The organism is Mastigocladopsis repens PCC 10914 (genome assembly GCF_000315565.1).
Classification (GTDB): Bacteria; Cyanobacteriota; Cyanobacteriia; order Cyanobacteriales; family Nostocaceae; genus Mastigocladopsis; species Mastigocladopsis repens.
Genome location: NZ_JH992901.1, coordinates 5,582,389 through 5,697,731, shown reverse-complemented (window position 1 = coordinate 5,697,731; position 115,343 = coordinate 5,582,389). Strand labels below are relative to the sequence as shown.

Here is a 115,343-nt window from a genome sequence, read left to right as displayed (position 1 = left end):
CCATTTTTGGCAATTACAGAGCGCGGGAATTTACCTTTACTGTATAAACCTCAAACAAAATTACTGCCTCCCTCTGCAGGACTTGTTGTCCGCAAACAAGCTTGGTTAGAAAGTGTGCCAAATCAGTTGATTTTGAGTGGCAGAGTCACTGGCAATATGCTTACCGGTGAAGATACAGAAATGTTGTATTACATCCAAAAAGCAGGTTGGGAAATTTGGTACAACCCAAAAATGGAAATTTATCACAAAATACCATCTTGGCGCTTAAATAAAGAGTATTTAATTCCTTTTTTTCGAGGTATTGGACTTAGCCGTTATGTTACACGCATGGTAACTATAGAACCTTGGGCTAGACCAGTAGCTTTGTTCGCATACATGATAAATGACCTGCGTAAAATTATTTTACATTTACTTAAACATCGGTTGAACTTGAAAAATGATTTGATTGCTGCTTGCGAGTTGCAACTTTTTTTGAGTAGTTTGGTTAGCTCTCTATATCTTTGGAAAAATGGATATTTAAAGATAAAAAATAACTCGTTTAATAGCAAGATAATGACTGAAACAGAGATTGTCAATTTAGATATTACCGTAGCCATACCTACATATAATCGGGCTAGTCATTTGCCTCAGCTTTTGGAGCGTCTATTGAACCAGACTAAAGTAGAACACCTGAACTGGGAAATTATTATTGTTGATAATAATAGTACTGATAATACAGCTGAAGTCATTCGAGATTCTCAAACCAAATGGAAGGGGAATTTTCCGTTGAGGTATTTTCGAGAAACTGAACAGGGAGCCGCCTTTGCAAGATTGCGATCTGTACGCGAAGCCAAAGGTCAGCTTATAGGATTTTTAGATGATGATAATCTGCCAGCACCTGATTGGGTTGCACAAGCCGTTGCGTTTGATAAAGAACATCCTCAAGCTGGTGCTTGGGGAGGTCAAATTCATGGTGATTTTGAAGTACAACCTCCAGAAAAATTTGAAAGAATTCAAGCATTTCTGGCAATTAGAGAACACGGAGAGCAACCGCATTTATTTGACCCGGATAATTTAAGACTTCCTCCAGCGGCAGCACTTGTTGTCCGTAAACAAGCATGGTGTGATAATGTTCCACAACGACCTATCCTGACTGGAAAACTACCTGGCTTACTGGTGCAGGGGGATGACTATGAGCCATTGCTTTACATACACAAGGCACGCTGGCAAATTTGGTATAACCCTACCATGCATAGTTATCATCAAATTCCATATTGGCGACTAGAAAAAGATTATTTACTATCTTTGGCTCGTGGTTGTGGTTTGTGTATTTGCCAATTGCGCTTTATCAATGCCAAAAACTGGCAAAAGCCAATAGTTTTTATCAGAACTTTTGTGGGTAATCTACGACGATTGTTACAGCATTTTATTCAATATAAAGGTCAATCGCAAAGTGATATCATCGCGCTATTTGAAATGGAATTTTACTGGGGTAGTATGATGAGTTCTTTGTATTTAGTTAAATACTATTTAAGTAGTGTTTTATCAAAAAAATGTAAATAAAAATTATTGCTTATGCAAAATAAACCAAAAATATCTGTCATTATTCCAGCTTACAATAGCGAAAAAACTATTCAAAGAACAATAGAATCTGTTCTCAATCAAAGTTTTACTGAGTTTGAGTTAATTATAATTAACGATGGCTCACAAGACTCAACTTTAGATATTGCTGCACAAGTTAAAGACCCCCGTATCAAAGTATTTTCCTATGCCAATGCTGGCGCAAACGTGAGTCGTAACCGTGGGTTATCCCATGCATTAGGAGAATTCGTTAGTTTCTTAGACGCAGACGATATCTGGACACCTGATAAGCTAGCAAGACAGTTACAGGCTTTGCAAGAAAACGTAGATGCAAAGGTTGCTTATAGTTGGACTGATTATATTGATGAAAATGATCAATTCTTACTTTCTGGTACACATATCACTGCAAATGGAGATGTGTATGAACAGTTATTGCTGAGTGACTTTTTGGAAAATGGTTCCAACCCCTTGATTTATAAAGAAGCTTTAATTCGATTAGGTGGATTTGATGAATCTTTAAGCGCTGGGCAAGATTGGGATATGTGGCTACGATTAGCTAACGAGTACAATTTTGTAGCTGTGCCATCTGTACAAATCTTATACAGAATAAGAGCAAATTCACAGTCTTCTAATCTTCCAAGACAAGAAAAAGCCTGTCTCCAAGTACTTAAACAAGCCTATCAAGCAAGACCTTCTATTGCTAGGAAAACTTGGAATTTGAGTCTTGCAAACCTCTACAAATATCTAACTTGCAAAGCCCTACAACACCCATTGGAACGAAAAAAAGGTCTAGCAGCGGCTATTTTTCTAGTGAAGTATATTATCAACGACTCTTCAAGATTGCAACATACAAGTTTAACGTTAAAATTATTATTGAAAATATCCGTAATTATCATCCTACCTGGTACTTTGTCTACGGTATTACTAACAACTATTAAAACAAATTACAAGAGACTAAAAAGTTTATAAGAATCCGGACAGTAAAAAAAACATTGGAAAACAAAAATAGATACCATTAGTACTTTTTTCAATGTTTAACTAATGCCAAAGAATTCTATGAAAAATACCTCTAGCAGTGGATTCACGCTGCTAGAGATTTTAATGATTATTGTCGTAATTGGTATTTCATCTGCCATTACAGTTCCCAGTTGGCTGGCTTTTGCTGACCTTCAGCGTCTCAAAACTGCCCAAGATCAAGTTTACCGCGCCATGCGCCAAGCCCAAAGCCAAGCTACCAAAAACAAATTAACCCAGCAAGTTAGCTTTCGCGAACAAGACGGTATTGTGCAATGGGCGGTTCATCTCACCACGGTAAACCCATCTGACGCTATGTGGAATAATTTAGATCCCAATGTGCGTTTAGATGAGGAAACAACCTTACAAAAGTCAAACGGTATAAGGCAAATCCAATTTGATTACAGAGGTAATGTCAGACAACCGCCGCTAGGACGAATAACTTTATCTACTAAATCTAGTAAATCTAGTAAGTCCGGTGGTAAAGCCAAGCGCTGCGTGTATGTTTCTACTATTTTAGGCGCAATGCGAACGGGAAAAGAACACGATAAAGCTGATAGTAATGGTAAGTATTGCTATTAATATATTTTTGGTTGATTTAAATAATGTAGCTTGTGTTGAATCCATCTGAAACCGCAAAACAGCACCTGATTATTTTCACTCGCTATCCAAAACCAGGTGAGACAAAAACCCGACTAATACCTGCTTTGGGAACTGAAGGCGCTGCAAATCTTCAGCGCCAAATGACTGAACACACACTATTTCAGGTTAAACAATTGCAAAGTTCCTCTGCCATATCTTTTGAAGTGCGGTTTGCAGGTGGTAATTTGCAACTTATGCAAGACTGGCTGGGATATGAGTTGGTTTATCGACCTCAAGGAGAGGGAGATTTGGGTTCGCGGATGGCACAATCCTTCTTTAATGCCTTTCAAGCGGGTGCAGAAAAAGTTATTATCATCGGTACCGACTGCCCTGGTGTCAATGTCGAGATTTTAGGAAAAGCTTTTGAGCAACTTCAGCACAGTAACCTTGTGCTTGGTCCAGCTGTAGATGGTGGCTATTACTTAATTGGTTTGCAGCGTCCCGTCCCAGAATTATTTATCAACATAGACTGGGGAACTTCTCAAGTATTGCAACAGACTATAGATATTGCCCAGACACTTAATTTATCGGTCGCTTACTTAGCTTCCTTGGCTGATATTGACCGTCCAGAGGATTTGCCAATTTGGAAAAAGATTATCGGACTTACATACTAAACTTGTCTGTGGTGAGTGGATGGGTCATGATTTCTTGCTCTATACCCTACCTTTTACATTCTAAAAATGCACCCTAAACCCTTACAATGGAGTATTTACTACAATCACAAGCAGTGTAAATTTTCATCTAGTATTCTTTAACACAGGGATTTCTGAAAGATAAACTAGAATCCAGATGCTAGCGTGGTGTAGCTTCAACCAAAGGTAAAAGATATATCATCCAAAAAAGAATCTCTTAATCACAAACAATAGGTAGCATCATGGGAACAATATTCCAGTACCTTTAAATAGAATATTCACTCTGATTGACGACGAGACAAAAAACAAAACTATGAATAACCGTTTTGCTGCTGCAACCGCCGCCCGCACACTTAAGGTAGTTGGGGTAATCTTAATTCTGTCATTTTTGATTGACTTTGTCATTCTAAGCCTTGACTTTAGCCCAACTGATAAGCAGTTGCAACTCAGATGGGCAGCAAGTATAGTTGACCGGGGTGTCGTCCCATTAGTAGGCTTGGGTATGCTGTTTGCTGGGTATTGGATTGACAGTATTGAGGATGGCAATCAACCCCAGCCCTTGGACTTTAGAATGCCTGCTCTTATCATATCAAGTATCTTGGGGTTACTTTTCTTGGTTATTGCTCCTGTCCACGCAATGAATGTTATTCATCAAAGAACTCAAGTCGTAGACCAAATTACCCAGGATGCGGATCGCGCCGAAAACCAATTGAAAACCCAGCTCAACCAAGTGCAAGCTCAACTGGGTAACGACCAGGTCAAAGCAGCCATAGAAAAGCAGAGAACCCAAGTCAAAGCTCAATACAGTGAACTCCTTCAAAATGAGCAGCGTTACAACCAAGCACTGAATAACCCAAATGTTCCCCAAGCGACAAAAGATTTACTTAAGAAGTTTAAGGCAAATCCTCAGGAGCTTGACAAATTCATCGCTCAACAAACTGACCCACAGCAACTTGCAAATCAAAGACTAGCCCAAATTCGTTCTCGCCGGGAAGAACTGGAAAAACAAGCTCAAGAAAATTGGAAGCCAGGTTTAAGGATTGTCGTCAACAGTTTGCTATTGTCTGTTGCTTACATCATTATTGGCTGGGCAGGATTAAGAAGTATGGGTGCTTTCCAAGGTGCTAAACGTAAAGTGCCTGCACGCTAATCCACTATCATCAAGGCAGTACGACGTACTAAATATTCGTGACGGCTGATACTGCCGCTTTTACCAACTTTAGATTGCCGCTCTATTTCCTTATAAAAATCATTTCGCGTCTCTTGCAACTATTCCCGATAAAAAAGTATAATCTGGCACAATATAACCCAGATGACTAACAGTTTGGAATGTTCTCAATTTACATATTGACTTATAACGAAGAAATAGATATAGCTGCTTGTATTGAATCCGCAATGCTATCTGATGACATTATTGTTGTGGACTCATGCAGTAGCGATCGCACTGTGGAAATAGCCAGTCGCTATCCGATTCGCGTTGTTCAGCACTCCTTTGAAAGTCACGGTCGTCAGCGTACTTGGATGTTAGAAAATATACCTCCCAAGCACGAATGGGTTTATATTTTAGAAGCTGACGAACGCATGACACCAGAACTGTTTGCCGAATGTGAAAAAACAATTCAGAATCCAGATGACATCGGCTACTATGTCGCTGAACGTGTCATGTTCATGAATCATTGGATTCGTCGCAGTACCCAGTATCCTCGTTACCAATTGCGTCTTTTCCGCCACGGTAAAGTTTGGTTTACAGACTACGGTCACACAGAACGAGAAGTTTGTGATGGTTCAACAGGCTTTTTGAAAGAAACATACCCCCATTACACTTGTAGCAAAGGCTTAAGCCGCTGGATTGAAAAGCACAACCGTTACTCCACAGATGAAGCCAGAGAAACCCTTTGTCAATTAGAGAATGGAACAGTTGACTGGCTCAATTTATTTTTTGGCAAATCAGAAGTGGAACGACGCCGCGCTTTAAAAGATTTGTCCTTGCGCTTACCAGCTAGACCTCTCATACGATTTTTGTATATGTATTTTTTCTTAGGTGGCTGCTTAGACGGAGGCGCTGGCTTTGCTTGGTGTACGTTGCAAGCTTTCTACGAGTACCTGATTCTGCTGAAAGTTTGGGAAATGAAGCATCTCCCTACACCTAACTTGGACACAAAAGTACCTGAAGAGGCGAAGTTACACAGTTAATCTCAAATTCCTAAGTAACCAAGCCAACTTGATATTACTCAAGGTAGATCTCAATATTGAACCAAACACTCAGCAGCAAACAGGTAATTTATTTCTGCGTGATTCCTAACCCAAGTAGACCCGCTCAATGTGGAAGATACTGATTACAAAAGATCTAACTTCTCTTTTAACGCTTTTGGCACATTAACTGCGGTATCTAGTCCACGTACACTCTGCCACTCCAGATTTTCATTCCAGGTCATGTCTTCTAGGTTGGCATCACTGAGGTCTGCATCACCAAGAATAGCATAGCTGAGATCAGTGCAGCTCAGATCCGCTCCACTGAGGATAGCACCACTGAGATTACTACCACTTAGGTTAGCGCTGCTGAGGTTGGCGTAACTTAGGTCAGTACCGAAAAGCATGGCATCGCTGAGGTCAGCGCCACTAAGATCGGCTTCAAAGAGAAGAACTCCACTGAGGTCAGCTTCGTTGAGAATAACTCCATTCAGGTCTACACCACTGAGATCCGCACCTAACAGAAGAGCGCCTTTGAGGTTAGCGCCGTTGAGTTTTGCGCCGTTGAGTTTGGCATAGCTGAGATCAGCAGCGACGAGAATAGCGTCTGTGAGGTCAGTGCTAAAGAGAATTGTGTCGCTCAAGTTAGTACCTTTGAGGAGAGCTTGAGTGAGGTCGGCACCGCTGAGGTCAGCGCGGCAAAGGTCAGCATGACTGAAGTCCACACCATTGAGTTTTGCATCGCTGAGGTTAGCACCAAAGAAGATGGTGTCAGTGAGATTGGCACCAGACAATTTAGCATCCCGGAGGTTAGCGCTGGTCAGGTTAGCACCCTTGAGGTTGGCACCACTGAGGTCAGCACTGCTGAGGTCGGCACTACTCAGGTTAGCATGGCAGAGGTTGGCACCACTGAGGTTGGCACCACTGAGGTTGGCACTGCTGAGGTCGGTACGCTTGAGGTTAGCACCACTGAGGTTAGCACCACTGAGGTTAGCATCACCGAGGTTAGCAGTGCTGAGGTTAGCACCACTGAAGTTAGTAGCCGTGAGATTTGCATCACCAAGGTATGCGCTACTGAGGTTGGCACAGCTAAAGTTGACACTCGTCAGGTTGGCATCGCCGAGATATGCTCCCTTATAATTGCCCCCTCTCAGGAATTCACCTACGACATTACTAAAATTTCCAATTTCAATAGCATCGCTATAGTTAATGATGCGGAGTAGTTGCGAAGTGAAAAAATGGTCTTTATCCCTTTGACCAGATGGATAGAAGACTATTTGATGCTTAAGGTCATCTCGCTCTTGAGCATAGCGGTGTAACTCCAAAAGCAAAATCATCACATTCAGCCCCGTATTGATATCTATCTGTCTGAGTCCGATAGAAATGTTTTGTGCTTGCATCTTGAGCATCTTTTTCAAAGGCAAGTTATTGGCGGTTGAACCATCAATAAATTCGCCTTGACACCAACGTCGGTAAAAATCTTCTAAACGTTGGAAAAGTAGCACTGGATGAAACTCATTATTAGCCATGAGCCTTCCCATGACTTGTTCCAAAATTTCAGTTCTGAGGGTACCGCCACCCAGCAACTCGTAAATCTCTTCATAAAGTTGCTGTTTGCCTTTATTTGATGTTAAACAACTCCTCGATTTTGTCCATTTTTCCAAGCTTTTTTGAACTCGCTCCTGAAATCTCAATTCCTTGCAATTGCTTGGAGAAAACTCAACTCTTTTGCCATGCTTATTAATAATTTTTCCTAAACGTGAAACCGCTTTGGCTGTAAGAGGTGCTTTCTTTAGCATCTCTTTTAACCAATGCCCCCTCACACAAGTTCTCAAAAGCTTCCAAATTTGAGATAAATGTGACATAATTGTTATATTTAATACTATGCACCTACTGATGACATAAAGCTGAGATGAAGACTTCTGCGTAATTACGCCGTTTTCAGGCACTCGAGAAAATCGTATGATTTAGTACCATAATTCATGAAAAGAACGTAAGAATGCAAATTATTGATGAGCAAATTTTCTAGTAAAAGCTCTTTTGTAAGAGCGTATGCCTTTGGGCAAGAAATGTCTACTTAAAAAGTTTTTCGTTTGTCAGTAACCTCCTGTTTTTGTTTCAGTTGTTATACTAAATTCTCCACTTATTTTCTAGACAGATGTAAAAATAATACGTACTCTTGGCTACAGACGCACTTATTGGGAAAACTACTACTATAAGACACTACAACAAAGTTGAAAAATTGGATCGACAACAGACCAAGAAAGATTGCTGCTTGATTTGAAGCTGCTAAGAGTGTTTTCAGATATTACCACTCAGTTGAAGAGAGTACGCGGCAGCTTTGTTACATAAGTATTGGAAATTAATATAGAAAGCAATGCCAGGGACGGATTGAATGAGAAGATTTACTTATTGTGTTATTGTGTTGCATTGTTTGTTTTTAGGGATACCAGCTGCTAGCGCCAGGTCACTGGCTGTAATCACAGCTGACACAGGGACGCGGGAACATGGGGACAAGGAGAAAATTGCTCCCTCATCTTCCTCTCGTCCGTCTCGAACACTAAACGCTAAGTTCTCCCAGAAACTGAGACTACCACCACAGCAAGTGTGGGTCATTGATGGGAAGCAACAAGCACAGCGCCAATCTTTTATTTGGGTAGTCAAAGATACTAAAAAAGCTGAACAGCAACCATTTTTACAATTAAAGAAAAACCTAGATAAGCTCCCTCAGCCTGATGAAAAAGCTGATTTAACCTCAAAACCCGTAAAAAAGGAGGAATTGGAGCCATTTGATAAAGTCGTAAAAGACACTCAAAGGGTGCAAGGACTGTTTACTCTGTACCGGGATAAAGAAAAAAATAAAATTTATTTAGAAATTAAGCCGGAACAAATTAATAAAAATTATCTAGCTACAGCAACACTAGAATCTGGCATTGGCGAAGCTGGAATCTACAGTGGTATGCCATTACAGGATTTTTTGTTTTACTTCCAACGGGTGAATAACAAATTGCAATTTGTGGTTCGCAATGTCAATTTTCGCACCCGTGAAGCTGATCCCCAGGAGCGATCGCTCGCCCGGTCTTTTAGTGACTCGGTTCTCTACTCAGTAGCTATTAAAAGCATTCATCCAGTACGCAAAACAATTCTCATCGACTTGGGGGATCTGCTACTGACAGATTTAGCTGGATTATCTTTGAGTTTGGGAGTTTCTCCAGCCACAGATAAATCTTATTTTGGGACTGCTAAAGCCTTTCCCCTAAATATGGAAATAGAGTCGGTGTTAAATTTCACCAACACCCGTCTCAATAATGAAAAGCTGCGTTTTTCTTCTCTACCTGACATTCGAGGCTTTACGTTGCGCGTTCACTACAGCCTGTCCCAACTCCCAAACAACAGTTACCGACCACGTTTAGCTGATGAGCGTGTAGGCTATTTTATCACCGCTTATCAAGATTTATCCAACGACGAGCAAAGAGATCCGTTTGTCCGCTACATTAATCGCTGGCATTTAGAAAAACAAGACCCCAACGTAGCCCTTTCTCCACCCAAAAAACCAATTGTCTTCTGGATTGATAACGCAGTGCCTCTAGAGTACCGCGAAGCTATCAAAGAAGGCGTCCTAATGTGGAATAAAGCCTTTGAAAAGGCAGGATTCAAGGACGCAATTCAAGTGCGTCAAATGCCAGATGATGCGACATGGGATCCAGCAGATATACGTTACAACACAATTCGCTGGATTAACACAGTAGATGGGTATTTTGCTCTAGGACCCTCACGCGTTAACCCGATAACTGGAGAAATTTTGGATGCAGACATTCTGGTAGATGGCAGCTTTATACGGGCAATCAAGAGTGATTATCCCAAAGTTGTACAACTCAACCAAACACAAACTCAGACGCCGCTGTCTGCGTTGATGCAAAATAGCCTTCTTTGCGCCAATGGATTAGAGGCAAAAAGTGGCGACGCTTCCATGCATTTGGAGATGGAAGGGTTAACGAACCGTTTATCACAACTAGCAAGTCAGTACGACCTTTGCTATGGGGTGGAAGCTGCTAACCAATTTGCGTATGGTTCATTGGCTATGAAGCTTTTGCGAGACGCCCCCGCAAGTCGTGAGCAAATGAAAGACTATGTTCATCAATATTTACGGTTAATCATCGCTCATGAAGTGGGACACACCTTGGGGTTAAGGCATAACTTCCGTGGTAGTACTCTGCTGACTCCAGAAGAAATGAACAATACCGATATCACTCGCAGCAAGGGTCTGATTTCGTCAGTCATGGACTATATTCCACCGAATATTGCACCGCGAGACACCAAGCAGGGAGATTATTTTCCCAGGATAGTGGGGGCTTATGATGACTGGGCAATTCAGTACGGCTACACACCAATTCCAGCAGCAACTCCCGCAGTAGAAAAACCATTTTTGGATAAGCTTGCCAACCAATCTGACAAGCCCGAGTTGAGTTATTCCACAGATGAAGATATGTTTGACCTTGACCCAACTGCCAATGCTTGGGATAACAGCAGTAATGTGCTGCTTTATTCTCATTGGCAGTTGGATAATGCGCGGGTGATGTGGCGGCGTCTCAACAAGGTTGACCTCTTTGATGGCGAGAGTTTCAGTGATGTGAAAGAACAGTTTGGCACGGTATTTAGTCACTATTTCCAAAACATCTACTACATTACAAAATATATTGGCGGTCAGTCTTTCTACAGGGTTCAACCTAACGATCCCCAAGGACGATTACCATTTGAGTCGGTATCTGTGGAAAAACAACGGCAGGCGTTAGAGATTGTACAAAAGTATGTCTTTGCCGAGGATGCTCTGAGTTTCCCGCCAGAATTGCTCAATAAATTAGCGCCTTCCCGTTGGCGACATTGGGGGAGTTCTCCCCGGATGGGTCGTTTGGACTATCCAATTCATGATTGGGTGTTGTTCATGCAGAGTTCGGTGTTGTGGGATTTGCTCTCAGGCGATCGCCTTTCCCGCCTCAAAGACATCGAACTCAAAAGTCAGCCTGACCAAGCCCTGACTCTGCCTGAATTATTTGATACTTTACAAAACGGTATTTGGACTGAGGTACTGAAACCAAACGGCAAGCCCATCATCATTTCTAGTTTGCGCCGAGGCTTGCAGCGACAATATCTAGACATATTGACCCGGATGGTTTTACGCAAAGAACGCGTCCCGGAAGATGCTCGTACGTTAGCTTGGTATAAACTTAGACAACTCCATGACAAGCTGGATGAAGTGAGTTCAAACGACGAGTACACTAAAGCACATTTGCTCGAAACACGCGATCGCATTAATAAAACCTTGAATGCCGAGTTGCAGGCAAATTAGAGAAACTTTAGCGCCAATTCCTCTTTGCTTATAGATAAGTATTAATACTATTTAGTTAAGGGTTATTTGTGATAATTCCATATGTAGAGACGTACCAGTGCTACGTCTCTACATATGTATGAACGCAGATACCCAAGAGCCTGTCAGCTAAATTCTCCAAAACCTACAACAAATTCCCTAAAACATACACAGTGTATGTACTGAGTAAACATTTATCAGCACATAAACAAATACGTAATCACTCGGTTTGATATTAATGTTTCCCTAAGCATAATCATGTTAACCAGGGAACTGAATGAGAACAACCTACTTAACCAGTTCCACTCTTGTTTAAGGTTTGTTCATCCTACTCTACTTAATAGAAAATATGCCAGATTTATTGCGGAAAGAATTGGGCGATTTTAATAGTGTTGCCTGTTTTAAGGCAGTGATTACAGGAATGGAAGAAGCCCTAGGAGAGAAGACTACAGCCATCGCTCTCATTTCAGCCGGTCGTGCGCGGGGTAAAAGACTAGCTGAAGAATTGGGTTTTGTGGGATCATCTATTTCCTTAGAAGATGCAGCACACAAGATGGGGCATGCCTTGGGTAAAGAAGGCACACGGCTGTGCATTATTGACAAAATTGTTGAAGAAGGCGACACCATTAAAGTCTACACCTCTGAAACCGTTTGTTCTGCGGGTGAAGCGCCAAATTCAGAGCGTAAGTGTACATTTACAATGGGCGCGATTTGGGGAGCTTTAGAGCAACTGCTCGGCAAGCGTTTGAAGGGAGTACATACTGAGTCTGTGCTTCGCGGTGGCTCTCATGACGTATTTGAATTTTCTACTTTAGCGTAACAGGCACGTCATTCAATTGAACATAAGTTTTCGATTTGGTATTTCAAACAATACCAAATCCATATCTCACTCATAAAAAATAATAGAGAATCTTCAATGGCAATCAACACAGAAAAACTTGGCAACATTTTACAGAGCTTTGTTTCTGCTACGACTGATGTTCAGGGAGCAGCAATTGTTACCCCCGATGGTTTACCTTTAGCAGCAAGCTTACCCGGTGCAATGGATGAAGAACGGGTATCAGCGATGTCGGCTTCCATGCTTTCTTTGGGCGAACGCATCGGACTTGAGTTATCTAGAGGTAATGTTGACCGCATCTATGTTGAAGGTAATAAAGGCTTGGGTGTTTTGACTGGCTGCGGCGAAGATGCTGTCTTGCTTGTTTTAGCGAATGAGGGTGCTAAACAGGGATTGCTGATGCTAGAAATCAAGCGTGTCCTTTCAGAACTCAAGCTAATTTTGATGTAATTAACGGCTCAGTTAAATTCAACATTACAGTAATTCATAGTTGAACAGTCGTAATTCGTAATGACCAACTCAATTACGAATTACGAATGATGAATTACTCATTCTTAATTTGTTTATTTACGGAGTTAAAAATATGGAAATCATGCGCTTGGTTGTCACAGGAACAGTAGGCGCTGGCAAGTCCACTTTCATCCGTTCTGTGAGTGAAATTGAAGTGGTAGACACGGACATTCGTCCAACTGACGAAACAGCATTGCTGAAGCAAAATACTACTGTTGCCCTTGACTTTGGTCGGCTACGATTTGGTTCTGACATGGTGCTACACCTATATGGAACCCCCGGTCAGTCTCGCTTTGATTTTATGTGGGATATTTTGATTCGTAGGTCTCATGGTTACATTTTGCTCGTACCAGCTCATCGACCTAATGAATTCCGTCAGGCTCGTAATATCCTCAAGTTCATGAAGCAACGAGTGCAAGTACCAATGATTATTGGTCTCACCCATACTGACTGTCCTGGAGCCTGGTCTGAGCAAGATGTGTTCCTCGCCCTTGGATACTCGGATGAGAAAAACCGACCCCCTATTGTGAAAGTCAATGCAACGCAAAGAGACTCTGTAGCTGAGGCGCTGATTGTTGTCATACAGCATTTAATGCAAAGTTGTGTAGCTTAAGCTGTGAAATACTGTTTTTTTGAGTCATATTTTCAAATTTCATAGCAACAGATTTCTGCTATTCAAATTAAATAACGTAATTTAAAAATTTTGTTTCAGATATTTAATTTAAATGAAGCAATTTGACACAAAGTTCCACATTTTCCAGTTATTTTAATCCCCTACAGAAGGAAGATTATGGCTATTACTGGTAATTTTTCAGATTTTTCCTTACCAGAACTCTTTCTATTTTTAGAGCAAGGACACAAATCAGGACTACTTTACATTGGGTTTCTACCGGAAAATAATAAACATTCCCCAACCCAAGTTAACTACTTCTGGTTGTATCAAGGTCGTGTGGTTGCTGCTGCTGATCGCCTAGATCAACAAGGCTTGACGTTAATGATTGCTCAACGGGGGTGGATAAGCGAGCGTGTTATCTCTAGAGTCGTTCAGATTTGCCCCAGCAACACACCGATGGGACTATGCCTAAAATCCCAAGGACTACTGCAACCGGAACAACTGAAACTACTATTTAACACCCAGGTAGTACGGCAAGTCTCTAGCTTATTGGAAATCAAGGACGGTCTATTTACTTTTGATCCCACAGCAACGTTACCCACAGCAGAGATGACGGGTATAAGTATGTCAGCAACTGAAGTCACACTGATGAGTTTGCGGACGTTGCGAGACTGGAAAGCTTTGGCAGACAAGCTCCCAGACCCGGCTTCAGGTTTGTCATGTGCCGTTGGCAAACAGCCAGAACTGCATCTTAATGCTCATGAGACACAAGTTTGGGAATTTGTCAATGATAATATTTCCCTACAGAAAATTGCCACTCACCTCGAAATATCTGTAGAAACTGTACAGCAAATTGCCTTCCGACTCATGATGATTGGTTTGGCAGAAGAACAATTTATGGTTGCGGCTCCCTCCACATTCGCTGCAGAAGAACTCATTCCCGCAGCTTCTTTACCAGAACTAGCGCCAGAACCTTCCCCGCAGCAGCCAGTTGTTAGTCAGTCGTTTCTCAAAAATTTAGTAGGTTTTTTGCGGGGTAATATGAAATCCGCTTAATGACATACAGCGGTTTGCATATGCATTCAATACAGTTCTTGTGGGGCGGACATCTTGTCCGCCCATACTTAAGCATAGTTCATGTCGCCCTCCCACAAGAAAACTGGTACAAGCCTTAATTCCTCAACGCCCTTAAAAAACGTTGCAAACCTTTAAACACGTTGGGCTTTTTCGCTGGTGGTGTACCTAGTGTGGCTGAGGTAGGCTGTGTCTTAGCTAAGATTAAATCTAGCTCATCACCAGATGGCTTTTGTGGTAATTCGGCAATCTTTTGATACTCGCCGCCCTTTTCCACCCAAACTTCCCACATTCTGGGGTAACAGCGAAATACAGCAGTCTCATTATCTACAGGGCGCAGATAGTAGCAAGATTCAATTGTATTGACGAAGCGCTTACGTAATTGACGCGCTGTATAACCAATACCCACTGCCCCTAAATCTTCCAAACGAGGATTTAAGATGACGAGTGGGCGATCGCCTACTAGTTGAGCCATCTTTTCAACCTCTGCGACTTCCACCACAGTGGGGGCAACTAGAAAGAAAATTTCATCCTCTGAGTCAATTTTCTGCTCTAGGGGTAATTTTCCCGTACCAATATCAAGAATCTTAAACGGCACATCTGCCCAGTCGCGGCGAGCAAGCGCAGCCCCACCAGCATCCGGGAAGAAAACCTTGAGGCGGGAACCATATTCTTCAAAAACTGGTAGAAATTGCTCCGCCACAGGCATGGGTTTGAGTTCTGGAATGAGGATCTCAACTTGTAACCGCTTACACCCATCTGTGACTGCTGCTTTAGTCGCTTCGCGGGCTTGAGCAATTGCATCTTCTAGAGTTTTTGGAAGTTCAGCCATACTAAATAATTTTAGATTTTGGGATTTTAAAACTCAACAGAATTGTTTGATTCGCCGTTAGAAATAGACACTAGAGTGCGTTCTTCTCTACTCGTAACGCACTTTCTAACATCTTTATTTCTCAACTAATGACTAACAACCAATTCTACAGGTGAAAGTCGCTGCAAAACCTGCTTCAACACCATTGCCACCCAATCTACATCAGCTTCCGTTGTCTGGTGCCCTAGTGTCATGCGGATAGCTCCCAAAGCTGCGTTTTCTGGATAGCCCATTGCTAACAATATGGGACTAGGGCTGAGTTTACCACTATGACAGGCTGCACCTGCACTGATACCAATGCCTGCTAAATTCATCTGTCGCACCAGAGTTTTGCCGCTGAGTTTTTCTCCATCGGCATATTCAAGGCAAAAACTCACATGATGTGGTAGGCGGTGCATATGATCCCCAGTGGGGATGAAACCAGGAATATCAGTTAATTGGGCAAATAGGCGATCGCGTAATTTAATCAACCGGGGTGTTTCTGTTGGCATTTCTTGAGCCGCCAATTCTGCTGCTACCCCAAACCCAGCGAGAACGGGTACTGCTTGAGTCCCAGAACGCAGTCGCCTTTCTTGTCCCCCTCCAGATAGTAAAGGAACCAACTCCACGCCAGGACGCACATATAACGCCCCAGCACCTTGGGGTCCATAAATTTTGTGACTGGAAATGCTCAGTAAATCTACAGGTAATTTTTGCACATCTATAGGCAAGCGTCCTGCCACTTGTACAGCGTCTGTGTGGAACAAAACACTGGCGCTGCGGGCTATATTTCCCAGTTCCTCAATCGGTTGTAATGTCCCAACTTCACTTTGACCGTAAACAACTGACACCAACACAGTGTTATCTTGTAAGGCTGCCTTTAAATCTAAGGGATTGATTCTTCCTTTAGAATTGACTGGCAACTTCGTGACTTGCCACCCCCACAACTCTAACAACTGTACTGGTTCGGTAACAGCAGAATGCTCAACGTTAGAAATAATAATGTGTTGGGGCTTGGCATACAAATGGGCAACCCCCATTATTACCAGATTATCTGCTTCAGTGCCACCAGAAGTAAAGATAATAGATTCAGGATCAGGTGCGTTGATTAAACCAGCAACCTGCATTCTTGCTTGTTCGACAACCGTTGCCGCCCTTTGTCCCCACTCATGCAAGCTGGAAGGGTTGCCCCACTGTTGGGTAAGGACTGCTTGCATGGCGGCTATTGCTTCTGGGCGAGTGGGTGTAGTTGCACTGTAATCTAGATAAATTTGCATAACCTATTAGGTGAGAACACGTTGGGCAACGGTTGATTTCTACTTTCAGACTATATACTTAATTTGCCAAATTCTTACAACTTTGTAGATACCTATCTATACATATATAGGTGGATATTTTGCCCTGCTTGTAAAGCTATTTCTCTATTTACATCTTGCACTTGTCGCCAATACCCGCGCCTGGTGTGGCGCTTTCGCTAAGTCCGCCCATACGGACTACCAAAAATCAAATATTTGAGAACCTGCATAGGCAAGCTTTGTTTGTATAATCCTAGGTTGCGGTTCCTATAAGGTAACTTTCAAATCTTACATAAAGACACCAAGGCACTAAGACTAACTTGGCGTCTTTGCGTGATGTTCTTAACCATCTCATTTAGTGTTAATAACTCATCTCAGTGAAAGTAAGAATTTGGGTGTAGTGCAATTACTGAAAGAAATTGCGATAAAAACAAAAGAACTTCCGTAATACCCGTCTTGTTATGACATCTCTTTAAAAGAATACTGGTAAAAGATATAACTCAGTCTTCAAACTGAGCAAAACTTATGCGCCACACTTCCATATTGTTTAATGAAATTCTTATTATATTTTATTAATTCTAATAAACAGAATATTCAAGTTGTTAGAAGAACAAGCTTTATATTGCTGCTTTTCATGAGTGGGGTTGTTTTAGTTACTATCCTCAAACCTTCACCAAAAGTAAAGCTTGTTCAACCTTTACCTCAAGATCCTGCTGTTAAAGTCTATTTCAACCATAATCCGGTGTCTTCCTACCAAGACCCATACCGACAGTTTACACGTAAGGGAGACAATTTAGAACAGCAAATTATTGATGCTATTAACCAAGCACAATCAACTGTGGATTTGGCTGTCATGGAGTTTAGGCTTCCCAAAGTTGCTGAAGCACTCACCCTTGCTCATCAACGCAGAGTAAAAGTGAGGGTTCTCATAGATAACAAGTATAACAAAACTTTAGCTGAATATACACAAGAAGAACTTGCCCGGATGAGTCGGCATGATAAGCAGGCATATGAAGAATTAAAGCGATATCCTGCCGATGCTTTAGCTATGTTGCGTTCAAATAAAATTGAGATAAAGGATGACACATCTAGCGGTGCAACTAAAGGCAGTGGACTGATGCACCATAAATTTGTCGTCATAGATGGAAAGACAACTATCATATCTAGCGGTAATCTGACGGCATCCGATATGCATGGAGATTTTGGAAATTTTGACACTCGAGGCAATCCCAACAACATTGTTGTCGTTCCTGATAATTCCCAAATTGCTACAACTTTTACTAATGAATTTAACTACATGTGGCAAGGCTTATTTAAATCTCATAAGCCAAAAAGATACCCTGTAACGATTCCAGTTGGGACAGGAACTATCACTATTAATTTCTCACCAGCTAGCAGAAAAGACGATATAGCAACAACCAGTAACGGAATCATTTCCTCCTATTTGCAGCAAGCTAAAAAGAGCGTGCATATTGCAGTATTTGTTTATTCAGCCCAACAGATTAGCGACACTCTTGGTCGTGTGCATGATCAAGGAGTTGAAGATATCAAAGTGCTGATAGACCCAGATTTCTTTAGACAAGCTTACTCAAAAGCATACGATGCAATGGGTGTTTGTCCACGTCCAGGCAAGAAAAATAGCTTAATTAAAGTTAAACCTTGGAGGAAACCAATCACCACTGTTGGTTTTCCTACAAGTTCCATAGGCGATCGCGGAGTTCATAGTAAAATGGCTATCTTAGATCAGATGTTGGTTATCACTGGTAGTCACAACTGGTCTGATTCAGGGAATTACTTGAATGATGAAACTTTGATGTTTATACAGAATCCTATGGTTGCCACACATTATGAGCAAGAATTTAGTCGGCTTTATCAAACTGCAAAGTTAGGGTTGAAAACTCTCGCCTCATCACAAAAATGCGAATTAGTCAACTCCAAAAATACATATAAGAACTCTTTACTAGTAAACCTTAATACATATCCTTTGGAAGAATAAACAATTATTCTAAAGAATCACGGCGCAGATTTGAATCAGCTTTTTAAGCCTACGTCAAAAGTATGGGAATTTTGTATCTCTACTGATGGAAAGAGGAAAACCTTACCTTTGAGTTTTTAAGATTAACTCAAACATAAGTGATCGGAGCGTATCTATGCCTGTTAGGAACATAGACGAATTACCTCAAGAACTAAAAGACCAAATGCAAGAACTTCCTCAAGAAGGGAAGCAGATTTTCGTTGCAGCATTCAATGCAGCTCAAAGCGACGGTATCAGTGAACAGGGTGCCCGTCAAGTTGCTTGGAATAGCGTCAGGAACCAATACGAGCAAGGTTCAGATGGCAAATGGCACGCTAAGGGTGAAGTGACCGCTCAACATAATAAGGCTATCACCACAGGCGGCAACTAACTTCTTCATGTCAAGGTTTTAAATTTAAGGCGGTTTGTGTCAAAAACAAACCGCTTTTTGCTTATTTACCAGTTAAAAATCAAAAAAGCTCAGGTTAAGAGAAATATTTTATACAGTAACTCCAAAAATTTTGGCAAAGTACTGGAATTGTTGGCTAATGGCAATAGAACGAAAGAAATCAGTACACTTAGATATAAGTTGCCCAGCTGGGATTGACCTTCCCATAGACCGATGAGTGAACAAACTGCTAGAATCTGTATCCTTGGTGGAGGCTTTGGTGGTCTCTACACTGCCTTGCGCTTGAGCCAGCTTCCTTGGCAACCGTCGCAAAAACCTGAAATGGTTCTGGTGGATCAGAGCGATCGCTTTCTCTTCTCCCCCTTTCTCTACGAACTACTTACTGGGGAATTGCAAACCTGGGAAATTGCCCCACCATATGAAGAACTTTTGAGCAACACAGGTGTACGTTTTTGTCAAGGTGTCGTATCGGGAATTGACATAGACCAACGACGAGTTCACCTACAGGATGGACCAGAAATTTCTTATGACCGATTGGTGTTGGCGCTTGGTGGTGAAACACCACTGGATATTGTACCCGGGGCAACATCTTACGCCTATCCATTTCGGGCGATCGCAGATGCATATCGTTTGGAAGAACGCCTGCGAGTTTTAGAAGAATCGGATACAGATAAAATCAGGGTAGCAATTGTCGGCGCTGGTTACAGTGGCGTAGAGTTAGCTTGTAAACTAGCAGACAGGCTTGGGGAAAGAGGACGATTTCGGCTAATTGAAATATCTGACCAAATTTTACGAACTTCCCCAGAGTTCAACCGAGAAGCAGCAAGCAAAGCTTTAGAAGAGCGGGGTGTATTTATCGATTTAGAAACCAAGGTAGAATCAATCGCTCAAGACAGCATCTCCTTAGAATATAAGAATCAAGTAGACACGGTTCCCGTTGATTTGGTGATTTGGACAGTAGGAACACGGGTATCGCCTGTGGTGCGAAACCTTCCTGTTAAGCAAAACCAGCGTGGTCAGATCAGCATTGCACCAACTCTCCAAGTCCATGACCATCCCGAAATTTTTGCCTTAGGTGATTTAGCAGATTGCCTTGATGCTGAAGGTCAGCAAGTCCCTGCAACTGCACAGGCTGCTTTCCAACAAGCAGACTATGCTGCTTGGAATATCTGGGCAAGTTTGACCAATCGCCCTCTGCTTCCCTTCCACTATCAGTTCTTAGGTGAGATGATGGCATTGGGGATAGATAGCGCCACCCTCACTGGTTTAGGCATCAAACTCAATGGTTCATTGGCATACGTAGCGCGTCGTCTTGCCTACCTTTATCGGCTGCCAACCGTAGACCACAAACTTAAAGTTGGTTTTAACTGGCTCGCCCGTCCTATTATCGAGGCACTTTCTAAATAGCACTCAGGACTCATCAGTACTGAGTCCTGAGAAGCCACTGCGTTGTGGTCAGTAAGCGCGCTGTAGGAGGGTTTCCCGCACCCTGGCGACTGGCGTAGGGGTTCCCCGAGTGTGCAAACTGCCCTCCCGTTGTAGCAAGTGGCGTTTCTGAATAAATCCCCTACAGATAAACCCTGCGGATTGAATAAGGGAAAAAACCTCTTTTCCTCCACGAATATAGCGCTTCTCAGTTGAAGCAAATACAACAAAAAACCTAACCTCCCAGCCCCCTTTCCACCTCTCCCTAACGCTCCCCTAAAAGGGGAGCGTTAGGGAGAGGCTGAGTCAATACAGTTCAGTTAAGCCTTTTTTTCTCCCCCAGCTTACAACAGATAAAATTCGCGATTCTGAACCCTATTGGAGCCTGAGTCCCCTCTCCTAGCACCAGAGGGGTAGGGGAGAGGTTAGTTTGTATGGCATCCAAACGAGAACCGCTATAAATTTGGAGGCATGAAAGTTTTTCCTGTGCGCTATGTACTGTAAAGAATAGAAAATACAAAATTATATACTTGGCACTCAGCGCTGTTTTGGTCAGCGCTGATAGCTGATAGCTAGTAACTGATAGTTTATGATGGAACGACCGAAAGTTATCTTTTTAGATGCTGTTAACACACTCTTCGGGGTGAAAGGCAGTGTGGGAGAAATTTATAGTCAAATAGCCCAGGAGTTTGGTGTCGAAGTTTCAGCTGATAGTTTAAATAAAACATTCGTCCAAAGTTTTAAAGCTGCGCCACCGCCGATGTTTCCAAATGCAGAAGAACAAGATATTCCCCAACGCGAGTTTGATTGGTGGCTTGGGATCACCCAAAAAACCTTTGAACAAGCAGGCGTTCTCCAGAAATTTGCCGATTTTTCTACTTTTTTTAGCGAACTCTACATTCACTTTGGCACTGCCGAACCGTGGTTTATCTATCCCGATGTCCTGCCAGCTTTGGTCAGCTGGCGGCGGCTAGGAATTGAACTGGGGATACTGTCCAATTTCGATTCCCGTATTTACTCAGTCTTGCAAAGTTTGGAACTCAGAGAATTTTTTGGGTCTATCACCATTTCCACCCAGGTAGGTGCTGCTAAACCCGATTCCAAAATTTTTACCACGGCTTTGGAAAAACATAACTGTCTTCCAGAGGCTGCATGGCACATTGGTGACAGTATTACAGAAGACTATCACGGAGCTAGGGCAGCTGGACTAAGAGGCATTTGGATAAATCGTCAGAATTAGTTGGTAGTTGGTAGTTGGTAGTTGTTTGATCAACCACTACCCACTAACCACTAACTACTATCGATCATGCGATTTGCTTTGCCTCATCCTCTAGTAAACGAATGAGGTCTTGATCCCCTTTTTCTCTTGCTGCTAGCAGGCGACTTTCTAAGTTACGACGGATATTGGTGAGATGAGTTTCGGCTAACTCACCACCATTTTTTTTATATTTACCAACTTGTGCTGCACTTGCTGTATTGCTATGGTGCTTGGCTCGAATCATGAACTCCACTTGTAGTGGGTCGCCGATGTAATAAGAAACACCGCGATACTTCAACTCAGCAGTTGCCTGAGTCTGAGAAATATGTCTGAGGTAGTTGCGTTTCCATGTCCGGCCCCGGTACTTTCCGCTTAGTGTCCTAGCAGTCGGTTCAAGGGTCAGGGGATTGGATTCATAATCAACACCACGATATGTGAGTTTCATATGCTTCGCCTCTTTGGGAAATTGATTGTCTAAAGTTTTGAATGAAATGAGGCGCGTTCCTTGGGGATATCTCCCTACTTCCGTCTTTACAAACTATCTCACTGAAAAATCATTTTTCAGCAGATGTTAAAGATGAACGATTTTATTTCTGTATCTATTGTAACAATTTTCTCAGAAAATTGAAAATTATGAATAAAAATTTCAGATTTTAATTTCGTGTCTTCCTTCAACTAACTCCTGAGTGCTGAGTTTTTTACTTGGTCAAGAATTAGGGATAATGTGAGGCAGAGTCTGACTCATAGCATTCCCAGGCTCCGCCGGGAAACCAGACAACTCACATCCAACAAGGAGCTAATTTGGATACACTGGCAACGTAAAGTGGAACCATGCTCCGCCATCGGGCGCAGCATCTACCCATATGTGACCGTAGTGCGCTTGGACAATGCGCTGGCATAAACACAGACCGATGCCGTAGCCTTCTTTACCTTCATCCCGCTCTAGGCGGTAGTGATTCTCAAAAATGCGATCGCGGTTTTCTTCAGGAATACCAGGACCTGTATCGCCAATACTAAACTGAACTTTTTGGGTGGTGCGGTGCAGTCCAGAAATGCTGATATCGCCGCCTTCAGGTGTGTATTTTATAGCATTATCCAATAGGTTTATCAGCACCTGACGTAGGCGTTCTGGATCTGCGTAAACATTAGGTAAATCTTTGGGGACATCTTGCTTTATCTTGTGGGATTTGGCAATGTAGCGATCGCGCAATTCCTCTAGTACATCAAGGCAAAGTTTGCCTATATCCACCTTTTGCGGTTGAATGGGAAATTCCCTTTCGTTCCCACGACCTACCTGCAAAAGGTCAGTAATCATACGGTCTATTGTCTTGGTTTGGGTATAGGCATGCTTAAATAAATGCACCGTCATGTTTGGTGTCAGACGCTCGAATTCACCTTTGTGTGCATTGTAGTTAGATTGCAGGGTATCTATTGCTATAGTAACCGCAGTTAGGGGATTGCGGAGATCATGGGCTAACATAGCAATCACCCGGTCTTTAAAGTGGAGTTGCTCCTGGAGTTTTTCTTTCTCTTGTTTTAGACGAAAAATTTCATCTGAAAGTAGCATCAGTTCGGCAGAAACCGCAACTGAACGAATAGAGGACTTAGGTTCTTTGAACCGACCATTTTCTTCATTGTCCTGTAAACCACTCTGTATTTGTAAGTAGGTGTCTACAGCGGTTTGCCATCGGGGCCACCAAGTTTTCAATTGACCAGTTATATTACTACCAGCCAGGATTTGCCTTGGTTCAGGGTGAATTTTGATTAAAGCTGGTGTTGCTACCAGTTTAAAATGTTCCGCCAAATAGGGCTGTTGACCGACATCAATGATTTGAAGTTCAAAATCATAGTCAGCCTGCAATTCTTTTAAGTAAGAGCGAATTCGCTGGACTTGTTGTTTGGACTTTGGTCGTCCATCGACAAAAAGTAACAGCTGTAGTGGAGCCTCAGAAGAAATAGGCTGATCCTGGGAAACTTGCATGTAATCGTGTTTCAGCACTGGTAACAAACCGACGACGCTTTACAGAAATGAGAAATTGACTGGCGGTTGTCGATGGAATGGTCGTTCTTTTTTTCAATTTAATATCTATTTTAGATTTTTCGGACTCCTAACCCACATTGGTTTTTGAAATGAGACACATCGTTTTTAGCCTTTTGCTTCCTTTTTGCCTAGGAATGACTTTAGCAAAGACCTTTGCTGCTGAATATTAAGTCGCAATCTGCGCTTTCATCAACTCTTTCGTCAAGCCCAAGAGAAAGTTTTTCTACGACTGCTACCCGACTCATACAGGATCAGATCAATTTGATCGCTCGCATAGAGCGGGCAATCTCCTACCCTGATCCCAACCAGATGCGAGCCGTACGGGGGCAATGGACTGTCCAAACTAACGCTGTAGAACGTTTTCTCAAACGTCAGTACAAAACCCCTCAAGCTTTGTGTAATACCATTTCACGAAAAGCCTGATACAAATAAAGCATCAAGAATAAAATCCCAACCTGTAATAGAAGCAACGATTGATGTGTTTAATTGTTCCAATCGCTTCCAAATAAATTCTCTTAATTCATCTAAAGTTGAGAAGCTTTCCCAAGTTAAATGCCTTTTAACCTCCTCCCACAATCTTTCAATTGGATTAACTTGAGGTGTATGCGGAGGCTGAAATAACAAAACTATATTTTCTGGTAGTTTGAGATGCTGACTAAAATGAAACGCTCCATTATCTAACTGAAGAATATGTATATCTTGAGAATAAGTCTCTGAGAATTTTTCTAAAAAAATATTGAAACAAGCTGTATTTAAATGAGAGAATTCCCAAATAAAATGCTCTCCAGTTAATGGTTCTACTAATCCATATAAATAAAAATTATCCCGCTTCCATTGCATAATGCCGATGGGCTTGACTCCTTTTGTCGTAATTAATCTCCCAGGTTCAGTCTTCAACCCCACACGGCTTTCGTCTCCACACCAATATCTAATTTTTTTTTGTTTATCGACTGGTGCTATGATGTGTTTTTTAATTACTTCTAGGTATTGTGGCAGTTTTTTTTAAATTCCAATTCTGCTTCACTATCGTATTTGACACCTACGGCTCGCGGTACTTTTAGCTTCGCTTTCATTTGATAGCGCACTGTGTCGTGTACTACTTTATATGATGCTTCTATCCCTTCCACTGCTTTTAACCAAGTTCGTATTTCTTCATAACTTTTAAATCCCTGTGGCTGTTGAAGTTCTCTGTCTAGCTGCTCTCTTGCTTGTAAGTTAATCATTGGCGGTCTTCCTGGACTCTTTTTCGTTGACAATAAACCTTTTATTCCTGATTCGGTATAGTCCTTCAACCATCTTTGTACCGTTACCCTTGCTCTCCCTAGCACCACCGCTACATCCTGTATTGTTTTTACATGACCTATTTTCAGCAAATACAACGCTTGAATCCGTTCACGACTTGATACTATTTTTTGTTTTCTCAGCAGTTCCTGTAATTCTTCTGCTGACTCATATATTTCTACTTTGGTGACTCCAGCCATCTTTGCTCGTTGATATTTATTCCTTCTTTATCTGTATCATAGTTTTAGTGAATTGGTATAACTCATCTAGAAACGGTTTGCTTTTGGCAGACCAGTTGACCCCATCACAAGCTCAAATTTACTGCTCTTTGTATGCTTCTAGCCAGCAGTTGCTAAAGCTGACCCCAGAGTTAGACCGACTGTTGTCTCGGCGCGGTGAGTTAGCGTTAGTCACACAGTTGCCACTCGTCCGTGGCGAACGACAATTAGATCCTGTGCTTTCCATTGCGCCTGTTGTGCGTCCCAATCTTGGAAAACCAGCGACACCTTTCTTAACACAAGAGCCGAATTTACCTCCCAGCTCACCATCCATCATCGGTAGAACTGCGAAAAAACCCCTGGCTAATTATCAACCACCGATGCAGCCTGCTATTGTAGCGCCGACGCCGACCGAAGCGATTGCCACTCTCGAAGCTGCTAGGCAACTTTTAGTAAAAGCTACAACAGCATTTCCTTCAGGAACTCAATTTCAAGATCCGAAGGAAACCGCAGTAGCTCTAGACCGCCTTGCCTACGATCTCGATCCCCAAGAGCCGCAATCTTACGCCAAGTTTCTTCAAATGCCCAACACTGGAATTTTTCGAGTGTTGCCATATTCAGCTTATCTTCGTCCGCTGAATGCTATCCAAAATCGGCTGCACAGGAAAGGATAGCGTTCGCTATCCTTTCCCATCCTTGAGCGAAGCAAACAAGGGATTTACTCCCAGCTTAACACTTCAGATAGTTGGTGATAATTTCCAAATGTTGGCTAGTGGTGTAGAGTACAACTTTATGGTTGATTTGGCAGATGTAGCGCTAGAAAAGCTAGATACTAGCTTAAAACCTATTTCGCGCCAAACACGATAATTTTTGCTCAACTACCAACCTCCTAAGCAGTTGGAAGCTTTGCAAATAGAACGACGACGGTTTCTCACTGGGAAAGACCAAGATTGGAATCAACGCAAAGCCATTTTAGACCAGGCTAAAGCAGTCCTTAATCACACATATTTAGTGCGATCGCTACACTTTCAATTGCCAGAGTTTATCAAGAGCGGTCAACCGCTTTCCTTACAACAACGCAGCCAAATAGACAAATTACTTAAAGATGCAAGGTAGCGATATCATCCTCGCTTTCCGACCAGTTCGTCGTTCTTCTGATGGTAGCTATACAGTTCTTTGGAGACTTTTAAATTAACTTAGAGAGTCGCAGATTGAAGATTTAAAAGAATACCTAAAGTATTAATGCTCAATTCGGTTTTCCTGACAAAACCGGTAAAAGTCTTGCCTAATAAACATTAGAGGTTTGCTGAAAAGTTGCTGGAAATTTGCTATGAACTGAATCCAAAAGTATAGGTAAAAATTAACAGATAAATAAAATCTTGACAGTCTTTTGCTAGTGTAGAAATTGACACTTGAATTGTGATGAAGCGTGGTGCACTGTAAACGTCCAGTTATATTAGTGATGGCTGTTTTACTTACCTCTTTAACAGCCTGTGCCAACACTCCAGCCGCCAAAAACATTGAGGAGTCTTTGGCGGCTGATCCCAAGTTGAAGGAGAATCCAGCCCCCTTTGGCGCTCAAGAGGTACGCAATAACGAACAACCGCAAACCACTCAGACGACAGTTCAGTTGCCAACTGATTTTCCCAAGGATATTCCGTTGTATCCTAATGCCACCCTGCAAGAGGTGACACCATCCAGTAACGAAAATCCTAGTGGATCAACTCGCTGGCTCAGTTCTGACCCCAGCAATCTTATTGCAAACTATTATCTCCAACAGTTTCAGGCAAATAACTGGCAGATTGTGCAAGCTCCCACAGATGAGCCGGGAAGCTCTTTTGAGGCGCGGCGCAATGATATGCAGATCAAAGTGTCTATTCAGCCAAAAACTGTTACCAACCCCGCACCCAACCAACCACAAACATCCACAGACATACAGATTTCGTACCAACGTAATTCCACCCAAACAGCACAAGTTGACCCAACTCCAAGCCCCCAAGCTACTAACGATGCTGGTGTTGTGCAACCTGGCGATCCGCAGTTTGTTGGTCCGGTCCAATCACAAGACTCAGCAACACAACCAAGTGGCACGTCTGATAACAAAGGCGATCCGCAGTTTATTGGTTCAGTGCAATCACAAGACTCAGCAACACAACCAAATGGCACGGCTAATAACCAAAACACGACAGCAGCCACTCGCAGCTCTGAGGAATTCACAGATCTGAATAAGACACCGCAAGAATTCCGGCAATACATCCAAGATTTGGCAGCATTAGGAATTCTAACTGGAGAATCAAATACGGTCAAAAGCAATGGTACGACAACCAACCAGTTTGACCCTGGTAAAGTCATTAGCCGTCGGGAATTCGCCCGTTGGCTGGTTGCTGCTAACAATGCGATGCATGCCAACGATCCAGCAAAGCAGATTCGCTTGGCATCAGAAAGTTCTCAACCAACTTTTCGGGATGTGCCAAAAACTGACCCCAACTTTGCCGCAATTCAGGGATTAGCTGAAGCAGGGTTAATTCCGAGTCCTCTATCTGGAGATTCTACAGCGGTTTTATTTCGACCTGATGCACCTCTGGTACGGGAGCAGTTGATTCTGTGGAAAGTCCCTCTTGACACACGTCAAGCTTTACCCTCTGCAAATTTAGAGGCAGTTAAGCAAACTTGGGGTTTTCAGGATGCTGGGAAAATTGACCCTAAAGCGTTACGGGCAGTTCTAGCAGATTTCCAAAATGCTGAAAAATCGAATATTCGTCGGGTATTTGGCTATACTACGCTATTTCAACCCAAGAAACCAGTGACCCGCGTTGAGGCTGCTGCTGTTTTGTGGTATCTCGGTACTCAAAGCGAAGGGATATCAGCTCGCGAAGCTTTGAAGTTAACACGTCCGCAAAGCTAATTGTGTTATGAGGCAATACGGTTGGGAAAGATATTTAAGAGCAGTAACGTTTGTAGAGACGTGTCATGGCACGTCTCTACACTTGTGGGTGCGTTAACACAATCTAATACGCCCCTTTCAAATTCCAAATCCAAAACTAACTAATTCGCTACCTCAGCCATCTCAATAATACGCCCTTCATAGTCCTTGACCAAAAAATTCAATGGTTTCTGGTTGCGAATCTTGAATTTCAAGCCCCGTGTTTCCACGCGCATTAAAATCATTTCTAGGCAGTCACGGTCAAAGCAAACGTGGCGTTGCTGATTTTTATTGCCTAAACTTGCTCCAGTAATAACGTGCAGTTGAGTATTTTTCTTTAACTGATACCAAAGCCCCTCACTAGCATTGGACATTCTACTACTGGAAAAAGAGGGACTGCTGGACAGGTAAAGCGGATCAACTCCCGTTGCACCTAGAGTTTGCTCATAGTTGTAGTAGTAGTGTAAAGGCACTTCAGCTGTTGGCAAATCTAGCAGCCCTTCATACAACTGTCGTGCAACCTCTAAATCCGACACCATAACAGTGTGTACTTTTGGGGCACTGGTGAGAAACATCCACATGGCGCCAGCATAGGCTGCTAGTAGCATCACCATGATGCCTTGGGTTGAGAAAAGGCTATCTAATGGTAGGGAAGGCAAAAAAGAGCCTAGGATAAAAGGCTCAAGCAGGAACTGTGACACGCTATCTGCTATAACCATGAACACATCAGGAAATGTATAAATAGAACCACTTTTAATTTTGTAGATTAGGACTTAGTTTAAGTCTGTGTTTCTAGTGTATCAAGAGCAATAAAATCTGACCGCTAGTTTAAAAAGACTAGCAGCAAGATATTATGCAATCAACAACATAATTGTCTTAACCAAAATAATTTTAGCAACATACCCTGATTCGGATGGTGCAAATTCCTCATTTCCCTGAAGCTCAACACCCACTGATTAAGTCACTCTTTCATCACAGTGACCAAGAATTGCTGAGTCTTTTTCAGCAAAACCCGGATGCAGGTAGATTCTTCACGGCGATTTTTTGCCGCTACAACCCGATAGTCTACACGTTGATTCGGCATTCAGCGCGATCGCCCGTGCAAGCTGATTATCTTTTTGCTCTGACCTGGCGTCATATTTACTATGAACTCGGTGGACTCGATTTAAGTAACGGTGAATTTGCGAAAGAAGGTCTGACGTTGCAAAATTGGCTGATTAATATCACAGCATACTGTATCAACGAGATTCAACTCCCTCCTACAGAAGCAATTCATTATTCTCTCAAAGCGACTTCTCCCCCACTGTGGTGTTATGTAGAACAGGCATTAGACCAACTACCACCTATGTTGCGATTGATGGTTTTGATGGCTCAGACTTTCCAGTGGAGCGAAACTAGAATTGCCGCCTACCTGCAAGCCGAAGGAGAAGCCATCACCCCACACGAAGTAGCAAATTTGCTTCAAGAAGGTTATCGTATGCTAGAGGATAAATTACCAACAGATGTCCGTGCTATTTACTTAGGTGAGAATCTACTTCAAGGTAGTACTGCGTAAAAACACTTAATTAGGTGCTTACAGCTTGTATTTTTTTAATTCTTCTGTTCAACCTTCTACATTAAAGCCGAAATTATACGGGCAACTTTTATGCAACGATGGCATCTCTTACCAGGGGCAAAGCATAGCCAAGATAAATTACCTTCCTATAGGCTTGGGATTACACAAACAAAACTGGCGTCCCTAGGTTTAAGTAGCCCCACCTTTTTGGGGTGTGGGCTGAAGGCAAACGGACAGCAAACAGGGAATTCCCCAAAGCAATTCTACGCTTCCCTTTTGTGTTTTACTTTTTTGCTCAGTCCCATTGCTGCAACGGCTGCTGATATTACCGAACAACTCCACCGTCCTATGAATAGTTCGGTATCGCAACAATCAACAGATGAAGCGGACTCTTTAGTGCGCCGAGGCGAAGAACAATACCAGCAAGGAAATTCGGATAAAGCAGTGGAGTCTTGGTTGCAGGCGTTGGAGATATTTCACTCCATCGGCGACCTTAAAGCACAAGGTCTAACTTATGATTTCCTGAGCAAGGGTTATCTACAGTTGGGTCGTTTTAAAGAGGCAGAAGATGCTATACGCCGACGGCTGGCGATCGCCCGTGATATCAAAGATTTTCAAGGTCAGATTTTTGGGCTGAACAACATTGGCACTTTGCTGTTGGAAAAAGGAGAATTCCGGGCTGCTTTTCAAACTTTTGCCCAAGCGCTGGAAATTGCAAAAGAGTTGAAAAATATTGAAGCTCAAGGACTATCTCTAAATAATTTAGGTCTGGCAACTGCACGTTTGGGAGACTATAACAAGGCAATTAAATTATATGAAACTGCTTTGAGCTTTCGCCGTCAAGCTGGCGATACTATCGGAGAAGCCAATACCCTAAATAACCTAGGCGATGTCTACATAGCATTAGGAAATTACCAGGATACCATAGGCACTTATGGGGCAGCGCTGCGGCTAGCTAAAACCACTCGCGCTCGCGTTAACGAATTACGGGCAATTGACGGTTTAGTTGCAGCGCACAGCGGCAGAGGACGTTATGAACGCGCTTTTGATTTGCTTGAGCAAAGGTTATCACTTGCTCAAGAATCGCAAAATCTCCGGGAAGAATTGAAATCTTTTGAGTCCTATGCTCAGATCTACGAACGATTAGGCAACTATCTCACTGCCCGCAATTTTTACGAAAGAGCGATTATCCTTGCAAGGACACTGGAAGACAGCAAGCAGGAAGTGCTATTGCTTGATAGGTTGACTCAAATTAGATTAAAAGCTCCCGACTCAAGCAAACGCTAGATAGAAAACATGAGGCAGCCATTAAAATATTCAGTTAATGGCTGCCTAACGTGGTGAAAATTCTAGAAGCTTAGTTCAAAAAGACTTTGCCATCTTCTTGAATTCTGACTACACCCTGATTCTCATTAACATTGCTTTGTTCATCTAAAGAAAACTCTATCAATCCTGACTTGGTAGATGTTGGAATGACTTTTACGAACCCATTATCTTGACGAACGGTGCTGATAGTCACAGGGAGTGGCAAGTTTTGCAGTACAACTTCTTCGCCACCAGAAAGAACACGCCTTTCGGTATGCCCAATTGCTTCATAGTTGATCTGAGCCTTCGTGTTATTTTTTAGTCTTACAGAGACTCTTCCGTTATCAGGCGTAACCAGAGCAATTGGGGTTTGGAGCTGTTCTGGTAAAGGGGGTGTAATGACAGAATCTTGTCTTCCTTGACTGGTGGGGTTGCTTTGAGTTTGTGATTCTGTCCTTACAGTATAATTTCCTGTGGGTTCTTGACTGGTATAAGTCTGAGTTTCAGACGATGAACTACTCATGTCTTGTCCGGAGCGCGTCGTTGTTGACTGTCTCTGGCTGCTATAGTTGTAGCTTTGGGAGCTGTTGCCACGGTTGTAGGGCGCTTCACCGCCCACACCCTGCCTCATCTGTTCTGTGGTTAGTTCAGCAGAAACACTACCAGGAACAACACTCCCTTGCTGTGCTTGTCTAGTGAAAGCATTGGGTGGACATCCTTGTGGAACAAAGACTCTATTATTGTGCGGTGGTTCGTAGAAAATGCTGGGACAAGGGTTAACTTTAGAATTAGCTTGTTGCTGAGGTTGCTGAGGTACAGTTTGTTGAGCCTCTGCTACTTGAGGTATTGCAGGCAAGCCAATAAGTAATCCCCCGCAAATAGCCCCTAAAAATTTAGCGGATTTACTGATTTTTTGATATTGCTGATTCATTTTGACCTCCTGGGAAATTATCTAAATTTATTTTTAAATTGATTCACAGAAAAATTTTTGCAATAACTAACGGCTTCACCTAGGCAAATCCAATAGTGATTTGCTTGTATTCAGGTTATGCTTACTTTTGAATAAAGTTTTAAAACTCTACAATAAAACTATAACAATTATTAATATTTTTAGACTCTAACTATAGATATGACAACATCTAGCAGATGAAATAAATATTTCTTACACTGGTCATAGAAAAGTAGATATTTTTATTACTTAAGTCATAAATCAGGAGTTAGAAGTTATATATCACCATTTAATTAAGACTCAAGAGTAACGGGTAAAGTGACGGTGACAGTAGTCCCGATACCTTGAGTACTTTCTACTTGAATTTGACCGTGGTGGTTTTCGACGATAGCTAGAGCGATCGGCAGTCCTAATCCCGAACCAGTTGCACTTTGTGTTGCTTTATTTCCAGTCGTATGAGTACGCGCTGGGTCTACCCGATAAAAACGGTCAAATAAACGGGGTAGCGCCTCCGCAGGGATACCAATTCCGGTGTCCGTCACTTTAATTTGCAAATGGGCGGTGTTGTAACGCAGTCCAGAAACGCGATTTGTTGCCTCCATACGCGCCAGTTCCACATTCACGCGACCTCCAACTGGAGTGTATTGTAAGGCATTGCCAATTAAATTTGTCAACAGCCGTACCAGTTGATCCCAGTTGCCAACTACTGTGAACCAATTGTCAAGTAATTCGGGATGAGTTTCGTTAGCTGGAGGGTCAATCAAATCTAGAAAGAGGGTAATATTTTTTTCTACGGCTAACAGTTGTTGTTCTTCAACAACTTCCATTAACAAAGCGTCAACAGGACAAGGAGAAAAATTTTCTTTGCTGATACCACTATCCTGTCTTGCCAAAAATAGTAAATCGTTGACTAGCCTACCCAAGCGTTGGGTGAGTCGTTCCACCACTTTCAATTGTTGCCGATAGTGCGAAGGAAGAGTGCCATCTGTCTGTGCTAATTCCAACTCACTTAAGGCGACTTGCACATTAGTTTGAATCAACGTAATCGGACTTCTCAGTTCATGAGAAGCATCAGCAGTAAATTGTTTGAGACGTTGATAAGACTCGCGCACTGGTTCCATTGCTTTACCCGAAAGAAACCAGCCACTCGCTGCAACCGAAAGTACCATCAATCCAGTACCCAGTGCTAAATCAAAAATCAACTGACGACTGGGTTTTGTGACTTCAAACCAAGGATGACTCACACGCAAATATCCCAATACCTGGCGACCAATTTGCACCCGTTCTGTCACTTGTCGTAGTAGGAGTGGGGGAGTGAGGGAGTGAGGGAGTGAGGGAGTGAGGGAGTGAGGGAGTGAGAGTAGTTTCCCTCCTTCTGTCTTTCTCTCCTTCTCTCCCTCCTCTTTCCTGACGATTTTGACAGTCTCACCTGTCTGGTTGGGGTGCAGTGGAATATTGAGGGGTTGTGAGAACGTAGACCAAAGCAATTCTCCAGTGGGGCTAAACCACTCTAGGTCTATGCGGTCATCTTCTGCTGTGTTGGTATTATCACGAAAACTCGCTTCTACATTTACACGGAGTTGACCTAAGTCTGACTTGACAGGTTCGATGACGAGCGATCGCTCTACCACTTCTACGACATGATTCAAGGTATCGTCAATCCGCTCAATTAAGGTATTGCGGACGTACAAATACACCCCACTTGCAAACAGCAGTAGTAGCAGTGCTGTTACGGCAGTGTACCACAGGGCAAGACGGCGACGAGTTGCTTGAAACATGAGCGTTGACAGTTCTTATGATAAAACTCAAGTTGTCCCCAATCCCCTATTGCCTCATACCTTCAGATAGAAGCAAGGCATCTTTTCCTCTACTATGTTTAGTATGCTATGCCAGTTAGATGAGCTACACCTGCCTGTACCCGGGTCATCATGCCAAAATCAAAGAAGACCTCACATCATCAACTAAATCTTACAGACCCACAATACTATCTCAACCGAGAGTTAAGCTGGTTAGAGTTTAACAAAAGGGTGTTGCATGAAGCCTGCGACACACGAACACCCCTTCTAGAACGCCTCAAGTTTTTGGCAATTTTTAGCTCTAACCTGGATGAGTTCTTCATGGTGCGCGTCGCGGCGTTAAAACAACAGGTAGAAGCGAAGGTCAGTCAGTTAACTTTCGATGGTCGCACACCGCAACAACAGCTAGACGAAATTAGCTCTACACTGCGTCCGTTAGTCGCCAAACAGCACGAACAATTTGAGAAAGTCTTGCGCTCCCAGCTAGCAAACCACGGTGTACATATATTAGATTACATAGATTTAACCCAGAAGCAAAGGAATTATTTAGACAAGTACTACGAAGAACAAGTCTTTCCTGTGGTGACTCCCCTTGCTGTTGACCCGTCACATCCTTTTCCCTACATTTCCAATCTCAGCTTGAATTTGGCTGTTGTGGTCAAAAACCCAGAAACTGAAGAAGAATTGTTTGCCAGAGTCAAAGTCCCGACAGTTCTACCGCGATTTTTGGCTTTACCGCCAGAGTTAGGAATTCATGATAACGGAAAACCAGCAGTCTGGACTGGTGTACCTTTGGAACAGGCGATCGCCCATAACTTAGAATCCCTATTTCCAGGGATGAATATCCAAGAATACCATACCTTTCGTATCACCCGTGACGCTGACCTGGAATTAGAAGAAGATGAAGCCGATGATTTGCTGTTGGCTATAGAACAGGAACTGCGAAAACGGCGCGTTGGTGGGTCTCCTGTACGGATAGAAATACATTCTCAAACTCCTGAATCTATCAGAAAAAGACTGTTGGAGGATTTGGAATTAGAAGAAAATGATGTTTACGAAGTAGACGGTATCATAGGACTGAAGGATTTGATGTACTTCATGTCCTTACCTGTGCCGAACCTCAAAGACCCACCGTGGCAATCGGTAGTACATCCCCGCTTACAAAGGATTAAAGCTCCAACTATAAACCCAGATGTACGGGAGATAGAAGAAGGAAAAGATTTTTTTACGGTCATTCGGGAAAAGGATTTACTCGTACACCATCCCTATCAATCCTTTTCCACATCCGTGGTACGCTTTATTACCCATGCTGCCCATGACCGGAATGTGCTAGCAATCAAGATGACTCTTTATCGGACTTCTTTTGACTCGCCGATAGTGAATGCCTTAATTGCTGCTGCTGAAAATGGCAAGCAGGTGTCTGTCTTGGTGGAACTTAAGGCGCGGTTTGATGAAGAGAATAATATCAAATGGGCAAAGCGTCTGGAAAGTGTCGGAGTTCACGTCGTTTATGGTTTGGTTGGTTTGAAGACTCACTGCAAACTTGTTATGGTCGTGCGGCGTGAACAAGACCGCATTTATCGCTACGTGCATATTGGCACTGGCAATTATAACCCGAAAACAGCGCGATTGTATACAGACTTGGGATTGTTCAGTTGCAACGAACAGTTGGGCGCTGATGTCACAGATGTTTTCAATTTCTTAACAGGATACTCTCGGCAAAAGTCATACCGAAAACTTTTGGTTGCACCCGTGACGATGCGCGATCGCTTTCTTTCCCTGATTCACCGGGAAATTGAAAATGTTCACAATGGAATGAGCGGGCGCATTGTTGCTAAAATGAATTCATTGGTAGACCCGCAACTTATCTGCACTTTATACGAAGCTTCCCGCGTCGGCGTGCAAATTGACCTGATAATACGCGGGATTTGCTGTTTACGCCCTGGATTAAAAGATATTAGTGAAAATATTCGCGTTATTAGTATCGTGGGTCGTTTTTTAGAACACTCCCGCATTTATTATTTTTATAACAATGGACAGGAAGAAATATATATTGGCAGTGCCGATTGGATGTCAAGAAACCTGGATCGTCGGGTAGAAGTCATTACCCCAATCATCGATGCAGACATTGCAAAAGATTTGCAAGAAATATTAGGAATTATGCTGGCAGATAACCGCCAAGCTTGGGAGTTACAACCAGACGGAAGTTACGTTCAAAGACGTCTTGGGGAAGAAAGTCCAGAAGCTAACTCACAAAAAATTCTCATGTCTATGGTTTTAAGCTCGAATGCGAACGTGTAGCGCGTGCGGTTTGCCTCGTTCCTTCACAATCAGGGAGGAGTTTCTAAAACAAACCTCTCGCCAACATAACAATGATGACCATCCCAAACATAAGTGAATACAAAAAAAGGTCTTTAAACCTTGACCGATAGCTAATTATAAGGGTTCTTAAAAATTCTCATTTTTTGAAATATCCAACTTGCTGCCACAGGAACATACAACTTATTCAACCATTGGATAGAGTGAGTGCAGGCACATCTTCCCATAAACTATAAAGGTTATCATAAGTCGTCTTTCTTCATAGATGGATGTTGATGTTGTCCTGTGAGCCTTCTACATTATTGCGTGTTCTAGTTGTTGATGATCACGAACTGACTCGTTTAACCCTAAAATTGACCTTCTCTGGTCAAGAAAATATTCAAGTTGTCGGTTTAGCCAGTAATGGTCAAGAAGCCGTAGAAATGGTTAAGCGCTGTCACCCCGACGTGATTGTACTAGATTTACATATGCCAGTTATGGATGGTTGGAGCGCCTCTAGTCATATCAAAGCTATTTCTCCAAACACTCAAATCATTGCTTACTCCTCAGTAGAAGACACTAAGTGTCAGGAAACGCGGGAAATAAGTAGCTTGGATGCTTTTTGTAAAAAAGATGTACCCACAACCGAACTCATTGCTCTAGTGAGAAAGTTAGGACAGAGTGCAGTCAATCGGTCAGTAGCGGGATAAATGATACAGCAAAGTAGCTTGGGAAAGCAAAAACAAGATAGAATCTGGGGATTAGGGAATATGGAATTGTTTAGAGGCGTCGGTAAAGCCGTAAGATGACGGTTCACCGACGTGGTTTTTTATTATTTGTGCCGCTTATTAAGACTCAACTAAATTTCTGTTTCCGGAAACGTGCGTCTAAATTCATCAATCAAATCATCCATTTCTTCCAACGCCTGATTCACGTCAACTCTTAAAATTCCCAAGTTTGGTTGTTCCAAGAGACTCAGTAAGTACTCTCGTTGATTTTGAACTTTAAGGACTCGTTCTTTTATAGTCTGGGTATCCATTGCCATCTTCCTGTCTTCAACTCTCCTCTACTTTAATCTACGATAATATATTGTCACGTATTTAATAATTTGAATGCAGCTAACAGATAGGTTGCTTACTTGTAGCGGGATTTTTATTTTGATCTTTGAATTTTGAATTGCTCATGCTCTTCCCTAATTTGTTCGTTATCGCCGATGATAGAAAAACTAAAGTACTTGGAATTCATAACGAACTAAAATCATGTTACGCCAAATTTCCTTGGGAACGCTAGGTATAACCATCGGCGGTATCTTAACTATCATCGGTATTGCTGCCTACGCTGCTGACAATGCTACACTAAATCTTGCAGGATTTTTTTATGGAATTCCTCTGTTACTAGGAGGACTTGCACTCAAAGCTAACGAACTTAAGCCAGTGTCCTTCAGTCAACCGACGACACCAGAAGTGTTAGCACTCAGACAGCAGCAAGCAACTTCTACTCAAAATAAAATTCGCCAAGACATTACTCGCTATCGCTACGGTCAAGACGCGCATCTAGATACAACACTCTCATTCCTTGGTATTGGTTCCACAGATAACGATAGACCAGTCATTACAGGGTTCCGAGAAACAGAAATTAACGGTGCATATACCTTAATTTTGGAATTTGAGTCACCATTGATACGAATTGATGTATGGCAACAAAAGCAGGAAAAAATGACTAGTTATTTTGGTCCTGGAGTAGAGGTAAAAGTGACACAAGCTCCTTCAGATATAATTGAACTAGCGCTGATTGCAAATCAAAAATAAGGTGATGTGCATTTAAGTTGCATATTTTTTTAATCACACTGTCATTTGTCATTATTCCTTTGTTTTTTGTAGATACAAGACTAAGGACTAATGACAACATCTAACCCTTATGAGTAAGTGTGCCACCTTGCTATAAGAAATTCGTAATGACTGAATGAAAAAATTACGAATTACGAATTATTATCCTTACTTTTCTAATCGAACAGCGTACCACTGCAAATATTTTCCAGAACCAACATCCAACTCGCAACTTGTATCAATTAAATATTTTGCTTGAGCCTCTGTTGAATCAAAAGAGCGTAAATCTGGTTGCAAATCCTCAAATTTTAGTGTTTGCAAAATTCCCTTAAGCTTCTCTAATAACTCTAGAGCAGAAAGAAATTGTTCTGCTTGGTTCGTTTCCAAAACGACAAAATAATCCTGCTGATACATTAATGGATCTGGCATATACAAAATTTGGTGAATTTAGATATGGTTTCTTATCATAAAAGATTGCTTGTTTTAAGCTTTTATCTGAAGGAGAACAATTCAAGCGAGTGGTTGACACTTTTCTATGGTAGGACAAATTACGCGCGCTGCGGCGCACCCTTGTTTTACTTAGCTATTGCCTAAACGTACAATAATAGTTTTAGTAAAGCCGATGGCGGGATTTGAACCCGCGACCGCTCGATTACGAATCGAGTGCTCTACCACTGAGCCACATCGGCACACATCGAAAAATTATAGCTCATGACAGAACCAAATAGCAAAAATCGTATTAAATCTGAACAATATGCCCGTCTCAAGGCAGAAATAGCAGCACCTTATCGCGGCTTACGACAGTTCATCTATATCGCCTGCGGCGCTTCTGGCTTGATTGGCGTATTCATCTTTTTTACTCAACTACTTGCGGGACGTGATGTTGACAGCGCTTTGCCTAACTTGGCACTTCAAATAGGAGTGGTTGCTTTGATGGGTTTTCTCTGGCGTTGGGAGCAGCGCAGACAACGACGCCCCTAGTAGCAATTGCTCACACTTTATTTTTTACATGTTGGAAGCTTATCTTCCTTGGTGATTCATCATTTTCTATAATCAATTGGAAAATGTTTTCATAGTATGCCTTAATCGCTTCATAAACAAACTCATAAAAGAGAACAAAACTACTTTGGTCATGTGCGTTAATCGTGAAGTATTCTGAATAACCATCAATACCAATCATGAATGAATCAGTCGTGATTTTTTTCATGACCAAAGGTAGCAAAATTGTTTGACGAGGGTAGTAACAACGTGTAAACGCAGCTGCTCTAAGTCGATAAGCGCTTTCTGAACACATCGTTATTGTTGTATCCAAATGCCAGAATCCATCTTGCAGATACAATGCTTCTGTTAGAGGTTTGTCCTCTCCCATTTTGTCTCGGAACAGAACTCTTTTTGCTGGGCATTCCAGATAAACTTCCAGCCCAATTATCAAGTTTTGCACAAACTGCAAACATGATTCCAAGTAATCAGACATTTCTGTGTGAGACCAATTGTATAGTTTGCACAGTTCATTAAATTTGGACATTTTCGGTTCTCCTTACTAGTTAATTAAGGGTGTAAGAAACGTTAAAAGTCAAAAAATAATTTTATATTGATTTGCCCCTACACCCTATCCATAAAAGAAATGTCACTACCCAGCGAGCTTTTTCAAGCGAATGGCTACAGCATCGCGAATTGTGCCAATCACAATGTAGAGAATTGGTACCACGAACAAACTCAAGAATGTAGAGACAATCATGCCACCGAAGACCGCTGTACCCAAGGAGATGCGGCTGGCTGACCCTGCACCTTCTGCTAAGACTAAAGGAATAATCCCTAAAATGAAGGCAAGAGCAGTCATAAGGATGGGACGCAAGCGAGATTCTGATGCTTCAATTACCGCCTTGGTTACTGAAAGACCTTGCTCCCGCAGTTGGTTGGCAAATTCCACAATCAGAATGGCGTTCTTACTGGCTAAACCAATCAACATCACCAAGCCTACCTGACAGTAGACATCATTAGGTAAACCTCGGATTGACTGAGCTAACATGGCTCCCAGAACTGCCAAGGGAACTGTCAGCATGATGATAATAGGGTCAATAAAATTCTCATACTGAGCCGACAAAACCAGAAAAACAAAGACCAAACCCAAACCAAAAATGAGCGGTGCTTGACCACCAGACGAAATTTCTTCTAAAGAAATCCCTGACCATTCAAAGCCCATTGTTTTTGGCAATACCTCTGAGGCTAGCCGTTCCATCGCTTGAATTGCCTGCCCAGAACTGGAACCAGGAGCCGGAGAACCATTTATTTCAATTGAGCGGAATAGGTTGTAATGACTGATGGTTTGGGGTCCAGTTCTTGATGTGATATTCACCAAGTTGCTCAGGGGAATCATCTCACCTGTGGTAGAACGAACGTATAATTTACCAATATCTTTTGGATTGGAACGAAACTGCCGGTCTGCTTGGATATAGACGCGATACGTCCGCGAGAAGGCATTGAAGTCGTTGACATACCGGGAACCTAAGAAGATTTGGAGGGTATTGAAAACTTCGTCGATTGGAACTTGCAACACCTTAGCTTGTTCGCGGTCAACCTCAACCAAAAGCTGCGGTGCGTTGGCGCTGTAAGTGCTAAAGACGTTTTGCAATCCAGGAGTTTTATTGGCGCGAGCCAGCAAGTCATTCTTGACTTGTACCAGGGTGTTGATGTCGTTATTGCCCTGGTCTTGTAGCTGAAATGAGAAACCACCCACGTTGCCTAAACCTTGGATAGTCGGAGGATTAAGAGAAATGATCCTGGCTTGCGAAATTTTGGACAAGGGTTGTCGGATGCGTTCTAGAATTGCTAGGGCTGAGTGTTCATGTCCTTCCCGCTCACTCCAAGGGATAAATGGGGCATAAGAAAGAGCACTATTGGCAGTACTGCCGCTATTGCTAAAGCCACCCAGTGTAAAGGTTCCGGCTACTTCAGGAACCTTTGACGCGGATGTTACCCACACCTTTGATGCGTTTGAGGGTATCAAGAATGTAGAGGTCGGCGTAGTTACTGATGAACGCGCTGTCATAGCGACCATCTTCACTGAAAATTCCCATCCCCACAATTGTGGCGCTAGACTGCTTTGTGACACTTACGCCAGTGCGTTGCACTTCGTCCGGTAACTGTGGTTCGGCAAGCGAGACGCGGTTTTGCACATCGACGGCGGCAATATCTTGGTTATATCCCTGGTCAAACGTAACAGTGATGTTACAAGTGCCGTCGTTGCTACTGTTGGAAGACATATACTTCATGCCTTTGACCCCGTTGATCTGCCGTTCTAAGACAGTCGTGACGGTTTCCTCTACGACTTGGGCACTTGCCCCAATGTAGTTTGCACTCACTACCACTTGCACGGGGCTGATGTCTGGATACTGCTCAACTGGCAATGTCGGAAGAGCGATCGCCCCGACCAACAGCATGATGATGCCGCAGACGAGGGATAAGACAGGACGCTTGATGAAGGTATCGGAAAACATGGGGAGTATGGAGGCGAGAGAACGATGAAAGAATCGGGTAGAGAGCGAAGCAAGTCTCGTGAGTTGAGATTTTGACTCACGAAGCTACATCACACACCCAATTTCAAAACAATCTTTTTGAATGCAACTTGATATAAAGGCAATAGTGACTAAAGAACTGGAACTTTCCTAAAATCCCAGCCGTCACAAGATGATTTTTACTTGAGTTAAATACAGTGTTTCCTTTTTTTGTGCAGGTTGTTTTGCTTGCCTCAAGACTCAGGCGTAATTGCAGATCCATCTGATAATTGGAGTAGACCTGTGACCGCAATTCTTTCACCTGGCTTCAAGCCCTCAAGCACTTGATAGCTATTTGCTTGAATGCTGCCCAATTTGACCAAACGTTGACGGGCAACGAGTCCAGATTCTCCTTTTTTTGGTTCTGCTACAAACACGAAGTTCTGTCCGGCAACACGAGACACAGCCATGGTGGGAATTAATACACCCGATTGTCTTGCCCAAATCACTCTGGCTCTGACCTGTTGGTCTGCCCTGAGCCGCGCTTGGGCGTTGTTCAAGAGTGCTTTAACCAGTACCGATTGTGTATTGTTGCTTGTGTTGGGTGCAATGAAAAAGACACGGCTCATCCCTAGGGGCTTTCCTTGAGGATTGGTTAATTCAATCTGTGTTCCAAGGCGTATCCGCGCTGCTTGCTCAGTGGGGATTGAGAGATTGACTTCGAGTTGATTATTTTGAGTAATGGTGACAAGTCGGGTGGATGTGTTGACAAAATCCCCGACTTTTACAGGAATATCGCCCACCCGACCAGTAAAAGGAGCCGCAATGCTAAAGTACTGGAGCTGCACCTGCTGTTCTTGGATGTTCGCTTGAGATTGTTGCAGAGCTTGCTCCGCACGGGTAATTGCAGCCTTTTGGGCTTCAATCTCAGCATTTTTTGCCGCAAGACTTGCTTGTGCAACATCCAAGCTGTTGGCATACTCATCTCGCGTCTGTTTGCTGACTGCTCCTTGAGTTTGAAGTGTTGAGTAGCGGTTGTACTGCTGTTGACTCAATAACAGATTAGCCTGTTTTTCTCGTTGCTGCGCTATGTATGTTCTCAGGGTTGCTTTGGCATTTTCTATGTCTGCTTTAGCTGACGCGACTGCTGCTGCATAACCACTCACTGATGCTCGTTGTCTTGCTGGGTCAATTTCCATGATCGAGGTTCCCGCTGTCACCTCTTTTCCAGGTTGTACTAGGATGCGGGAGATTTGACCTTCAACACGAGGCTGAAGGGTCACAGACTTACGAGATTCTAAGGTGGCAATATACTCTGAACTATCATCAACGGTGTCTGTCTCAACCGTTGATAGTTTGACGGATATGGCAGAAGGCTGTTGCGCCTCGGCTGAGGATGGGCTGTTATGACAACCTCCTACCAAGGGTAGAATCAGCAGAAGCCAAAACAGATGGCTGAGTGGGTTGATGCGCTGATGAGTATTCATCTTTCATTACCAGGGCTGGGTCGAGCAACAGTTAGACAGAAATTTCAGCGACTGCAGCTGTTGCTCGGGTTTATAGACGAGTTACGGAATTATGTCTTTCCACACCTAAAAACAAAAAATAGAGGTTTGGCATTTCATTGTCTTGTCCATTCTTGTGGTTCTTGTCATATTCTTGCTATTTCTTTGTTGTGGGTAAGAGCAACATCCGCCACTTATTTTTTTGCAATCTAATACACAGGTGCAGCCGTCTTTTCACTGCGTTATCAACAGCCATAGGTTATAAACCTATGGCTCATAGCGAAAGCCCACTGAAGTGGATTGAACATGGGATAACAACAGTCCTCTTGAGAGGACTTTGGCTATTAGCCTGCGATTTGAATCGCAGGCGGACGACTTGGGTCATGAGCGTGGGTTCTGAATCGCAAGCAGACGATTGAAGAAAGGCAGAAGTACGAAGGCAGAGGGCAGAAGGTAATCAGATGGGGATTCAAACCCCACCTGATTAAAGACCGCAGTCCCTAAAAGGAACCGCTTCGCTACGTAGGAGCGGGGGTCTTAAACCCGATTGGGCAAAGCAGAAGGCTTGCATCAAAATTGAATAGCACCAGTTCTCTTGAGAGGTTGAATCGTAGGTAGACGATTTTAGCTACTAAAGAGCAATTAAAATCGCACACGCACAACAGCGTAAGCCCAACTCGCTACAATAGAGATTTGGAGCATTGTGCATCCGGTTATGGGTCTTCCTATTGTTGCTATTATTGGTCGCCCGAATGTGGGCAAATCTACTCTGGTCAACCGTCTTGCCGGGGAACAATCTGCTATTGTTCATGATGAACCAGGTATAACACGCGATCGCACTTATAAACCTGCATACTGGAGTGATCGCGAGTTTCTAGTAGTCGATACTGGTGGTTTGGTATTTAATGACGACACGGAATTTTTACCACTGATTCGTCAACAGGCAATGGCTGCACTAGCAGAAGCAAGTGCCGCGATTTTTCTGGTAGATGGTCAAACAGGACCAACACCATCTGATGAAGAAGTTGCCGAGTGGTTGCGACAACAACCTGTCCCTGTTCTGTTGACTGTCAATAAATGTGAATCCCCAGAACAAGGTTTAATTCAAGCTGCCGAATTTTGGGAATTGGGACTGGGTGAACCTTATGCCATCTCTGCTATTCATGGAAGCGGCACAGGAGAGTTACTCGACGAGTTAATTAAACACCTTCCAGCTGTAGAACAAGTCCCAGAAACCAATGAAATCAAAGTGGCAATTGTGGGACGCCCGAATGTGGGCAAATCCAGTTTATTGAATGCTTTTGTGGGAGAAGAAAGGGCGATCGTTAGCCCAATTTCTGGTACAACTCGCGATGCTATTGATACTGTCGTTGAACGACAGGGGCAAACTTATCGTTTAATTGATACAGCAGGAATTCGCAAAAAGAAGAACGTGGAATACGGTGCGGAATTCTTTAGCATTAACCGTGCCTTTAAAGCAATTCGTCGCGCCGATGTGGTTTTAATGGTTATAGATGCCCTTGATGGTGTCACCGAGCAAGACCAAAAATTAGCTGGGCGGATTATCGAAGAAGGTCGAGCTTGCATCATCGTGGTAAATAAGTGGGATGCTGTAGAAAAAGATTCCCACACGATTTACGACTACGAAAAACATCTGCAAGAACGGTTCCATTTTACGGAATGGGCACAAACCATTTTCGTCAGCGCTTTGAGTGGGCAACGCGTGGAAAAGATTTTGGAGTTGGTCAATAAGGCTGCTGAATCACACAAACGTCGTGTCAGTACAGCGGTCATCAACGAAGTCTTGGAAGAAGCGCTTAGTCGGCATTCGCCCCCAGTCTCTCGTGGTGGGCGTCAAGGCAGGATTTATTATGGTACGCAAGTCAGCACTCAACCGCCTACAATAGCATTGTTTGTCAATGATTCTAAACGCTTCAACGACAACTACCGTCGCTACATTGAGCGGCAATTTCGCCAACACTTGGGCTTTCAGGGAACCCCCATCCGTATACTATGGCGGAGTAAAAAATCCCGTGATGTCGAAAGTGGTAATGTCAATCGAGCTACCCGCGTGTAAATGAAGATAGAAGAATAAAGAAAGAAGAGTGAACAATTTTTCTTTCTTCAGTCTGAAATCTTCACTCTTGTTTCTTGTAAAAAATGGATTTATTGCGATCGCTGCCAATTGGTCTTTACTTAGAACAACCTCAAACTTGGTTACACAAACTCGATCCGCGAGTCAAGTTGGTTTGGTTGATGAGCTTTCTGACAACCTACATTTTTGCCAACAACTTATGGCGCGTGCTGTTGGTAGTACTGTTAATTCTTGCTACCTTAATAGCACGAATTCCCCGGCGAGTTTGGCGGCAGCAAATGGGCTGGCTATTGACATTATGCTTCTTTGTCTTAGTGCTTTTAGCTATCAGTCCTGATGGACTGGGTATAAATTATCAACCGCGCCTACCAACTAACCAACAAGTCTTGACCGAAAAATCAGCTTCGACTCCTTCAACTCCAGCACTGCCAGCAGACAACCAAAAAGACTACAGATACGTGCTGTTTGATAAAGGTCCAGTCAAAGTGAGTCGCCCCTCGTTGGATTTGGCAGTGAGTGTCAGTACGATGGTGTTTACCTTAATTTACAGTACTAACCTGTATCTGCTAACAACTGCACCAGAAGAAATCACAGCTGCGATAGAAAGTTTAATGCAACCTCTGCGACGGCTGAAAATACCTGTGACTGAGATAACTTTGACTTTAACATTATCCTTGCGGTTTATTCCTCTAGTTTTGGAAGAAATCCAGAATTTAATTCGCTCTATAATGACAAGAGCTATTAATTGGAAAAAGCTGGGATTGAAAGGCTCCGTCAAAGTTTGGATGTTGGTAGCAGAACGGTTGTTGGAAAATTTGCTACTACGAGCAGAGCAAATGGCTAATGCAATGATGGTGCGAGGTTTTACGAGTCCTCATGAACATCGCGTGCAATGGCACGACTTACGGTTAAAAAGAGGTGATTGGCTGGCGATCGCAACTTTAATCTTATTCTGGGGAGTGCGGTTGGCAATTGGTACTGAAGTATAGAATATAATGAGATTCAATGTACAGTATCGAATCCTTTAAGTGGGAGAAGCGTTAAATCGGCAATCGCCGTACCCGAAACGTCTCATTACTTACAGAAACAATTGCTCCTGTTTCTAAATCTTGCCGACATTGACTTAAAACCTTAGTCAAACGTTCATGAATTGTCTCGTAATTTTCATTCCCTAATCTAAACAAAATGACACTGGGCAATGTTTCCCCTCCAACGGCTAACAGTTGAGCAAAATCTAAATCCACCGTTAACACAATCCGTCCCTCCGTACGTGCTTTAAGCAAAATCTCGTCATCAGGCAACCTTTGCAAGTCCTCTTCGCGTAGATACACAGTATCATAGCCAGCATCGCGCAACCAAGCAACTGTGCGTAGCGAAATTCCCATATCTGCTAAAAACTTCATTTGACCTTTTCAACACTTTGAAACGGATACACCCGTTCTTGAGTCAACCATGCTGCATAAAGCAGAGATTGACGAATGTCCTCTGGTTCTAAATCGGGGTATTCTTCTAAAATCTCCTCTATTGGTTTCCCATTTGCCACCAAATTTACCACTAACGAAACAGGAATTCGCATTCCGCGAATGCAAGCTTGTCCACCCATGATGCGCGGGTCAAAGGTAATTCTGTCCAAACCTAACATAAAATTATCCCTTCAAAATAGCTTCGATATAAACTTCTCTAAAATTTTGAGCAACTTTACTCCAAGTGTATCTTGATAAAACCTTCTGCCGACCTGCATTACCTAAAATTTTTGCTAAATGAATATTTTTCAATAATTTGATAATTGCCTCTGCTAACATTTCCTGATTTTTATAGTTTACTAACAGCCCATCTATTCCCTCATCTATAACCCAAGGTATTGCCCCTGCACGGCAACCTATAACAGGTTTCCCTGCTGCCCAAGCTTCTAGAAATGCGATTCCAAAAGACTCAAAACCAGAAGGATAAGCAAACACATCTATGGCATTAAATAACAAAGGTTTTTCTTCATTAGAAAAGTTATAATAAAGCTTCACGTTATTTTTGTATGCCTCTGGCAATTGATGGATAATGTTTTCTACTTTCTGGGCAAACATTGTCTTTGCTCCAGCAATCAAAAGCTGCACATCAGGGAAAATTTGCCAAACAAGGGGCATTGCTTGCACAAGCGTATCTACTCCTTTGTGTCCCCCCAACTGTCCAATAAATCCGACGACTGGTTGCTCTTTAAAACCTAAATATTGTTTAGCTTGAGTTGAGGAAATTTGTTCAAAGGGTTCTGGATCTACACCAACTCCAACGACAACAACACGCTCAGGAGATGCTCCCCGTTGGATAACATAATCTGCCTCATATTTTGTATTAGCTAAATAGTAAGTAGATTGCTCAATAGCACTATAGATTCTCGAACGTTGAAACGCCCAATCATCCTGCGGATGTATCCCTCCATGTAAAACACAAGGTCTTCCAGATTCCCTAGCACCGTTTAGCGCCGCATACATATGCAGTAACGGAAAAGATGAAGCAGCAATCACATCAGCAGGAAATTCTTGGATAGCTTTTTTCAACCCAGGAATGATCGGTCCTCCAGCTATTGTCCTAAGATGCTCGTTGAATGGCAAACGCAAACGATAAGCAACTTTTTGAGGAAATCGTACCATTTGGCTAATTCGGCTATTAACTGGAAACCGCCGCACTTTGACACCATTAATTTCCTCGTCACCTGGTTGCAAACGCGGTAGTTTTGGATTGAAAAAACCTTCACCATTGATGCAATTGGTGGTAAAGACAGTGACTTCATCGTCAAATTGCTGAACTAACTCTTCAGAAACGCGCTGAATGAGCAATTCTGTACCGCCAATTGCTGGGGTATAACCTTGGGTAACGTGCAGAATCTTCATGTATATAGCCGTTTACAATTGAGTCAGGTAGACAAAGAAATAATGAACCACAGATGGACGAGCCAGCGCCTTGCGGGGGTTCCCCCCGTTGTGGCGACTGGCGTACAGATGCACACAGATAATTATTTATTTCATTCAAATTAAGTTGCGCTATAGTTACAGTTTTGCTCCTCATCGCCAAAACTTTTTCCCAATGCGTTGTAAAAGTTCGCGGCTTCCTTCAGTCCGCCAAATTTCTACAATTCGCGCCAATTTACCTCGTTTTACCACGGTCGGTGTTACTAGTGTACGTATCTGTCGATCAGGTGCATACTCTGCTTGCAAGCAATAGCGCCGCAGAGGTTCAACAACTTCTGACCAACTCAAGGATTCTCGCAACGGGTCAAATGCTGAAGCCCAAGATGATTTGGGACGTTCTAACATTTGTGCGATCGCGACTCGCACTGCTTCTACATCCAAAGGTGGTACAGTTTTACCAACACCGTACTGTTTTACCCATTCACTCGTGACATCTCCTTCACTAACCAGTACAGGTAAACGCGTCCAAAGATAGTCTAATACTCGTGTCCGAATCGAATAACGGGTTTCTATGTGTGGGGGATGAAGAGTGACGCCGATATCAGCTTCACACAACAGCGCTTCTCTTTGTTCGTATGGTATCCATTCGTAAAAGAAAATGGTGCGGTCTTTCTCGCCAATTTCAGCAGCAAGAACTTGAGTTTGTTCCGCCATTTTATGAGGAGGAACCTGAGGGTTGGGATGACGTGTTCCTAAAAAGACCAGTCGTGCTTGCGGGTTCTCAGCGACAACTTGAGTCCAAGCTTTGACTAGGGTGAGAGGGTCGAGCCAATCCCAAATGCCGCCGCCCCATAGTACAATACGAGCATCTTCTGGAAATGCCGGATGTATACCACGCAAGGTGGGATTAGGACGTGGTTCTCGGTTAAGAAAGCCGATTCCAACCACATCAATCAAAGAACGCAGGCTAGTATCTTTGGCAAAATTGCGGGGATTGATGCGTCCATTGGAAGCCAGTACACCTATCCACAAATCTCGCTGGCGATCGCTCCCACAAATGAAAAAATCACCTAAACGAGCTAGGCTATTGGTAATATCCACAGCGCGGTTGTTCAAGCTTTCCTGTGCGGCGAGTGGCTTGTTGAGGTGGTAGTGTAAATTCTCTAAAATAAACGGATCGTAAAGGTCAACGACAATACGTTTCTGTGTCTGGTGTAAAAAGGGGAATTTTTCGACCATGTAACCAGACACTAAGGCAATATCACTGTTTTCTACCAAAACTTGCAAACTCTTTGGACGTTCATCCCAGTAACGCACAAGTTTGATATTTGGAACTTCAAGTGTTGTTTCAGAGGGAATAGCAAGGGTGACATCCAAATCCTGACTAAGAACGCGAGCTAATTCTAGGTAACGCATCCCAGGACCAGCCATTTTAATATCTACCACATCATTACTCACAATGAGTAAGTGTGGACGAGATTTAACATTTTCTAATTCAAGCATTAATTGAATTTTGATTTCAACATTTCTTTTAGCTTATACCACTGATTTCTCAGTTGCCAAAATTTACTTTTTTCTATCTCTTCTACTAAAGATTGTAAACACTGAAGTTCTATCTCTTTGTTTTTTAACTCTGTGTATAATTGAGAATCATTTATAAATTTATTAGCTTTCTGAGTTATATATTCCAATCTGTTTTTCATCTTTTGTCCAATCAATTCAGGACTTAATAATAGCCTGACTTGTTCAGAGGCTTTTGCACCCACTTGCCTTGCTTCTTCATAATTATTCAATACGTATTTCATTAAATAGGCAGCATGGTCAATATCTGGTTCTGCCCAAAAATTACCTTTTTTATAATGAGCACAATCTTCTGTCAAGGAAACTAAAGAATACTTAACAGGGAAACTATGACTAACATTCATAAAGTCAGTATTTCCTGAGTAGGCTGTTGCTATCACTGGTTTTCCATAGAACATTGCTTCAGCCATTGTCAAACCAAACCCTTCAGAACGATGTAAAGATACGTAGCAATCACAATGGTAAATTAGTGAGTTCAGTTCGTCTTTTAGCAAAAATTTATCAATTAATTTAATGTTACTAAAGCCTTTCACTAAATCTTTTAGCTGCTGATATTTCTCAGGAAAGTCTTTAGCATTAGAAAATTTCAGAACTAATAAGGCTTGTTCATTATCTTTGCCGAAGGCTTGCTGAAAAGCTTTAATGACTGCTGTGGGATTTTTACGCTCAAATACACTGTAAAAATCAAATATAAAGAGAAAAATAAATTTATGCTCTGGTAATCCCAGTGCTTGTTTGTTTACTATAGGTTGTGGTAGGGAAATACTGTGCATGAGTTTAATTACTGGCACAGGTGATGCTGGTGCGATCGCATCTACACTGTAACTACTAGGAGTCCATATTTCATGAAAAAGATTAAATGCAGGTAGGTATTCTTGAGGAAAATCTGGAAGTTCCCATACCCAATACCCAATATTATACTTATTTTTAAAATATTCAGGTTGAGCAGAACTGATAAAAGTATTGATCATATCTGCATTCACCTGAATAATATTAATTGGATAAGGATTCTCGTCAGAGAAATTGGTATAAGTAGAATCTAACTTTCTGTGAATTTTATTAAAAGTACAATTATTAATGACAAAAGGAATGCCAACTGCCTCAAGCGCTCTAATAGTTGATCTGACACCTTCACCCAAACCAAATTCACTGTTAATATAACCTGAAATGTTAACACCGAAGGAAAAACTGGCGGCGTCAGTTGAAATTTTACGTTCTGAAGGCATGGCGTTTCTCCTTGAAGACCAATACTACGATTAGCCTACAATAGTAAACATATTCAATTTCACAAGTTTGGTATTTAACGTGTTTGGATACTTCAGACGCTGCGAGCATTCTTTGTTCAGGAGGCAAATCTACAATATAGTGAGTCGTAGGCGCACCTCCCCAATAAGTCAGGCAGGTCATATTTAGATGCGGTTGCCCTGGGGACGCTCTCTGCCCTCTACTTGAAATTTTCTTCAAGTTTAAGTATCAGATTACTTAAATATTGATTAACAGATAGTTGTGTAAAAAAAACTCGTCTTTTTCGTTGTGCAGCGATGACTTTTGCTCTCAGTGATTTATCCTTAACAAGTAGCTTTGCTAGTGCAGCAACTTGCACAAAATCATCCTTACTGGTAAACATCAACCCAGCTTCACCTAATGTTTCTGGCACAGCACTACTTTTATAAGCAAGAATAGGAACATCAAACCACATAGCCTCAACCAGTGGCACACAAAAACCTTCATGCTCACTCATTGACCAAAATACCTGTGCAGTTTTATAAAATGCTAATAGTTGAGCATCGTTGATTTTTCCTGGAATCATTACGTGCTGGGTCAAATTTAAACTTTCAATGATGCTCATTATATGGCGATAGTATGGATCGTTGATATCGCCGCCTCCTACTAAAATGAGTCGCGCTTGGTGATCCATTGTCAAATAATGGTCAAAAGCTTCTACCAAATGATCTTGACGTTTGTTTGGTGAAAAGCGTCCGACAAACAGCAGATTAGTTTTACCATCTTGCAGTTGCCGCATTAATGTAGCATCTGCAGGCATATCCCATTTGTTAGGGGTGACCCCGATAGGTAGAATACCTGGTTGAGCAAACCCAGATGTCATAAGTTCAGCTGCGTTGTAAGCAGAAACTCCCACTGATAAAGGGAAGTGTGGAGCTAGTTGTTTCAAATCAGCCCGACCTTGTTCTAAAAGTCGGGCAATTTCTGGTCGGTATGCTAAAAAAAACTCAGCAGGTGTAATATTGTGATAAATTAAGCACTTAGTACCTGGATGAGCGATCGCATAATCTGTCACTTCACAACCAATCGAGTGGTGGTAAATTAAGCCAGCTTGAGGACTAATACTATCTGGCTGAAATTTTTTTCCCTCTTTAGCAACTGCTGGATCTAGGTGTTCAACAAAAATATTGGATTTATACCCAAGATTGCGTAGATAGTCTCTAATCGCCCGGGCTTGGTTAGAAATGGCATCCCCATAGGTAAAACCGGGTAAGAGTTGATGAATTTCTTTTAGTGTTCTCTTTGTTGGCTTGTTTGAAACTGTAACCTGTTTTTCAGATAACCCAAGTACAGTTTCGTAACGTTCAATGACCTTATCCCATACCGCATTCTCTTGAGCATAAGCTTTACCATTTGCTCCATACTTTGCCAGATGCTCATCTCCCATCTGGTCAATTTTTGCAAACAGTTCTGCCCATTCAATTTCTGTTCCTGCTAACCAACCCCCTTTTGAACTTTCAACTGCCATTGCAGTTGCCAAACAATCCTGATGGGCAGCAACAGGTCGTTCGTAAAACCAAGCTTCCATTATGACGCGAGAGTAACTTTCATTCCGACTTGGTTGGAATAAAGCCAAGCAGTTGGCTAATAACGTTTCTTTCTCACTTTCTTGCACTAAACCCAAATCAACCAAACCGGGAACCGAGCCATTAAAAGATGTATTACCTGGTCCAGCAAGAACTAACCTTAAACTAGAGTCTGGATGCTTCTGTCTGAAAGTTGCATAAGCCTTGACTAAAAAATCTGTTTTTTTTGTTGAATCCCGGCGACCAAGATAAAGAATAAAACGCTCTTGCTTTACTGGAAATTCTCCTATATGAGTGAGGTTTGTATCATAATGCCGACCAACCTCCACGCCTTCACCCACTATAATGCTTTTTGGAATAATCCCTGGTCCATATAAATTAATTGCCAGTTGAGCTTCGCCTTCACTATTGAACAACAATCCCTTAGCCTCGTGGAAAATTTTTGCAACTTGAGGCAAGTAAGCATAAACTTCATCATGCAAACAAGGTTGTAAAAAGGCACGCTCTGCAATAATTGGTAATCCGTTTAGTATAGGACCATAAAGATAGGGTAGAAATAGAAATGCCTGATACTGTTCTCGCTGATTTCTTAAGTAATCCAGCAACTGAATAGAGTTTATATTTTCTTCGCAAAATATAGCTGCCTCTTCTAGACTTACTGGATTGACTCCAGGTTTGATCTCACCAGAGGGTAAGCTTAACATGAAGCTATTGACACAATTAAAGCTATTGCTATTACGATTAGCTACCTGAAAACGTCGAATTTTAACAGCCTCATCCTGGCTTAATCCTACTTTAAGGTGGTTAACTCCCCAGTCGTCGAGGAATGAGCGACAACAAGTTGTCAATATCTCCACCTGATGTCCTCTATTTGCAAGGCGTGTAGCTATTTGCCAGGCTTGTTGCTCCGCCCCTCCTTTTAAATTTTTGCCAAACCAGGTAGTAACAATTGCCAATGGCTTCATATTTTATATCCAACTACTGCATAATCACGAGGACCAAAGAACCAGTTGCGAAGAGTTTGCATGCCTGGAGCTTCTTGATCAAAAGGACTGTTTTCTACAGGATTTAAATACAATAATTGAACATTTGATAATCCTTGATAATTTAACAAAAATTGAATCATTTCTGGGTGAAGTGGATTCAGATGTGTTGGATCTGAATAAAAGTCACAAGCCCCTACCAATAAATTTTGAGGATTTGGCGTTTCAAAAATAGCTAATCCATTCGTTTTGAGCACTCGTGCTACTTCATTAAATAACTTTATTAACAGAGGAAATGGTAGATGTTCGATAATATGAAAACCAGTAACAGCACCCAAACTAGCATCTGGCAAAGATTGCAAGTAAGCAATTGCATCGGATTCTATCACTTCCAATTCCCTAGCTTGGCACTGCTCTACCATCACTCTGTTGATATCTATCCCCTTTGCTATATATCCAGATTCACGGATTAACTCTAGCCATTCACCTCGTCCACATCCCACATCTAGAATCGGTGAATCCTGCGTACCTATTTGAGCTTCAGCAATTATAGGCAGGTAGACCTTCAATTTTTTAGTTATTTCTTCACGAGTGCCCCGAAATCGGTCTTCAAAAGCGGCATAGAAACCATCCAACGAGTGCTGGTTTTCATTCACAAAAGTTTGCAGTTGGTCTTGACTCAAAGGTTGTGGTAAACGTTGCTGCGCTTCTTCCAAAAACAGAGTAAGCAAGCGCTTTTGCTGGCTGAGGTCATTCTTAAGGTAAGTGTCGTTTCTGATGTAACGCTCATTCTGTCCTTGGACGCGAGTATTCACAGAATCCAGATGCTCATCTATCCGTTGCACTCGACTATCTACGGCATCTAAGCGTTTTTGGATATCACTCATCCTACTATTTGTGCTGCTATTGATGGTATCCCATCTGTCATCCATTCCTTGAATGCGAGTATTTACAAGACTTAGGTTCTCACTCAGTCCTTCAATGTGAGTATGTACAGTACTTAGGCGTTCATTTAGTTCATCAAAGGGAGTAGCTACAGTACTCAGTTGCTCATCCAACTGTGAGCGTAAAGTTTCTACTTGTGCAATTAGCTGCCGATTCAGCTCTGTAGACTCTTTTAAAGCATTGATTACATTGAAGTTTACTTCTCGTTGATCTTTAAATATAAAATTTAGTATTTTTAAAGCTATTTTTTGTATTCCTCTGATTAAATTAAAAGGAAACCGATTCAAGTTATCAGGCCACTTTGTACGGACAATAGCTCTAGATTCTGCATTCCTAAGTAAAGCTTGAATATGACTTATTTTCCAATCCATTACTGATGCTTCAATATTAAATGTTGAAACGACTGGTAGACGAAATCGATTCTTTCGTCTGGCTACTTCATCCCGAACCTTTTGCATCAACTCATTTATATTAATTTCTGGATTATTTTTGTCTATCATTTTTAGGTTCTCATTTTTAGTCTTGCCTACTGACTATTATTTCTAATCATTTTTTCTCTAAAGCTTCAGCTTGCGGTGTTATCTCTTTTACCGTTTTAGCTGGAATACCCGCTACAACATGATAGCTAGGAACGTCACCTTTCACGACTGCACCTGCTGCAACTACAGAATGCTTACCAATTTTACATGGACCAATGACTGTAACGTTACTTGCTATCCATACACCTTCCTCGATAACAATGTCATTTCCTTCAGTTGGAAAATCGTTCATCCTTTCTAGTCCAAACTTACTAGAGTCATGAGTTCCAGTTATTACGCTTACATTATGACCAAAAAAAACATATTCACCAATTAATATACTTCCAGATGAAAGGTTGAATAAAGCATTGTTAACAACGCATGTTTGTGAAAGTTTTAATCTTCTTGCATCACCAAAAATTAGATATTGTTTTACGATGACATCCTTAATACGTTCATCAAAATATCCTTTAACTAAAGATTGATTCAGATAATTTTCAATATATGATTTCATCCAGGTCTCTAATTTAGACCGTAAAAATTTTTCAATCACTTTGTACATAATGGTGCCTCACATAGTCTTACCTCTCTGCCAGATACTTGAAAGATTCCATCTACAAAGTCATTTACTGCTGCTTGTATAACAGTTGCATTCTGAATCCAATCCAGCATTTCTAAGTTTTCATGGGGACCGTCTCCAAATGCTATGTCAAAAGCGTAATTTCCTCCAGATAAGTGAGGCCAAATAAACTCAAATTCAACTGTTGCTCTTCCTATCTCTGATTGAGATAACCAGTAGTCGGCAAAATTTTTATCTATCAATTCGGTACTCCATCCTGATAGAACAGTTCTTAATCTATCAAGTAGAGCTATGCCAACATTTGGCTTTCTCACTTTGTCATGTCTAAACGTAGTAATTCGGATCCTTACTATATCTCCTGGGTAAACCAACTTAATTGGCTTATCGTCTGCACCAACTATAGAGATAGCTTCAATTTCTGCACGACCAGTACCAAATCTTTCAAATCCAGCAAATGATATATATGGCTTTTGAGTAAAAGGATTTAAGTTTTTAACAGTAATCTTACTTATATCTATCTTATCTTCATTTAAACTTGGCGAAACATTGTGCTCTGAATTGATATTTATGGCAGTTCTCTTATTGACTTCCTCATGTATCCAAGCTTGATAGTGTTTGCAGACCTCAGCAGGTTTTCCGCCATCTACAATCTCGCCTTGATTAATCCAGATAGCTTCTGAACAAAGGCGCGAAACAGATCCTATATCATGGGATACAAATAAAATCGTCCCACCAGTATCTTGAAAATCTCTAATTTTTGCCATACAGCGATGCACGAAAACCCCATCTCCTACAGATAAGGCTTCATCTACAATCAAAATATCGGGATTGACATTAATTGCTACTGAAAATGCTAAACGAACAAACATCCCACTAGAATAGGTCTTAACTGGCTCGTCGATAAAACTTCCAATTTCAGCAAAAGTTACAATATCATCAAACTTAGCTTCTATTTCTTCTCGACTTAATCCTAAAATTTGCCCATTAAAAAATACATTCTGCCGCCCTGTAAACTCTGGATTAAATCCACTACCTAGTTCAAGTAAAGCTGAAACTCGACCATTCACATAGACTTCTCCTGTAGTTGGTGTCAACGTTCCGGCAATAATTTGCAGTAGTGTACTTTTGCCAGATCCATTTTGACCAATAATCCCTACAGTTTCTCCTTGGGGAACCTTGAAGTTAATATCTCGCAAAGCCCAAAACTCTTGAGCGCGGCTCTTTCCGGGTAGCAAAATTTCCTTTAACTTATCTACCGGACGAGCATAGCGCTTGTAGCACTTCGAGACATTCTTTAGTGAAACTGCAATCTCCTCACCCATATCAGCAAATACGCCTCAAAACTAACCGTGCTCAATTTCACAAATTCAAGAAATCCTCTGGTTTATTGTCCCCTTGTTTGGTGAATTGCACATAGCTTACTCACAAAACATCTGCAAAAGCCGGACGCAAACGCTTATACACTGAATAACCTAAATAAAATACGATTGCAGATACGACAAAAGCAACTGCCCACTCGCCCCAGTGCTTCACATCTCCCGTTAAAACTAGGTCACGATAAACTTCTGCTATTGTCCCTATTGGATGTAACCAAAACACCCAACCCCGCCATGCTTCTGGAATAGCTGACGCTGGGTAGACAATGGGTGCCAAATATAACCAAATGTTTAATACAACTGTCAATGTCTGCGGAATATCTCGTAAAAACACAGTTAATCCCGCTGCCAAATACCCCAATCCTGAAGTAAAGAGCACTTGCGTCAGCCAGACCAACGGCAGGAGTGCCAAAGTTGCATGTAAAGTATGAGAAGTTAACGCCACAAAAAAAATCAACGCCATCAAACCAAAAGAACTCTCAATCAACGTTGATAAAACTGGCACCAGCGGTAACAAAGCCAGGGGAAATACCACTTTCTTGACTAAATTTGGCTGTCCTACCACCGAATTTGTTGACTGAATTAAACCATTACTAAACGCAATCCACGGCAGTAACCCCGCAAATAGCCACAAACCAAAGGTAAAGTTATTTTCTGGTAAGTTTTTAAGACTTAACTTAACCTTTAATACAATCGAAAAAACATAAGTGAAAATCAATAACTGTGATAGCTGATTCACTAAGGGCCATAAATTTCCTAAAACAGAACCTTTGTACCGCGCCTCTAAATCCCGTCGCACCAGCGTTCTCAACAAGTCAAACTTTGCCCACCACAGATCATTAAATGGGAGCAAGCGTCTCAACTTTCCCGCCTTTCGGACAACTCCTCGCATTGTTTGCAACAATTCCTGCTCCTTGCTCGAGACCTACACACCAAATTTCTCTCAATGAAGTCCAAGAGTTTTGAAAGTTCCCACCATACTTCTATAGACAGAATAAGTTGTTACTGTACAGTTACAGCCAAATTATCTTGTAAATTATACGCTTAAAAAGTTTCCTTGTATCAAACAAGTCATTGTTTCACTTTCAAGGCAAGTTATCCGGATCAATTCCCTGTATACGCAAATATTCTACTAATCTCTCAGCGCGTTGACGTTCTTGTTCAGCGCGTTGGCGTTCTTGTTCGACTTGCTGTGCAGGTGTTGGTATCCACTGATGATCTGCACTGTACCAACGCAGCCATAGACCTGTTGTGTTGTCATAAGAACCTTGCCAAACTCCCAAACCTAGCTGTAGTTCTTCTAACCACAAACGTTGGTTGGGTAAAGACAATTCCTGGTAACGAGTTCCCTCTAAGCGAAAGCAGCGCAGTTGATTGTTGTATCGGTCAAACACAACATAATAGGGAATACGTAAAATTTGCTCATAAACCTGCCACTTGGTTGGGGGCTTGTTGACTTCTCTGAGGGTTTGTCCTAAGTCTTCCTGTTCTGTCCCAGGTGAAAGCAACTCAACAACTAAAAATGGAGCCACTCCCTCTTGCCAAATCACATAACTCAAGCGCAAGTCTTGTTGTTGTTGAGCACGAGAAACCCCCAAGACTATGTACCAATCTGGACGCTTGTACCACAATGGGTGACGGAGGTCGTAGTAAAGATTTAAGTCGGTAGCAATTAAAATTTCTTCAGTGGGATAGTTAGGAGGTTGACAAGTTTCACTAAGCAGTCTGGGTTGAAAAATATGAAATTCATCTGGCAAGCCGGGTTCTCCCACTAATTCACTAGGCAAATCATACATCGTTGGTAAGACTTCGTGGGGTGGACGGGGTGGATCGGTTTGATACATGAGTGCGACCTCTGACTTCAACGCAAAGACTAAGTTAAACTATCTGGATCAATACCTAATGATCGCAACTGCTGTGCCAACAACTGCGATCGCTGTCGTTCTTTTTCCAAAAGCAATTGAGCTTCGGATGCTTGTTGCTGTGCTTCGGATGCTTGTTGCTGTGCTTCGGATGCTCGTTGCTGTTCCTCAATAGCCATTTGTTGTGCAACTTTCGCTGCCTCCTCTGGTGTCGGCACCAAATCGCCTTCAGTTGTGAAGTATCGCAGTTTACCCGCATCCACACCCAAATACAGACCTAGCACCTGACTCCAACGCCATCCTTGTGCATTTGGGGCAATTTCTTGATATTCATTGCCTACCAACTCAAAACCGACAAATTCCAAATTTTCCGGCGAAAACCAAAAATATTCTGGAGTACGAAACCGGTTTTCATATAAGTTTTTCTTCAAATTCCGGTCAACTTTAGCTGTACTCTCTGAAAGTAATTCAATAATCAAGTCTGGATAACGACCATCTTCCTCCCAAACAACCCAAGAATTGCGGGGTCTTTTCTCAGTGTCCTTCACGAAGAAAAAATCTGGTCCTCTAAAATCCCGATTCCGCAACTGCTGGCGACTGAAATATATAGTCAGATTCGCGCCAATAAAGAAATCATTCCGGTCTCGCCACAGCCACTCCAAACAAGTTACCAGCAGCAGAAGCTGCATATAATGCAAAGAACTCTCCATTTCTGGCTCATCACTTAACAACCGACTTGCATCGGGCATCTGTTGTTCTAGCTGTTGTGCTGTGACAAACATCTGCTTACACCTGCTTACCTATTGATTTCATTTTAGTCAGTAGTCCTTTGATAGTAGTTAGTGGTTAGTTGATAGTTGTCAATAAGTCCTACTATCTACTATCAACTAACCACTTTCCTACTCCCTCTCACGTCCCAGATTCGGCTACACTGAGTCTTGGTTTGTCGTGTTGTAAGTTGGCATGGAAATTGGACAAAAAGTGAAAATCGTTCGCTTGCGCGATCGCGTATCTCCTCCTGTTGTGAAAAGACTAGGACAAGTCGGCACCATCGAAGGCTATAAAATGACCGATAGTAGCGGTGTTGGCGTAGTGGTCAAGTTTGAGGATAATTTTGCAACTTGGTTTTTTGAAGATGAACTCAAACTCGTGCAGTAGGGGAGAACGGCGTTAGCAGTAGCTCCTCGCTTTGTGAGGCTCACAACCATGCCTTCGCGCAGCGTGCGCCAAAGGCGCTCAGTTCCTCCTTTAGGAGGCGCGGAGGAAGCTACTAAAACAAGCTGAGTGCTAAGTTGGAGTTGAAAAACCAGCGGTAAAAATTAGGAATCAAGTAATGGCCCTGATACTGACATTTTTGGGCAAAGGCGGCAGTGATTGCGCTTCGCGCAGTGCCCTAACGGGCAATCGCACGAAAATTGCGATCGCCGCAGCTAAGTTATTGGCAAGTCAAGGCAAGCGTGTTCTCCTAGCTGGACAGGCAGATCCAGCATTGTCAATTCTGCTAGGAGCAACTCTTAGTCCTGACCCCCAAGAAATTGCTGCCAATCTACAAGTTGTGCAGTTCCAAACAGCGGTGCTGCTAGAACGTAGCTGGGAGGAAGTCAAAAAACTCGAGGCGCAATACCTCCGCACGCCCATTCTGAAAGATATTTACGGTCAAGAACTGGCAGTCTTGCCGGGGATGGACAGCGCCCTCGCCCTGAATGCCATCCGCGAGTACGACGAAAGCGGCAAATATGACGCCATAGTCTACGATGGCTCAGGCGACTCTTCCACGCTGCGGATGTTGGGAATGCCAGAGTCTCTCAGTTGGTATGTGCGGAGGTTTCGCCAATTGTTTATCAATTCCGACTTAGGAAAAACAATTTCCGAATCACCCTTGATTCAACCCCTCATTAGCACCTTTTTCAACGTCAACTGGACATCAGATAACTTCTCCCAACCCACTAACAAAATCAATAATATTTTGGACAAGGGAAGAGCTGCCCTTGCCGACCCTAAACGCATTGCTGCTTTCCTAGTCACGACCAATGACCCTGTGGAAGTCGCTACGACCCGTTATCTTTGGGGTGGTGCCCAACAAGTTGGTCTCACTGTTGGTGGCGTTATCCTTGTGTCTTCTGACACAACTATCTCCTTAGGAGAGGAATTTACTCCCCTGCCAGTGAGTGTTGTTCCAGACGCAAAAGCAGGTGAGTGGCAACCGCTCATTGATGCCCTACCTAATTTGGTGGCGCAAGCGCTACAGGCTCCCAAGCCTATAGAAGTAGACGTTCACACAAGTCAGGTTCGCTTATTTCTGCCTGGATTTGACAAAAAACAGGTCAAACTGACTCAATATGGTCCAGAAGTCACTGTGGAAGCAGGAGACCAACGACGTAATATCTTCCTACCTCCTGCCCTGAGTGGCAGATCTATTACTGGAGCGAAGTTTCAAAATAATTATTTGATAATCTCCTTTTAGGTATTAGGAAGGGAATGGGGGATAGGGAAAGGTTAATAGTAAGTGGTTAGTAGATAGTGGAACAACTAACAACTAACAACTAACAACTAACAACTACCCACTACCAACTAACAATTCCCTATTCCTTTATTCCCAACGACCAATTAACGTGTATGCCTTATGTCTGAATCAACTCCCATTCCTCCAGATCCAAATTCACCTCAAGCACTCAACTCGGTAACACCAACAGAGGAAGTCAAAGCTGCTATTGATCGTGGTGCTAAAACCAGGCAACTCCTAGGTATGAAAGGTGCAGCGCCTGGGGAAACCGCAATTTGGAAAATCCGCCTGCAACTGATGAAGCCCATTACCTGGATTCCCCTCATATGGGGGGTCGTGTGTGGTGCGGCTTCTTCCGGCGAGTACACCTGGACGCTGGAAAATGTGTTGAAGGCTGCAACGTGTATGTTACTGTCGGGACCGTTGCTGGCGGGTTATACGCAAACCCTGAATGAATACTACGATCGCGAAATTGACGCCATCAACGAACCTTATCGCCCAATTCCGTCAGGTGCAATTCCTTTACCCCAGGTCATTACGCAAATTCTGATATTACTGCTTTCAGGTCTTGCCTTAGCATTTGTTTTAGATGTTTGGGCAGGTCATGACTTCCCCACCATCACAGTGACCGCCCTGCTGGGTTCCTTCATAGCATACATCTACTCAGCACCACCACTGAAACTTAAGCAGAACGGTTGGTTCAGCAGCTATGCCCTTGGTGCTAGCTACATTGCCTTACCTTGGTGTACTGGTCATGCTTTGTTTGGTGAACTCAATTGGAAAATTGTGGTTTTCACTGTAGTTTATAGTTTGGCTGGTTTGGGTATTGCCATTGTCAATGACTTCAAGAGTGTGGAAGGCGATCGCAAGTTCGGATTAAAGTCACTACCCGTGATGTTTGGTGTCACCACCGCAGCCTGGATTTGCGTGGTGATGATTGATGTCTTTCAAGCAGCAATTGCTGGTTATCTCATCTACATCCATGAGAATTTATACGCCGCTATTCTACTACTGCTCGTCATCCCGCAAATCACCTTCCAAGATATGTACTTCCTGCGTGATCCATTAAACAACGATGTCAAGTACCAAGCCAGCGCCCAACCATTCCTAGTCATAGGAATGCTTGTTGCTGGATTAGCGATTGGTCATGCTGGTGTTTAACTTATACCTCTCAAGTGAGACGTTAGGAGTAAGGAAAAAAGTAACAGTTAAGAGTAAGTAGTGAGTAGCAATAAATTATGAATTATAAATTCTCAAAAATTTTCAGAATTCATAATTTGCTACTCCTAACTTAAAAATAATGACTCGTAATTTTTGTCAGGACTTACCGTGTTGCAACTACTGTATTATCTAATACATCTCATTCAACCGTTGATCATTCCTATTTGCTTTTTCTGCGCTTGGGCGTTAACTATTCTCGTCGCTTGGAGTATGTGGACGGCAGCGAGAGATAGCGTCATGACAGCGCAACAAATGCATCAAATTCCTTGTTCAAATTGCCAGTATTTTACCAATGATTACCGCCTTAAATGCACCGTCCGTCCCTCTATTGCCAATACAGAAGAAGCGATAAACTGTATGGACTATCAACCTACAACCAATCCTATGCTCTACTAAAGAAGCTTTCTTAGTATTTTTGTGTCTTAGTGGTTCCATACAGGATGGCGATAAACTACAAAGACACAAAAATCGGCATTCTGCCAAGGAACAATGGTTTATTGTTAGGTATAACCGATAATGAATAAAAATGATTTAATTGAAAAACTATCTTTAGTTGAACACATTGAAGGAGGCTATTTTTCAGAAACATACCGTTCGGATTTAAAAATAGCAACCGATAGAGAGGGAACTGAGCGATCGCTGCTCACTTCTATTTACTATATGCTGACTGATAATAGACCTATTGGTTACTTTCACAAAAACAAATCAAATATTATTCATTATTTCCATGCTGGTTCTCCCTTAACCTATTTAATCCTTCACCCCAATGGAGAACTTAACAAACTCAAGCTAGGATTTGACGTTACCAAAGGTCATCTTTTTCAATTAAAAGTACCAGGAGGCTGCTGGAAAGCAACAGTGCTTGAAGAAGGAGAATTCGGTTTACTTGGGGAAGCAGTTGCACCAGGCTTTGACTACCGAGATATGGAATTAGCTAAGGCTGATTATTTTCAGTCTAATTTCCCAGACTTGTGGGATGAGCTAGCCCCTTATATAAAAAAATAATACTCTAGGTGCAAAGAAGATGAACCCATCTCCTGAAACCAGGCAAAATTACCTTTTTTTCCCCCGACTGTTTGCCTTGTCCCTAGGATTTTTTTTACTTTGCTCCTCACCAATTTACGCTCAACAACAAGTAGAAACGTCCTGTTCTGAAAAATTTGTTGCTAGCAAGTGCGTTGACCATTTGGCGCAGATATTGCCACAACTAAAACAAGCAAATGTTGTGTATCTAGGTGAGACTCACGACAATCCAGAAGACCACAGAAACCAGCTAGAAATCATTCAGCAACTCTACAACCGCAATCCTAAAATTGCCATTGCAATGGAAATGTTTCAACGACCTTATCAAGGCGTTGTCAATGAATATCTAGCTGGTAAATTGACTGAAGAAGAACTCATAGAGAAAAGCGAATATGAAAAACGCTGGGGTTTTTCTTGGGAAAATTACGCGCCAATTCTCAAGTTTGCCAAAGAAAAAAAACTATCCGTTATAGCCTTAAATACACCTTCAGAAATCACCCGTAAAGTCGCCCGTGAAGGTTTAAAAAGCCTAACACCATCTGAACAAAAATTGATTCCACCCTTGTCAGAAATTCACATAGATAACCAGGAATATCGCCAAAAGTTGCAAGCAGCTTTTCAACAACATCAAGCCGCACGTCATGGTAACAGCGCAGATGTTGAAAACTTTTTCCAAGCGCAAGTTTTGTGGGATGAAACAATGGCAGAGGGTATTGCCAAATTCATCAAAGCTAACCCAAATTATCAAGTTATTGTGTTAGCTGGACAGGGACATATCATCTATGGTTATGGTATCCCTAGCCGCGTTGACCGTCGCCTTAAGGGTGAAAAACTCATTCAGCGTTCTGTTTTGCTGAGTCCTCCAAAAGATGCTCCAACCGACACAGATAAAGCAATAGCAGACTTTATTCTTAAATAGTTAATTGGTTCAGCTGATTATTAGACATCGACATCTTAACACTACTGTGTAAACATCAACCTCAAACCCGAAGCTTTCTCGACCTAATATGCTGCGCTTTAACTATTATAGCGATTCCCATATTCGTAAGGAACAGGAAGAAAGAATTAACCGCAGATGAACGCAGATGGACACAGATAATTTATCTGCGTTTATCTGCGTGCATCTGCGGTTCAAAAATTCATAAATCGTATTTTTGCAAGAAGTCTCGTGTGTTTGTCTCTCAAATCTTGACCTTTTCCACAAACGGAGCAAAAACCGGAATCAATTCTTTGCGACTGACAACCAATGTAGGGAAAGAACGATCGCTATAATCCTCTCCTGGTGACAAAGGAAACGGCTCTGATTTTAATGAGACCCAGCTTCCCCCAGCAGCTTGGACAATAACCCAAGCAGCCGCTATATCCCAAACTTTTGGTGTCGCTTCGACACCCCCCAATGTTGCGCCAGCAGCAGTCGTCAGGAAATTATAGCTAGCAACTCCTAGCATCCGAATCTTGCAGGGAAAATTTTTTTGTATCACTGAGGTGCTGCGGGAACAGAGGTTGAAGAAGTGATGTTTACTAGGAGCATCATCACTGGTATGGATAGGATGGCGATCGCGAAAAGCTCCAGTTGGTGCTTCTAACCCAGATAAACCTCCCCAAAAGCCGTGAAAAGCTTGATTTAATGGCGGGACATAAACGTAACCAAAAACTGGTGTGCCTTGATACAGCAAACCGAGAGAAATCGACCAAATGGGAATCCCACGAGTAAAGTTAGTTGTACCGTCTAAAGGGTCAATGACCCAGCACCATTCGGTATCAGGAAAAACTTTGTTGCCTTCTTCACTTAAGATACCGTAACCAGCGAAAGTAGATACTATGGCGTCCCGTATTTCCTGATCCGCCCATTTATCTGCTTGCGTTACCAAACTGCCATCAGCTTTTTGCAAAGCCTGCACTTGCCCAAAGTCTTGCATCAACTGATTTCCCACTCTTGTTGTCGTGGTTTGGGCAAAATCGAGAATTGTTGTCCAAAATTCAGTCATGTGGCAACGGATGGATAACAGTTGTAGCGGATAGATTCATTGTAGGTCTTACAGTTCAATCCGTTACATTTGCTATAAAATCTATTGCTAAGGTTTAATCCAGTTCGCTTTCAAAGATAGAAGCGATCGCTTGCTTGGCTGTGTGCTGAAATTCTCTCACATTGACTCTCGTGAGGAACCAAATTGCCAAAAGCATTCCCAGCGCTTGCAGTCCAAATACCAAGCTGTATGCCAACACTTTCTGAGCAAAGATTTGTTTACCAATATCAAGCACCGCACCGCCACTCACTGTCGCCAATGCCCGTGCAACAGCCTGCGCCAAACCCCAAGCGCCAATAAATGTCCCAGCAGTTTCCGCTGCGGTCAAGTCTAGCATGAGGCTGATGGCTCCCGTTGTGGTGACACCAGAAGCTAAACCAAACAGCACTAACGCTCCTTGTAGGAGTTTCTGATTGGCAGTGAATCCTGATAGGATGACGAATACCATAGACAGGGCGACTGTTAAGCACCCCAACATGGCAGTTTTTTGTTTGCCTATGCGTGGCACAATTAAAAAGCCCGTGGAACCGATACCTATCAGCGTTCCGGTTCCCCAAAAAGCGTTTAATCTCGTAGTTTCAGAGACACACATCCCAAAAACTTCACCACCATAAGGTTCCATCACAGCCTCTTGCATAAACAAGCTGATGGTCATCACTAAGAGAAATGTAAAAAACAAACCTGTTTGGCGGCTAGTTGTCAAGACCTTGATAGCTCTTTTCAAAGTAATTTGGTCTTCCCGCTCTACAATAGAGGAGCGTATGCCATATCGAGAATATTTTTTTTCAATTCCTGCTGTCGATAATATGGATAACCCAAAAACGACGGCTGGAAGAATAAAGAATAGGCGGTTAATCGAGTTTTGCAGTGCTGAGAGTTGTTCGGGTTGACTGTACAGGGATACTGTTGCTGTTGTTGTTTCTTGGCAAGTTGCAGCTGCTGGTAATAGCTTCGAGCTAGTAATTGCCCCAATCACAATGCCTACCATGAGCATAGACCAGACAACACCAACAAGTTTAGATCGGTTGTCTTCATCAGAAACATCGACTAACAACGCTGCAAAGGGAGTAGAACTAGAACTTAGAGCCAATCCGTAGAGGGCAAAAATCCCTGCTAACAGGGCTATCCAGCCGTAAGTTTGAGTTGTCCAACCTACAGAGTAAAAACTAGCACCTAATTGCCAGGTGACTTGTACTGCTAAAAAGGATGCGATCGCAAATAGAACTGCACCCACCCATACATAACCAGTGCGGTGATAGCGAAGAAAGCGTTTAGCATCAGACATTTGTCCAAACCACAGCCTTGCCGGTGCGACAAGCTGATGCACTGCTATAGTACCCGCTACCAGTGTAGCTGGAATTGCTAATTCCTTAATCATGATGCGATTCAGCACTCCTAAGGTGAGAACCGACATGATGCCCAACCCCATTTGAAACAAGCCCAGTCGAAACATAGTTAGAATATTAATTCTGGGCAAGGATTCCAAGTTGACTGACTGGTTTGATTTAGGATTGGGTGAATAATCGCTCGTTGCCATAGCTACTTTAAAGGAAATACTCCCAATAATAACCAAGATAACCTTTGGCAACCTCCAAATGACCAGACTTTCATTTTATTTGCTGAACCCTCGTGCCTTGTCTTTCTTGCCTTGACATCTAGTGAAAACGTTTGTTGCTACATATAAAATGCAATAACTGTTGAGTTTGAGGGAAATTAGGTGAGGTCTTCTAAATTAAATCGCATATTCAACCAGGCTTTTGGGGTTTTTCTCGGTATTGCGATCGCTGTCTGGGTACTCAGAGGTTTTGGTATTCTCACTTTCATTCCAGGAGGAGTGATTTGGCTGTTGCTTCTTGGGGCAATTGTTATGGCTATTCTCAATTACGTGCAAAAGACTTGGTGGCGGTTTTAAAAAAAAGCAACATTCTCTACATCCCCCTCATCCCCTCCTCGTACTGTCATAATTGCCCTGACTAGAAGTATCTTTGAAGAAAGGAGAGGGGGAATTTTGGCTGCATTAAGGTGCATATTCAGCGACAGTGTACCCAGTTTTGTGTTCCTCGCTGACATTATTCCCTGACTGTCTTCTGGTGAGTCTATTAAAAAACTGGGTCAAATTTTGAGTCAACAACCATGTCTCAACGTCCTATCTACCTAGATTGCCACGCTACCACACCTGTGGATGAACGGGTACTTGCTGCAATGCTACCCTACTTCAGCGAACACTTTGGGAACGCCTCTAGCATCAGTCATGTTTACGGTTGGGAAGCGGAAGCTGCTGTCAAACAAACACGGGAAATATTAGCAGCCGCAATCAACGCCACGCCAGAAGAAATAGTCTTTACTAGCGGTGCGACAGAAGCTAATAATTTAGCTATCAAAGGTGTTGCAGAAGCCTATTTTCAAAAAGGACAACATATTGTGACTGTTGCGACTGAACACAGTGCTGTTCTTGACCCTGGCAAGTATCTTAAAACCCTCGGTTTTGAAATCACAATCCTCCCAGTCCAAAATGATGGACTCATTGATTTAACCCAGTTGGAAAAAGCTTTTCGTCCCGACACAATTCTGGTTTCGGTAATGGCTGCGAATAACGAAATAGGTGTGTTGCAGCCATTAACAGAAATTGGCGCAATGTGTCGGGAACGCAATGTCCTTTTCCACACTGACGCTGCACAAGCTATTGGTAAGATACCCCTCGACGTGCAGGCGATGAAAATTGACTTGATGTCGTTAACAGCACATAAGGTATACGGTCCCAAGGGGATCGGAGTATTGTACGTCCGCCGCCGCAACCCCAGAGTACAAGTTGCTCCTCAGCAGCATGGTGGTGGACATGAACGCTTAATGCGTTCTGGCACTTTGTATACACCGCAAATCGTAGGATTTGGTAAGGCGGTGGAGATTGGTTTGGAAGAACAAACGACAGAAAGCCAACGCCTCACACAATTAAGACAAAGATTGTGGGAACAACTTTCTCAATTAGATGGAATTCATCTCAACGGACATCCTACTCAACGACTACCGGGAAATTTGAATATCAGCGTTGAGGGAGTGGATGGAGCTGCACTGCTGTTAGGATTGCAACCAGTGATGGCGGTGTCTTCTGGATCTGCTTGCTCTTCTGCAACGACTGCACCTTCCCATGTTCTCACGGCATTGGGACACTCGGAACAGCTAGCCTATGCGTCAGTACGGTTTGGTATAGGACGCTTCAACACTGCGGAGGAAATTGACAGGGTGGCAGAACACACTATTTCTACTATTCAAAGTTTACGTAAGCAGGTTTTGACGGTGTAAATTGAACCACATAAGAACAGGGAAAACACAGAAGGCTCATTTGATCTGTGTGCATCTGTGTAGCCTACCGCACCGCTTACACCTACATCTGTGGTTTCATATCAAAACTGTCGCTATGATGTCAATAGCTAACCCCGCTACTTGAGGACTTCCAGCACAGCCTCTATAGCCCTCTCTTTCTGAGGGTCTGTACCTTGAGCGTATTCCAATGAGAATGGAACGTTAATATCAGGCATCACTCCTTTACCTTCCAACCGTTGTGTTTCGTTGACAAATACATTTGAAACTGCTAAGTAAAGGAAGCTACCATCTGGCATTAAAAAAGGACGACCCGCAACCACTGCTCCCGTTGTCTTGGAACCAACCACAGGTCCTATTTTGTGTTGCTGGAAGGCATACGCTAAAATTTCCTTACTACTTCTGCTCCCCTCATTGATGACCATAACCACAGGCTTTTTCCATTGAGAAATATAAGTAGATCTCTTGCCATTACGGGGGATGCTAGTAACACTGGGACCTTCCTTTGCAGTGAATATATTGAGATAACCGATATCTCCTCCACCCCAGCCATCTCGTAAATCCAAAACCAACGCTTGTGCATCTCTAAGGCGATCGTAGATGAGGTCTTCCCGAAGTTTCTCCTGGTCTGGATCTGCGGCATTTGACCAGATATGAACGTAGCCAATTTTCTTGCCGTCCCTTTGAAGGATCTGGGTACTGGCTTGCTGTGCCTCCAGAAACATAGTAGCTGCATTGAACATCTTGGGAGTCACAGCAATTTTTTCACGGCTATTAGCTTCAGGTGTTCTCTGAATCAACAGCGTGACTTTCTGACCTGCTTTCCCTGCAAAAGATTGTATCGCTTGGTAAGGACGACCATCTACACTCAGCAGTTGATCGCCCACTTTTAAACCAGCTTTAGCAGCAGGACTCTCATCTAAAATGCCACTGACAAAAGTTTTACCGTTGATGTCTTTGGTCATGGCACCAATGCCACTGTATTCAATTTTGCCTTTTGGGAAGAACTTACTTAAGCGCTTTTGAAACTCACTATTTCCTGACTGAAAAATCCCCAAAAGCTGATAGTATGCTGGCTCATCTTGAATGTAGAAGCGGGTGTGAGAAGTTTGCAACTCAGAAAGCATTTGATTGATCACAGGAGCAACTTCTTGACTTGACTTGGTTCGCGCTGCTTGAGGTTCATACTTTTCCCGCATTGCTTTCCAGTTCACTCCGTTAAATTTTGGGTCGTAAAAGTTTTCGTTGACAGTTTGCCAGACTTGTTCAAAAACTTTCGTTTCAGGTTTTGCCAGCGTTTTAGGCAGTGGGGAGGTAAACCATAGGAGGAGCAAAACTGAGAAACTTATCAGCAATGCTGTAGCAAACTTATTTAATTTCGGGAGTACAAGTCTTTTCATTGTGTCTTTTTATTTATAATTAGTTTCCTTCCCTACGTACCAGCGCAGCAGAGTCTTTGTCTAGCACGGGCTGAACTGACGGCTGTCTTCGTAGCTGCTTGGTTTGCTCCAGAACTTTCCACATATCCTCCTGCGACAGGCGTTGGACGTAGTTGAGTTTGACTTCCTCTAAAAAGTCAATGAGTAAGTTCTGAATTTCCGAGAGGACTTGTTTTTTCTGCATTTCTGTTCCCAGGGCTTCGCTGAAGCCTTGCACAAGTTGACTGGAAAGTTTTGCTGCAACAGGGTCTTCTGTTGCACTCACAATGGCACTGTAAAGGTTAGTCGTGATTTGGGTAGCCAGTTGCTCACTAAGTTGAGTTTGCATCTGTACCAGTCCAGGTAAGTTTTGCAGGTTGCGATAAATGGGAGCTTGTCTGAGGGCGCTTTCGATGTTATGCCGTAAAATGGCAGCGACTTCAGGTTGGATTTTTGGCAGCACTTGGTAAACAATTGTTTGCACCACAATGGTTCCAATTGCTTCTACTTCATTAATATTATTTATGTCTATGTAGGAACGCAGGTTTTCTTTTTGTGACAGCCAACGTCTTAGCTCACCCCGTTGAATAGACCCCTGAATTTGGTTGATAACCCGCACGACAACAATTTCTGTGATTTCTTCGGCAAAATTCGCTACAATTCCTTGATGAATTTGCTGGCGTAGTGGATGGAGATTTAATAATCGTGCGTGGTCAAGGCGAATGAAAACAGGTATAACCCGCAAAGGTCGCCAAAACGGTAACAGCAAAAATAGGTCGTACCAGCGCCAGAAAATCGCATTTGATAAGCTAAACCCTGGATGTTGACGTTTTATATAGAAGCTACGCGCTAGCAACTCTACACCAAATAAAATCACAAAAGGTAAATCAAGTCTCCAAAATTCATCAACTAATTCGCCGTTTTCCCCAATGTTTCGGTAGTAGTTGGTGACAATTAAAGGACGGATTTTTTCGTTGAAAAAATTAATTTCTTGGTTCCAACCTCGTTTTGATAAATACGCTTGACTCCAGAAAGTGGAAAATGCTTGCTTGGAAGATTCAACACCTATGCGATCGCGCATCCGATTTTTGATTTTTTCCAAGGTACCACTCTTGTCAACCGCAGCAAACGGGTTGCTGTCAATCATCTCACGACTAATATTGCGGAGTTCCTCTAGTTTTTTTCCCACCTGAGGTGATTGCAAACCTGTTTGACTCACCTGTTCTTTGAGTGTGTCTACAGTTGCCAGATATTTTTCTGTTTCTCGATGAGGTTCAATCCCTTTAATTGGGTCGTATATCTGCGTAATTCGCGGGAGATTTCGTATGTAAAAATCCCGCCAAGGAACATAACTTAAATCAAATAAAACTAAGCATAAATTAACAGAGGCAATAATTGCCATCAATCGCTCAAACCATATGTTTCGTTGCATTAAGGGTTTTACGTTAGCCATTGGCTTTTCAATAAGAAAGTACAGATTTTGAATCCAACATCTCTAAATTATGTGGTTTTGGGTCTTGCTAACCTGTATCTACTGCTTTTAAAAGCTACCTCTATAGATGGATGACAAAAAACAACTGTTAAAAATAACTAAAAAACGACCAATGTAACTTAAACTAATCAAAAATCACAAATAATGCGAAAAAAGACGTTACAGAGACTTAAAATGCATCTGTTAACGTCAATATCCAGTTGATTTAACTAAGAGGAGTTTGATCTATGTGGTGTGGGTTTGGAAAATCAAGTGTTACCGTTGCGACTGCTTGTCTGATAACAGCTAGTATAGTGATTTCCGATGTCGCTTTTGCTGCTCGTAGCTACACACCACGGCAATTTCGTGCCGTGTTGCGGGGATTGGGTTATAACGTCAAGGTATCAGATGTACCTTTGACAGACGCAGATACTAAAAAAGCAATTCAAGAATTTCAAAAAGGGTATAAGCTACAACCAATTGATGGAATAGCAGGACCAAAAACTCAAGATTTTGCTGCAAGAATAATTGACATTTTGCAGGCAAATTTAAACTTGGTAGCGAAGCCCAATCCTCCCTTACCCCGTAATCAATATTATGGTCCTCAAACAGAAGCAGCAGTAAGGCAGTATCAGAAAAAACTAGGTTTAAAAGAAACAGGAATTGCTGACTTAGCATTCAGGCAAAGACTCGACCAACAAGCCAAGGAAGCCCTGCAGAAGCCAACAGCTGTGCCAACAACGCAGCCGTCACCAACACCAACAACTACACCAACAGCAACGCCTACTTCTACACCTGAAGTGTCACCCACAGCAACGCCTACTTCTACACCTGAAGTGTCACCCACAGCAACGCCTACTTCTACACCTGGCGTGTCACCCACAGCAACGCCTACTTCCACACCTGGCGTGTCACCCACAGCAACCCCTACACCAACACCGACAAGATAATGAATTGCCTTAACTCATCTGGGTTGGGCTAGGTTCTTCTAAGGGTCTACCCTTAGGAGTGGGTAAAATTGGGCGGCGGTCATCGTAAGGCATGGGAATGTACTGTACGCTGGGACGTCCGCCTTGAGGTTGTGGGTATAAATCCATGAGGTCGTAGATAATACGGGGCAGTCCGGCTGTTATGGGCAGCCCCATTTCTGTAGCTTCTTCAACGGTGATTGGATAGTCGTGAGTCACGCGCCCAGTTGTTAGGGCATCGATAATATTTTCGATGTTTTCTGGCTTGACTTTTTGTGTGGGTACTGTATCTTTTAGCAGAGTCCGCACAAAGCGCTGCACTTGATCGATCGCTTTGCGCGATAAATCTGCCATAATCAAAGTCTGGTCGTCAACTTCACCAATAGGCTTCTGTTCAACAACTTTAATGATGCTGGCTGCTGGGAAGTTACCCAGTTGTGGGTCAACTGGTCCAAGAACAGCGTTGGCATCCATAACAATTTCATCAGCAGCTAGAGCAAGCATTGTACCGCCACTCATAGCGTAGTGAGGTACAAAAACGGTCACTTTGGCAGGATGACGAATTAATGCTCTGGCTATTTGTTCTGTTGCTAAGACCAAACCACCAGGAGTATGCAAAATTAGGTCAATAGGAACTTCTGGCGGTGTGAGGCGAATTGCCCGCAGTATCTGTTCTGAGTCTTCGATGGTGATATAACGTGAAACAGGAATTCCCAAAAAGCTGATCGATTCTTGGCGGTGAATGAGCAAAATCACTCTGCTTTTACGTTGCTGCTGAAATTCCTGTAGGGAACGCACGCGTCGATACTCTATCTGACGTTTTTGCCACAGAGGTTGCAGGGAAGAAAGGAGGAGAAAAATCCAAAATAAATCGCCTATACCGAAGCCCATATGCAATTCAAAATTAAAATTAATATGCCTAACTTGGGCAAGCATCCTCTTTGCTTGCTCTTGTAAAAGCGTGTTAGTTAAGGATTGATTGCCAAAATTAGGATGACTTTCCTTATTGTTTCAATTTTTGAAAAATATCGAGTCTATCTAGAGAGTTATAAGAATTGAACTGCACCTGGTGTTGAGGAGGAGAGGAGATCATTTGTTTGTTGGGTGGCGGAGATTTTTTCAAGCAAGAATATATATATAAAGATGAATTGCTTGAATTAGGAATAGCTTCGCCAAATTTTGATGGTATCATCATCGCTACCGCTGACGATACTCTGTCCATCTGGACTAAAAGCAACGGATCTGACATAGTTGGAATGACCTGAAAGAGTGCAGATTTCACTGCCTGTACTTATCTGCCAAATTTTGATAGTTTTATCCCAACTGCCGCTGGCAAGAAGGTTTCCATTGGGGCTAAAGGCAACTGACCACACCGCATCGCAATGACCTGTGAAGGTGCGAATTTCCTGTCCTGTACTCACGTGCCAAAGTTTGATTGTGCTGTCAGCACTGCCACTAGCCAGAAATTGCCCATCCGGACTAAAGGCAACAGAGTTAACAAAGAAGGAATGACCTGTGAAGGTGCGAATTTCTCTGCCTGTATTCACGTGCCAAAGCTTGATTGTGCTGTCAGCGCTCCCACTAGCTAGAAATTGCCCATCCGGACTAAAGGCAACTGACCATACTGAATCCGAATGACCTATGAAAGTGCTGATTTCTATGCCTGTACTCACTTGCCAAAGCTTGATTGTGCTGTCAGCACCGCCACTAGCTAATATCAACCCTTGCCCTACGGTCACTTTGCCAAACAAGGGGAACTCCCCCACGTAAGTTTCCTCTTCTTGAACAGAGGGTTTTGAGGTGATTGGACTAAAGGCTACGGAATTGATCCAGTTGCCATGACTAGTGAGTGTACGGATTTGTTTTCCTGTCGTGACTTGCCACAGTTTGATGGTTTCATCCCAGCTCCCACTAGCAAGCAACTGTCCATCTGGACTTAAGGCGACGGCATGAACTATGTTGGAATGACCAGAAAACCAACGACCAAGGGTACGCAGTGGTTTACCAGTTTCTAGTTGCCACAGTTTGATTGTGTTGTCATTGCTTCCACTGGCAAGCAACTGCCCATTTGAGCTAATAGCAACGGCAAGAACCATGCTGGAATGACCTCTAAGAGTACGTACGCATTGCCACTTTTGAGAAGTCACAACAGATGGGATAAGGGGTGATGAGTAGAGTGTTATCACCTGTGTGGGGAGAACCTCAGCGAGATTAGCATCTAATAAATTTAGCCACTCCTGTACGGACTGGGGGCGGAGATTTGGTTGCAAATCCATCCCCCTCATGATTGCTTGATTTACCGTGTCGCTAATATTGGGATTGAAATGTTTCGGTGTTTCTAGGGGAGTGTTGCGGCATTGTCTGTCATCGGCATTCCTTGGTATGACTCCGGTTATTAAACTATACAAGGTGGCAGCTAGTGCGTACACATCAATGTATTCTCCCCGTGGTGCTTCCAATTCATACTGTTCTGGCGGGGCAAAACCAGGAGTGCGATACACTGTATGCCTTTGAATAACATTGGGGATAAATTCTCTGGCAATACCAAAGTCAATGAGCACAGCTTCTGATTTGCCAGCTCGGAGCATAATGTTACGCGGTTTGATGTCCCGATGCAGCAAACCTTTAGTGTGAATAACTTTCAAAGCGTCGCCAATTTGCCGGATGTACAAAAGTGCTTCAGCTTCTGATAAAACTCCCATACGTCGCAGGCGACTGCCCAAGTCTTCACCTGCGATGTACTCCATCACCATGCAAGGCAAATTTCCTTCATCAAAAATGTTTTCTATCTGCACTATATGAGGATGGCGACATACGGCGAGTCGAATGGCTTCATCGCGGAAATCTTGCTTTAATTTAGTTTGATGCGGTTTCCAGGTAGAGTGATTGAGGATTTCTTCTCTAAGGGTTTTAATGACCCGCAGTTCATCCCGTTCATTTTTAGCGAGATAGGTGATACCAATTCCACCTTCGCCTAGTTTTCTTGCGATGATGTAGCGTCCCCCAAACAACAACTGTCCTGGATTCCAGACCATTAGATTAATTGCTAAATTATGCTATTTATTTTTGCACGGTATTAAAGCTGGATCAGGAGATGGGGTGATGGAGTGTAAGTCCTGCGGACAGGCTGCGCCAACGCGTAGCGGCGACCTAAGAGTTTGGGGACAGATGCCAAATTTTGAATGTTGAATTGATTTATTGCCTTGTCTTATTAGACTGTCAACCAAAAATTGAGGTGTAAGTTTAGTTCGTAGTGAGAGCTAAGGGCGAAGACGCAAGGCGGCTTCCCGGAGGGTAGACAGCGCCAACTACGAACCCATAAAATTTAGCTTGACAGACCACTATTCTCCAGCCGCCAACACTCGTCTAACTCAACCTAACAAACAGACTACTAGGAAGTTAGTAACATCTTAAAATTTGTTAAACAAATCAACTTTAAGACTAGTTATGTTTTAAATATAAAACTAAAGGATAAAAGCCATCACTAATTCAAGTTAGCAAAAGCAAAAGGTTTCATGTTGATAAATCTCTACATATTTCTTTAAAATAAGAACTTGGAAAATATCTTTATTCATTTAATAATTAAGGGTGTTTTTATATAAAAAATTATTTTTTTAATCTGGACATGATTCGGAATGCTGCAAAATTATTTTGTAGCTACCTATAATCTTACGAAAGTAAGGTTCACCCTTACCCTATCCATGCAACGGGTAATGTATGATTTCAATTATCTGCTCCTTGTACTGTTATTTTTACATCATTTGAGAATATGTTAAAAAAATTGAATTTGAGACAAAAATTTACAATTTTGCTCATCGGAATTCTTGTAGTAGGTTTGAGCTTAAGTGGATTAGTTCTTTCTGCTTTACTGAGGCAGAATGCCACAAATGAAATTGCCTCAAAAGCTTTAACACTCATTGACACAATGACTTCTGTGCGTGAGTACACAATTACCCAAATCACGCCAGAATTATCTGATGAGTTGGACACTAAGTTTATGCCTCAAACTGTGGCTGCATACTCAGCACGGGAAGTCTTTGAAAATCTCCGAAAAAGACCAGACTATCGAGACTTCTTTTATAAAGAAGCAGCAATAAATCCTACAAATCTTCGGGATAAGGCTGATAGTTTTGAGACAAAAATCTTAGAGCGTTTTAGAAAAGAAAAAAATTTAAACCAGGTAAATGGTTTTCGCTCACTTCCTGGAGGTGACATATTTTATATTGCTCGTCCGCTATCAATTTCTCAAGAAAGTTGTCTTCAGTGTCATAGCACACCTGATGCCGCACCTAAAACTATGATTGACCGTTTTGGAGCAGTTAGTGGGTTTGGGTGGCACTTAAATGAAATTGTAGCTGCTCAAATAGTTTCGCTACCAGCGAGCAAAGTCATCGAAAAAGCGCAGCAATCTTCTTTAATGATAGTGGGACTTGTATCTACAATTTTTATAGCAGTCATCTTTTTAGTCAACGTCTTTTTGAATCGACAAGTTATTATTCCTCTCAAGCGGATAACTCGTGTAGCCGAGGAAGTCAGCACAGGGCATTTAGATGTTGACTTTGACCAGATTTCTAATGATGAAATTGGTAATCTTGCTAAAGCTTTCAAACGGATGAAGTTAAGTTTGGAAATGGCAATGAAAAGAATCAGACGTAGCCAGGGAGGAAATACAGGAGGAACAGCAGGACATTAAGCTGTGATGAGAATGTGTGTATTACAGTTTTGAGTTTCTTGTGGAACGGACGTCTCGCTCCTTCTAAATAAGGAGCGCTCAAGATGAGCATCCCACAAGAGCTTTATTTAATACAACTCTGAACTGGTATATTTTGAGAGCTATTTGCTCCTTATTAATACTCATGAAAACAAGCGTCTTCTAAATTCAAAAGCTGCTGTTGCATCGGGAATTTCCCCGGCTAAAAAGTCAACAAATTGGTAAGGCGACAGGTCAGGAGTTCCAGCCAATATCTCTTCTACAATCAGACTTGCCATTGGTCCAATGTAGTAAGCTAGCTCTTGCTGACAACGTTGTATAAAAGCTGGATTGAGTGAGGATTGTTGTGGTTGAATGTGTGGTTTAAGTTCAGGAGTTTGTTGCTGGCTAGATGAAATTCTAGAGGAACTCACTCTTGTTTCTGGATCTTGGTTGTTGTATGAGTGACGCATTGTAACCCCAGGCTGAGATCCGTGCGCTATGACAGTAGGAGGCAAATCAAGTATCGTTGATTGTGACATCATTTGAGACTGTCCAAGACGTTCTAATTCTGCAAGAACTTCCTTCGAGGATTGGTATCGCTGCTTGGGGGTATCTGCTAGCAATTTATCGAGGACTCTGGAAAAATCATTGCTGACATTGCTGTAAAAATGCCATCTCCACTCTAAAGAGTACTGATCCATAAGCAAGGACGGATCTCTACCTGTTAACAAGACAGCTGCGGTGACACCCAGAGCATAAAGGTCACTGCTAGGAGAACACAACCCCAAGCTAATTTGCTCGCGGGGAGCATATCCCACTTTGCCCACAAGTGACATTTTGCCAACAAAAGTCATGTGGTAGCCAGTGCTACCTTCGTTCAGGTCAGCTATCTGCTTTCCCACACCGAAATCAATCAGCACTGGCAAATGTTTGCCCTCAGGTAACATGATGTTATCAGGAGAAATATCTCGATGAATAATGTTGTGCTTGTGAACATAATTCAACACAGGTAATAGATTTTTTAGCCACTGTATAACTTCGCCTTCAGAAAAAGCCTGTCCTTGGCTTTGCCGTTCTCGCAACAGCGCTGAATATGTTTTCCCATCAACAAACTCCTGTACCAAAAACAGCCGACCATCTCCTTCAAAACAAGCCAAAAAACGAGGAATCTGCGGGTGTTCCAATTGGTGAAGAATTTTTGCTTCTCTTTTAAACAAGTTGCGACACTTTTCTAGAGCATTCTCACCTGACCCAGTAGGTGCAAATTCTTTCAGGACGCATGCTTCGTTGAAGCGACGAGTATCAAACGCCAAGTATGTTCTTCCCAGTCCTCCCTGTCCCAGGAGTTTTTGAATGATATAACGGTTATCAATCATTGTTCCAGAAGGAATTTCTGGTTTTATTAAGGGAGACTGAGACATAACATTGCACTCCTCGCGAGCCTAACTATTTTGTTTATGAAGTATTTAATGTTTTTAAGGTTAAAAACTCTATTAGGCAAAAATTTTAATCAATTGATTGATAGATTCTGCGTTTTCTATCATAACTACAGAACAACCCACTGTATTTCCTTAATAGGAGTCTGTTACAGGATAGACAAGTTATACCATAGAAGTCTATTTATCGTTAAGCTAACCTCTTAAGCACCTAATTACCTATCAACAGAATTGTCAAAAGAAAAGCAAAGAAATGATAAAATTTTGTAAAGCAGCTTCCCTTAACAGCTTGTCAATCAACCTTCTGTTGATTAGCAGATTCTTGGTTAAGCAAGACAGAGGGTGTTTTTTTGACCTGCGCCTCAAGAGGTCTGACTTTTTCCACTAATTTAATGAATTGCTCATAGTTAGGTACTTTTGCTACAGGGAGATAACCAGCGTCTGCTGCAATATCTCCAGGTGCTTGGCTCATCGCTTTTTCAATTTGCTGCTGTTGATTGCGCTCTACAGTCGGTGCTAATATAACAACCGCAGGAGGAATCCAGCGGCTAGAGTGTAAAATTCTAAACTTTGTTGTACTAAACTCTCGCTGATAAAGCTCAAAATCCTTCTCAGATAATGCGCCAGCATCAACGCTACCTTCACTTAGCCACTGTAGTACTGTTTTGGGAGTGGGAGCAAACCGGATTTGAGTAAGCGTTAAACCGTACAAATCATATAGAGGAACATAATAACCAGTAGCAGAACCTGCTGCTCCTAAGGCAACAGTTTTATTAGCTAGGTCTGCTATTGTTTTTATTGGTTTATCATCTTTGACTATAACTAAGGAGCGTTGTCTACCACTGGTTCCCTCCATAGAGAACAGAGGAGTGTAAAGTTCTTTGCCCATTGCAATTGCTGCTAAACCTGGAGGCGCAAAAACAATCTCCCAATTTTTGCGCTGAATTTGCTCCAGAGCTTGCAATTCGTTATAAGCGGGTTCTAATTCTACAATCGAGTGAGTTTGTCTTGCTATATAGTCTTTGAAGCGTTCGTACTTTTCTATAGAAACTGCTCCTTCTCCGTAGCTTACCACACCTATGGTGAGTTTTTCTGATCTAATGTCTTCTTTTTTGTCATTACATCCTACCCCTAGTAACCCAATAAGTACTAAGAACTGGATCAGCAAAAAACGTTGTAAAATAATGATTCTCATTAGCCCATGATAGTTTAATGGATTTTATCAAACTAGAGACATTTTGATTATCGCTATTTCAAGTGATGAATCTAGTAAATTAGGTAAAAAATTAATTTTTTATAAGTCTTTTGTTGCCATTTGAAAATATTAGTTGACGAACATACATTGTTTGGGATCATCATGAGAAACAAACGCTAATCAACCAATCAAATGACTGGTAGATTTGAACAAGCTACGCTTGTCACTCCTCAACCTTATTTAGAACTCAATACTCAAGGTCAAACCCTTCGGCTTTATCTCGAAAAAGATGTGCATCGTTTAGGTCGCGGTCGTGACTGGGCAGATTTAGAAGTCCCAATGGGCTGGGAAGTATGCTCTAGAAAGCAGGCAATCCTACAAAAAGAAGGAAAAGACTATAGAATTTACGATGGAGATGGTTCAGATCCGAGCCGGAATGGGATTTTTATCAATCAAAATCGAATAAATGCCTCCGAAGGCTATCTGTTGAAAAATGGAATTGAGCTGGAAATTGGGCAATCTCCTAGCAACAGAATATTGTTAACTTACTGTAACCCGGCTAATCCAGTTAACAATCACTTGGTGATACCAAGCAACCGCCGTCTGGATTTGAAAAGTTTGAAGGATTGGCCCGTGCAACTGGGTCGTGCGCCGGGGAGTGATCGCTACTCCACAATGCAGCTAGATGCACCCACAGTTTCCCGCCTACACGCCTCTATTTATCCTGATACTCAAGGCGGACACACTCTGAATGACCATAGTACCAACGGGATTTTTGTTGATGGCATAAGAGTCTCAAAACGTCTCCATCTGGAGGATGGTAGTAAGATTCAGATTGGTCCGTTTACCCTACTTTATCGGCGCGACTGCTTAGAATTACTCAATACTGGGAGTCAAATCCGCCTTGATGTTCATCAACTGCTGCGAAAAGTTAAAGATAAGGAGGGCAAGGAAAAAGTTATCCTCAACGGTGTATCTCTGGTGATTCAACCAGGACAGTTGGTCGCGTTGGTTGGGGGTAGTGGCGCTGGTAAGTCCACCCTGATGAAATCCTTATTAGGAATTGAGCCAGTCACATCGGGTACAGTCTATCTCAATGGGGACAACTTGCGGCAAAACTGGGCGATGTATCGCTCGCAAATTGGTTATGTCCCCCAAGATGATATTGTGCATCCTGATCTGACGGTGGAAGAAGTCATTTCTTACGCTTGCAAGCTGCGACTCCCACCAGATACGAATGTCAAGCAGGTCGTTGAGACCACCCTAGAGCAGATCAAGTTGAGTCACGTCAGACATAACTTTATTCGCAATCTCAGTGGTGGACAGCGCAAACGTGTGAGCATCGGTGTGGAACTATTAGCAGATCCCAAACTGTTCTTCCTCGATGAACCGACTTCCGGTCTTGACCCCGGTCTAGATAAAGAAATGATGAAGTTATTGCGGGAGTTAGCAGAGCAAGGACGAACAGTGGTGTTAGTCACCCATGCTACAGCCAATATTGAGGTGTGCGATCGCATTACTTTCATGGGTCGGGGTGGGAAACTCTGCTACTTTGGACCTCCCCAGAACGCGCTGCGCTTCTTTGAAATGCCTTCGGAGGATGTGAAATACTTTTCAGATATTTATATCAAGCTAGACCAAGGCGCTACCATATCAGAAGTTTTATCAACGGTTGACCGTTGGGCACACAAATACCAACATTCACCGGAATATCACAACTACGTTCAAGCGCTTCTCAGTCCGGGTAAAAATACCAAATTTAAAACTGATGATACTGTCGTCACAGGGATATCCCCATTCAAACAACTGTGGTTGCTTAGTCAAAGGTATCTCCAGTTAGTATTGAGAGACCGCGCCAGTTGGATTTTCTCTTTGATATCGGGTCCAATTGCTATTGGTCTAACGGCTTGGATATTGCAAGGTGAGACTCCTCTGCACAGACTTAATCCACTTGAACTGGGTCAAAATTCCTTAGCACTCAAGGTACTTTTCATATTCAGTTGTATTGGAATTTGGATTGGACTTTCTGGTTCTGTTCGCGAAATTGTCAAGGAATCAGCAATTTACGCCAGAGAAAGATTGATTAATTTAGGCTTATTTCCCTATTTAGGTTCTAAACTTCTGATACGTTCTGGTTTAGCCCTTGTTCAAACTTTATTGATTGTTTTAGCAGTTCTCGTAGGCTTTAAATCACCAGAATATAATCTCTTGCCTTGGTTTCTGGGCTTGGGGTTCACAACCTTTTTAACGCTGCTAGCGAGTGTTAGCCTCAGTTTGATGATTTCAGCGTTTGTTAAAAATGAAAACGAGGCGAATAGTATTCTTCCTTTAATTATGATTCCCCAGATTATTTTGTCAGGAGTTCTTTTTGAACTTAAAGGATTACCTGGTAAACTTGGCTGGCTGACAATTAGTAGATGGTCTATGGGAGCTTATGGAGCCTTAGTTAATGTTAATAAAATGATTCCTGCAAATACACCAGAGGATATTGTGAAAGCTTCTTCTGTTTATGATGCAACGTGGAAGAATCTGGGCTTAAATTGGGGGATTCTGGGTGTGCATGCTTTGGTTTGTTTGGTGGTGGCGCTAATAATGCAAAAGCGGAAGGATATTGTTTGAGCAAGATTGTTGTGTTATTTCGCGCCAAGACGCAAAAGTTCTCTCATCGTCTTTGCGTTTTTGTATGCCATACCAATCTGGGAGGGGGTTTAGATGCGGTAGTTCTATTAAAAATCAATCATGCAAGGACTTACATATCAATCCAATTTCTTACAAAGGGGCTGACTTTGACTAATAATACCCTCAAGTTTTGATGAGGCACTAGTTTGTCATGATGTAAGCGACCAAGTACTATACCTGGGTGCCTACTTTGAGTACGGGCAAATTCTTCAATTGCTTGACGGGAGAAGTACTTTTTAGTCCTAGAAACAAAGTTTTGTAATGCCTGAGGTTCTATTAGCCAGTCAGATGCTTTTTGATTGGCTTCTGTCTCCTCGTCATTTACTTCTAAAGCATCCAAATCATCAAGATAACTACCGTGATGTCCTATTGTAATGTGTGCCAACTCATGCATAAGCGTGAACCAAAAGGAGTCAATACGGTCATACCTAAGTGTCAAAGCAACAACGGGGTTATTTTTTAAATAAAAGGCTGCACCATCCAAATAAGTTTTGCTCAGATGAGGCACAATGACAAAATGTATACCCAAATCCATTAGCAACTGAGGAATTCGTGATACACTTTCTACCTGTTCAGCACAGGCAAGAATTTTTGGAATAGCACTTACTAGCTTGGTACGTTCAAAGGTGGCAATGGTTTGTTGTTTGGCTAGATTTTCAATCCGTTTTATCCAAGCCATACGAGAAGTCACTACTGGATCTCGATGCTCAGCGCAACGGAAATTAACAGCTAGCTGGAGTGATTCATCTAAGGTTGAGATGCCGAAAAAATGACAAACTTGCTGTTCTAATTTATCAATGGAATCACTTTCTTGAATCCATTTGTTTTTTATTAGTTCATTGATAGGGGCAATGGTATATAAACGGCTTTTACGAGCGATATCTTGCTCTTGTTTTTCCTGACTGGCTAGATGAAGACGATACTTAGCTTCTAAGTTTATCCAAAACTCAGGAGAAGTGCCTAAAGCTTGCGACAGTTCTATAGCTGTTTCAGGAGTAATCCGCTTGTTTCCACGTATAATTTCGTTGATAGTTTGAACTGGACGACCTATAATTTCTGCAAAATCCTTCTGTGTCCAGCCACGGGCTTCTAATTCCCGACTTAGAATTCGCCCTGGTGCTGGAATTCTTGCTGGTGAGAGTTTCTGGCTCATACTGCTATTTTCCCCTGCGCCTGGTGTTAGTGGTAGTCTTCGATATCGATAATTGAGAGATAATGTCCCTTTTCGTCCTCATTCAGTAAGACAATGAGACGCCATTAGTCATTTAAACGTAGCGATCGCTGTTCCTCTTTTCCTCGTTTTCCTTTTAGCTTCTCAAATCTCAATCCTTTCTGAGCATACAAGTCTCGCTCATCTACAGCAGCATCAATAATTGCCATGACTTCAAAGAAGTCATCAACGACATTTGGGTATTTATGAGCATTTTTTTCTTCTGTGTACAGTGCTTCAAGTTTCTTGTCTTTGAAATTAAAACGCAAAGCTTTCCCCCAAATGAAATGAAGTGGATTCTGCATTCTACAATATGCCACTTTAGTCTTGGGGTGAATCGCTGATATTCTAATTTTAAATCTTATTATGACGAGAGATTTAAGCGTATTGTGAAGTTTGTCTAGATATCTTAAACTTCAACACCACCTATGCTGTAGAAGGGCTTTAACATCTTCCTCTCAATGCTGGCTTCGCTTGTACTCCATACTCTCTATATTAGTATAAATGTACCATAAGGGAAGATGATGAGCAAGTTATCGAGGTAAATGGCGTAGGGACTACGTCGTTATTGTTGTCATGGTTGCTAGATGACTGAGGTATCCTCGATCCAGACTTAACTCTGCTAGCAGTATCGTCCTACCCAAGCTAGGCAAGATGTGGGAGCAAGTGGAGAGCGAGATTGATAGTGTTGTTCCAAGTGGTACTAACTAAATCAATGGGCGATACTGGACTCGAACCAGTGACCCCTTCCGTGTGAAGGAAGTGCGCTACCACTGTGCTAATCGCCCAATTCTATTTAACATAACACAAGTAGCAGTAAATTCCAACGGACAAGAGCGGAATAAAGACATAGGTCTTCCAGGATTTACTGCTGCACGAAGCGGAGTGCATCAAGTATGGTTAAGTTGTTTAGCACAAGGCGCAGAGGGAAAAAAAGTTGTGAGGGGTTTGAATGGTTATTTCTTGTGTTTGATTCAACCAAAAACCGCTATCATATTAAATTTTAAGGGACGTAGCTGTCATTTTGTCCAATCCGATGTTTGTTTAGCCGATAAACACTATGACAAAACCTTGGTATTGGCGATCGCTCCCCTTAGAAAATCGTACTGGCTCTGATGTTTTCGCAGCCTTATTTCGCCATACCTCTACCTCTTCACCTAAAATTGCCACTCTCCTAGAAAGCCCCTACCCAACATCACTAGACCGTCCTCAACTAACTCGATATTCTATCTGTGCAGGCGCTCCTCGGATAGTGGATGGAGTTGTGCAAATATGGACACCACCACTTGGACAAGTTTTGCCGTTTCTGGAACAGTTACTTAGAGGACAAGAGGGAATTTGCTCCCCCCACTCCCCCCATCTTCCCTTCACAGGTGGTTGGCTAGGTTGGTTGGGTTACGACATCGCATGGGAAATTGAACAGCTACCCCGTTACAAATCTGAGAATCTACCGTTTCCTGTGGCTTTTTGGTACGAACCAGAGTGTTTTGCCATCTTAGATCACTGGGAGCAAGTTCTCTGGCTCGCCGCCACTAACCCTGTAGGATTGGATAAGTTGGAAAAGAAGTTGGAACAGGGACAACAGGACAAGGAGACAATCTATCCCCCACTCTCCTCCTCCCCTCCCTCTGTCCTCCTCACTCCTCATTTGTGGACTTCTCAACAGGAGTACGAAGCAGCGGTCAATCGTGCAAAAACATACATTCAGGCTGGAGACATTTTTCAAGCGAATCTCTCAGTGCGATTTGAAGCACAGACAACGGCTTCTGGTTGGGAAATTTATCGTGCTTTGCAGCAGATCAATCCTTCTCCTTTTGCAAGCTATTGGCAAACGCCTTGGGGAGAAGTTATGAGCTGTTCACCAGAAAGGTTAGTCCAACTGCAAAAATGTCCAGACGAGACATTTCGTGTTTCTACAAGACCAATTGCTGGAACGCGATCGCGTGGAGTCACCCCAAAGGACGATCAACAACTAGCACAAGATTTACTCAGCAGTACCAAAGAACGCGCTGAACATATTATGCTAGTCGATTTGGAACGCAATGATTTAGGGCGAGTGTGTGAATGGGGAACTGTTGCTGTTGACGAATTGCTAACAATTGAGCGTTATAGCCACGTTATGCATCTTGTCAGCAACATCAAAGGTAGCTTAAAATCTGATTGCAACGCCCTTGACTTAATTCGCGCCATGTTCCCCGGTGGCACGATCACAGGTTGCCCTAAAGTCCGCTGCATGGAAATTATTGAAGAACTAGAACCAATGCGGCGTAGTTTGTTCTATGGTTCCTGCGGCTATTTAGATTGGCGGGGTAACTTAGACTTAAATATCTTGATCCGCACTCTCCTGCTCGCTCCCTCGACAAAAACAGACAAGGGGACAAGGAAGACAACGAGGAATTCTCGTGTATTTCCCCATCTGACCAGTTCCCACTCCCTTACGGGCGCAACGTCTTACTCCCAACTTAACACTGTTTGGGGACAGGTTGGAGCAGGTATTGTTGCAGATAGCGATCCCGAGAGAGAATGGTATGAGTCTCTGCACAAAGCTCAAGCACAACTTAAGGCACTAACAATGGTTATCACTCAAAAGTGAATGAGTCCTAAATCCTGAGTCTGTAGTTCAAAGCTATTAATCGATGACTCTTGGCTTGGGGTTTTTTGGCATTTTCAGGAAAGATTTTGGCGAAATGTGTCCATTATCGTCAAATTTTTTCTATTCAACTGCAAAAATATATATACTCATCCCTCAGTATTAAATGAACTCAGACAACTCGGAAACTTACATAAATCATCCAACTTGGGGTTTGCTCTATAGGATTTGTATGGTAGATGAGAACCAAGAGTTGTTCACAACACTGTATGCCCAACGCTTATTCTTTTTAGTGGCAACTGATGTCAAAGGTATGAAGTTTCAGCCCATTGGACGCACTGAGGCGAGAATGATGATGGAAAATCGCTTGCGTAACCTGCGTCGTACAGGGCAATCTCAGGAGTACGATCAGCTTCAGAGTGTTTTCCAACGCACCTTCCAATGAGCAGTTCGATTAGCGAACGTATTATAGCCCTTCGTTCCTCTCTACCAGATTCAGTCCGGTTGATTGCTGTTACCAAGCAAGTCTCTCCCGAAGTCATGCGCTGTGCCTATGCTGTAGGAATTCGGGATTTTGGCGAGAGTCGCATCCAAGAAGCAGCTAGCAAACAAGCCCAGCTGCAAGACTTATCAGATATTACCTGGCACTTTATTGGACATTTGCAAAGCAACAAAGCCAAAAAAGCCATTGAACAATTCCAGTGGATTCACTCTGTAGATAATTTGAAGCTTGCCCAACGCTTAAACCAATTAGCGCAACAGATAGAAGTCAGTCCCCAGGTTTGTCTGCAAGTCAAAATACTGAGCGATCCTACTAAGTCAGGTTGGAACGTATCACAACTGTTAGCTGACTTACCAAGCCTGAATCAATGCAAAAATTTACAAATTCAGGGCTTGATGACAATACCACCCTTAGGATTAAATGATTCAGAAATTTTTGATGTGTTTAATCGCACTCGTGAACTAGCGAAAGAGATCCAAGAACAAAACTGGTCCAACATTCAAATGCAGCATCTTTCTATGGGGATGTCAGATGACTACAAATTGGCAGTGCAAGCGGGTGCAACAATGGTCAGACTAGGAACCATCTTGTTTGGACGCTCTGCTTAAATCGACTCAAAGAGTCAGAAATATGTCAACAGCAAGCGTCTGATTTTTAAAAGTCATAAAAACTACAAGACCTACTCAGGTTGTGAGCTTCTCAGATGTCTTATAACATTTTGTAGAGAAAAAATCAGGACACACTGGTTCAATTGGTGACAAAGGATATAGTATTGACAAAAGCAAAACTCAACACAATAGTGGCGGAAAACAACTTCCCCAAGCCAATTAGTTAAGATATAATCTTGACTCATTGTTGCCTACAAAAGATAGACAGACCATCTAGGAACGTTTGTTCAAACGAAAACCTGGAGTAGAAAGTACAAGCAGCGATAGAATGGCTGAATTGTCTGCCCTTTGCAAGGGTAAAGATTGATAGTATCTGTTTTTACGATATTGGTTAAAGTGATTGGCACTAGGAGCGTAAACCATGAACAATATATTTTCCAAACTGAGAGATTTCGTAGGTCTAAATGAGCAAGTAGAATACGAGTACTATGAAGAAGAACCTGATGCAGAGAGCTACCAAAATCTGTATCAGGAACAAAATGCTCAACCAGCACCGCAGCAAGAACCCACTGCTCAAAATCGACGCTGGCGCGAACCCATGCATACAATGGGAACAGATGTAGCAGCGGGATCAAAGCCGATGAGTAATGTTATTGGTATGCCAGGAGCAATAAATGGGATTTCAGAAGTATTGGTGTTAGAACCACGCACCTTTGAAGAAATGCCCCAGGCAATTCAAGCTTTGCGAGAGCGTAAGTCAGTAGTATTAAATTTAACAATAATGGACCCGGATCAAGCACAACGGGCAGTAGATTTTGTAGCAGGTGGTACTTACGCGCTTGATGGACACCAAGAACGCATCGGCGAAAGCATCTTTTTGTTTACACCAAGCTGCGTGCAAGTTAGCACCCAGTCAGGAGTTCTTCATGAAGTACCGCAACCCACAGCGCGTCCCTCACGTTCCACAGGACCAAATCCAGCCTGGGGAAATGACGGCAACAGGATGGCACAATAAACATAAATTAGTGATTAGTCAAGAGTCCATAGTCCAGAGTCCAAAGATATTGACTCTTGACCCTTGACCCTTGACTTATGATTTATGACTACAAAATTTGGATTGATTGGTGGCGGGGTAATGGGAGAAGCGCTCTTATCCCGCCTTATTGCTCGTAAAATTTACCAACCATCAGAAGTCCTAGTCAGCGAACCACAAACCTCACGCCAAAGTATTCTGGAAGACCAATACGGTGTTGTTGTCACAGCCGATAATCGTCTGGTGTTCACACCAACCACAGAAGTCGTATTTTTGGCAGTCAAACCTCAAGTGTTTAGTGCGATCGCCCAAGAATTGGCAGATGTCATCGGTAGCGATTCAAAGCCACTGGTGATATCCATCTTGGCAGGTGTGACATTAAGTCAGTTGGAAGCAGCTTTTCCCAGCCTACCAGTCATTCGGGCAATGCCTAACACCCCAGCAACTGTAGGGGCAGGAATGACCGCCATATGTCTAGGGGCTTATACCAAAGCAAACCACCACGAGACGGCGAAGCAACTTTTTTGCGCGGTGGGAGAAGTTGTAGAAGTTTCAGAAAACTTGATGGATGCAGTCACGGGACTATCAGGATCTGGTCCAGCTTATGTAGCACTGCTTGTGGAAGCGCTTGCTGATGGGGGAGTCGCAGCAGGTTTACCTCGGACTATTGCCAATCAACTTGCCTTGCAAACTGTACTAGGAACAGCAACTCTCCTGCATGAAACCAAATTACACCCAGCAGAACTCAAAGACCGTGTAACCAGCCCAGGCGGGACAACAATTGCTGGTATTGCTCAGTTAGAACGCTCAGGGTTTCGCTCAGCTTTAATAGAAGCAGTGAAAGCCGCCACAGCTCGCTCACAAGAATTGGGAAAATAGTTATTTGTCCTTTATCCTTTGTCATTTGTCCTTAGTGAAAAACTAATGACTAATGACTAATGACGAAGTTGACAAAAGAGTAGTTAATATAGTAAACAGTTTTGGTTGCAAATGTGATTGAGTGAATTACCCTGCGCTGTCTCCAGAACTTGACCCAAGTTCGATATTCCCTTTTGAATTAGATCAGTTCCAGAAGGATGCGATCGCCTCCCTAAATGCTGGAAGTTCCGTCGTTGTGTGTGCGCCTACGGGTTCAGGCAAAACATTGGTGGGAGAATACGCCATATATCGCGCCCTGTCGCGAGGCAAGAGAGTGTTCTACACGACTCCCCTCAAAGCGCTATCCAATCAGAAACTACGTGACTTTCGCGAAAAATTTGGCTTTGACCTTGTTGGACTGTTAACTGGAGATGCCTCCATTAACCGAGATGCACCAATTTTGGTGATGACCACAGAAATTTTCCGGAATATGCTCTATGGCACACCTATTGGGCAAATTGGCATTTCATTAGCAGACGTTGAGGCGGTGGTGCTCGATGAGTGCCACTATATGAACGACCGCCAACGAGGAACAGTTTGGGAAGAATCTATTATCTATTGCCACCGTGAAATTCAACTCGTAGCCCTCTCAGCAACTGTTGCCAATAGTGATGAACTCACCGACTGGTTAAATCAAGTTCACGGTCCTACCGACCTCATATACTCCGATCATCGCCCAGTGCCTTTGGAGTTTCACTTTGGCAACATCAAAGGGTTGTTTCCCCTCCTTAATGATGACAAAACCCAAATTAACCATCGCTTGCTCAAAAGGAAGAAAAAAGGAGATAAAGACAAGAGCAGAGCTAATGTTAAAGCAGAGTCTCCTAGCATGATTCAGGTTTTGAGCCAGCTAGAAGAACGGGATATGCTGCCAGCAATTTACTTCATCTTCAGCCGCCGGGGATGTGATAAAGCGGTGACAGAGGTGGGTGATATGTGGCTAGTCAATGCGGAAGAGTCGCAGCAATTGCGCTGGCAAATTGACGAATTTTTAAGCCGTAATCCGGAAGCAGGACGTTCTGGACAAATTGCACCCTTGTACCGGGGAATAGCCGCACACCATGCTGGGATTTTACCTGCGTGGAAAGTGCTGGTAGAAGAACTCTTTCAGCAAGGGTTAATTAAAGTCGTATTTGCCACCGAAACCCTAGCAGCTGGAATTAATATGCCAGCCCGGACAACAGTTATTTCCACGCTTTCCAAGCGTACCGATACTGGACATCGCCTGTTGAATGCTTCGGAATTTCTGCAAATGGCAGGTCGGGCTGGTCGCCGGGGTATGGATGAACGAGGTCATGTGGTGACGCTGCAAACTCCCTTTGAAGGAGCGAAAGAAGCGGCGTACTTAGCAACATCCCAACCCGACCCCCTAGTCAGCCAATTTACGCCGAGTTACGGCATGGTGCTGAACTTACTGCAAACCCATACGCTGGAACAAGCCAAGGAACTCATAGAACGCAGCTTTGGGCAGTACTTGGCAAACTTGCACCTCCGACCGCAGTACGAGTACATAACCCACTTGCAAACACAATTAGCCCAACTTCAGGCGCAAATCTCTGCTATTGACGAAGGGGAACTGGCTATTTATGAGAAATTGCGGCAACGCCTGCGAGTAGAACGCCAGCTATTGAAAACTCTGCAAGAGCAAGCGCAGGAATCCCGACAAGAGGAATTGGGGATGATGTTGGACTTTGCAGTGTCGGGAACGCTTTTGAGTCTCAAGAGTAAAAACTTCACAATGCCTGCACCCATAACAGCGGTGTTAGTGGGGAAAACGCCAGGTTCTGGTCAAACTTGTTACCTGGTATGCTTAGGGCGAGATAACCGCTGGTATGTAACCACAGCCTCTGATGTGATGGATTTGTATGCAGAACTGCCGCGAATTGATGTGCCTGCGGAGTTGCTACCACCAGCAGAGATGCCGTTGAAACGGGGACAATCGCTTCTTGGTAACGAGGAAACAGCAGCAATAGCCCAACAGATTCCCGACCCAAGCGAAGCAGCATATATGGCTCCTGAAGTTGCAGAACAACTCAGTCGCGTTGTTGCTGTGCAAGAGCAATTAGAGACTCATCCTCTACATCAATCAGGCAACGCTGTCAGTATTTTTAAACGTAGAACACAGGTTGTTGAACTTGAAGCTGAAATTCAACAGATGCAAGCACAAGTAGAGCAACAGTCCCAGCGCAATTGGGAAGAGTTTCTCAATTTAATTGAAATTTTGCAGTACTTTGAATGTCTGGATAAGTTAGTTCCCACGCGACTAGGGCAAACTGCTGCAGCCATTCGGGGAGAGAATGAATTGTGGTTGGGGTTAGCATTTGCTAGTGGAGAATTAGATAACCTAGATCCACATCATTTAGCAGCTGCGATCGCGGCTTTGGTGACAGAAACCCCACGTCCAGATAGCATGGTTCGCTTTGACCTCAGTGATGAAGTGGCAGAAGCTTTATCAAGATTGCGGGGAATTCGCCGCAAGATGTTCCAACTGCAACGTCGTTATAATGTGGCTTTACCAATGTGGTTGGAGTTTGAGTTAATAGCCATAGTTGAGCAGTGGGCGTTAGGTATGGAATGGGTAGAAATTTGTGAAAATACGAGTTTAGATGAAGGTGATGTGGTGCGAATTTTACGCCGGACGTTAGATTTACTATCGCAAATTCCCCACGTACCTCATTTATCGGAATCCTTACAGCGCAATGCTCATCGCGCTACACAGCTCATTGATAGGTTCCCAGTGAATGAGGTGGTGGAGTAATTCAGGAGTTACGAGTTGGGAGTTTTGAGTCCTCAGGAGTCACCGCCGTGGTGAGTGTAAGTTCCGAGAAGGAGAACCACGGAGTTGGTGAACCAGCACTGGGAGAGGCTTTCCCTCGTGTCGGCTCTAGCGTTCCTAAGTCCTCAATATTGAACAATCAGTCAATCTTTGCAGCAATCGCCCTTGGCGGGCACTGAATCCTACGGACACGCTACGCACATGAAGTAGCCTGCGCTTTGCGCTTACGTGCCATCGCGACAAGGAGAAAATCCTAATACACCAAATTTCCAGTCCCACGCAGTTGGCGTAAAGAGTTTATACAAGCTGGACAGTCGCAGCCAAATAACTGAATGGCGGCATCACTTTCCTCTTCAGTAAATTCTAGCGAAGCAATATTCTGGGCAGTCTTACCTGTAGTCACGGTTGAAGCAGGTGTAGAGGAAGATGCTGGCTTGCTCTGTGAATTTCGGATACATACCATAGAGTTGACAGCATGGGGACTAGTTATACAGGTACGACCATCGTTTGTGTGGGTTAATCGTTGGATGTTAGCAGCGTGTGCAGGATTGATAACTGCCAACGTAGACATTAGCGATACAAAAATAGAGGAACTAGACAGTAAGTTAAGTATAAGTTTTCTGTTCATGGGTTTCCTTGATTTTCCTGAGCAAATTTTGCTGACCGCTAAGATCATCTCATTACCTGTTACAGGTCAAGATCGTTTTTATCAGGAATACCAAGATTTGTTCATCTTCTTTGAACTCAAGAAACTTTTTTGGAGTCACATAAAACTTAATAAGTGTAGAATTATACTATTTAAATTTCTTATAAAAGTTATACTTGTTCTTAGGTTCTACCTGGGAATTGCATAGAAGTGGCTTTGCCACTTCTTTTTTTGAGCTGATAGATTCAACAAATACGTGAATTTTATCAATGGCAGCATGAGCATGAGCAATTTATTATTTCTCAGTAGAGTCATGCTATACTAGAGTCTCTAGTTAACTGGAGAGTAAAATCACTTCAGGAAAGATTTTGTTGAAAATTCCCAGTTAATAGTCGGTTTTTGTTTGTCGTCTGTTCTAGGTGTCATAAAAAACCAAAGAAACTCTATCAACAGGGAACTCTACCGTGTTAACTCAAGATAAGGAACTGCTTTTAATTGGTCAGGTAACAGCTTTAAGCGGAGTTTCTATTAGGACAATTCGCTATTACGAAAGTCAGGGTTTAATTCATTCGTCAGGACGAACCGAGGGAGGCTTTCGCCAGTTTTCATCTGATATAGTGACCCGTCTTTCCTTTATTAAACGCGCTCAAAACCTAGGTTTAAGCTTGCAAGAAATTGGCGAAATCCTCCAAATATATGATGGAGGCGAATCTGCCTGTGATGAAATTCAACAGAAGCTGAAAGATAAGATATCAAAAATAGATAGACAAATTGAACAGTTATTGACCTTGCAAGATGAATTGAGGGGATTACTGTCAGGATGGGACAGTGTACCAACAAAGCCGGAAGATACAATATGTCCGATAATCCAGCAGGATTGAAGAGCGGTTTCAAATATTCCCACAGTACTAGCAGCGTTAAAATTCTCTGATTTCTCTTTCCTCTGTGTGCTTACTGAGGGTGAAATGGGTATGTACACGTTGGAGTTTGCAAACCTCTCATGCGAATTTTATTTGTCTCTATTCACTTTCCCAGTGACTTAAGCACTTGTACCCAAGGTGTATACAAACGCATGTCAATGTTTATTGATGCCATTAAAGAAATTGGTCAAGTAGACATGCTGTTTTTTGTGCCACCAGAAACAGAGCTATCTCCAGATATCATCGCCCAAACAGAACGTACCTTTTCCCAACACTGGCAAACTCAGATTAACCTACATCTGTGCCCTATAGAGGCGGAGCAGAACTCAGTTCCTAAGTGGCGACAGCAGTGGGATGGCATTTTCAACTTTTTCAAACAGTCAGATTTTTTGAGATCACCGCAGCAGTTACAAGCACTTGAGACTTGTTTGAGCCGAAAACCAGATGCAATTTTTGTCCATAGGCTCTCATCAATGAGTGCAGTCATGCAGATGCAACAACCTCTGCCACCTGTTTTTCTTGATTTGGATGATATTGAACATATCAGTTTCATGCGCCAAATTCGGCAGCCACCCACTGGGCTTGTAACGCAGCTATATTACTTGCAAGTACCAGCCCGTTTTTGGGGTGAGATGCGAGCGATTCGTTTAGCACGTTGCTCGTTTGTGTGTTCAGGGCGCGATCGCCGCTACCTGACAAAGCGCTTAGGATTATCCAATGTTGTGAGTGTACCTAACGCGATCGCCATTCCAAAACCACAACCGATGACAAAGGAACCCACTCTACTCCTACTGGGAGGCTACAACTATTTCCCCAACATGAACGCCGCCAACTTTTTAATCGAACAAGTGTGGACTCATATCCATAAAGTCATGCCGAATGCTCGGTTAATCATAGCAGGACCTTATCCGCAAAGTATTCGTAGCTATAACAAAGGAGTTCCAGGTGTTGAGTTTCCAGGATTTGTGGATGATTTAGATGCACTTTATCAGCGATCGCGTGTGGTGTGCTGTCCCATCTTTTCCGGAGGAGGAACGCGCGTCAAAATGATTGAAGCCGCTGCTTATGGCAAATCAATTGTCGCAACTAGCATAGGGGCAGAAGGATTGGAAATGAAAGATGGACAGGAATTTCTAATGCGCGATGATCCCAAAGCTTTTGCTGAGGCGTGCTTGGAACTGTTGCGGAATGATGATTTGTGCAAGCGTTTGGGTGATGCAGCTCGTGCGGCGGCGAGCCGCCATTATGATCGGGCTAATATTGTGAAACAAATTAAGCAGCAGATCCAGTCTCAAATAGCTTCTTAATACGATTTATAAATTTTTGAACCACAGATGCACACAGATAAATATCGGTGTTAATCTGTGTGCATCTGTGGTTCCATTTTCATGACTCTTGACTTTTGCAAGAGGCTTATTCTTTGTCAGCTAACGACAAAACAAAGTGTCGCGGGTGTCGCGTCCTGTCGTTGGATTAGTGCCTTTGGCAACTTTACACAATTTGTCTTGCTCATCCTGACGCAGCAGCACATCAGTAAAATCTGCTCCCTCAATGATGGCACTGTCAAACTTGGCGTTAGCAGCAAAAGCGCCCTCCAACACAGCATTTGTCAAATTTGCTTTGATGAGACGAGCCGAGTCTAAAGTGGCATATGAGAGGTCAGATCCCTCAAGATTTGCTGATTCCAAATTTGCAGCAAAGAAGCTGACACCGCGTAAATTAGTATTGCTGAGGTTGCTGCTCTTGAGATTGGCATGAGAAAAGCTGGAGTCTGTTAAGTCACGTCCTGAAAAATCAACTTCTATCAAGCTTTCCTTGTTGTAGTCAAGTGCTAAAGCTTTTGGAGCAAAACCTGCAAAACCTACAACCGCTGTGACACATATCACAATCCAAAGCGATAAACTAAGTATGCTTACCCACATCCGATTACTGAACTTACTCATCATACTTTTTGCTCATGGCGAACCATCCTCCATATCATTATCTCGATATAGGTATCGCAGGAGAAGACCTGGTAGCCGAATGGTTACAATCCAAAGGTTGGGTGATTTTGCACCGTCGATGGCGTTACCGTAACGGAGAAATTGACATCATTGCCCAATTTTATGGGGAAGCAGGAGAAGCAAAGGATGAGGGGAAAGCTTCTTCATCTCCCGTACTGGCATTTGTCGAAGTCAAAACTCGCAGCCGAGAGAATTGGGATGCAGGAGGAAGAAACGCCATCACAAAACACAAGCAAGTAAAACTATGGGATACAGCCCTGATGTTTTTAGCTAAATATCCTGAAAAGGCAAACTACCCTTGCCGATTTGATGTCGCTATTGTATCCTGTCAACCGATATCACAAGGGTTAGCTGCGGTGACAATCTCCCCAGAAGCCATACCTAACCTGAGTTCGGGTTAAGCTGTATGAGATAAAAGCCACTCCATCTGAAGGCTGGGTTTCTTAGGTTGATGGCAGTAACCAATTAATCCGCAGAGAACGTTAACGCAGAAATTAACAGGGCTTCGGTGTCGAGAATGTTCGATCTGAGAAATATTCTTAAGTTGGTCGTTAATGGTCTCAATGATCGAGCGTTTACGGGATAAAAGTTTGTCATGGAGAAGCATGAGCTTGTTTTTCATGTTACGGCGAGGTTTGGCAAAAAATTGAATGCCGAAGTCTTCTAATAGTTGACAAGCCAGCTTTTGAGAAACATAACCCCTATCGGCAAAAATTTTGCCAAAAAGTTCACTCAGTAAATCGGGAACAGGTTGACGGTCATCAACATTACCAGGAGTAAGAGTCACATTTAAAAGCTGACCAAGTTCATTGACGACAATATGAAGTTTAAAACCAAAAAACCAATCCACAGAAGTCTTTCCACGAGCGGCTAAACCTTCAAAAACCTTATGCCGAGAAATCCGACGATTATGGCAGACCTTCAGACATGTTGAATCGATAAAACCGATACCCGTACACTGTCCAAAACAATGCTTCAGGTAAACGCACAAAGGTATCAAGGTTGATGGTATCCATTCAATGAATCGTTGATAACTCGGCAGCGCCGGAAAAGCACAACTCCATTGTTGTTTGACATGATTCAAATAAAAATGCTTGAAATTCCGGTAGTGATTTTGATGAAATGCAATTAGTATCGTCATTATTTCACTCAAACACAGACTTCTAGCCCGAATCCGTTTTATTCCTCCATGTATCAACAGCTTCTTGTGCCATTGGCTTTCAAACCCCTTACAGAAATCATCTACATGGCAGAACAAAGATTCTAAACTAAACATAGGACAGGTGCTGGATTTGACGTTATTTTCAGCTTACTACCTGTCCCTTTCCTTATCCCGAACTCAGGTTACCTACTTCATCAGTGGGTGGACATCTGTTGATGCTACAAGAATACATTCCAGCAGCTTTTGATACTTAAATAAATATAGGGATTTACCTTTTAGTCGTGTAGTACAGTCTCTACTAGGTATTCAAGTTTATCTTCATGTGATTTAAAGCCAACGGTAATAGAGTAATCGGTAATGGAGAAAACACCTCAATTACCAATTACTCATTACCATAATCTTGAACATAGCAGGCTTAAAACTCAACAGTATCACGCCAGCGTTTCTGGACAATAGCCTAATCCTCTAACAAACTGTTGCCGGAACGCCTCTATTTCCTCTTTTTCCGGTTTACCATGAGAGACTATAGCTACCTGGTAGCGACGCATCACGTCAACTGGACACTGTCCCGCTTCCAAACTCCAAAGTGCCATTTGTACCCGCATCGGCGGCTCGTAGCTAATTCCTAATTCACTTAAAAAAGCTCTCATGTTGCCATGTTCTTCAGGCGAGACGTGACTCTTTAGTTTGATCCTAACGACCCAACCATCAATCTGATGAATTACGGTGAGAAAAGAAACAGGTATTTGGGGTTTACCATGCAAGAATTGAACAACCCTCAGAGTTAGACTGGCATTTGCCAGGTAATACAAGTATTCCATCGTGGTGCTTGGGATCAAAGCCAATCCTACTCTTTTATTATCAGTATAGAGACCCTAGTATCCGCTAGGGTAAAAGCCCCCGTTTTTAGATGGGGAGGTTTACCCAATTTTCATACAGGTGTTTAGGTATTATTTCACAGCATCCATCTTAAGGTTAGGAAAGAAATTGAGCGGTGATAACTTGGAGTTTTCTCCAAAGAACAGCTAAAACTTGTTTGTTTAAGAGAATTTAAATACAAATGCAGCAACAACTAGCAAAAAGCAATTCAAACCCAACATCTAGCCCTAAGAAAGAAGACTTGGAATTAAATAGTTGTTTATCTGGGTATGACTATGAATTACCTCAAGAACTCATTGCTCAAAATCCAGTGGTTCCTAGGGATAGTTCTAGGCTGTTGGTAATCAATTCTTCTAATACAGGTACTCAAACAGATCCTCTACACTACATTTTCCGAGATTTGGCAGAGCTTCTACACCCGGGAGATTTACTTGTAATGAATAATACACAAGTCATTCCAGCGCGGCTGTATGGTCGTAAATCTACTGGTGCGGAAATAGAAGTGTTGCTGTTAGAAGAGCGCCAGCATAATTGCTGGTTAGCCCTAGTCAAGCCTGGAAAACGATTCAAACGGGGAGCGAAGGTTATTTTTGAACCGAGAGATATCTCCTTGGGAAGGAGTGGGGGAGTGGAGGAAACGAGGAGTGGAGGAAACGAGGAGTGGAGGAGTGGAGGAGGAGAAAATAATTCTTCTTGTATCCCATCACATACCCTCACTGCCACCGTTTTGGAAACAGACGAGGTGACTGGTGGGCGTCTGTTACAATTTGACTTGCCAGAGGGAATGTCCTTAGTGCAATTGCTAGATGTCTTTGGTGAAGTCCCTCTACCACCATATATCAATGCGTCTGATGCCCAAGGCGAACAGTATCAGACAGTTTATGCTAGAAATCCAGGAGCAGTCGCAGCTCCCACAGCAGGGCTTCACTTTACAACAGAATTGCTAAAACGGTTACGCGATCGCGGAATTAATCAAGCTTTTGTAACATTACACGTTGGGGTGGGGACATTTCGCCCTGTGGAAGTGGAGAACATAAAGACCCATAAAATGCATGAAGAATGGATTGAAGTGCCTTCCTCAACAGTAGAGCAAATCCGTGCAACTCAGGCATCTGGCGGTCGGATTATTGCCGTAGGTACAACAGTCGCAAGGGCATTAGAAGGAGCAGCAGCCGAAGGCGAGTTACAACCATTTTGTGGCAAAACCGACTTGTTTATCTACCCTGGCTACAAATGGCGAGTCGTACAGGGTTTGATTACCAATTTTCACCTACCGCGTTCCAGCTTGCTCATGTTGGTCAGTGCTTTAATTGGTCGGCAACGTTTGTTAAAAATATACCAGCAAGCCATAGCATCTCAATACCGCTTTTATTCCTTCGGCGATGCAATGTTAATTTTGCCAGAAGCCGTAACAGAAGAAGACGGAGAGGGGGGGAACAAGAGTTAACGCATGTTAACTCCTCCACGCCTCGTTTCCTCCACTCCTCCACTCCCCCATGCAAATTAAGTTTGTAACAGTTCAATTTCTAGTTTCTTGCTGGGTACTCTGAGCTTATATGCATCTAGCAATAAGTGCAGGTTTGCCAGTTATGTCTCAAAAATATCACATTTGTCAGTGGTTCCTCAGTTGCTCCAAAGTGGCGCTTTTTGGCTCCTCAGTTTTTTTAGTGTTGACGATACCAACAATAACTGAATTCCCAGGAAGCAAGCTACTTGCTGAGAATTTGGTTCCCTCTCAAAATTTAGAAGCAGCTAGCTTCTTCCAGCAGGGAGTTATGCGCTATTCTCGCCAAGATTTACAAGCAGCAGAATATGCTTTTCGTCAAGCCTTGCAGAAAGACCCCAACTTAGCTGCGGCACGCAACTACTTAGGTAATATTATGTTGTTGCAAAATCGCTGGGATATAGCAGTGCAAGAGTATACTGAAGCGATTAGGATTAATCCCAATATGGGCGAAGCTTATTATAATTTGGGATTAGCTATGCACAAACAAGGACAAAAAGAAGCTGCGGTCACAGCTTATCGCCAAGCCTTAGTGATAGATCCAACAATGGCAGCGGCTTATTATAATTTGGGATTAGCACTTTACGAACAAGGACAAATCGAAGAGGCAATTGCTGCATATCAGCAAGTCATTAATCTTGATAACGGCAATGCCAATGCTTACTTTAACCTGGCAATTGCCCTTCAACAACAAGGAAAAACGCAGGAAGCTATCACTGCATATCGACAAGTCTTACAGCTAAATCCTAACAACGCCGTGGCTTACAATAACATGGCAAGTCTTATGGCAACCCAAGGTCAAAAGGCTGAGGCTATTGTCACCTATCAAGAAGCTATTCGTCGCATACCCAATAATGCTGCGGCTTACTATAACTTGGGAGTCACGTTGTACAACCAGGGTGACTATAAGATTGCTCACTCAGCTCTCAAACGTGCCCGTAACGAGTACCGTGAACAGGGTAACATTGAGCAAGCTGACAAGGTTGAGCAGTTAATGCAGCAAATTGCTCAAATGCAAAGACAAAAGGAACCTCAAATTAGCAAAACCGCAACTTCTTCGCCAACTCAAACCCCCACAAGTAACGAGGTGAAGCCTGCACAAGATATACCAACTCAACCACAAACTCCTACGGAAACACAAGATAACACCAGCAACACACCTGTTTCGGTTGAACAATTACCACCTGCACTACTACAAGAAACGCCACTTCAACCAGCAAATCCTGCGGAAACACAGGAACAACAGCCGACTACACAAAGTACAAGTCAATAATGTGGAAGGGTTAGTGGTTAGTGGTTAGTGGCGCTTTTCAACAATGACCAACTAACAACTAACAACTAACAATCTTTTAAATGGGTAAGCGATTAATGTCTTTATTGCAGCCAATTACAACCATTGCAGAACCACGTTCAAGACGCTTGTTGGGGTTAGGATTAATTTGGAATTTGCCATCTTGACTGACAGCTAGCAAATTCAAACCATAGTGGTTGCGAAGTTGTAGTTCGGCGATTGTTTTGCCGTGAAATTCATCGGGCACTATCAATTCTACGATACTGTTATCTGGATCAAGGTCAAATCGGTCTAAAATTGCCGGTTTTGTGAGTGTTCGCGCTAAAGCACAACCTGCTTCATATTCGGGAAACACAACATGATCTGCTCCCACTTTACTCAACAGCTTACAGTGAACTTCACTAGAGGCTTTTGCCACGACGTGGGGGACACCACCTTCTTTCACATTCAGGGTAGTGACTATGCTTTCCTGAACGTAATTTCCAATGGCTACAATAACTGTATCAAATTCAAAAATTCCAGCTTCTTGCAGTGCAGCTGGTTCGGTTGAATCTAATTGCACTGCATGAGCAGTTATCTGCTCAGTTAACGCTTGGGAGACCCGCTTTTCATCTTTGTCCGCAGCCAGCACTTGATAGCCGAATTTGTGCAGTGTTGAACAGACTGAGCGACCAAAACGACCTAATCCAATCACAGCAAACTGCTGATTGTCTTTACGCAGACTACGAAAAAATCCCAATGCCGCCAAATTCACAGTTGTTATCCTTATTAACACTGTTTTATCTATGGCAAAAACTCGGTTATGCCGAATAAATTTTAAAATTTATTTTTTGCCTTATTCTCTATATTTTATCATTTCGCTACACTGCTTTTAATCATTGATTAGTCACTCGTTATTCACCTACTTCTTTACTCCCCTACTCCTTACTATCCCACAAGTAGATTTTCTTCAGGATAGTGAACTCTACTAGGTCGCGGGTCTCCAAGTATAGCAGACATCAGCAGCAAAATCCCCACTCTTCCAATATACATTGTCGCAATTAATATTAACTTTGCTGCGGCAGACACACTGCCTGTAATTCCAGTAGAAAGCCCCACAGTAGCAAACGCTGACACGACTTCAAATAAAAGTTGAATAAATTCTAAGTCTGGGTCTGTTAGTGCAATTAAAATGGTAGATACAATGACGGTTCCCACTGAACCAATCAAAGCTCCAACAGCTTTTAAAATTACAGATATTGCTATCTTACGGTCGTACAATAAAACTTCTTCTTTACCTTGGAGAATTGCTTTAGTGCAACTGGTGAGAACTCTCAATGTTGTCGTTTTGAGTCCGCCTCCAGTACCACCAGGACTTGCACCTATAAACATGAATGCAATCGTAATAAATAGCCCTGCTGTGGTCATTTTGCCTATATCTATGGTATTGAATCCAGCAGTTCTAGGAGTAACCGATTGAAACCAAGCTACTAATAACTTGTCGCGAAAACTCAAATCTCCAAATGTTTCCGGATTTCTTAACTCTACATAGAAAAAGGCAACTGTTCCAAATATCAAGAGAAATAATGTTGTGCTAGTTGCCACTTTAAAATCTAGGGAAAACACGAGCTTAGTTTGTTTCTTCAGAAAGCGATCGCGTAACCAAAAGTAAGCTTCCAAAATGACTTGATAACCAATTCCTCCCAAGATAATCAAGAATGTCACAGAGAAGGCTACTAACAATGATTGCTGATATCCAATCAAGTTATCCTTAAACAAACTAAAACCCGCGTTATTCCAAGAGTTAATGCTATGAAAAATAGCCAACCAAAGTCCTTGATTCCATCCATAGTCGGGGACAAAAGCTGGTAGCAATAAAAATATACCAGTGATTTCAAAAATCAGGGTCGTGGCAATAATTGAGCGAATAATTTGAGCACTTCCATGCATTCCCGGTCGGTCTAAGGCTTGTTGAATGGCAACTTTTTGTCGTAGGTCAAATTTACGACCGATAAGGAGAATCAAAAAGGTTGTGGTTGTCATGTAGCCCAAACCACCAATTTGTACTAGTAGCACAATAAACAACTGACCCCAAAAAGAAAAATAGGTGCCAGGATCTACGACCGATAAACCTGTGACACAAACTGCTGATGTTGAAGTAAACAAAGCCACAATTAAGTTATTCCACGTACCACTACTGGTAGAAAAAGGCATCATCAGCAGGATAGTTCCTACAGTGATGACTGCTAGAAATCCTAAGCAAATTGTCCGAGAAACAGTCATAGAAAAAGTCATAAATGTAACAACCCCTAGAAATAGGGTCAGGCTTTCGCTTCTCTAAAAGCAAAAACACCTTTATTTAATTAAAAACACACATGGTAGCCTACCAGTAGGTTATTTATTTGAATTCTGCTTTTTACACCGCTTCCTTCATGAATGCAACACTTTACGAGCAAATTCAGCAATTTTACGATGCTTCCTCCGGTCTGTGGGAACAGATATGGGGCGAACATATGCACCACGGTTACTATGGTACAGATGGTACGGAAAATAAAGATCGTCGTCAGGCGCAAATTGACTTAATTGAAGAAATTCTCAAGTGGACAGGAGTCCAACAAGCTGAGAATATCCTAGACGTGGGTTGTGGAATTGGTGGGAGTTCCTTGTATCTGGCAGAAAAATTTCATGCCAGGGCGACAGGAATTACTCTGAGTCCAGTGCAAGCGGCAAGAGCGACAGAACGTGCTTCTGAGTTTGGGTTGAGTGCTAGGACTCATTTTCAAGTCGCTGATGCTCAAGCAATGCCTTTTACTGACAACTCTTTTGACTTGGTTTGGGCACTGGAAAGCGGTGAGCATATGCCGGATAAGACTAAGTTTATGCAAGAGTGCTATCGGGTGCTCAAACCTGGTGGAATGTTGATTATGGTGACTTGGTGTCATCGACCAATTGATAATTCACCACTTACGACGGATGAGGAGAAGCACTTGGCAGAGATTTACCGGGTGTACTGCTTGCCATATGTGATTTCTTTACCGCAGTATGAAGTTATTGCCCGTCAACTGGGTTTGCAAAACATTCGTACTGCTGATTGGTCAAAGGCTGTTGCGCCGTTTTGGAATGTCGTGATTGATTCAGCGTTTTCTCCAAAGGCGATTTGGGGTTTGCTGTGTTCGGGTTGGAGTACAATCCAAGGGGCGCTGTCTCTGGGGTTGATGCGTCGGGGTTATGAACGCGGGTTGATTCGGTTTGGGTTGTTGTGTGGCGTAAAATAACGAACCGCACCAAGCAAGAGAGAGCGCAAAGAGAGGAGAGAGTAAGCAACCCACGGCTAAAAGCCGTTCGCGCAAGCGTGCCGTAGGCATTGGGCTTTAGCCCAGTTCAAAGAGGCTAGTCGGAAACAGATTTAACTGTCCTTCCAACTGGCAACTAATCCCCGGACTTTCGGGCTGGATTACGGACAACCCCAAAGCTGCAATATTCAAAGCAGCATTAATATCAGCGTCATGCTCAAAACCGCAATGCCCACACTTGAACGATTTACCAGAACGATAAAATTTACCTTTGACGGGGTGAATATGCCCACACCGAGAGCAAGTCTGACTGGTGTATGCGGGTGGGATAAAGACGACGGGTACACTAGCAATGTTCGCTTTGTACTCAACAAACAATCTCAACTGATAAAAAGCCCAGTTGTTCGTTCTGCGTCGTTCAGTCTTACTGCGTGGTTTTTGGTTGAGCGATTCTCTGATATTGGTCAAGTTTTCAAACGCCAAGGCAGCATTACTGCGTTCACCATGTTGAACCAAGCATTTAGAAATATTGTGATTCAACCACTTTTGGAACCTTTGTTCTCTGCCAGAAAGCCTTCTCAACAGTCGTCTAGAACTGCGAGTGCGTTTGCTTTGAACATTAGCTCTGACCTTACTGTATCGGTCACGAGTGTTTTGAATCTGTTTCCCACTCCACGATTTACCCGTAGAAGTGGTTGCAATATCTCTTCTACCCAAATCAACCCCAATTACTTTGCGAAAAGTTTGCGCGTCCGGGTTTCCCGGCGCAAAACTTTTCAAGACGGGTGTTTTGCCTGTTGGGTTGGTGGGCAAGTCAACACAGATATTGATGTAGTAGTCACCTCGTCTTGTCTTGTTGAGGGTAGCAGCAGTTGGAGATTGCCCTTTAAGCAAAGCCAATTGGTAGTTACCAATACTCAACTTGAACTTGACTCGACCACACATCAAAGTAACGCCAACAGTTTGCAATTCCTCAATATATTGAAAAGTCCGAATATCCAAGTTCAAGGATGTTGGTCTAAATTCATGGACTTGCTTAACTGCTTTGGCGTTACCGGTTACGCGACGAATTGCTTGGCAGACATGGTTTGCTTTCAATCCTGTAGCTTCTCGCACTGGTTTATACACCTTGTGGTGAAGCTTGGTTGTGTTCCAGCAATTCTCGCGTTTTGCAACCTCATATATCTGGTTACAAGCATTAGCAAAACCCTGCAAAGTAACATCAATTTCTTGGCAAAACTCTACAGGGACTTGAAGCTTGCATTTTACAGATATTGTTTGCATTTGGGACGGTTAATAACTCATCCTAGTGTAGCACAGATTCACGGAACCTAAAGGTTCTCGTGTCGTGTTTCCTCCCATGCCTAAAGGCTATGGGTTTCCACACCACCCACGAGGTTTTATGAGTCAGGTTTCACAGCCAGGGTTTCAAGCTAGTTGGTTTTATAGTTTTTGGAAGTTTTCGCGTCCTCACACGATTATTGGTACGAGTTTGAGTGTGTTGGGGTTGTATTTGATTGCTGTTGCTATGAGTGATGGTAATTATTCCCTATTCCCTCTTTTAGGAGCATGGATTGCCTGTGTTTGTGGCAATATCTATATTGTGGGGCTGAATCAACTAGAAGATGTGGCAATTGACAAGATTAATAAGCCACATTTGCCTCTTGCCTCTGGGGAGTTTTCCCGACGTACAGGGAACTTAATTGTGGCAATTACCGGAATTTTGGCGTTGCTTTTGGCTTGGCTTCAAGGACCGTTTTTGTTGGGAATGGTGGGGATTAGTTTAGCGATTGGTACTGCTTATTCTTTGCCGCCAATTCGTTTAAAGCGGTTTCCTTTTTGGGCGGCGGTTTGTATTTTTTCAGTGCGCGGATCAGTTGTTAATTTAGGGTTGTTTTTGCACTTTAATTGGGTGTTGTCTGCTGGTGAACAGACGCGAACTGCATTTCTATCAATTCCGTCTGCTGTGTGGTTGCTGACATTGTTTATTTTGGTTTTTACGTTTGCGATCGCCATCTTTAAAGACATTCCCGACATGGAAGGAGACCTCCAATACAATATCAAGACTTTTACTATTCAACTTGGTAAGCAAGCAGTTTTCAATCTCGCTCTTTGGGTATTAACTATCTGCTATGTGGGGATGATTTTTGTTGGTGTGCTGCGGCTGGCTGAGGTGAATTCTGTTTTTTTGGTGATGACTCATCTCGTTGCACTGGTTTTGATGTGGTGGCGGAGTAGACAAGTCAACTTGCAAGAAAAAAGTGCAGTGGCTCGCTTCTATCAATTCATCTGGAAACTGTTTTTCCTGGAATATTTGATTTTCCCAATAGCTTGTCTTTTAGCTGGAAAATTTGCTGTAGTTTAGAATATTCTTAAGGTGCGTTACCCTGCGTTAACGCACCCTAGCATTGGAAATTCATTTTATAGATAAACTGTTAAAACAATGTTTGACTTTCAACCAAGTTATATTATCGCCATAACTGCTGTCATTTCTAGTATCACTCTCCTCGTTTATTTTTCTTGGAAAACCTTAATTACTTCAAATCTTTTTCAAAAAGGAGTGAATCTTTATCAGCAAGAAAATTATAAAGATGCAGAAGCGGCTTTTCGTCAAGTGATTTCTCGAAATTCTACTAATGATGGGGTTCACTTGTTGCTAGGAGATTCTTTGATGCAGCAAAGTAAAGTAGAAGAAGCAACCCAACAATTCCAAGAAGTGATTGACCGCGCTCCTAAAAAAGTTGATGCTTATTTACGTCTGTCGAATGCTTTAATGCGACAAGAAAAGAAAGGGGAAGCAATTGCTACTCTGCAAAAAGCTAGAGATTTATGCCTAGCACAACGTCAACCAGAAAAAGCCGAACAAATTAATAGTATTCTGCAAAAAATCAGTAAAAATAATTCGTAACTCATGGCTGAACAAAAGGGCAAAATCTACCTCGTAGGTGCTGGACCAGGAGATATGGCATACTTGACGCTAAAGGCATATAAGCTTTTATCAAATGCTGAAGTCTTGGTTTACGATGCCCTAGTAGATGCCGAGTTGTTGCAATGCGTACCGCCTAATTGTTTAAAGCTGAATGTAGGAAAACGGGGTGGTCAACCAAGTACGCCTCAAGGTGAAATTAACGAGTTACTGCTAAAGTATTGCCAGCAGGGAAAGCAGGTTGTTCGCCTGAAGTCTGGTGATCCGTTTATTTTTGGTCGCTGCACTTCTGAAATTGAGGCGTTGAAGGCGGCTGGTTGTGAGTTTGAAGTTGTACCGGGAATTTCCTCAGCGCTAGCAGCGCCGTTGCTAGCGGGAATTCCTCTGACAGATCCGGTCATGAGTCGGTGTTTTGCTGTGTTTACGGCTCATGAGCCAGATGCTTTGGATTGGGAGGCTTTGTCACGGTTAGAGACGCTGGTGATTTTGATGGGAGGGCAGCATCTAGCTGAAATTATACATCGGCTGGTGCGACAAGGCAGATCGCGCTCAACACCTATTGCCATTATCCGATGGGCAGGAACTCCACAACAAGAAATCTGGATAAGCACTTTAGAAAATATACTTGAGCAAACATCTGGTGTGTCGTTATCGCCAGTGATTATTGTGATTGGCGAAGTTGTGAGACTACGCAGTTATTTGCAACCTGAGAAAATATCATGAGAGGATTTTTCAGTAGATAACGCTTTGCACCCCAAAATTATGTCAACAACCCAACCTGCATCTCCCAATTTACCGAACTCCCCATCTTGCCAACTTCCCCTCTGGGGCAAAACAATTCTGGTGACACGTTCGGTTGGTCACTCGAGTCAATTGACCGAACTTCTCACCGCATCAGGCGCAACTGTCATTGAAATGCCAGCATTAGAAATTGGTTCGCCTTCCAGTTGGGAAGATTTGGATAATGCCATTGCCAATTTATCCGACTTCCATTGGTTAATTCTAACTTCAACTAATGGCGTAGATTACTTTTTTGAACGACTGTTTGCACAGGGTAAAGATGCTCGCGCCTTAGCTGGAATTAAAATTGCCGTTGTCGGTGAAAAAACAGCCCAAAGTCTCAACCGACACTCTCTGCAACCGGACTTTATTCCTCCTAACTTTATTGCAGATTCATTGGTGGAAAACTTAAGCGAAGAACTGACAGGTAAAAAGGTTTTATTCCCCAGAGTAGAAAGCGGCGGACGGGAAATTTTAGTCCAACAATTAACCGCAAAAGGAGCAGAGGTGATAGAGGTGGCGGCTTATCAATCTTGCTGTCCCAAGAGTGTTCCTCCCTCAGCGGAGTTAGCTCTTCAAAGTGGAAATGTGGATGTTGTTACCTTTGCCAGTTCTAAAACTGTACAATTTTTTTGTCAACTAGCAGAAAAGATATTTTCTGAAATTTCTCAGGACAATCAATCATCTGTGGTGGCAAATTCCTTAGAGGGAGTTTGTATTGCCTCAATCGGTCCCCAAACCTCTCAAACTTGTCGTTCCTTACTTGGTCGTGTGGATGTAGAGGCTGAAGAATATACTTTAGATGGATTAACTCAAGCATTGATAAAATGGGCAACAAATTCTTAAATTTAGATAGTTGATAGTTGATAGTTGTCTACCCACTAACTACTAACTACTAACCACTAAGCCTTTTCTCATGACTAAACGCATCATTGGATTAACAGGAGGCATTGCCACAGGCAAAACCACTGTTGCCAATTATTTGGCTAGTGCTTACAATTTGCCTATTTTGGATGGAGATATTTATGCTAGAGAAGCTGTCGCTGTAGGTTCACCTATTTTACAAGAAATTGCTCAACGTTATGGAAAAAACATTTTACTTGCAGACGGCAACCTCAACCGCCAAAAGTTAGGTGAGATTATTTTTAACAATCAACAGGAACGCAACTGGGTAGAGGGTTTGATTCATCCATATGTGCGCGATCGCTTTCTCAAAGAGATTTCTCTCTCACCTGCACAAACATTAGTGTTAGTTGTGCCTTTGCTTTTTGAAGCACAAATGACTGATTTAGTCACAGAAATTTGGGTAGTCAGTTGTTCTGAAGAACAACAACTGCAAAGATTAATACAACGAAACAACTTAAGTCAACAACAAGCACAAGTCCGGATTAAGAGTCAAATACCATTAGCAGAAAAAATAGCTCGTGCAGATGTTGTCTTAGATAATTCTTTCACCCTCGAAGGATTGCTCAAACAAATTGATCACGCAATAAATCATTAAACCACTTGCAAAAGTAAATAATTATCTGCGTCCATCTGCACGGCAGTTGCTACAACGGAGGGAACCTCCCTATGCCTACGGCACGCCAAGGGCGTTAGCGGAGCTCCTCTGAAAGAGGCACGGGTTCACAGTCCCCAGGGCGCGGGAAACCCCTATGGCTGACGCCACGCCTTACGGCGAACGGGTATGTCCTATGCCTGCGGCACGCCAAGGGCGTTAGCGTAAGCTCCTCCGTAGGAGGCACGGACACGCTACGCACATGAAGGAGCCTGCGCTTTGCGCTTACGCCAGTTGCCTGCGGAGGGAAACCCCTTCGGGTTCGCCAGTTGCCTGCGGAGGGAAACCCCTTCGGGTTCGCCAGTTGCCTGCGGAGGGAAACCCCTTCGGGTTCGCCAGTTGCCTGCGGAGGGAAACCCTCCTGCAGCACTGGTCTCACCTCCTGCAGCACTGGTCTCACCTCCTGCAGCACTGGTCTCACCTCCTGCAGCACTGGTCTCACCTCCTGCAGCACTGGTCTCACCTCCTGCAGCACTGGTCTCACCGCCTGCAGGGCTGATTCACCGCAACGCACGCAAGAGTCCATCTGCGGTTAATTATCAATACGGTTCAGTTAAGGATTTTTGGTGAGATTCGCTGAGGTGTAGAGACGCGCCATGGCGCGTCTCTACATTGCCGTGCTGATAACTGTTTTGGTCTTATCTGAATGGTATTGGGTTAATTATTCCTTTTTTCCAAACTTTTGCACAAAACTTGCGTGTTCTATTGAATTCAACCCTTGTTGCAACACTGCTAAAACCTTCGTCATATCCCCTGCGAGAAGTGCTGGTACAGCTAACCACAAACCAGGAAAAACTTGACTTTTGATAACACCATCAGCATTTACTTCTAATAAAATATACTCACCATTTTGCAAACTGAACCAATCTAATTTATTATCCAAAACTTGCCAGACAATATACTCTTGAACACCGTTGCGACGATATGCCTTTTTCTTATCATGTAAGTCAATTGATGCACTACTAGCTGCAACTTCTACTACTAACTCTGGTGCGCCTTCGATGTAATCATCTTCACTAATGCGTGCTTGTCCTCCCAGTGTTTCATCTATCAACAACACAGCATCAGGTTGTGGTTCATTGTCTAAATCTAAGCGTACTGTCGCATTGTCGCCTAACTTCACATTAGGAGTTGAGGCTTGATAAATTCCTAGCCAAGTCATCAAATGTCCATGTGGTTGTCCATGACTTCTAAAACGTACTGGTGATGACAAGTAAACAACTCCTTCAATTAATTCTGCTTTTTTTATATGAGGCATTGCGGCATAACGATGCTCAAATTCATGGCGGGTGAGTCTATCTCCACTTTCTAAAGGTAGGATGAGTTTGTTTATAGTTGAGCTATCTTGCATAGAAGTAGTCATAAGCAGAATCCTCAATAAAATTTCTATCTATAGCATTCCTATAATTAAATCAGTTATCAGTTATCAGTTATCAGTTATCAGGCTTATGGTGGGGGATTTAGACCCGCCACCAACGCCTTCCACCAATTGGTGGGGGACTTAGACCCAAGGATTTAACTGATAACTGTTTACTGTTCACTGTTCACTGTTAATAATATATGTAGCTCAAGGTGTCTGTTGTGTCACATAGATTAAAGGCGGAAGCCCACGAGTATGTGGGTGACTGAGGAACCCACATACGTCCTTCAGGCGTGGGAGGAAGCCGCAGGCACTTTTAAGTGCCGTCCCCATCTTTCAACTAATTCGCTAACACTAACCCCTTCAGATTCAGATACTTGTTTTAAAAGATCCCAAGTAGAAGGAGTTAACCAAATAGCTTTTCTAACCTTTGTTTCATCGTAAAACAAAGGCTCGTTCCTCATTGCTTTCTTTTTAGGTCTTGGTGTTGACATTTTTAGCTAGGTAAACTAAGCTAATTGTAGGTCGAGAAAGAGAGATAAGTCAAGATGCAGGTTAGTTACCAGTACAAGTTACGCCCTAGGCAAAGTCAATCAAAAGTCATGGATTCGTGGCTAGATATGCAGCGTAGTTTGTTCAATTGGTTTCTAGCTGACCGTATTGACGGCTATTATCAAACCTTTATTATGGGTGAGTATTGTGATATCAGAACAAAAACTGAGCGATACCCATTAACTTGTTCGTTGAGCAAAAACTCAAACTTGCACAATCCTTGGAAGAATCCAGACAGAAACGGAGTCATCAAAAAGCGTTCTGCAAGTTTGATGCAAGATACTTATTTGTCAGAAATGAAGCAAGCTAGACCTTGGTACAAAGCAATCCACTCTAACGTGTTGCAGATGCTAGTAAAGCGTCTTGACACGGCAATGGAAGGCTTCTTTAAACATGGTCGTGGCTTTCCTTCGTTCAAAAACAGGTCTAACTTTCGTTCTTTCCAATACAAGCCAGGTGACGTTAAGCTCGATGGGAATAAAATATATCTGCCATCAATAGGGTGGATGCGTTTTTATAATTCTCGTCCTATTCCACAAGGATTCCAGATTCGTACTGTAACGCTGCGTAAAAAAGCAGATGGGTGGTACACGAGTATATTAATTAGGGATGATTCAGTTCCCGATTATCCAACCCCAAAAGAAGTTAATACTGTTGTGGGATTGGACATGGGATTGACTAAGCTTGTTCATTGCTCAGATGGTTCTGACTTTGATAATCCCCGCCCTAGTACCTCCAAGAAAGGTAAACGTACTTTAAAAATCAGGCAGCGACGCTTATCTAGAAAAAAGAAAGGTAGTGCCAATCGCAACAAAGAAGCGCAAAAAGTTGCTAGGCTCTACAAAAAGCACGCTGACAAACGCACTGCCAACCAATGGCTAGTTGCCAGCAAGATAGTTAGAAAAGCTGACGCTATCAGCGTGGAAGACTTGAATATCAAAGGGATGAAGTCGAAGTGTAAACCGAAGCCTGATGATGTTAAACAAGGTCGATTTCTCAAAAACGGTCAATCAGCTAAACGCGGTTTGAACCGTTCTATCTCTGATGCTTCATGGGGAACCTTGATAGAAAAAATTCAGTACGCAGCTGCGAAGTTGGGAAAAAGTTTTTTCAAGGTAGACTCAAAAAACACGAGCCGTACTTGCTCTAAATGCGGTGTTGTAGACGCTTTGTCTCGTTTTGGAGAAAAGTTTGTTTGCATATCATGCGGGTATGAAACACACGCAGATAAGCAAGCCGCTATCAATATAAAAACCCGTGCAGTACAACAAAACGGGTTAGTAATCAAAAGAATGATAAAGGTACGCAGGGACTCTGCGGAACCCAAACAGCTAGTACTGTTTGAAACGCCCAACCCTGAATCAACAGGGATTAAAAGGAAACACCGTGCTAGAAATAGCAAACGCGGTGTGCCTGGGAACCCGCCAACTCAATTGAGTTTATGGGATATTGGAGACTTGGCTTAGTCTTCAAGAATCCCACACCTTCTAGGTGTGGGAGTGTCAACCATTCCTCAAACAGCCGAGAACCGACGGTATAACACTCATCATCTAAAAGCTGAATCACACCAGTTCCAGCAATAACTTCTAAAGCATCTGTCACAGTTCCTCGACTGAAACCTGTACACTGTGCCAAAGTTTTGGAACTTCCTTTTCCGTTCTCAACAAGGGCTTGATAAACTGTTCGTTCAGTTTCACCAAAGCAACCAGAATGTTTTTCTTCATTCCACCATGACGAAAAGTCTTTGTCGTGGTGCTGTATTAATTTATTTATTAAATTTGTGCAGGAGTCTGTTTTGTAGTCGAAGATAACATTAAGCGTTTGTTGTATTAAATATGGATGGCATCCTGACCATTCTATAACAGAAGTCATTCTTTCCTGTGTGAAAGAAATTTGTTCCTGTTCTGCGCGATCGCTAATCAATGTCTTTGTGTCTTCTTCGCTTAAGGGAGCTAACCATTCGATTTCTGCTATGTTTAATAATGGTGAACCAACGCGCTGCTGATATTCTTTTAAATCTCGATAACCTGAGAGCAAAAGACCTAAAAAAGGTTTGATTGCAGGCTTCGGTTCTTCTTCCGCACTCACCCAAGGTAGCCAGAGGAGGAGAACAAGCAAAAGCGTGACAGGGAAAAGGAGAAAGGCAGACTTTCTAGTGTTGCGGGGAATTTTCAGCATGGGGGACACCGCGCAGTGTCATTGCTTAGGCGTTGATGGTTGTATCATAATCTGAGATTCACTTGAGTGGTTTGGTGTTCTCTATTTATCTATATATTTATAGGTGTTGGTGAGTTCAACTTATGCATTGATAGAGTGCAACATTCTCGACTTTGAAACTTTCATCTGGTAGGGTGCGTTATGGACATTTGTCCTAACGCACCGAAAATCTCTGATGGTGCGGGATTCTGGTGGCTTAACACACCCTACCAACAAAAAAAAGAATAATTAACCACAGATGGACACGGATGGACACAGATGGAATCAAAGAGATGCAAGAGGTCTAATTTGTGAGCTAAGACAATGTTTGTAAAATATTAGCTGAAAAATATCCAACGGATTTTGCGCGTTGGTTGTTAGCTGTTGAACCACGAAGCATCGAAGTGTTAAAAACAGAATTGAGCATTGAACCAATTCGCGCTGATTCTTTAACTTTTTTGCAAACAGAAAATCGCATTTTATATCATGTCCGTTTAAGCAATTGTCATTGCGTTCACGCAGCGATAGCGGAGTGAAGCAATCTCATCATTGCGATTGCTTCGTTTCACTTCGTTCCACTCGCAATGACGAATAGTCAGATTGATCCGTCAGAAAAGACCAGGCGATTAGAAATCGCGGCTACACAGGCAAAGTCCGCCTGCGCGGACTGATTTTAGCCTGCGGAGGCAGGCTTTGTTTGTGTAGCCCCAGACTTCCAGTCTGAGGGCGATTTGCTATCGCGTTTTACGGATGTGGGAACAAGATTCAGTACAATTTCTCAACAATCCTGCACTCTTACCGTTAGCACCGTTAACACAAACAAACTCACCCCAAGCGTTATTATCGCAGGTTGCCCAGAGTGTTGCTACAATTTCCGATAGGGAGACGAGGCAGAATATCGCAGCTTACACAGAGATATTAGCGGGTTTGAAATTTGATAAAAACTTGATTCGTCAATTTTTGAGCGAGGATGTTATGCAAGAGTCAGTGATTTATCAGGATATTTTGCAGAAGGGAGAACAGAAGGGAGAACAAAAAGAAGCGCTTAGATTCTGTCTGTCTTTACTTGATGAACGCTTTGGTGAAATTGATTCGTCAATTATTGAGCGAGTTCAAGTTTTCAATAAAGAACAGCTAGAAGCTTTAGGTAGAGCGCTTTTTAGAATGTCATCAATAGCTGATTTAGTGAATTGGCTAGACGAACAGGAAAGCAATTAACTTCTAGACCTAACTTGATATTATTCCTCCTGGCTCTGTTTGCCGAGTTTTTCCTGATGCTCTACATAGGAAGTCAGCACTGCATCAATCATCGCTTGATACTCCCTCCCTCGACTCCGAAACCATTGAAGCGTTTGAGGGTTAAGTTTTATATAAATCCCCTCCTTCTTCTGGGGTAACGAAAACTCGGCATTCTTCCAGAAGTCTTCATTAAGTGGGGCAATATCAGAGTAATCGATTTCTTCATCCGGCATCTCGACTAGCTCCTTGTGACGTTCCTCAGGAGACATATCAGCCGAGAAGTTTGTTTTGCTCATAGTACGCCCTCTCTTTTTTGTTTGCCTTGCGAGCCGAGATGATCCGAGTATGCCCATTACGTTGGGTGTGAATGACCACCACCACGATGCTTATAGCAAGTGTGCTTAACGGAATCTCACCAAGGGTGACTTCCCGTATCTCACCATAGTCAAATCGGCTATCTTCTCTTGTAATTGCAAAAGGGTCATCGAACACCCTTTTGGCTTCATCAAAGCGTATACCGTGTTTCTCTATGTTTTGCTTGTCTTTTGCGTTGTCCCACTCGAAAGACATACAAATATATATGATTCTATATTAGACATCTGGTGAAAAACAATGTAGAGACGCGCCATGGCGCGTCTCTACAAGGGTTATGGACAACGCACAATTAATTTCTGGAGATGTCTATTTTCTTGAGAACGGGGCAACCTTAATTTTATTCGGTCGTTTGTAGGGGTAAGCATACTGTACCCCTACCTTGTAGTATATGTTTCGACCTCTGAACTCGGAACTCCGACCTCTGAACTCGGAACTTCGACCTCGGAACTCGGAACTCCGACCTCGGAACTCGGAACTCCGACCTCTGAACTCGGAACTCCGACCTCTGAACTCGGAACTCCGACCTCTGAACTCGGAACTCCGACCTCTGAACTCGGAATT

General features: G+C 42.8%; 106 protein-coding genes, 2 tRNA genes, 4 pseudogenes and 1 riboswitch (1 of these 113 running past the window's edge). Of the genes and pseudogenes, 60 read left to right on the top strand and 52 right to left on the bottom strand.

Annotated features, from left to right (window positions below; translation table 11 throughout):
* From hpsE (MAS10914_RS35110) to MAS10914_RS0127325, 7 genes and pseudogenes are all read left to right on the top strand, one after another.
* A pseudogene (gene hpsE / locus MAS10914_RS35110) lies at window positions 1-522 on the top strand (hormogonium polysaccharide biosynthesis glycosyltransferase HpsE) (its annotated part extends 432 nt beyond the left edge of the window); the annotation flags it as partial.
* Window positions 523-552: 30 nt separating this feature from the next.
* Complete coding sequence (gene hpsE, locus MAS10914_RS35105; protein ID WP_071599897.1) at window positions 553-1,542, top strand: hormogonium polysaccharide biosynthesis glycosyltransferase HpsE; 990 nt, start codon at window positions 553-555, stop codon at window positions 1,540-1,542.
* Window positions 1,543-1,554: 12 nt separating this feature from the next.
* Window positions 1,555-2,529 carry a glycosyltransferase gene (locus MAS10914_RS0127345; RefSeq protein WP_017319134.1) on the top strand — a complete coding sequence of 325 codons (975 nt, stop codon included), beginning with the start codon at window positions 1,555-1,557 and terminating at the stop codon, window positions 2,527-2,529.
* A gap of 72 nt (window positions 2,530-2,601) precedes the next feature.
* A complete protein-coding gene (locus MAS10914_RS0127340) occupies window positions 2,602-3,156 on the top strand; it encodes a pilus assembly FimT family protein (RefSeq protein WP_026082855.1) in 555 nt (184 codons plus the stop codon).
* A gap of 32 nt (window positions 3,157-3,188) precedes the next feature.
* Window positions 3,189-3,830, top strand: a complete 642-nt coding sequence (locus MAS10914_RS0127335) for a TIGR04282 family arsenosugar biosynthesis glycosyltransferase (RefSeq protein WP_017319132.1) — start codon at window positions 3,189-3,191, stop codon at window positions 3,828-3,830.
* Between the two features lie 331 nt (window positions 3,831-4,161).
* Window positions 4,162-4,998 carry a hormogonium polysaccharide biosynthesis protein HpsJ gene (gene hpsJ-B, locus MAS10914_RS0127330; protein WP_017319131.1) on the top strand — a complete coding sequence of 279 codons (837 nt, stop codon included), beginning with the start codon at window positions 4,162-4,164 and terminating at the stop codon, window positions 4,996-4,998.
* 179 nt (window positions 4,999-5,177) lie between these two features.
* Window positions 5,178-6,041 carry a glycosyltransferase family 2 protein gene (locus tag MAS10914_RS0127325; protein WP_017319130.1) on the top strand — a complete coding sequence of 288 codons (864 nt, stop codon included), beginning with the start codon at window positions 5,178-5,180 and terminating at the stop codon, window positions 6,039-6,041.
* 143 nt (window positions 6,042-6,184) lie between these two features.
* Here the strand turns inward: MAS10914_RS0127325 and MAS10914_RS0127320 are convergent, their stop codons facing one another.
* Window positions 6,185-7,903, bottom strand: a complete 1,719-nt coding sequence (locus tag MAS10914_RS0127320; RefSeq protein WP_026082854.1) for a pentapeptide repeat-containing protein — start codon at window positions 7,901-7,903, stop codon at window positions 6,185-6,187.
* Between the two features lie 530 nt (window positions 7,904-8,433).
* On the opposite strand from MAS10914_RS0127320, the gene MAS10914_RS0127315 reads away from it, so the two are divergent.
* From MAS10914_RS0127315 to MAS10914_RS0127295, 5 genes are all read left to right on the top strand, one after another.
* Window positions 8,434-11,385 carry a zinc-dependent metalloprotease gene (locus MAS10914_RS0127315; RefSeq protein ID WP_017319128.1) on the top strand — a complete coding sequence of 984 codons (2,952 nt, stop codon included), beginning with the start codon at window positions 8,434-8,436 and terminating at the stop codon, window positions 11,383-11,385.
* A gap of 367 nt (window positions 11,386-11,752) precedes the next feature.
* On the top strand, window positions 11,753-12,223 hold the full coding sequence (locus MAS10914_RS0127310; RefSeq protein WP_017319127.1) for a hypothetical protein: 471 nt from the start codon (window positions 11,753-11,755) through the stop codon (window positions 12,221-12,223).
* Between the two features lie 96 nt (window positions 12,224-12,319).
* Window positions 12,320-12,691 (top strand): roadblock/LC7 domain-containing protein, encoded by a 372-nt coding sequence (locus tag MAS10914_RS0127305; RefSeq protein WP_017319126.1) that lies wholly within the window; start codon window positions 12,320-12,322, stop codon window positions 12,689-12,691.
* A gap of 133 nt (window positions 12,692-12,824) precedes the next feature.
* Window positions 12,825-13,364, top strand: a complete 540-nt coding sequence (locus tag MAS10914_RS0127300) for a GTP-binding protein (protein WP_026082853.1) — start codon at window positions 12,825-12,827, stop codon at window positions 13,362-13,364.
* Between the two features lie 177 nt (window positions 13,365-13,541).
* The gene (locus tag MAS10914_RS0127295) at window positions 13,542-14,420 is read left to right on the top strand and encodes a DUF4388 domain-containing protein (RefSeq protein ID WP_017319124.1); all 879 of its coding nucleotides are present in this window, start codon (window positions 13,542-13,544) and stop codon (window positions 14,418-14,420) included.
* A 115-nt stretch (window positions 14,421-14,535) separates the two neighbouring features.
* Here the strand turns inward: MAS10914_RS0127295 and MAS10914_RS0127290 are convergent, their stop codons facing one another.
* Both MAS10914_RS0127290 and MAS10914_RS0127285 read right to left on the bottom strand, forming a co-directional pair.
* Complete coding sequence (locus MAS10914_RS0127290; RefSeq protein ID WP_017319123.1) at window positions 14,536-15,270, bottom strand: DUF1995 family protein; 735 nt, start codon at window positions 15,268-15,270, stop codon at window positions 14,536-14,538.
* Window positions 15,271-15,395: 125 nt separating this feature from the next.
* Window positions 15,396-16,565 (bottom strand): cysteine desulfurase family protein, encoded by a 1,170-nt coding sequence (locus tag MAS10914_RS0127285; protein ID WP_017319122.1) that lies wholly within the window; start codon window positions 16,563-16,565, stop codon window positions 15,396-15,398.
* Between the two features lie 652 nt (window positions 16,566-17,217).
* Here MAS10914_RS0127285 and MAS10914_RS0127280 point away from each other — a divergent pair.
* From MAS10914_RS0127280 to MAS10914_RS0127260, 4 genes are all read left to right on the top strand, one after another.
* Complete coding sequence (locus tag MAS10914_RS0127280; RefSeq protein ID WP_232224246.1) at window positions 17,218-18,579, top strand: phospholipase D-like domain-containing protein; 1,362 nt, start codon at window positions 17,218-17,220, stop codon at window positions 18,577-18,579.
* A 154-nt stretch (window positions 18,580-18,733) separates the two neighbouring features.
* Window positions 18,734-18,988: a ChaB family protein gene (locus MAS10914_RS0127275; protein WP_017319120.1), complete on the top strand. Its 255-nt coding sequence runs from the start codon at window positions 18,734-18,736 to the stop codon at window positions 18,986-18,988.
* 231 nt (window positions 18,989-19,219) lie between these two features.
* Window positions 19,220-20,413: an NAD(P)/FAD-dependent oxidoreductase gene (locus tag MAS10914_RS0127265; RefSeq protein WP_017319118.1), complete on the top strand. Its 1,194-nt coding sequence runs from the start codon at window positions 19,220-19,222 to the stop codon at window positions 20,411-20,413.
* Window positions 20,414-21,023: 610 nt separating this feature from the next.
* A complete protein-coding gene (locus MAS10914_RS0127260) occupies window positions 21,024-21,671 on the top strand; it encodes an HAD-IA family hydrolase (protein ID WP_017319117.1) in 648 nt (215 codons plus the stop codon).
* Between the two features lie 64 nt (window positions 21,672-21,735).
* Here MAS10914_RS0127260 and pirA read toward each other — a convergent pair whose 3' ends face one another.
* From pirA to MAS10914_RS0127240, 4 genes are all read right to left on the bottom strand, one after another.
* Window positions 21,736-22,134 carry an arginine synthesis PII-interacting regulator PirA gene (gene pirA / locus MAS10914_RS0127255; protein WP_017319116.1) on the bottom strand — a complete coding sequence of 133 codons (399 nt, stop codon included), beginning with the start codon at window positions 22,132-22,134 and terminating at the stop codon, window positions 21,736-21,738.
* Window positions 22,135-22,184: 50 nt separating this feature from the next.
* Window positions 22,185-22,275, bottom strand: a riboswitch (Glutamine riboswitch).
* A 210-nt stretch (window positions 22,276-22,485) separates the two neighbouring features.
* Complete coding sequence (locus tag MAS10914_RS0127250) at window positions 22,486-23,670, bottom strand: histidine kinase (RefSeq protein ID WP_017319115.1); 1,185 nt, start codon at window positions 23,668-23,670, stop codon at window positions 22,486-22,488.
* A 468-nt stretch (window positions 23,671-24,138) separates the two neighbouring features.
* Window positions 24,139-24,663 carry an IS630 family transposase gene (locus tag MAS10914_RS0127245; RefSeq protein ID WP_033364721.1) on the bottom strand — a complete coding sequence of 175 codons (525 nt, stop codon included), beginning with the start codon at window positions 24,661-24,663 and terminating at the stop codon, window positions 24,139-24,141.
* Window positions 24,664-24,710: 47 nt separating this feature from the next.
* Entirely contained in the window at window positions 24,711-25,211 is a 501-nt protein-coding gene (locus MAS10914_RS0127240) for a helix-turn-helix domain-containing protein (protein ID WP_017314015.1), read from the bottom strand.
* Window positions 25,212-25,294: 83 nt separating this feature from the next.
* On the opposite strand from MAS10914_RS0127240, the gene MAS10914_RS32350 reads away from it, so the two are divergent.
* From MAS10914_RS32350 to MAS10914_RS0127230, 4 genes are all read left to right on the top strand, one after another.
* Window positions 25,295-25,903 (top strand): hypothetical protein, encoded by a 609-nt coding sequence (locus tag MAS10914_RS32350; RefSeq protein ID WP_156818250.1) that lies wholly within the window; start codon window positions 25,295-25,297, stop codon window positions 25,901-25,903.
* Complete coding sequence (locus tag MAS10914_RS34715; protein ID WP_156818249.1) at window positions 25,869-26,096, top strand: hypothetical protein; 228 nt, start codon at window positions 25,869-25,871, stop codon at window positions 26,094-26,096. Before MAS10914_RS32350 ends, MAS10914_RS34715 begins: the two co-directional genes overlap by 35 nt.
* Window positions 26,097-26,099: 3 nt before the next feature.
* The gene (locus MAS10914_RS32345; protein ID WP_017319112.1) at window positions 26,100-26,345 is read left to right on the top strand and encodes a hypothetical protein; all 246 of its coding nucleotides are present in this window, start codon (window positions 26,100-26,102) and stop codon (window positions 26,343-26,345) included.
* Window positions 26,346-26,691: 346 nt separating this feature from the next.
* Window positions 26,692-28,134, top strand: coding sequence for an S-layer homology domain-containing protein (locus tag MAS10914_RS0127230; RefSeq protein ID WP_017319111.1), 1,443 nt, complete (start codon window positions 26,692-26,694; stop codon window positions 28,132-28,134).
* A gap of 140 nt (window positions 28,135-28,274) precedes the next feature.
* Here MAS10914_RS0127230 and MAS10914_RS0127225 read toward each other — a convergent pair whose 3' ends face one another.
* A complete protein-coding gene (locus MAS10914_RS0127225; protein WP_017319110.1) occupies window positions 28,275-28,871 on the bottom strand; it encodes a hypothetical protein in 597 nt (198 codons plus the stop codon).
* Between the two features lie 197 nt (window positions 28,872-29,068).
* Between MAS10914_RS0127225 and MAS10914_RS0127220 the strand changes: the two genes are divergently transcribed.
* The gene (locus MAS10914_RS0127220) at window positions 29,069-29,707 is read left to right on the top strand and encodes an RNA polymerase sigma factor (protein ID WP_026082850.1); all 639 of its coding nucleotides are present in this window, start codon (window positions 29,069-29,071) and stop codon (window positions 29,705-29,707) included.
* Between the two features lie 90 nt (window positions 29,708-29,797).
* A complete protein-coding gene (locus MAS10914_RS0127215; RefSeq protein ID WP_017319108.1) occupies window positions 29,798-30,994 on the top strand; it encodes a tetratricopeptide repeat protein in 1,197 nt (398 codons plus the stop codon).
* 70 nt (window positions 30,995-31,064) lie between these two features.
* Here the strand turns inward: MAS10914_RS0127215 and MAS10914_RS0127210 are convergent, their stop codons facing one another.
* Window positions 31,065-31,943 (bottom strand): hypothetical protein, encoded by an 879-nt coding sequence (locus MAS10914_RS0127210; RefSeq protein WP_017319107.1) that lies wholly within the window; start codon window positions 31,941-31,943, stop codon window positions 31,065-31,067.
* A 311-nt stretch (window positions 31,944-32,254) separates the two neighbouring features.
* Entirely contained in the window at window positions 32,255-33,739 is a 1,485-nt protein-coding gene (locus MAS10914_RS0127205; RefSeq protein ID WP_017319106.1) for a sensor histidine kinase, read from the bottom strand.
* A gap of 150 nt (window positions 33,740-33,889) precedes the next feature.
* On the opposite strand from MAS10914_RS0127205, the gene ppk1 reads away from it, so the two are divergent.
* Together ppk1 and MAS10914_RS0127195 are read left to right on the top strand one after the other, a co-directional pair.
* Complete coding sequence (gene ppk1 / locus MAS10914_RS0127200; protein ID WP_017319105.1) at window positions 33,890-36,058, top strand: polyphosphate kinase 1; 2,169 nt, start codon at window positions 33,890-33,892, stop codon at window positions 36,056-36,058.
* Window positions 36,059-36,345: 287 nt separating this feature from the next.
* Window positions 36,346-36,765 carry a response regulator transcription factor gene (locus MAS10914_RS0127195; RefSeq protein WP_017319104.1) on the top strand — a complete coding sequence of 140 codons (420 nt, stop codon included), beginning with the start codon at window positions 36,346-36,348 and terminating at the stop codon, window positions 36,763-36,765.
* Between the two features lie 149 nt (window positions 36,766-36,914).
* On the opposite strand, the gene MAS10914_RS0127185 is transcribed toward MAS10914_RS0127195, so the two are convergent.
* The gene (locus MAS10914_RS0127185) at window positions 36,915-37,094 is read right to left on the bottom strand and encodes a hypothetical protein (RefSeq protein ID WP_026082849.1); all 180 of its coding nucleotides are present in this window, start codon (window positions 37,092-37,094) and stop codon (window positions 36,915-36,917) included.
* A 220-nt stretch (window positions 37,095-37,314) separates the two neighbouring features.
* On the opposite strand from MAS10914_RS0127185, the gene MAS10914_RS0127180 reads away from it, so the two are divergent.
* A complete protein-coding gene (locus MAS10914_RS0127180; protein ID WP_017319101.1) occupies window positions 37,315-37,863 on the top strand; it encodes a DUF2854 domain-containing protein in 549 nt (182 codons plus the stop codon).
* Between the two features lie 186 nt (window positions 37,864-38,049).
* Here MAS10914_RS0127180 and MAS10914_RS0127175 read toward each other — a convergent pair whose 3' ends face one another.
* Together MAS10914_RS0127175 and MAS10914_RS0127170 are read right to left on the bottom strand one after the other, a co-directional pair.
* A complete protein-coding gene (locus tag MAS10914_RS0127175; protein ID WP_017319100.1) occupies window positions 38,050-38,310 on the bottom strand; it encodes a chlororespiratory reduction protein 7 in 261 nt (86 codons plus the stop codon).
* Between the two features lie 188 nt (window positions 38,311-38,498).
* Window positions 38,499-38,570: transfer RNA gene (locus MAS10914_RS0127170), tRNA-Thr, on the bottom strand.
* A 22-nt stretch (window positions 38,571-38,592) separates the two neighbouring features.
* Between MAS10914_RS0127170 and MAS10914_RS0127165 the strand changes: the two genes are divergently transcribed.
* The gene (locus MAS10914_RS0127165; RefSeq protein WP_017319099.1) at window positions 38,593-38,862 is read left to right on the top strand and encodes a DUF3493 domain-containing protein; all 270 of its coding nucleotides are present in this window, start codon (window positions 38,593-38,595) and stop codon (window positions 38,860-38,862) included.
* A gap of 10 nt (window positions 38,863-38,872) precedes the next feature.
* Here the strand turns inward: MAS10914_RS0127165 and MAS10914_RS0127160 are convergent, their stop codons facing one another.
* The 4 genes and pseudogenes from MAS10914_RS0127160 to MAS10914_RS0127150 all read right to left on the bottom strand — a co-directional run bounded on the left by MAS10914_RS0127160 (window position 38,873) and on the right by MAS10914_RS0127150 (window position 42,862).
* Window positions 38,873-39,406: a hypothetical protein gene (locus tag MAS10914_RS0127160; protein WP_017319098.1), complete on the bottom strand. Its 534-nt coding sequence runs from the start codon at window positions 39,404-39,406 to the stop codon at window positions 38,873-38,875.
* 105 nt (window positions 39,407-39,511) lie between these two features.
* Window positions 39,512-40,843: pseudogene (locus MAS10914_RS31845) on the bottom strand (efflux RND transporter permease subunit); the annotation flags it as partial.
* Window positions 40,833-41,321: an efflux RND transporter permease subunit gene (locus MAS10914_RS36735; protein WP_051151138.1), complete on the bottom strand. Its 489-nt coding sequence runs from the start codon at window positions 41,319-41,321 to the stop codon at window positions 40,833-40,835. The pseudogene MAS10914_RS31845 and the gene MAS10914_RS36735, both read right to left, overlap by 11 nt.
* Before the next feature lie 308 nt (window positions 41,322-41,629).
* On the bottom strand, window positions 41,630-42,862 hold the full coding sequence (locus tag MAS10914_RS0127150; RefSeq protein WP_017319097.1) for an efflux RND transporter periplasmic adaptor subunit: 1,233 nt from the start codon (window positions 42,860-42,862) through the stop codon (window positions 41,630-41,632).
* A gap of 287 nt (window positions 42,863-43,149) precedes the next feature.
* Between MAS10914_RS0127150 and MAS10914_RS34710 the strand changes: the two genes are divergently transcribed.
* From MAS10914_RS34710 to MAS10914_RS0127140, 3 genes are all read left to right on the top strand, one after another.
* A complete protein-coding gene (locus MAS10914_RS34710) occupies window positions 43,150-43,299 on the top strand; it encodes a hypothetical protein (protein WP_156818248.1) in 150 nt (49 codons plus the stop codon).
* Between the two features lie 296 nt (window positions 43,300-43,595).
* On the top strand, window positions 43,596-44,957 hold the full coding sequence (gene der / locus MAS10914_RS0127145) for a ribosome biogenesis GTPase Der (RefSeq protein WP_017319096.1): 1,362 nt from the start codon (window positions 43,596-43,598) through the stop codon (window positions 44,955-44,957).
* 83 nt (window positions 44,958-45,040) lie between these two features.
* Window positions 45,041-45,964 carry an energy-coupling factor transporter transmembrane component T family protein gene (locus MAS10914_RS0127140; RefSeq protein WP_017319095.1) on the top strand — a complete coding sequence of 308 codons (924 nt, stop codon included), beginning with the start codon at window positions 45,041-45,043 and terminating at the stop codon, window positions 45,962-45,964.
* A gap of 51 nt (window positions 45,965-46,015) precedes the next feature.
* Here the strand turns inward: MAS10914_RS0127140 and MAS10914_RS0127135 are convergent, their stop codons facing one another.
* The 12 genes from MAS10914_RS0127135 to MAS10914_RS0127080 form a co-directional block, all read right to left on the bottom strand.
* Complete coding sequence (locus MAS10914_RS0127135; protein WP_017319094.1) at window positions 46,016-46,378, bottom strand: DUF5615 family PIN-like protein; 363 nt, start codon at window positions 46,376-46,378, stop codon at window positions 46,016-46,018.
* The gene (locus tag MAS10914_RS0127130) at window positions 46,375-46,617 is read right to left on the bottom strand and encodes a DUF433 domain-containing protein (protein ID WP_017319093.1); all 243 of its coding nucleotides are present in this window, start codon (window positions 46,615-46,617) and stop codon (window positions 46,375-46,377) included. The genes MAS10914_RS0127135 and MAS10914_RS0127130 overlap by 4 nt, the downstream gene beginning before the upstream one ends.
* 4 nt (window positions 46,618-46,621) lie before the next feature.
* On the bottom strand, window positions 46,622-47,857 hold the full coding sequence (locus tag MAS10914_RS32335) for a glycosyltransferase family 4 protein (protein ID WP_017319092.1): 1,236 nt from the start codon (window positions 47,855-47,857) through the stop codon (window positions 46,622-46,624).
* Between the two features lie 171 nt (window positions 47,858-48,028).
* On the bottom strand, window positions 48,029-49,378 hold the full coding sequence (locus MAS10914_RS31220) for a glycosyltransferase family protein (protein ID WP_017319091.1): 1,350 nt from the start codon (window positions 49,376-49,378) through the stop codon (window positions 48,029-48,031).
* The gene (locus tag MAS10914_RS0127115) at window positions 49,378-50,682 is read right to left on the bottom strand and encodes a glycosyltransferase (protein ID WP_017319090.1); all 1,305 of its coding nucleotides are present in this window, start codon (window positions 50,680-50,682) and stop codon (window positions 49,378-49,380) included. Before MAS10914_RS0127115 ends, MAS10914_RS31220 begins: the two co-directional genes overlap by 1 nt.
* Before the next feature lie 218 nt (window positions 50,683-50,900).
* On the bottom strand, window positions 50,901-53,231 hold the full coding sequence (locus MAS10914_RS0127110; RefSeq protein ID WP_017319089.1) for a glycosyltransferase: 2,331 nt from the start codon (window positions 53,229-53,231) through the stop codon (window positions 50,901-50,903).
* Complete coding sequence (locus tag MAS10914_RS0127105; protein WP_017319088.1) at window positions 53,228-54,694, bottom strand: methyltransferase domain-containing protein; 1,467 nt, start codon at window positions 54,692-54,694, stop codon at window positions 53,228-53,230. The genes MAS10914_RS0127110 and MAS10914_RS0127105 overlap by 4 nt, the downstream gene beginning before the upstream one ends.
* 46 nt (window positions 54,695-54,740) lie before the next feature.
* Entirely contained in the window at window positions 54,741-55,274 is a 534-nt protein-coding gene (locus MAS10914_RS0127100; RefSeq protein WP_017319087.1) for an acyltransferase, read from the bottom strand.
* The gene (locus MAS10914_RS0127095) at window positions 55,262-56,614 is read right to left on the bottom strand and encodes an ABC transporter ATP-binding protein (RefSeq protein WP_017319086.1); all 1,353 of its coding nucleotides are present in this window, start codon (window positions 56,612-56,614) and stop codon (window positions 55,262-55,264) included. The genes MAS10914_RS0127100 and MAS10914_RS0127095 overlap by 13 nt, the downstream gene beginning before the upstream one ends.
* 100 nt (window positions 56,615-56,714) lie before the next feature.
* A complete protein-coding gene (locus MAS10914_RS0127090; protein ID WP_017319085.1) occupies window positions 56,715-57,560 on the bottom strand; it encodes an ABC transporter permease in 846 nt (281 codons plus the stop codon).
* Between the two features lie 193 nt (window positions 57,561-57,753).
* Window positions 57,754-58,512, bottom strand: a complete 759-nt coding sequence (locus tag MAS10914_RS0127085; protein WP_017319084.1) for a Uma2 family endonuclease — start codon at window positions 58,510-58,512, stop codon at window positions 57,754-57,756.
* 29 nt (window positions 58,513-58,541) lie between these two features.
* Window positions 58,542-59,312, bottom strand: a complete 771-nt coding sequence (locus MAS10914_RS0127080) for a Uma2 family endonuclease (RefSeq protein ID WP_017319083.1) — start codon at window positions 59,310-59,312, stop codon at window positions 58,542-58,544.
* A 181-nt stretch (window positions 59,313-59,493) separates the two neighbouring features.
* Here MAS10914_RS0127080 and petP point away from each other — a divergent pair, with 181 nt between their 5' ends.
* The 6 genes from petP to MAS10914_RS0127050 all read left to right on the top strand — a co-directional run bounded on the left by petP (window position 59,494) and on the right by MAS10914_RS0127050 (window position 64,196).
* Complete coding sequence (petP, locus tag MAS10914_RS0127075) at window positions 59,494-59,688, top strand: cytochrome b6f subunit PetP (protein ID WP_017319082.1); 195 nt, start codon at window positions 59,494-59,496, stop codon at window positions 59,686-59,688.
* Between the two features lie 175 nt (window positions 59,689-59,863).
* Window positions 59,864-60,994 (top strand): Get3/ArsA fold putative tail anchor-mediating ATPase NosAFP, encoded by a 1,131-nt coding sequence (locus tag MAS10914_RS0127070; protein WP_017319081.1) that lies wholly within the window; start codon window positions 59,864-59,866, stop codon window positions 60,992-60,994.
* A 159-nt stretch (window positions 60,995-61,153) separates the two neighbouring features.
* Window positions 61,154-62,194, top strand: coding sequence for a chlorophyll synthase ChlG (gene chlG / locus MAS10914_RS0127065; RefSeq protein WP_017319080.1), 1,041 nt, complete (start codon window positions 61,154-61,156; stop codon window positions 62,192-62,194).
* 168 nt (window positions 62,195-62,362) lie between these two features.
* Window positions 62,363-62,650 (top strand): hypothetical protein, encoded by a 288-nt coding sequence (locus MAS10914_RS0127060; protein ID WP_026082848.1) that lies wholly within the window; start codon window positions 62,363-62,365, stop codon window positions 62,648-62,650.
* 120 nt (window positions 62,651-62,770) lie between these two features.
* Window positions 62,771-63,259 carry a cupin domain-containing protein gene (locus MAS10914_RS0127055; protein ID WP_017319077.1) on the top strand — a complete coding sequence of 163 codons (489 nt, stop codon included), beginning with the start codon at window positions 62,771-62,773 and terminating at the stop codon, window positions 63,257-63,259.
* A gap of 19 nt (window positions 63,260-63,278) precedes the next feature.
* Window positions 63,279-64,196: a ChaN family lipoprotein gene (locus MAS10914_RS0127050; RefSeq protein WP_017319076.1), complete on the top strand. Its 918-nt coding sequence runs from the start codon at window positions 63,279-63,281 to the stop codon at window positions 64,194-64,196.
* Window positions 64,197-64,458: 262 nt separating this feature from the next.
* On the opposite strand, the gene MAS10914_RS0127045 is transcribed toward MAS10914_RS0127050, so the two are convergent.
* Together MAS10914_RS0127045 and MAS10914_RS0127040 are read right to left on the bottom strand one after the other, a co-directional pair.
* On the bottom strand, window positions 64,459-65,265 hold the full coding sequence (locus MAS10914_RS0127045) for an inositol monophosphatase family protein (protein WP_017319075.1): 807 nt from the start codon (window positions 65,263-65,265) through the stop codon (window positions 64,459-64,461).
* Between the two features lie 94 nt (window positions 65,266-65,359).
* The gene (locus tag MAS10914_RS0127040) at window positions 65,360-66,841 is read right to left on the bottom strand and encodes a BCD family MFS transporter (protein ID WP_017319074.1); all 1,482 of its coding nucleotides are present in this window, start codon (window positions 66,839-66,841) and stop codon (window positions 65,360-65,362) included.
* Between the two features lie 180 nt (window positions 66,842-67,021).
* Here MAS10914_RS0127040 and MAS10914_RS0127035 point away from each other — a divergent pair, with 180 nt between their 5' ends.
* Window positions 67,022-67,216, top strand: a complete 195-nt coding sequence (locus MAS10914_RS0127035) for a hypothetical protein (protein ID WP_017319073.1) — start codon at window positions 67,022-67,024, stop codon at window positions 67,214-67,216.
* Window positions 67,217-67,437: 221 nt separating this feature from the next.
* Window positions 67,438-68,604, top strand: a complete 1,167-nt coding sequence (locus tag MAS10914_RS0127025) for a cysteine desulfurase family protein (protein WP_017319071.1) — start codon at window positions 67,438-67,440, stop codon at window positions 68,602-68,604.
* A gap of 137 nt (window positions 68,605-68,741) precedes the next feature.
* On the opposite strand, the gene MAS10914_RS0127020 is transcribed toward MAS10914_RS0127025, so the two are convergent.
* Window positions 68,742-70,022: a S41 family peptidase gene (locus MAS10914_RS0127020; protein WP_017319070.1), complete on the bottom strand. Its 1,281-nt coding sequence runs from the start codon at window positions 70,020-70,022 to the stop codon at window positions 68,742-68,744.
* A gap of 19 nt (window positions 70,023-70,041) precedes the next feature.
* Window positions 70,042-71,493, bottom strand: coding sequence for a hypothetical protein (locus MAS10914_RS0127015; RefSeq protein ID WP_017319069.1), 1,452 nt, complete (start codon window positions 71,491-71,493; stop codon window positions 70,042-70,044).
* Window positions 71,494-71,759: 266 nt separating this feature from the next.
* Here MAS10914_RS0127015 and MAS10914_RS0127010 point away from each other — a divergent pair, with 266 nt between their 5' ends.
* Window positions 71,760-72,461, top strand: a complete 702-nt coding sequence (locus MAS10914_RS0127010; RefSeq protein ID WP_017319068.1) for a peptidoglycan-binding domain-containing protein — start codon at window positions 71,760-71,762, stop codon at window positions 72,459-72,461.
* A 9-nt stretch (window positions 72,462-72,470) separates the two neighbouring features.
* Here the strand turns inward: MAS10914_RS0127010 and MAS10914_RS0127005 are convergent, their stop codons facing one another.
* Window positions 72,471-73,370, bottom strand: a complete 900-nt coding sequence (locus MAS10914_RS0127005) for an SDH family Clp fold serine proteinase (protein WP_026082847.1) — start codon at window positions 73,368-73,370, stop codon at window positions 72,471-72,473.
* 266 nt (window positions 73,371-73,636) lie between these two features.
* Window positions 73,637-75,514 carry a serine/threonine-protein kinase gene (locus MAS10914_RS0127000; protein ID WP_017319066.1) on the bottom strand — a complete coding sequence of 626 codons (1,878 nt, stop codon included), beginning with the start codon at window positions 75,512-75,514 and terminating at the stop codon, window positions 73,637-73,639.
* Between the two features lie 734 nt (window positions 75,515-76,248).
* On the opposite strand from MAS10914_RS0127000, the gene MAS10914_RS0126995 reads away from it, so the two are divergent.
* Window positions 76,249-77,172 carry a c-type heme family protein gene (locus tag MAS10914_RS0126995; protein WP_017319065.1) on the top strand — a complete coding sequence of 308 codons (924 nt, stop codon included), beginning with the start codon at window positions 76,249-76,251 and terminating at the stop codon, window positions 77,170-77,172.
* A 161-nt stretch (window positions 77,173-77,333) separates the two neighbouring features.
* On the opposite strand, the gene MAS10914_RS0126990 is transcribed toward MAS10914_RS0126995, so the two are convergent.
* Both MAS10914_RS0126990 and MAS10914_RS0126985 read right to left on the bottom strand, forming a co-directional pair.
* Complete coding sequence (locus tag MAS10914_RS0126990) at window positions 77,334-78,593, bottom strand: serine/threonine-protein kinase (protein ID WP_017319064.1); 1,260 nt, start codon at window positions 78,591-78,593, stop codon at window positions 77,334-77,336.
* Between the two features lie 307 nt (window positions 78,594-78,900).
* On the bottom strand, window positions 78,901-79,803 hold the full coding sequence (locus MAS10914_RS0126985; protein WP_017319063.1) for a phosphate/phosphite/phosphonate ABC transporter substrate-binding protein: 903 nt from the start codon (window positions 79,801-79,803) through the stop codon (window positions 78,901-78,903).
* A gap of 192 nt (window positions 79,804-79,995) precedes the next feature.
* On the opposite strand from MAS10914_RS0126985, the gene MAS10914_RS0126980 reads away from it, so the two are divergent.
* Window positions 79,996-82,422, top strand: coding sequence for an ATP-binding cassette domain-containing protein (locus tag MAS10914_RS0126980; RefSeq protein ID WP_017319062.1), 2,427 nt, complete (start codon window positions 79,996-79,998; stop codon window positions 82,420-82,422).
* A gap of 130 nt (window positions 82,423-82,552) precedes the next feature.
* Here the strand turns inward: MAS10914_RS0126980 and MAS10914_RS0126975 are convergent, their stop codons facing one another.
* The 3 genes from MAS10914_RS0126975 to MAS10914_RS0126965 all read right to left on the bottom strand — a co-directional run bounded on the left by MAS10914_RS0126975 (window position 82,553) and on the right by MAS10914_RS0126965 (window position 84,480).
* On the bottom strand, window positions 82,553-83,635 hold the full coding sequence (locus MAS10914_RS0126975; RefSeq protein ID WP_017319061.1) for a HigA family addiction module antitoxin: 1,083 nt from the start codon (window positions 83,633-83,635) through the stop codon (window positions 82,553-82,555).
* A 104-nt stretch (window positions 83,636-83,739) separates the two neighbouring features.
* The gene (locus MAS10914_RS31840; RefSeq protein WP_017319060.1) at window positions 83,740-83,997 is read right to left on the bottom strand and encodes a type II toxin-antitoxin system RelE/ParE family toxin; all 258 of its coding nucleotides are present in this window, start codon (window positions 83,995-83,997) and stop codon (window positions 83,740-83,742) included.
* A gap of 411 nt (window positions 83,998-84,408) precedes the next feature.
* A tRNA-Val gene (locus MAS10914_RS0126965) sits at window positions 84,409-84,480 on the bottom strand.
* Here MAS10914_RS0126965 and MAS10914_RS35100 point away from each other — a divergent pair.
* The 8 genes from MAS10914_RS35100 to MAS10914_RS34705 all read left to right on the top strand — a co-directional run bounded on the left by MAS10914_RS35100 (window position 84,446) and on the right by MAS10914_RS34705 (window position 92,298).
* Window positions 84,446-84,808: a hypothetical protein gene (locus MAS10914_RS35100; protein ID WP_198015007.1), complete on the top strand. Its 363-nt coding sequence runs from the start codon at window positions 84,446-84,448 to the stop codon at window positions 84,806-84,808. The genes MAS10914_RS0126965 and MAS10914_RS35100 overlap by 35 nt on opposite strands.
* Entirely contained in the window at window positions 84,753-86,285 is a 1,533-nt protein-coding gene (locus MAS10914_RS0126960) for an anthranilate synthase component I (RefSeq protein WP_017319059.1), read from the top strand. The genes MAS10914_RS35100 and MAS10914_RS0126960 overlap by 56 nt, the downstream gene beginning before the upstream one ends.
* 163 nt (window positions 86,286-86,448) lie before the next feature.
* On the top strand, window positions 86,449-86,727 hold the full coding sequence (pipX, locus tag MAS10914_RS0126955) for a transcriptional coactivator PipX (RefSeq protein ID WP_017319058.1): 279 nt from the start codon (window positions 86,449-86,451) through the stop codon (window positions 86,725-86,727).
* Window positions 86,724-87,392, top strand: coding sequence for a YggS family pyridoxal phosphate-dependent enzyme (locus MAS10914_RS0126950; protein WP_017319057.1), 669 nt, complete (start codon window positions 86,724-86,726; stop codon window positions 87,390-87,392). Before pipX ends, MAS10914_RS0126950 begins: the two co-directional genes overlap by 4 nt.
* 421 nt (window positions 87,393-87,813) lie before the next feature.
* The gene (locus MAS10914_RS0126940; RefSeq protein WP_017319055.1) at window positions 87,814-88,407 is read left to right on the top strand and encodes a cell division protein SepF; all 594 of its coding nucleotides are present in this window, start codon (window positions 87,814-87,816) and stop codon (window positions 88,405-88,407) included.
* 84 nt (window positions 88,408-88,491) lie between these two features.
* A complete protein-coding gene (proC, locus tag MAS10914_RS0126935; protein ID WP_026082846.1) occupies window positions 88,492-89,304 on the top strand; it encodes a pyrroline-5-carboxylate reductase in 813 nt (270 codons plus the stop codon).
* Between the two features lie 121 nt (window positions 89,305-89,425).
* Window positions 89,426-92,101: a DEAD/DEAH box helicase gene (locus MAS10914_RS0126930; protein WP_017319053.1), complete on the top strand. Its 2,676-nt coding sequence runs from the start codon at window positions 89,426-89,428 to the stop codon at window positions 92,099-92,101.
* Window positions 92,102-92,148: 47 nt separating this feature from the next.
* Window positions 92,149-92,298, top strand: coding sequence for a hypothetical protein (locus MAS10914_RS34705; protein ID WP_156818247.1), 150 nt, complete (start codon window positions 92,149-92,151; stop codon window positions 92,296-92,298).
* Between the two features lie 74 nt (window positions 92,299-92,372).
* On the opposite strand, the gene MAS10914_RS33275 is transcribed toward MAS10914_RS34705, so the two are convergent.
* A complete protein-coding gene (locus tag MAS10914_RS33275) occupies window positions 92,373-92,747 on the bottom strand; it encodes a hypothetical protein (RefSeq protein WP_071599864.1) in 375 nt (124 codons plus the stop codon).
* A 482-nt stretch (window positions 92,748-93,229) separates the two neighbouring features.
* On the opposite strand from MAS10914_RS33275, the gene MAS10914_RS0126920 reads away from it, so the two are divergent.
* On the top strand, window positions 93,230-93,646 hold the full coding sequence (locus tag MAS10914_RS0126920) for a heavy metal-responsive transcriptional regulator (protein WP_017319051.1): 417 nt from the start codon (window positions 93,230-93,232) through the stop codon (window positions 93,644-93,646).
* Between the two features lie 191 nt (window positions 93,647-93,837).
* Window positions 93,838-94,992 carry a glycosyltransferase family 4 protein gene (locus MAS10914_RS0126915; RefSeq protein ID WP_232224245.1) on the top strand — a complete coding sequence of 385 codons (1,155 nt, stop codon included), beginning with the start codon at window positions 93,838-93,840 and terminating at the stop codon, window positions 94,990-94,992.
* Between the two features lie 120 nt (window positions 94,993-95,112).
* On the opposite strand, the gene MAS10914_RS0126910 is transcribed toward MAS10914_RS0126915, so the two are convergent.
* Window positions 95,113-95,628, bottom strand: coding sequence for a pentapeptide repeat-containing protein (locus tag MAS10914_RS0126910; protein WP_017319049.1), 516 nt, complete (start codon window positions 95,626-95,628; stop codon window positions 95,113-95,115).
* 14 nt (window positions 95,629-95,642) lie between these two features.
* Here MAS10914_RS0126910 and MAS10914_RS31210 point away from each other — a divergent pair, with 14 nt between their 5' ends.
* A complete protein-coding gene (locus MAS10914_RS31210; protein ID WP_017319048.1) occupies window positions 95,643-96,089 on the top strand; it encodes a YraN family protein in 447 nt (148 codons plus the stop codon).
* On the opposite strand, the gene MAS10914_RS0126900 is transcribed toward MAS10914_RS31210, so the two are convergent.
* Together MAS10914_RS0126900 and MAS10914_RS0126895 are read right to left on the bottom strand one after the other, a co-directional pair.
* Window positions 96,086-96,964 carry an IS982 family transposase gene (locus MAS10914_RS0126900; RefSeq protein WP_026082230.1) on the bottom strand — a complete coding sequence of 293 codons (879 nt, stop codon included), beginning with the start codon at window positions 96,962-96,964 and terminating at the stop codon, window positions 96,086-96,088. The genes MAS10914_RS31210 and MAS10914_RS0126900 overlap by 4 nt on opposite strands.
* A gap of 317 nt (window positions 96,965-97,281) precedes the next feature.
* Complete coding sequence (locus MAS10914_RS0126895; protein ID WP_017319047.1) at window positions 97,282-97,671, bottom strand: hypothetical protein; 390 nt, start codon at window positions 97,669-97,671, stop codon at window positions 97,282-97,284.
* A 239-nt stretch (window positions 97,672-97,910) separates the two neighbouring features.
* Here MAS10914_RS0126895 and queA point away from each other — a divergent pair, with 239 nt between their 5' ends.
* Window positions 97,911-99,176 (top strand): tRNA preQ1(34) S-adenosylmethionine ribosyltransferase-isomerase QueA, encoded by a 1,266-nt coding sequence (gene queA / locus MAS10914_RS0126890; protein ID WP_017319046.1) that lies wholly within the window; start codon window positions 97,911-97,913, stop codon window positions 99,174-99,176.
* 142 nt (window positions 99,177-99,318) lie between these two features.
* Window positions 99,319-100,506 (top strand): tetratricopeptide repeat protein, encoded by a 1,188-nt coding sequence (locus MAS10914_RS0126885; protein ID WP_017319045.1) that lies wholly within the window; start codon window positions 99,319-99,321, stop codon window positions 100,504-100,506.
* Between the two features lie 76 nt (window positions 100,507-100,582).
* Here MAS10914_RS0126885 and MAS10914_RS0126880 read toward each other — a convergent pair whose 3' ends face one another.
* The gene (locus MAS10914_RS0126880; protein WP_017319044.1) at window positions 100,583-101,278 is read right to left on the bottom strand and encodes a potassium channel family protein; all 696 of its coding nucleotides are present in this window, start codon (window positions 101,276-101,278) and stop codon (window positions 100,583-100,585) included.
* A 173-nt stretch (window positions 101,279-101,451) separates the two neighbouring features.
* On the bottom strand, window positions 101,452-102,786 hold the full coding sequence (locus MAS10914_RS0126875; protein WP_026082844.1) for a TrkH family potassium uptake protein: 1,335 nt from the start codon (window positions 102,784-102,786) through the stop codon (window positions 101,452-101,454).
* A gap of 149 nt (window positions 102,787-102,935) precedes the next feature.
* Here MAS10914_RS0126875 and MAS10914_RS0126870 point away from each other — a divergent pair, with 149 nt between their 5' ends.
* Window positions 102,936-103,778, top strand: coding sequence for a methyltransferase domain-containing protein (locus tag MAS10914_RS0126870; RefSeq protein WP_017319042.1), 843 nt, complete (start codon window positions 102,936-102,938; stop codon window positions 103,776-103,778).
* 96 nt (window positions 103,779-103,874) lie between these two features.
* On the opposite strand, the gene MAS10914_RS0126865 is transcribed toward MAS10914_RS0126870, so the two are convergent.
* On the bottom strand, window positions 103,875-105,080 hold the full coding sequence (locus tag MAS10914_RS0126865; protein WP_017319041.1) for an RNA-guided endonuclease InsQ/TnpB family protein: 1,206 nt from the start codon (window positions 105,078-105,080) through the stop codon (window positions 103,875-103,877).
* Between the two features lie 118 nt (window positions 105,081-105,198).
* Between MAS10914_RS0126865 and MAS10914_RS0126860 the strand changes: the two genes are divergently transcribed.
* From MAS10914_RS0126860 to coaE, 4 genes and pseudogenes are all read left to right on the top strand, one after another.
* Window positions 105,199-106,161 (top strand): homogentisate phytyltransferase, encoded by a 963-nt coding sequence (locus tag MAS10914_RS0126860; protein ID WP_017319040.1) that lies wholly within the window; start codon window positions 105,199-105,201, stop codon window positions 106,159-106,161.
* Window positions 106,162-106,239: 78 nt separating this feature from the next.
* Window positions 106,240-106,704, top strand: coding sequence for a tetratricopeptide repeat protein (locus MAS10914_RS0126855; protein WP_017319039.1), 465 nt, complete (start codon window positions 106,240-106,242; stop codon window positions 106,702-106,704).
* A gap of 3 nt (window positions 106,705-106,707) precedes the next feature.
* A pseudogene (cobA, locus tag MAS10914_RS33265) lies at window positions 106,708-108,348 on the top strand (uroporphyrinogen-III C-methyltransferase).
* A 70-nt stretch (window positions 108,349-108,418) separates the two neighbouring features.
* On the top strand, window positions 108,419-109,003 hold the full coding sequence (gene coaE / locus MAS10914_RS0126840; protein ID WP_017319036.1) for a dephospho-CoA kinase: 585 nt from the start codon (window positions 108,419-108,421) through the stop codon (window positions 109,001-109,003).
* Window positions 109,004-109,721: 718 nt separating this feature from the next.
* On the opposite strand, the gene MAS10914_RS0126830 is transcribed toward coaE, so the two are convergent.
* On the bottom strand, window positions 109,722-110,423 hold the full coding sequence (locus tag MAS10914_RS0126830; RefSeq protein ID WP_017319034.1) for a Uma2 family endonuclease: 702 nt from the start codon (window positions 110,421-110,423) through the stop codon (window positions 109,722-109,724).
* Window positions 110,424-110,707: 284 nt separating this feature from the next.
* Window positions 110,708-110,914: a MarR family transcriptional regulator gene (locus tag MAS10914_RS0126825; RefSeq protein WP_017319033.1), complete on the bottom strand. Its 207-nt coding sequence runs from the start codon at window positions 110,912-110,914 to the stop codon at window positions 110,708-110,710.
* A 54-nt stretch (window positions 110,915-110,968) separates the two neighbouring features.
* On the opposite strand from MAS10914_RS0126825, the gene MAS10914_RS0126820 reads away from it, so the two are divergent.
* Window positions 110,969-112,438 (top strand): RNA-guided endonuclease InsQ/TnpB family protein, encoded by a 1,470-nt coding sequence (locus MAS10914_RS0126820; RefSeq protein ID WP_017319032.1) that lies wholly within the window; start codon window positions 110,969-110,971, stop codon window positions 112,436-112,438.
* Here MAS10914_RS0126820 and MAS10914_RS31205 read toward each other — a convergent pair.
* Window positions 112,362-113,150: a helix-turn-helix domain-containing protein gene (locus MAS10914_RS31205; protein WP_017319031.1), complete on the bottom strand. Its 789-nt coding sequence runs from the start codon at window positions 113,148-113,150 to the stop codon at window positions 112,362-112,364. The genes MAS10914_RS0126820 and MAS10914_RS31205 overlap by 77 nt on opposite strands.
* Window positions 113,151-113,503: 353 nt before the next feature.
* Here MAS10914_RS31205 and MAS10914_RS36730 point away from each other — a divergent pair.
* Window positions 113,504-114,386 (top strand): annotated as a pseudogene (locus MAS10914_RS36730) (Rpn family recombination-promoting nuclease/putative transposase).
* Window positions 114,387-114,406: 20 nt separating this feature from the next.
* On the opposite strand, the gene MAS10914_RS0126805 reads toward MAS10914_RS36730, so the two are convergent.
* Window positions 114,407-114,703 (bottom strand): BrnA antitoxin family protein, encoded by a 297-nt coding sequence (locus MAS10914_RS0126805; RefSeq protein WP_026082843.1) that lies wholly within the window; start codon window positions 114,701-114,703, stop codon window positions 114,407-114,409.
* Complete coding sequence (locus MAS10914_RS0126800; RefSeq protein WP_017319029.1) at window positions 114,678-114,977, bottom strand: BrnT family toxin; 300 nt, start codon at window positions 114,975-114,977, stop codon at window positions 114,678-114,680. Before MAS10914_RS0126800 ends, MAS10914_RS0126805 begins: the two co-directional genes overlap by 26 nt.
* Window positions 114,978-115,343: the final 366 nt, after the last annotated feature.

Excerpts from the sequence above, each read along its gene's own strand:
- MAS10914_RS0127340 (WP_026082855.1), top strand. The coding sequence starts at position 2,602 with ATGCCAAAGAATTCTATGAAAAATACCTCTAGCAGTGGATTCACGCTG.
- queA (WP_017319046.1), top strand. The coding sequence starts at position 97,911 with ATGCAGCAACAACTAGCAAAAAGCAATTCAAACCCAACATCTAGCCCT.
- MAS10914_RS0127215 (WP_017319108.1), top strand. The coding sequence starts at position 29,798 with ATGCAACGATGGCATCTCTTACCAGGGGCAAAGCATAGCCAAGATAAA.
- MAS10914_RS0127250 (WP_017319115.1), bottom strand. The coding sequence starts at position 23,670 with ATGCAAGTTTCCCAGGATCAGCCTATTTCTTCTGAGGCTCCACTACAG.
- MAS10914_RS0126895 (WP_017319047.1), bottom strand. The coding sequence starts at position 97,671 with ATGGAATACTTGTATTACCTGGCAAATGCCAGTCTAACTCTGAGGGTT.
- MAS10914_RS0127205 (WP_017319106.1), bottom strand. The coding sequence starts at position 33,739 with ATGTTTCAAGCAACTCGTCGCCGTCTTGCCCTGTGGTACACTGCCGTA.
- MAS10914_RS0126995 (WP_017319065.1), top strand. The coding sequence starts at position 76,249 with ATGTTAAAAAAATTGAATTTGAGACAAAAATTTACAATTTTGCTCATC.
- MAS10914_RS0127055 (WP_017319077.1), top strand. The coding sequence starts at position 62,771 with ATGAATAAAAATGATTTAATTGAAAAACTATCTTTAGTTGAACACATT.
- MAS10914_RS0126950 (WP_017319057.1), top strand. The coding sequence starts at position 86,724 with ATGAGCAGTTCGATTAGCGAACGTATTATAGCCCTTCGTTCCTCTCTA.
- MAS10914_RS0127180 (WP_017319101.1), top strand. The coding sequence starts at position 37,315 with ATGTTACGCCAAATTTCCTTGGGAACGCTAGGTATAACCATCGGCGGT.
- MAS10914_RS0126820 (WP_017319032.1), top strand. The coding sequence starts at position 110,969 with ATGCAGGTTAGTTACCAGTACAAGTTACGCCCTAGGCAAAGTCAATCA.
- MAS10914_RS0126915 (WP_232224245.1), top strand. The coding sequence starts at position 93,838 with ATGTCAATGTTTATTGATGCCATTAAAGAAATTGGTCAAGTAGACATG.
- MAS10914_RS0126960 (WP_017319059.1), top strand. The coding sequence starts at position 84,753 with ATGACAAAACCTTGGTATTGGCGATCGCTCCCCTTAGAAAATCGTACT.
- MAS10914_RS0126940 (WP_017319055.1), top strand. The coding sequence starts at position 87,814 with ATGAACAATATATTTTCCAAACTGAGAGATTTCGTAGGTCTAAATGAG.
- MAS10914_RS0126860 (WP_017319040.1), top strand. The coding sequence starts at position 105,199 with ATGAGTCAGGTTTCACAGCCAGGGTTTCAAGCTAGTTGGTTTTATAGT.
- MAS10914_RS0127080 (WP_017319083.1), bottom strand. The coding sequence starts at position 59,312 with ATGTTTGTCACAGCACAACAGCTAGAACAACAGATGCCCGATGCAAGT.
- MAS10914_RS0127135 (WP_017319094.1), bottom strand. The coding sequence starts at position 46,378 with ATGAAGTTTTTAGCAGATATGGGAATTTCGCTACGCACAGTTGCTTGG.
- der (WP_017319096.1), top strand. The coding sequence starts at position 43,596 with ATGGGTCTTCCTATTGTTGCTATTATTGGTCGCCCGAATGTGGGCAAA.
- MAS10914_RS0127225 (WP_017319110.1), bottom strand. The coding sequence starts at position 28,871 with ATGGTTATAGCAGATAGCGTGTCACAGTTCCTGCTTGAGCCTTTTATC.
- MAS10914_RS0127130 (WP_017319093.1), bottom strand. The coding sequence starts at position 46,617 with ATGTTAGGTTTGGACAGAATTACCTTTGACCCGCGCATCATGGGTGGA.
- MAS10914_RS0127260 (WP_017319117.1), top strand. The coding sequence starts at position 21,024 with ATGGAACGACCGAAAGTTATCTTTTTAGATGCTGTTAACACACTCTTC.
- MAS10914_RS0127090 (WP_017319085.1), bottom strand. The coding sequence starts at position 57,560 with ATGCGAGGAGTTGTCCGAAAGGCGGGAAAGTTGAGACGCTTGCTCCCA.
- MAS10914_RS0126870 (WP_017319042.1), top strand. The coding sequence starts at position 102,936 with ATGAATGCAACACTTTACGAGCAAATTCAGCAATTTTACGATGCTTCC.
- MAS10914_RS0127275 (WP_017319120.1), top strand. The coding sequence starts at position 18,734 with ATGCCTGTTAGGAACATAGACGAATTACCTCAAGAACTAAAAGACCAA.
- MAS10914_RS0126855 (WP_017319039.1), top strand. The coding sequence starts at position 106,240 with ATGTTTGACTTTCAACCAAGTTATATTATCGCCATAACTGCTGTCATT.
- MAS10914_RS31220 (WP_017319091.1), bottom strand. The coding sequence starts at position 49,378 with ATGCTTGAATTAGAAAATGTTAAATCTCGTCCACACTTACTCATTGTG.
- MAS10914_RS0127185 (WP_026082849.1), bottom strand. The coding sequence starts at position 37,094 with ATGGATACCCAGACTATAAAAGAACGAGTCCTTAAAGTTCAAAATCAA.
- MAS10914_RS32335 (WP_017319092.1), bottom strand. The coding sequence starts at position 47,857 with ATGAAGATTCTGCACGTTACCCAAGGTTATACCCCAGCAATTGGCGGT.
- chlG (WP_017319080.1), top strand. The coding sequence starts at position 61,154 with ATGTCTGAATCAACTCCCATTCCTCCAGATCCAAATTCACCTCAAGCA.
- MAS10914_RS0127305 (WP_017319126.1), top strand. The coding sequence starts at position 12,320 with ATGGCAATCAACACAGAAAAACTTGGCAACATTTTACAGAGCTTTGTT.
- MAS10914_RS0126975 (WP_017319061.1), bottom strand. The coding sequence starts at position 83,635 with ATGAGCCAGAAACTCTCACCAGCAAGAATTCCAGCACCAGGGCGAATT.
- MAS10914_RS0127240 (WP_017314015.1), bottom strand. The coding sequence starts at position 25,211 with ATGGCTGGAGTCACCAAAGTAGAAATATATGAGTCAGCAGAAGAATTA.
- MAS10914_RS0127175 (WP_017319100.1), bottom strand. The coding sequence starts at position 38,310 with ATGCCAGATCCATTAATGTATCAGCAGGATTATTTTGTCGTTTTGGAA.
- MAS10914_RS0126910 (WP_017319049.1), bottom strand. The coding sequence starts at position 95,628 with ATGAGTAAGTTCAGTAATCGGATGTGGGTAAGCATACTTAGTTTATCG.
- MAS10914_RS0127070 (WP_017319081.1), top strand. The coding sequence starts at position 59,864 with ATGGCCCTGATACTGACATTTTTGGGCAAAGGCGGCAGTGATTGCGCT.
- MAS10914_RS0126800 (WP_017319029.1), bottom strand. The coding sequence starts at position 114,977 with ATGTCTTTCGAGTGGGACAACGCAAAAGACAAGCAAAACATAGAGAAA.
- MAS10914_RS0127110 (WP_017319089.1), bottom strand. The coding sequence starts at position 53,231 with ATGAAGCCATTGGCAATTGTTACTACCTGGTTTGGCAAAAATTTAAAA.
- MAS10914_RS0127230 (WP_017319111.1), top strand. The coding sequence starts at position 26,692 with ATGGCTGTTTTACTTACCTCTTTAACAGCCTGTGCCAACACTCCAGCC.
- MAS10914_RS0126805 (WP_026082843.1), bottom strand. The coding sequence starts at position 114,703 with ATGAGCAAAACAAACTTCTCGGCTGATATGTCTCCTGAGGAACGTCAC.
- MAS10914_RS0127165 (WP_017319099.1), top strand. The coding sequence starts at position 38,593 with ATGACAGAACCAAATAGCAAAAATCGTATTAAATCTGAACAATATGCC.
- MAS10914_RS0127040 (WP_017319074.1), bottom strand. The coding sequence starts at position 66,841 with ATGGCAACGAGCGATTATTCACCCAATCCTAAATCAAACCAGTCAGTC.
- MAS10914_RS0127020 (WP_017319070.1), bottom strand. The coding sequence starts at position 70,022 with ATGAAAAGACTTGTACTCCCGAAATTAAATAAGTTTGCTACAGCATTG.
- MAS10914_RS0127025 (WP_017319071.1), top strand. The coding sequence starts at position 67,438 with ATGTCTCAACGTCCTATCTACCTAGATTGCCACGCTACCACACCTGTG.
- MAS10914_RS0127280 (WP_232224246.1), top strand. The coding sequence starts at position 17,218 with ATGAGTGGGGTTGTTTTAGTTACTATCCTCAAACCTTCACCAAAAGTA.
- MAS10914_RS0127295 (WP_017319124.1), top strand. The coding sequence starts at position 13,542 with ATGGCTATTACTGGTAATTTTTCAGATTTTTCCTTACCAGAACTCTTT.
- MAS10914_RS0126985 (WP_017319063.1), bottom strand. The coding sequence starts at position 79,803 with ATGAGAATCATTATTTTACAACGTTTTTTGCTGATCCAGTTCTTAGTA.
- MAS10914_RS31840 (WP_017319060.1), bottom strand. The coding sequence starts at position 83,997 with ATGCAGAATCCACTTCATTTCATTTGGGGGAAAGCTTTGCGTTTTAAT.
- MAS10914_RS0127325 (WP_017319130.1), top strand. The coding sequence starts at position 5,178 with ATGTTCTCAATTTACATATTGACTTATAACGAAGAAATAGATATAGCT.
- MAS10914_RS0127015 (WP_017319069.1), bottom strand. The coding sequence starts at position 71,493 with ATGGCTAACGTAAAACCCTTAATGCAACGAAACATATGGTTTGAGCGA.
- MAS10914_RS0127150 (WP_017319097.1), bottom strand. The coding sequence starts at position 42,862 with ATGAATACTCATCAGCGCATCAACCCACTCAGCCATCTGTTTTGGCTT.
- MAS10914_RS0127000 (WP_017319066.1), bottom strand. The coding sequence starts at position 75,514 with ATGGTCTGGAATCCAGGACAGTTGTTGTTTGGGGGACGCTACATCATC.
- MAS10914_RS0127210 (WP_017319107.1), bottom strand. The coding sequence starts at position 31,943 with ATGAATCAGCAATATCAAAAAATCAGTAAATCCGCTAAATTTTTAGGG.
- MAS10914_RS33275 (WP_071599864.1), bottom strand. The coding sequence starts at position 92,747 with ATGAACAGAAAACTTATACTTAACTTACTGTCTAGTTCCTCTATTTTT.
- hpsJ-B (WP_017319131.1), top strand. The coding sequence starts at position 4,162 with ATGAATAACCGTTTTGCTGCTGCAACCGCCGCCCGCACACTTAAGGTA.
- MAS10914_RS0126830 (WP_017319034.1), bottom strand. The coding sequence starts at position 110,423 with ATGACTACTTCTATGCAAGATAGCTCAACTATAAACAAACTCATCCTA.
- MAS10914_RS31205 (WP_017319031.1), bottom strand. The coding sequence starts at position 113,150 with ATGCTGAAAATTCCCCGCAACACTAGAAAGTCTGCCTTTCTCCTTTTC.
- MAS10914_RS0127085 (WP_017319084.1), bottom strand. The coding sequence starts at position 58,512 with ATGTATCAAACCGATCCACCCCGTCCACCCCACGAAGTCTTACCAACG.
- hpsE (WP_071599897.1), top strand. The coding sequence starts at position 553 with ATGACTGAAACAGAGATTGTCAATTTAGATATTACCGTAGCCATACCT.
- MAS10914_RS0127005 (WP_026082847.1), bottom strand. The coding sequence starts at position 73,370 with ATGGGCTTCGGTATAGGCGATTTATTTTGGATTTTTCTCCTCCTTTCT.
- MAS10914_RS0126825 (WP_017319033.1), bottom strand. The coding sequence starts at position 110,914 with ATGTCAACACCAAGACCTAAAAAGAAAGCAATGAGGAACGAGCCTTTG.
- MAS10914_RS0127140 (WP_017319095.1), top strand. The coding sequence starts at position 45,041 with ATGGATTTATTGCGATCGCTGCCAATTGGTCTTTACTTAGAACAACCT.
- MAS10914_RS0127160 (WP_017319098.1), bottom strand. The coding sequence starts at position 39,406 with ATGTCCAAATTTAATGAACTGTGCAAACTATACAATTGGTCTCACACA.
- MAS10914_RS0126980 (WP_017319062.1), top strand. The coding sequence starts at position 79,996 with ATGACTGGTAGATTTGAACAAGCTACGCTTGTCACTCCTCAACCTTAT.
- MAS10914_RS0127315 (WP_017319128.1), top strand. The coding sequence starts at position 8,434 with ATGAGAAGATTTACTTATTGTGTTATTGTGTTGCATTGTTTGTTTTTA.
- MAS10914_RS0126885 (WP_017319045.1), top strand. The coding sequence starts at position 99,319 with ATGTCTCAAAAATATCACATTTGTCAGTGGTTCCTCAGTTGCTCCAAA.
- MAS10914_RS0127290 (WP_017319123.1), bottom strand. The coding sequence starts at position 15,270 with ATGGCTGAACTTCCAAAAACTCTAGAAGATGCAATTGCTCAAGCCCGC.
- MAS10914_RS36735 (WP_051151138.1), bottom strand. The coding sequence starts at position 41,321 with ATGCTGTTGGTCGGGGCGATCGCTCTTCCGACATTGCCAGTTGAGCAG.
- MAS10914_RS34710 (WP_156818248.1), top strand. The coding sequence starts at position 43,150 with ATGGCTCATAGCGAAAGCCCACTGAAGTGGATTGAACATGGGATAACA.
- MAS10914_RS0127050 (WP_017319076.1), top strand. The coding sequence starts at position 63,279 with ATGAACCCATCTCCTGAAACCAGGCAAAATTACCTTTTTTTCCCCCGA.
- pirA (WP_017319116.1), bottom strand. The coding sequence starts at position 22,134 with ATGAAACTCACATATCGTGGTGTTGATTATGAATCCAATCCCCTGACC.
- MAS10914_RS0127265 (WP_017319118.1), top strand. The coding sequence starts at position 19,220 with ATGAGTGAACAAACTGCTAGAATCTGTATCCTTGGTGGAGGCTTTGGT.
- MAS10914_RS0126875 (WP_026082844.1), bottom strand. The coding sequence starts at position 102,786 with ATGACTGTTTCTCGGACAATTTGCTTAGGATTTCTAGCAGTCATCACT.
- ppk1 (WP_017319105.1), top strand. The coding sequence starts at position 33,890 with ATGCCAAAATCAAAGAAGACCTCACATCATCAACTAAATCTTACAGAC.
- MAS10914_RS0127100 (WP_017319087.1), bottom strand. The coding sequence starts at position 55,274 with ATGTACAAAGTGATTGAAAAATTTTTACGGTCTAAATTAGAGACCTGG.
- coaE (WP_017319036.1), top strand. The coding sequence starts at position 108,419 with ATGACTAAACGCATCATTGGATTAACAGGAGGCATTGCCACAGGCAAA.
- MAS10914_RS0127095 (WP_017319086.1), bottom strand. The coding sequence starts at position 56,614 with ATGGGTGAGGAGATTGCAGTTTCACTAAAGAATGTCTCGAAGTGCTAC.
- petP (WP_017319082.1), top strand. The coding sequence starts at position 59,494 with ATGGAAATTGGACAAAAAGTGAAAATCGTTCGCTTGCGCGATCGCGTA.
- MAS10914_RS0127300 (WP_026082853.1), top strand. The coding sequence starts at position 12,825 with ATGGAAATCATGCGCTTGGTTGTCACAGGAACAGTAGGCGCTGGCAAG.
- pipX (WP_017319058.1), top strand. The coding sequence starts at position 86,449 with ATGAACTCAGACAACTCGGAAACTTACATAAATCATCCAACTTGGGGT.
- MAS10914_RS31210 (WP_017319048.1), top strand. The coding sequence starts at position 95,643 with ATGGCGAACCATCCTCCATATCATTATCTCGATATAGGTATCGCAGGA.
- MAS10914_RS0127345 (WP_017319134.1), top strand. The coding sequence starts at position 1,555 with ATGCAAAATAAACCAAAAATATCTGTCATTATTCCAGCTTACAATAGC.
- MAS10914_RS34715 (WP_156818249.1), top strand. The coding sequence starts at position 25,869 with ATGCTATCCAAAATCGGCTGCACAGGAAAGGATAGCGTTCGCTATCCT.
- MAS10914_RS0127045 (WP_017319075.1), bottom strand. The coding sequence starts at position 65,265 with ATGACTGAATTTTGGACAACAATTCTCGATTTTGCCCAAACCACGACA.
- MAS10914_RS0126990 (WP_017319064.1), bottom strand. The coding sequence starts at position 78,593 with ATGTCTCAGTCTCCCTTAATAAAACCAGAAATTCCTTCTGGAACAATG.
- MAS10914_RS0127310 (WP_017319127.1), top strand. The coding sequence starts at position 11,753 with ATGCCAGATTTATTGCGGAAAGAATTGGGCGATTTTAATAGTGTTGCC.
- MAS10914_RS0127105 (WP_017319088.1), bottom strand. The coding sequence starts at position 54,694 with ATGATAGACAAAAATAATCCAGAAATTAATATAAATGAGTTGATGCAA.
- MAS10914_RS0127010 (WP_017319068.1), top strand. The coding sequence starts at position 71,760 with ATGTGGTGTGGGTTTGGAAAATCAAGTGTTACCGTTGCGACTGCTTGT.
- MAS10914_RS0126865 (WP_017319041.1), bottom strand. The coding sequence starts at position 105,080 with ATGCAAACAATATCTGTAAAATGCAAGCTTCAAGTCCCTGTAGAGTTT.
- MAS10914_RS0127115 (WP_017319090.1), bottom strand. The coding sequence starts at position 50,682 with ATGCCTTCAGAACGTAAAATTTCAACTGACGCCGCCAGTTTTTCCTTC.
- MAS10914_RS0127285 (WP_017319122.1), bottom strand. The coding sequence starts at position 16,565 with ATGCAAATTTATCTAGATTACAGTGCAACTACACCCACTCGCCCAGAA.
- MAS10914_RS0127195 (WP_017319104.1), top strand. The coding sequence starts at position 36,346 with ATGTTGATGTTGTCCTGTGAGCCTTCTACATTATTGCGTGTTCTAGTT.
- MAS10914_RS0127320 (WP_026082854.1), bottom strand. The coding sequence starts at position 7,903 with ATGTCACATTTATCTCAAATTTGGAAGCTTTTGAGAACTTGTGTGAGG.
- proC (WP_026082846.1), top strand. The coding sequence starts at position 88,492 with ATGACTACAAAATTTGGATTGATTGGTGGCGGGGTAATGGGAGAAGCG.
- MAS10914_RS0126900 (WP_026082230.1), bottom strand. The coding sequence starts at position 96,964 with ATGTTTAGTTTAGAATCTTTGTTCTGCCATGTAGATGATTTCTGTAAG.